Raw genomic sequence first — 111,572 nt, 5'->3', positions numbered from 1 at the left:
GGTTATTGCATTGGCGCGACCTGGTTTGGTGTCGCCGGGTTTGTGGCGGGTTCAATCCGAGCGGCGAGGCTCCTCCAGCCATTCGCTCCGCATCGTGATGGCGAGCCCCGGCGTCTTCGTTTACGATCCCGCTGAGCCATTTGCGGAGACGATGGAATGCTGACGATCGGCCTGATTGGAGGCATGAGCTGGGAGAGCACCGCGCTCTATTACAAGCTCATCAACGAGCGCGTCCGCGATCGCATGGGCCAGCTGCATTCGGCCCCGCTGCTGATGTACTCCTACGACTTTCAGGCGATCAAGGAGATGCAATATGCCGGCCGCTGGGACGAGGCGGCGGCGAGCCTAGCGGAGGTCGCGCGGCGTCTCGAAAGCGCCGGCGCGCGTGCGATCGTGCTGTGCACCAACACCATGCACAAGCTGGCGCCCGAGATCATGGCGAACGTCACCATTCCCTTCATTCACATCGGCGACGCAACGGCAGAGCGCATTCGCTCCAAAGGCTACCGGCGGGTCGGGCTGCTCGGCACCAAATTCACGATGGAGGAGGATTTCTACATCGATCGTCTCCGCGCGCATGACCTCGACGTCCTGGTTCCTCCCGCAGACGCGCGAGCCGATGTGAACCGTATCATCTACGACGAGCTGTGCCTCGGAAACGTCACGGCGCCCTCGCGTCGCCGCTATCAGGACGTGATGGCCGCGCTCGTCGCCGCCGGCGCGGAGTGCATCATCCTCGGCTGCACCGAGATCACGATGCTGGTCGGTGCGGGCGATACCTCGGTCGAGACATTCGACACGACCGAGATTCACGCAGAGACAGCGGCGGATTTTGCGATCGGGTGATGGTGAGGAGTTTGCGTCAGCTTATAGGATGGGTAGAGCGAAGCGAAACCCATCAAACTTCATCCTCCAAATCCACGATACGACGACGCCGAGTTCAGTTGCGATTTGCCGGGCTGGTCACGCACTATTGGCGCCACGCTGGATTGCTCGAGGAGGATCAGTTGATCCGCGACGCGTCGAAGCTCGACGGCATTCCCGGGGCCCTGATCCACGGCCGCTTCGACGTCTCTGGACCGTCGTCCACGGCCTGGCAATTGCACAAGCGATGGACGACCCGCGCGTTGCATATTCTCGATGACGCCGGACACGGCGGCAGCGATGAGTTCGTGCCACTGGTGATCAAAGCGCCGGACGAATTCGGGAAGCTGTAGCTGCGGACTTATCGTCCGGGTCCGTTTGTCGTCGGTGGCATAACGATGGTACCAGCGTTCGGGTGATGATCGTCGGCGAGCGCTCTCTGGCGGGCGCCATCACCCCGCATTCGGCCATCAAACAGGAACGGCGTTGTCCGATTCGTGCCGGCAATGGGCGGCGTGTTCGATTGTTCAGACTTGGTAACCTGCGCGTTGACTGCGGTGCTCACGAGTGCCAGCGCAAAAGCGATTGCCAGTCTCGACATGATGCGTCTTTCCCAGGTTTTGGTCACTATCGGCGAGGAAATGGGCGCCAAGATGTCTGCGAAAGAAGATGATCAGCATCCCCGGCAGATGCCGGAGATCTTGCGGTCGATGTAGGCATCCTCCGGATCAACGAAATCGTGGGATCCCATTCCCACCGACGCCAGGGCGGTCATGGCCAAGTTGCTGCGCCGTTGAGCCGCCCGCATTGAACCTGTCCGGCCTCCAGGAGCACCAAAGGCGCGTAGGTCCTGAATACCCCTCACGAAGGAACGCGCGATGAAGGCCCTGAAAGCATCGATCCGTGTTGCGGTCGCTGCGCTCGCGCTGAGCCTGTCGCTCGGCACGCCATCCCGTGCGGAACAGGATGAAGCGGGCACCCTCGCGCTGCAAATGAAAGAACTTTACCGCGCCGGGAAATACACGGAAGCGTTGCCATTGGCCCAGAAGTCGCTGGCCCTTCGCGAGAAGGAGTTCGGCCCGGATGCCGCTGATGTCGCGATGCCGCTGAATGATCTCGGCACGATCCACTACAATCTGGGCCAGTTCGCCGTTGCCGAGCCGCTGTACAAGCGCGCACTGGCCATCCGGGAGAAGACGCTCGGTCCGGACCATCCGGAAGTCGCAATGGTGCTGAACAATCTGGGCGATCTCTACCGCGCGGAAGAGCGCTACGCGGAAGCGGAGCCGCTGCTCAAGCGGTCGATCGCCGTCAGCGAGAAAACGCTCGGTCCCGATGATCCCTCGATCGTGCTGGCGTTGTGCAATCTCGGCGCCGTCTACAGCAATCTGGGCTGGTACGAGCAGGCCGAGCCGCTGTTCAAGCGGGGGCTGGCCGTCCTCGAAAGAGCGCACGGCCCCGACGATCCCGAAGCCACGGTGCTGATGAGCAACCTTGCCGATGCCTACATCCATCGGCATCGCTATGCCGATGCGGAGCGGCTGCTCAAGCGGTCGATGGCGGTGACCGAGAAGGCGTTCGGGCCCGACCATCCCGACGTCGCGCAGGCGCTGAACAATCTGGCCGCGCTCTACGCGCGTCAGGGGCGGAACGCCGAGGCCGAGCGGCTGTTCAAGCGATCGGTGGCCACCATGGAGAAGACGCTCGGTCCGAACCATCCGGATCTGGCCGATGTCCTGGAGAACCTCGCCGACCTCTACAAGGATGAAGGTCGCTTGGCCGATGCCCAGCAGGTCCTCAAGCGGGCGGCGGCCATTCGCGGGAAAACGCGGGCGACCTGAAGATGCCGGCCAGGCCGTCCGACACGCATGCTGCTGTCAGGGTTGTCGCGGATCATTTCGGGGGCTTGCCATGAGGCCGCCTGCGAGGCTGCTCGGACTCGCTGTCGCCCTGTCGTGGCTCGCATTGTCAGCGGCGCCGGTGGCCGGCGCTCCCGCGAAAGAGATCTGGAAGGGCGCCTGGAGATTCGAGGTCGACCGCCAGGATCGGCCATGGTTCGGCTTTTACGACACCAGCGGCAAGACCGTCTTTCGCATCGGCTGCGGGACGCATTTCGAGCTGGATGCGGTCTATCCGGGGGAAGCGCCGAAACAGGACCACACCGCGGCCGCGATCACGATCGCCAGCGGCAAGACGCAGATGGATTTCGCCGGCTTCACCTACGCCGCTCCCGACTCCTTCCCGCCTGATACCTCGATGTTCAACCAGCCGGATCTCGGCCATCCCGAGCTCGCCGAAGACAAATGGCGCGCGCTGGAAAACCGCGTCCTGGACCTGCTGGACTCCCGGCAGCCCCTGACGATCGCGGCCGAAGGCAAAAGCCACGTGTTGCCGCCGGTTAGGGCACCGCACTGGCGGACGCGCTTTCAGAAGATTTGCTGAGGGGAAGACGGCGAGAAGGTGCGCTCCGGAGAAGAGCTAGAGCATAATCCGGAACAGTGCGAACCGGTTTTCTGAAGAGATCATGCTCAGACAAAGACCTAAAGGACCACCAAGAGCGACGTGCTTGGTAAAATCATCCGATTGCTGCTTTGCCGTCCGCTAGCGTCAGCTCATAGGATGGGTAAAGCGAAGCGAAGCCCATCAACCTCATTTCAACAATCGGGTCGAACTAACAAAAATTGCCCATACTACGGCTGCCCGTCAGGGGGATGGGTTTCGCAAGGGCTCAACCCATCCCAAGAGCGATCCACAGAGCTTAGCTAGGCGGTGGATCTCCGCCAAGGGACACTTAAATCCGTGCAACCCTAATGTTGTTATTGTGGGCTTGCTTGGCCACGACGTCTGCACTGATCTGCAGCTCAGCGGCGAGATCGAAGACTGCAGACTGTGAGAGGCTGCCGCTTTTGGCGCGCGATTGAAGCAGAGCCTTCGGAGCCGTTAACTCGGCCGCAAAAGCTCTATTAGCTTGTTGATCGCGCGTGACAGCTGAGGTTATCAGGCGCCTTTCAGTTAGATCTTCTGCAGTCCAAGCGGAGAAGATTGCGCGAGCACCTGAGAAGCGCCGTTTCGTCTCCTTTTGCTGCAGTAAGCCGACGCGCATCACGTCGTTGTCACGCACTACAGCACCCGTAACAGCGGCTTCGTCCGAGGCCGTGCTTGAAGATGAACTCTGTCGTGCCGTATCGATCTTCAACATGTCGAAAATACGGGTGGCACCTCGCACGTCGGTGTCGCTAATTCCGAGCCTCTTTCTCAGTATGTGTGCTGCCTGAGTTCCGCGTCGATGTGCTGGCAAGGAGAGTATCTCCTTGGGCGGAGCAAGCGATTCGATCGGCGACAAAGTGGACGGCGGTGCATCGCGAACAATTTCAAGTGCCTGCTCGGCGACGCGGGCGACAGCCGGAAACTGTTCAGCCGAAGAAGCAAGACATAAGTCCATTAAAGACCGATCGCCTAGCACCGGTTGTAGGCGTTCAATGATCGCAGCGACGCTCTCCTCGATCTCATAGGGCGAAAGGCCAAGCGCTCCAGCAAACCTGCAAAACGGCGCTTCATCTGCGTCTGTCTCAGAGATCAAAGCCCATGTATCTTGCAGCCAAGTGCCGCTTACCCGACTTTCGTTCAACCGCGCCACGACGGCCTGAACGAACTCCTTCAGCTCTTCTTCCAAGTGTTCGCGCGCGCAGAATACCTGTGCTCGATTCAGGAAGCGGACATTCGCAAGATCTACGGTGCGCGAGGATGCTGTGATCTCGACCGATTTGCCGAGAGGTACGATACTCACTTTCGGGAGAGCGAATCCGTGCTGCGCTGTGAGAAAAGAATGGCGAGCAAGAAAGGCAATATCATCTCCTTCCTCTTCGTTCTTCCTTGGCTCCCAGAGCAAAGCCCACCAGTTCTCGGCGATCCATTCTGCGAGATAATAAGCGGGGATTTGGATCGCTTTAGATGCAAGACCCTTGCGGTCGACAAACTCCGTCACAGCCCGATCCGCGACTTCGATCAGGAGACTGCTCAGGGTCGCGTCCGCTTCGTTTCGGCCCTCTTGGGGTATCCATTCAGCCGAAATTGAGAACTCGGTCATCCCTTAAGTCCTGCTGGAAGGCCATTAACATCAATGGGATAAGCATGGTAGGTGCCGGCCGTTCCAGCGCTTGTACAGGCCTCGTACCAAACGTCCCCTTCTTTATGCCACACATGCCGAGGAAAGCCATCGATCCATTGCTTGGAGACCCTCCCGGCCTTGGTGGCCTCCCGCATAGCATCTCCGGCTTCCTGAAGAGTAAAATCACGCGGACAGGGGGTAGCCGGCTTGACCCGCCTAGCGAGTTTCCCATTGATCTTGCAGTGGTAGTTGCTGGGAGCATAGATGGCGGCTTGCGCCGCAGCATCCAACTCCTGCTTTGGCACGTCTTTTCGCAGCATCCGCTGCTTTTGCGGGAATTTGATTTCTCGTGACTTTGGCCGCTTCATCGACCCCTCTCCTTTGGGCCAACTTAGCGAGCTACAAGCTAACCCGTCAATTTAGGCGGGTGTCGGCGAGCAATCTGTCCATATGGGGCAAGGCAACCACTGCGATCCTGCCATCATGCCCCTGTTTTGCCCGACGGGTCAACCCAATTTCTGAAAATCAAAAAAATGCAATGCCGCCAAGGGGGCGGCTACTGTGCATGGGGTTGTTTTCGCATTTTTTGTTTGCCGGCATCCAGATGCCCCGGCCGAACCCCATTCCGTCAGGTCGGAATGGCCTCAGCTATCCACCTTCAGCGCGGCTATGAAAGCTTCCTGCGGGATGTCGACCTTGCCGAACTGCCGCATCTTCTTCTTGCCTTCCTTCTGCTTCTCCAGAAGCTTGCGCTTGCGCGTGATGTCGCCGCCGTAGCATTTTGCGGTGACGTCCTTGCGCAGCGCGCGCACCGTCTCGCGCGCGATCACCTTGCCGCCGATCGCCGCCTGGATCGGGATCTGGAACATGTGCGGCGGGATCAAATCCTTCATCTTCTCGACCATGGCGCGGCCGCGGCCTTCGGCGCGGGTGCGATGCACCAGCATCGAGAGCGCATCGACCGGTTCGTTGTTGACCAGGATCTGCATCTTGACGAGATCGGCCGGCTTGTAGTCGGTCAGATGATAGTCGAACGAGGCGTAGCCCTTGGAGACCGACTTGAGGCGATCGTAGAAATCGAACACGACCTCGTTGAGCGGCAGATCGTATTTCACCATCGCGCGGGAGCCGACATAGGTCAGCTCCTTCTGCGAGCCGCGGCGGTCCTGGCACAGCTTCAGCACGCTGCCGAGATATTCGTCGGGGGTGAGGATCGTCGCCTCGATCCAGGGCTCCTGGATCTCCGCGATCTTGACCACGTCGGGCATGTCGATGGGATTGTGGATCTCGATCTCGGAGCCGTCGTTGAGCTTCATCTTGTAGATGACGCTCGGCGCGGTCGCGATCAAATTGAGATCGAACTCGCGCGACAGCCGCTCCTGGATGATCTCCAGATGCAGCAGGCCGAGGAAGCCGCAGCGGAAGCCGAAGCCGAGGGCGGCGGAGGTCTCCATCTCGAAGGAGAAGCTGGCGTCGTTGAGGCGCAGCTTGCCCATCGCGGCGCGGAGCGTCTCGAAGTCGTCGGCATCGACCGGGAACAGGCCGCAGAACACCACGGGGATCGCCGGCTTGAAGCCCGGCAGCATCTCGGTGACAGGCTTCCTGTCGTCGGTGATGGTGTCGCCGACGCGGGTGTCGGCGACTTCCTTGATCGCGGCGGTGATGAAGCCGATCTCGCCGGGGCCGAGCTCGTCGACCTGAGTCATCTTCGGCGTGAAGAAGCCGACGCGCTCGATGTCGTAGGCCGCACCCGTGCCCATCATGCGGACGCGGCTGCCCTTCTTCATGACGCCGTCGACGACGCGGATCAGCACGACGACGCCGAGATAGACGTCGTACCAGCTGTCGACCAGCAGCGCCTTCAGGGTCGCGTCGCGATCGCCCTTCGGTGGCGGCAGGCGGGTGACGATCGCTTCGAGCACATCGGGAATGCCAAGGCCGGTCTTGGCCGAGATCATCACCGCGTCGGAGGCGTCGATGCCGATGACGTCCTCGATCTGCTGCTTGACCTTCTCGGGCTCGGCGGCGGGAAGATCGACCTTGTTCAGGACCGGGACGATCTCGTGATTGTTGTCGAGCGCCTGGTAGACGTTGGCGAGCGTCTGCGCCTCGACGCCCTGGCTGGCGTCGACCACCAGCAGGGAACCTTCGCAGGCCGCCAGCGACCGCGAGACCTCGTAGGCGAAGTCGACATGGCCGGGCGTGTCCATCAGGTTGAAGATGTAATCCTTGCCATCCTTGGCGTGGTAGGCGAGCCGGACCGTCTGCGCCTTGATGGTGATACCGCGCTCGCGCTCGATATCCATGGAATCGAGCACCTGCTCCTTGCCCGCCATTTCGCGGTCGGAGAGGCCGCCGGTCATCTGGATCAGCCGGTCGGCCAGCGTCGATTTGCCATGGTCGATATGGGCGACGATGGAGAAATTGCGGATGTTGGAAATGGGGACGGTCGTCATGGGCGCGGGATACCACTCACATCCCCGTGCGGCAACCATAATGCTGTATTTTCAGGGGCTTTCTTCACGCCAAGCTGATTCCAAGCGGGGCCAAAACGCGCTACGCAACGGCCCATGTCCAGGCCCGTGTCCACCACCTCGATCCCCTCCGCCCGACCGCGCGTAAAATCACGGGTGAGCTTTGGCCGCTTCCGGGCCTGGCTGGTTGCCTGCGCGATCCGGCCCGAAGCGCGCCTGTGGCTGGTGATCCAGCTCGCCATCCTGCATGCGGTGATCTGGACCTTCATCCTGATCAATCTCAAGGCAGCGCAGGACGTTCACATGGACGTCGCAGAAGCCTATGGCTGGGGCCAGAAATTCCTGTGGGGCTACGGCAAGCACCCGCCGCTGTCAGGCTGGGTCGCCGGCATCTGGTTCAAGATGTTCCCGGCGACAGACTGGGCGACCTATGCGCTGGCGATGGCGACCGTCGGCGTCGGCATGGTGATCTGCTGGCTGCTGGCCTTGCGCGTCGTGGACGCACGGCGTGCGTTCCTGGTCGTGGTGATGATCGCGCTCTACCCGATCTTCAATTTCAAGGGCTTCAAGTACAACCCCGACCTGCTCCAGCTCGTCACTTTGCCGCTGCTGGTGCTCGCTTATCTCAACGCCTTCGAGAAGCGGAGCTGGCAATCCGGCATCTGGTTCGGGCTCGCCGGCGCGCTGGCGCTGATGACCAAATATTGGGTGCTGACCATGATCGGCGCCATCGGCCTTGCCGCGCTGATCCATCCCGAGCGCGTCAGATTTCTGCTGTCACCGGCGCCGTGGGTGGCGATCGCGACGATGGTGGTGGCGATGATTCCGCACATCGTCTGGCTTGCGGGCGTGCATTTCGTGCCGCTGACCTATGCCGGCGACACCTACAGCCTCGAGGATTCCGGCCTCGTGCATCAGCTCGTGGCCGGCTATGCCCTGCATAATCTCGCGCTGCTGGCGTTGCCCGTGGCGCTCGCCGCGCTCGCCATGGCGCTGGTGCCGCCGTGGTTTGAGCTGCTGCTGCGCGCGCCCTTGCGCATCGTCACGCGCGCCTGGGCGCGCGGCGCCAATTCCGGCGTGAATTTCTCGCAGGCGCTGAACGTCTGGATCGTCCAGACCATCGTCGCGGTCGGCCCGCCGCTCGGCGCGCTGGTCTTCAGCATCTACATGAAGACCGATTGGGGCATCTCGCTGTTCTTCCTCGTGCCCTTGGCGCTGGTCGCGATCCCCGCGCTCCGGGTGCAGAGCGCGGTGCTGTTCAACATCGCCGCGATCTGGCTTGTGCTCAGCGTGGCGACGCTTGCCGCCTCGCCCTGGATCGCCGCGCGCGAGATGGCCGCCAATGCCGGCAACACGGCGACCTATGGTGCGCGCTCGGAGCTGGCGCGCGAATTGACGCAAGCCTGGCACGCGCGCTTTGCCTCGCGCTGGGCGGTCGTCGCCGGCACCATGGAATCCATTCAGCCGATGGTGTTCTACAGCCCGGATCATCCGGCCGCGCTGATGCCGATCGAGGCCTGGGATTCCGGCCTGACCTCGCGCGAGGACGCCAGGACATACGGCTTCATCGGCGTGTTCGATCCGACCGACGGCCGCCTGCCTGCGTTCGAGAAATGGGTGTCGGAGACCGCGCCGAATGCCGAGCGCATCGTGATGACGACGCGCCGCTTCACCCACGGCAAGGCCGGCCCGTCGATGAGCTGGAACATCTACATCGCGCCGCCGGCGAAGTAGCGGGACCTAAACCCCTTCCTCGTTGAACTTGCTCTCAACGAGCTCCGTGATCGCCGCGAGCGCGGCATCCGCTTCAGCACCAGCGGCCGCGACGGTGATCGTCGTGCCCGGCCCAGCGGCCAGCATCATCAGCCCCATGATCGAAGTGCCGCCGACGGTCTCGCCGCCGCGCGTCACCCACACTTGCGCGTTGAAGCGCTCGACCGCCTGGACGAATTTTGCCGAGGCGCGTGCGTGCAGGCCGCGCTTGTTGATGATCAGGAGCTCTTTGGAGATCGCGCCCGCGGGCACGCCAGACCCGGCTTGCGGCGCGTCGTCGCTCATTTGCCGGCGAGCACGCGGCTGGCAATGGTGACGTATTTGCGGCCGGCTTCCTGCGCCATCGCGATCGCGTCGGGCAGTGGACGCTCTTCACGAACCTTGGCGAGCTTCACCAGCATGGGCAGGTTGATGCCTGCGAGCACTTCGACCTTCGGCCGGCTCATGCAGGATATTGCGAGGTTCGACGGCGTGCCGCCGAACATGTCGGTGAGGATCGCAACCCCATCGCCGGAATCGACGCGGTTAACCGCCTCGATGATGTCGCTTCGACAGAGATCGGAATCATCTTCGGCGCCGATCGTGATCGCTTCGATTTGCTTTTGTGGGCCCATGACATGCTCAAGCGCTGCCTTGAACTCGTCGGCAAGGCGCCCGTGGGTCACAAGTACTAGACCAATCATCGGAAAAACTCCTCGCGGGCGCTTTTGGTGCACCGCACGAACGCGCCACTTTGACCATCCAGAGCCCCCGCGCAAGAGGGGATGTTGCGTATCTCCCTGACCTTAGACGGATGGATAAGGGGAGCTGCGCCGGTCTATTCGGTCGCGATAGTGCGGCTCATATGGTTACCATTTCCCTTCAAACAATCGCCTGAAGGGTTAACGGAAGATGAACTCTTGGTAGTGGTCAAGGCCGCAACAACCAGTGGGAGGGGCGAATAATCGCCTCCGACCGGGATTCGCGGTATTTCGACACCTAAAATGCTGGTTTTCAGGGATTCGGCCGGCGGCAGCCGTTCCGCGTCCGCCGCGTCCAGGTCGACCACGAGACCGACGGTCGCATGCTCCACGAAGTCGCAGCGGCGGATTCCGAGGCCCCGGATTTCGATCAGGCCGGCCAGCACGGGCGCGGGGCGGACCTCAATTTCATCGCCGAGTGTCGCCAGATGGACACGGTCATCGCCGACCAGAACGGCCCTTTCGACCACGCCTGCGCGCCCCGCCATGATCAAATCGAAGGCAAGGCGCGACTTGCCGGACCCCGAGGGCCCGCGGATCAGCACGGCCAGAGTCCCGACCTTGACCGCGGAGGCGTGGACGCTTGCGCCGCCCTCGTTCAAGCCGCCCTCGCTCATAGCGCCGGCAGCCTCACCACGAAGCGCGCGCCTGATACCGTCGGGACGCCCTCGTCATCAGGCGGGCCGACACGGTTCTCCGCCCAGATGCGTCCGCCATGGGCATCGACGATCTGCTTGGAGATCGAAAGCCCCAGCCCCGAGTTCTGGCCAAAGCCCTGATGCGGACGGTCGGTGTAGAAGCGCTCGAAGATGCGATCCAGCGCGTCGTCGCGAATGCCGGGGCCGTCGTCGTCAACCACGATCTCGATTTCTCCGCGCACGCGGCGGCAGACGAGGCGCACCTTGCTGCCGGCTTCCGAGAAGGATTGCGCGTTGGAGAGCAGGTTGGAGACCACCTGCCCCAGCCGTGAATCGTGGCCGGTCACGGCGAAATTGTCGTTCGCCCCGCGTCCCTCGAAGCGCGCCTCGACCGCGACGTCGTGGCCGAGCTTGGTTTCGTTCGCGACCGAGACCAGCGTGCCGAGCAGGCGGCGCAGATCGACCGGAATGGCGTCCTGCCGCTGCAGCTCGGCATCGAGCCGGCTGGCGTCGGAGATGTCGGAGATCAGGCGGTCGAGCCGCTTGACGTCGTGCTCGATGACCTCGAGCAGGCGCGCGCGGCTGTTCTCGTTGCGCGCCAGTGGCAAGGTCTCGACCGCGGAGCGCAGCGAGGTCAGCGGGTTCTTCAGCTCGTGGGCGACGTCGGCGGCGAACATCTCGATCGCCTCGATGCGGCTGTAGAGCGCGTTGGTCATGTCGCGCAACGCGCCGGACAGATGCCCGATCTCGTCGCGGCGGCGGGTGAAGTCGGGGATCTCGACACGGGTCTTGATGCGGCGGCGGACCCGCTCGGCGCTGTCGGCGAGTCGGCGCACGGGACCCGCAATCGTGCTGGCAAGCAGCAGCGACAGCATGATCATGACCGCGGCGGCAACACCGCCGACTTTCAGAATGGCGAGGCGCTCAGCCGTGACCATCTGGTCGATTTCGTCGCCTTGCGTCGACAGCATCAGCGCGCCGTGGATGGCGCGCGAGCGCAGCACGGGGACCGCGACCGAGACGATCACCTCGCCGCGTGAATTGACCCGCACCATCGAGCGCTTCTGTCCCTGGAGCGCATCGCCAACTTCCGCATAGCCATTGCCGTTCTCGCGCCCGAGCTCGCGATAGAGCGGCAGGTCGCCGCGGTTCAGCCAGGTGCGTACCGCCACCATGCCGCGCTCGGCGAAGCCGGGTTGTAGCGACGGCGGCGGCAGCGGGAAGCTCAGGACGTTGTCGAGGTCACGGCTGTCGAGCAGCAACGTGCCGTTGGGATCGAAGATCCGCGCGCGGGTCTTGGTCGGCGAGATCAGCGTGCGCAGCACCGGTGCCACGCGCTCCGGATTGATCGGGAAATCGAGCGAATCGTCGGTCCCGCCATAGCTGTCGCCGGTCTTGAGGTCGAGCAGGCGGTCAGGGTCGATAGTGATGGCGTTGGTCTGCACGGTCGCCGACGCCGCGATCGCGCCGGCGATGATCTCGGCCTGCACCAGCAGGCTTTGCGCGCGCGCGTCGATCAGGCCGGCGCGGAACTGCGACAAATACAGGATGCTCGCAACCAGCGCGACGAGGCCGGCGAGATTGAGCGAGACGATGCGGCGGGTCAGGCTCGAGAAGGACAGCGCGAAGAAGAACTGCCCGGCGCGCTTCAGCCAATTCAGCGGCCGCCAGCCCTGCGCAGCAGGCTTGTCCTCACGATCCGATGCGCCGTGGGAGGCATGGTCCTCGGCGTTCGAATTCGAATCAGGCTGCGTTCGGTCAAGCAATGCTTACGCCCGCGTTAGGACAGCTCGTGCGACGGCCCCCGCATCCTAGAGCATGATCCGGAAAAGTGTGCAGCGGTTTTCCGAAAAGGTCATGCTCAAACAATAACCTGAAGAGCAATCCCGGTCCCGATGGAATCAGAACCGGCGCAGCACTCTGCTTTTGTGAAGGCGTCTGTTGTCTCAGGCTTCCTTGAAGCGGTAGCCGACGCCGTAGAGCGTCTCGATCATCTCGAACTCGTTGTCGACCACCTTGAACTTCTTGCGCAGCCGCTTGATGTGGCTGTCGATGGTGCGGTCGTCGACATAGACCTGGTCGTCATAGGCGGCGTCCATCAGCGCGTTGCGGCTCTTCACCACGCCGGGCCGGGTCGCCAGCGCCTGGAGGATCAGGAATTCGGTGACGGTCAGCGTCACCGGTTCGTTCTTCCAGGTGCAGGTATGGCGTTCCGGATCCATGCGCAGAAGGCCGCGGTCGAGCGCCTTGGCGTCGTTCTCCTTCGGCGCGACGGTCGGGTCTTTCGGCGCCGAACGGCGCAGCACGGCCTTGACGCGTTCGACCAGCAGGCGCTGCGAGAACGGTTTGCGTATGAAATCGTCGGCGCCCATCTTGAGGCCGAACAGCTCGTCGATCTCTTCGTCCTTGGAGGTCAGGAAGATCACCGGCAGGTCGGATTTCTGGCGGAGCCTGCGCAGCGTCTCCATGCCGTCCATGCGCGGCATCTTGATGTCGAGGATGGCGAGATCGGGTTGGGTGGTGCGGAATCCGTCAAGCGCGGAGGCGCCGTCCGTGTAGGTCATGATGCGGTAGCCTTCGGCCTCCAGCGCGATCGAGACGGATGTGAGAATGTTGCGGTCGTCGTCGACCAAAGCGATTGTGGGCATGAGCCTCTGCTTTCTGCTTTCCGTTTGGGTCGTGGCTTAAAACGGCGAGCAATCCAGTGATGCGCCGCATACATGGGTGCCGAATTTGGCGTTCGAACCTTGTCACCGAGCAATGCAAGCTGGGCTGAAGTGTGACCAAGTTCCACGAAACACGGCAGATTCGCCGCATGTCGACCCATAACCGGGCCCCCGTTTACCCGAAAAAAGGCCCACCTTGCAACCACCTGAGCCGAGAAAGCCCATGCAACCGACCCCCGATTTCGACCCCGGAAAGCTCGCCAAGTCGCTGCTCAGGCGGTCACGGCAGGGCGCTCTCGCAACGTTGATGCCGGGCTCCGGCGATCCCTATTGTTCCCTGGTCAATCTGGCGAGCCACCCCGACGGCTCACCGATCCTGCTGATTTCGGGATTGGCCGTGCACACCAAAAACATCCTCGCAGACGGCAGGGTCTCGCTGATGCTGGACGAGCGCGCCGCCGGCGATCCCCTGGAAGGCGCCCGGATCATGCTGTCCGGCCGGGCGGAACAGGCAGGTGACGAGAAGGATCAGCTCCAGCGGCGGTATCTGAGTGCCCATCCGTCAGCGGAAGCCTTTGTTTCATTTAAGGACTTTTCGTTCTTCCGGATCCGCCCCTCGGCAACCCATCTGGTCGCCGGCTTCGGCCGCATCGTCGATCTCAAGCCGGAGCAGTTTCTCACGGACCTGTCCGGGGCGGACGATCTGCTGGCCGCGGAGGAGGGGGCCGTGGAGCACATGAACGCCGACCACCGCGACGCCATGGGGCTCTACGCAACCAGGCTGCTCGGCGCGGCCGCAGGCGACTGGCGCTGCACCGGCTGCGATCCGGAAGGCCTCGACATGCAGGACGGCCAGACCGCGCTGCGGCTGGAGTTTCCGGAGCGGGTGACCAACGGCACGGCGCTGCGCAAGATGCTGGTCCGCCTCGTGGGCGAAGCGCGCGCGAAGACGGACCCGCCGCACCAGGATTGAACGCCGCTGCCAATCGCTGCGACCCAACACCGTGACCGGTTCGGGATTGGCAGCGCGAGGGTTCATGACGCATCGTCGTTTGGCATTGGCCGCGGGTCTGGCGCTCGCGATCACCACGTCGCTTGCCACGCCCGGTCTTGCCCAGAAGGGTGATCTCGCCGGGCAGGGCGCGCGGATCAATGCGCTCAACCAGGCCGGCAAATATGCCGAAGCGCTGCCGTTGGCGCAGGCCATGGTGGCGAGCCTGGAGAAGGGCAATGACGGCCGCGAGCTCTCCGCCGCGCTCAACAATCTCGGCCAGGTCTATGCCGGCCAGGGCCGCGACGATCTCGCCGAGCCGATCTACACGCGCGCCATCGCGCTGATGGAAAAGTCGCTCGGGCTCGACACCGCCTTGATCGCACCCGAGCTGAGCAATCTCGCCGCACTGTATCAGCGGCAAGGCCGCTTTACCGAGGCCGAGCCGCTGTTCAAGCGCGCGCTGGCCATTCGCGAAAAGGCGCTGTCGCGCGAGCATCCCGACGTCGGCCAGGCCCTCAACAATCTCGCCACGCTCTACGTGAAGCAGGAGCATTTTGCCGAGGCCGAGCCGCTGTTCCAGCGGGCTCTCGCGATCTATCAGAAGGCCGCAGGTCCCGAGCATCCCGCGGTCGCCACGGTCCTGAACAACATTGGGCAGGTCGATCGCGACCTCAACCGCGACGCGGATGCCGAGGCGCCGATCAAGCGCTCGCTCGCGATCCGCGAAAAGGTGCTGGGGCCGGATCATCCCGATGTCGCGCGTTCGCTGAACAATCTTGCCGGGCTCTACGAGCACCAGCAGCGCTATGCCGATGCCGAGCCGCTCTATCGCCGGGCCCTGGCGATCCGCGAGCGTGCGCTCGGGCCGGATCATCCTGACGTCGTGACCTCGACCAGTAATCTGGCCTATTTCCTCTATGTTTCCGGGCGCACCGCCGACGCGCTGCCGCTGGTGGAACGGACGCTTCGCACCGATCGCGCGCAGCTGCGCGTGGTGCTGCCGATCCTGTTTTCCGCGCGGCAGCAGCATCTCCTGCCGGATGACAAGGCGATTGACGAGGCGCTGGCCGCGATCCAGCGCGGCACGCAATCTTCCGCTGCGTCTGCCGTGAACAAGCTCGCGGTGCGGCTTGCCGCCGGCAGCGACAGGCTCGCCGAGCTGGTGCGCAAGGACCAGGATCTCGCAGCCGAGACTGACGCGCTCGACAAGGCGATCATCACGGCGGTCTCCAAGCAGGCCGCGCAACGCGACGTCGCGGCCGAGCAGCGCAGCCGCGCGCGGATCGCGGCGATCGGAAACGAGCGCGCCGGCCTGCAAAAGACGCTCGCCGTCGAATTTCCCGACTATGCCTCACTCTCCAATCCGCTGCCGCTGGCGGTGAAGGACATCCAGCCGCTGCTGTCGGCCGATGAGGCGATGACGGTCTATTCGGTCGTCGACAAGCAGAGCTATGTCATCGCGATCACGCGCGACGGCACCGACTGGAAGGAAGTCCCGCTCGGCGCGAATGCGCTGACGCAGAAAGTGACCGCGTTCCGCAAAGGGCTCGACGTCGGCAAGGCGCGCGATGCCTCCGGCAAATCGGGCCTGTTCGATCTCGCGATCGCCAATGAGCTCTATGTCGCGCTGCTCGGCCCGGTCGAGACGCTGACGAAAGACAAACGCAGCCTGCTCGTGGTGCCGTCGGCGGCGCTGACTGCATTGCCGTTTCATCTGCTCGTCACGGAGACGCCGCAGGCCGCAATTCCGGACAAGCTCGAAGGTTATCGCAACGCCGCCTGGCTGTTGCGGCGTCAGGCGGTCTCGGTGCTGCCGTCGGTGATCAGCCTGAAATCGCTGCGGGCCTTTGCGCGCAGGGATCAAGGCGTCAAGCCAATGACCGGCTTTGGCGATCCCGTGTTCAACCCGGCAGCCGAAGGGCCCGCCGATCGTCGCGCAGCAGGCGGCAAGGTCGCAGCACGCAGCATCGCGACATCTGCGTATACCGACTTCTGGCGCGGCGCCGGCGTCGATCGCGCGCAGCTTGCGAAAGCGCTGCCGCAACTGCCTGACACCGCGGACGAACTGAACGCGGTGGCCAGGGATGTTGGCGCAGGCGAGATCGATATCCATCTCGGCCGCGATGCCAGCGAAACGACGCTCAAGCATGCAGCGCTTGCTCAATACAGCATCATCTACTTTGCCACCCACGGCCTCGTCGCGGGCGACGTCAAGGGACTGGGCGAGCCCTCGCTCGCGCTCTCGATTCCCGATCAGCCCTCCGAACTCGACGACGGCTTGTTGACCGCAAGCGAAGTCGCCCAGCTCAAGCTCAATGCGGATTGGGTTGTGCTCTCGGCCTGCAACACCATCGCCGGTGACAAGCCTGGTGCGGAGGCGCTGTCGGGCCTGGCGCGCTCGTTCTTCTATGCCGGGGCCCGTGCGCTGCTGGTTTCGCATTGGGCAGTGGATTCGGAAGCCGCTACCCGCTTGACCACGTCGACTTTCGCTCTGCTCAAGAACGAACCAAAAATCGGCCGCGCCGAAGCATTGCGCCGCGCCATGTTAACCTACGTTGACGATACCTCGTCGCCGCGTAACGCCTATCCTGCGATGTGGGGGCCGTTCGCACTGATCGGCGAGGGTGAGGTACGATAGACCGCATCAGCAGGTTTGTGCGTCGCAACAACCCCCGATAACGTCGAAACGCGCATTTGGTTGCGCGATCATTTGTGATTTTTTGGTGCACCTGCTCAGAGCTGACATGCGCGACGTTTGGCGCGGTCCTTGAATAAACCAAATCCTGCGGGATCGGCTTGGCAACGTCAGCGTTCACCGATATTAGGTCGTCCAACCGAGGCCGGACGGCCTGTAATTCACGGTGACCGCGATGGCGCCAAGGTCAGGTCGCGCTATGTATCGCGGGTTCTAGGAGGATTTTTCGTGAAAGAGACGGGCGTGCGCAACGGTGCCTTCGGTGCCGACAAATTCGGCTTAAAGAATCTCAAGCAGGTTCACTGGAACCTGGGTGCGCCGCAACTCTATCAATACTCGCTCGCCGCGGGCGAGGCGGTGCTGTCCGCCGACGGTGCGCTCTGCGCCGACACCGGTGAGTTCACCGGCCGCAGCCCCAAGGACAAGTTCACGGTGCGTGACGCCACCACCGACAAGAAGATGTGGTGGGCCGGCAACCAGTCGATCACCGCCGAGCAGTTCGAGACGCTCTATCAGGACTTCCTCAAGCACGCCGAAGGCAAGAGCCTGTTCGCGCAGGACCTCTATGGCGGCGCCGATCCGGCCTACCGGATCAAGACCCGCGTCTTCACCGAGCTCGCCTGGCATTCGCTGTTCATCCGCACGCTTCTGATCCGCCCCGAGGCGATCGAGCTGTCGACCTTCGCGCCCGAGCTCACCATCATCGACATGCCGAGCTTCCGCGCCGATCCGAAGCGCCATGGCTGCAAGTCGGAGAACGTCGTCGCGATCGACTTCGCCCGCAAGATCGTGCTGATCGGCGGCTCCTACTATGCCGGCGAGATGAAGAAGTCGGTCTTCACCACGCTGAACTATTATCTGCCCGAGCGCGGCGTGATGCCGATGCACTGCTCGGCCAATGTCGGCGCCAAGGGCGATACGGCGATCTTCTTCGGGCTCTCAGGCACCGGCAAGACCACGCTGTCGGCCGATCCGAACCGCACCCTGATCGGCGACGACGAGCATGGCTGGGGCCCGAACGGCGTCTTCAATTTCGAAGGCGGCTGCTATGCCAAGTGCATCAAGCTGTCGCAGGAAGCCGAGCCCGAGATCTACGCGGCCTCGACCCGCTTCGGCGCGGTGCTCGAGAACTGCGTGCTCGACGAGGACACCCGCGTCGTCGATTTCGACGACGGCTCCAAGACCGAGAACACGCGCTCTGCGTATCCGCTGGACTTCATCCCGAACGCCTCGCGCACCGGCCGCGCGCCGCAGCCGAAGAACGTGGTGATGCTCGCCGCCGACGCCTTCGGTGTGCTGCCGCCGATCGCAAAGCTGTCGCCGGCGCAGGCGATGTATCACTTCCTGTCCGGCTACACCGCCAAGGTCGCCGGCACCGAGCGCGGTCTTGGCAACGAGCCGCAGCCGGAATTCTCGACCTGCTTCGGCTCGCCCTTCCTGCCGCTCGATCCATCCGTCTACGGCAACATGCTGCGCGACCTGATTGCCCAGCACAATGTCGATTGCTGGCTGGTCAACACCGGGTGGACCGGCGGCAAGTACGGTGTCGGCTCGCGCATGCCGATCAAGGTGACGCGCGCGCTGCTCACCGCCGCCCTCGACGGCTCGCTTCGCAACGTCGAATTCCGCACCGACAAGTACTTTGGCTTCGCGGTCCCGACCGCGCTGCCGGGCGTGCCGGCCGAGATCCTCAACCCGGTCAACACCTGGAAGGACAAAGACGAGTTCGACAAGACCGCGCGTGCGCTGGTCGGCATGTTCCAGAAGAACTTTGCCAAGTTCGAAGCCCAGGTCGACGCCGAGGTGCGCGCGGCTGCGCCTGATGTGAAGCTCGCGGCGGAGTAATTTCGCAGCGGTTGAAATACGAAAGGGCGGCCGTGAGGCCGCCCTTTTTGTTTCTTCCTTCTCCCCTTGTGGGAGAAGGTGGCGCGAAGCGCCGGATGAGGGGTTCTCTCCGCGCGTTCAACTGCGAGAGGAGCGCTCGCGGAGAGAACCCCTCACCCGTCTCGTCGCTTCGCGACGAGCCACCCTCTCCCACAAGGGGAGAGGGGAAGGCGCCTACGCCTTGAAATACGCAATCTGCGTGGTCGTCGCGAGCAGCCTGCCGTTCGGCGACCACAGTTCGGCGTTCTGGTCGGCGTAGCTCTTGCGCATGATCTTTGAATCGGCCGTCGCGAGCACGCGCGTGATGTCCTCGGCTGCGAGTTCCTCGCTATCCGTGTGAAAATACGTCGTCAGCGACACCGTGCCGAACGGCACCAGCTCGCGGCGCGCGTGGAAGATGCGGCCGAAGAAGGCGTCCGACATCGACATCAGCGACAGCATGTCGAGCTTGCGCGGGGTGCGGTCGCCGATCCAGATTTTCGAATAGGTGCTGGCAAGCTCGGCCTGCGGCGGGCCGATCCGCATCTCGCCCTCGACGAAGCGGAATTCATACCGGTTGGCCCAGGACGCCGAGATTTTTGGAAACGGCAGCGTCTGTTCGAACGGCTTGGCATCAGGATATTGCGCCACCCTGTGCTCCCAGGACGGCCGGCGCTCGGCGAATACGGCGGTGGCGAGCGTTGCGACCTCGCCGCCGCCCTGCGACAGTTCGACGCTCCAGTGCTGGCTGGAGCGATTGGCCTTCACCAGCCGGATGTCGAGATCAAACGGTCCCTTCGCGATCGGCGCGCAGTAATTGACGGTCAGTGCCAGCGGTTCGCCGGCGCGTTGCGGGTGCTCGATCAGTGCGCGCAAGATCGTCGCGGCCGTGATGCCGCCGAACGGGCCGACAAAGGCCCAGTAATCGTCGCTGGTGTGCCCCTGCCAGCTGGAATCACCGGCGGTGATGCGGGTGGCGTCGTCGAACGGGTGCGGAAGCTTGGCGTGCATGGGTGGTCCTCGATGCCGACCCCATCGTCATTGCGAGCGCAGCGAAGCAATCCAGAGTCTTTCCACGGAGACAGTCTGGATTGCTTCGCTGCGCTCGCAATGACGGTGTTGAGGCGACAGCGTCCGTATCGCCGTCACCGTCTTGGGGATGATGAAGATCATATCATCATCCGCCTCGCGAGATGCAATAACCTCGCAGGTAACGCGGATTTCGCGCCGCGGAAAAATCAGCCCGCGGCGTCGCGCAGGTTCGGCAGCAGCGGCGTGGTCGGGTTGACCGGCACGTTCCAGATCTCCTCGGCGTATTCGCGGATGGTGCGGTCGGAGGAGAACCACGCCATGCGGGCGACGTTGAGGATCGAGGCGCGGGTCCAGGCCGGTGCCACCTGCCAGCGGGCATCGACGCTGCGCTGCGCCTCGTAGTAGGAATCGAAATCCGCGCTGACCATGTAATGGTCGAGATAGCGCAGCGCGTGCGCGATGGATTCGAAACGGCCGGGATCGCCGGGCGAGAACTCGCCGGCGCCGATCGCGTTGATGGCGCGCTGAAGCTTTGGCGAATTGCGGATCACGTCGGAGGCGTCCAGCCCCTGCTTGCGCCGGATCATGACGTCGCCGGCTTCCATGCCGAAGATCGCGATGTTCTCGGCGCCGACATGGTCGCGGATCTCGATATTGGCACCGTCGAGCGTGCCGATGGTGAGGGCGCCGTTGAGTGACAGCTTCATGTTACCGGTGCCGGAGGCTTCCATGCCGGCGGTCGAGATCTGCTCGGACAAATCAGCCGCGGGAATGATCACCTCCGCAAGACTGACATTGTAGTCGGGCAGGAACACGACCTTGAGCTTGCCGCCGATCGCGGGATCGTTGTTGACGACCTCCGCGACGTCGTTGATCAGCTTGATGATCAGTTTGGCGTAGCGATAGCTCGCCGCCGCCTTGCCGGCGAAGATCTTCACCCGCGGCACCCAATTGCCGTTGGGATCGTCCTTGATCGACTGGTACAGCGCGACCGTCTCGATGACGTTGAGCAGCTGGCGCTTGTATTCGTGGATGCGCTTGATCTGCACGTCGAACAGCGCACCGGGATCGACCTTGATGCCGAGCCGCTCGCCGATCAGCCGCGCCAGCGCGGTCTTGTTGTGGTGCTTGACGGCGCGGAATTTCTTCTGGAATTCGACGTCGCTGGCGCGCGCCTCGATCAGCGAGAGCTGGGTGGGATCGTCGAGCACGGCATCGCCGCAGGTCTCGCGCAACAGGTCGGTGAGCTTCGGGTTCGCCAGCATCAGCCAGCGGCGGAAGGTGATGCCGTTGGTCTTGTTGGTGATGCGGCCGGGATAGAGATGGTTGAGATCGTGGAACACGGTCTCACGCATCAGGTCCGAATGCATCGCCGAGACGCCGTTGATGCGGTGTGAGCCGACGAAGGCGAGCTGGCCCATGCGCACGCGCCGGCCGCTCCTCTCGTCGATCAGCGAGACCGAGGCGCGGAAGTCGATGTCACCGGGGGCGCGCGCTTCGGCGAGCGCGAGATGCTGCACGTTGATGCGGTAGATGATCTCGAGATGCCGCGGCAGCAGCCGTTCGAACAGCTCGACCGGCCAGGTCTCCAGCGCCTCGGGCAGCAGCGTGTGATTGGTGTAGGAGAGGGTGGCGACCGTGATCTTCCAGGCCTCGTCCCAGCGGAAGTTATGCAGGTCGATCAGAATCCGCATCAGCTCGGTGACGGCGAGGCTCGGATGGGTGTCGTTGAGCTGCACCGCGACCTTCGACGACAGGCTGCGCAGCTGGCCGTCGGAGGACAGATGCCGCTTGATGAGATCCTGCAGCGAGGCCGAGACGAAGAAATATTCCTGGCGCAGGCGCAGCTCGCGGCCTGCCGGGCTTTCGTCGTTCGGATAGAGGAATTTGCAGATCGCCTCCGCGCGCGACTGCTCGGCGCTGGCGCTGACATAGTCGCCCTTGTTGAAGGCGTCGAGCTTCAGCGGATCGGGCGAGCGCGCCGACCACAGCCGCAGCGCATTGACGTGCTGGCCGCGCCAGCCGACGATCGGCGTGTCATAGGCGAGCGCCTGCACGGTCTCGGACGGATGCCAGATCGCGCGGTCGCGGCCCTTGTCGTCGACATGCTCGACGCCGCCGCCGAAATTGATGTCATAGATCACCTCGGGCCGCTGCAATTCCCAGGGATTGCCGAAGCCGAGCCATTCGTCCGGATATTCCTGCTGCCAGCCCTGATTGATGATCTGGCGGAACAGGCCGAAATCGTAGCGGATGCCGTAGCCGATTGCCGGGATCGATAGCGTCGCCATGCTTTCCATGAAGCAGGCGGCGAGCCGCCCCAGGCCGCCATTGCCGAGCGCCGCATCCGGTTCGCATTTGCGTAATTCGGGAAGCGAAACCCCGAGATCGCCGAGCGCGACCTCGAAGATCTTCAGCAGCCCCATATTGTTCAGCGCGTCGGTGAAGAGACGGCCGATCAGGAATTCGAGCGAGAGATAATAGACGCGCTTGCGCCCCGCATCGTAGCTGTGCTTCTCGGCGGTGAGCCAGCGATGCACGATGCGGTCGCGCAGCGCCAGCGCCGCGGCCTGGTACCAGTCGTGCTTGGTCGCCATGCCTGCGTCCTTGCCGATGGCAAGGCGCAGCTTCGCCAGGATCGCGCCCTTGATCTCAGCCAGCGCGAGCTCGTCGATGGGCTGATTGGAGGCGGGCAAATTTGGCTGGAACGATTGATCTTGCAAGGCCGTCACTTCCTGGTCGCGAGAACACCACTAACCCTACGCGTCTTGTCACCCTACGCGTCCCGTCATCCTAAGCGTCTTGCCGCTGTACCGGTACCATCGCTGGTGCGGCCGTGCACTGCGCTGGCGTAAAATTATGCAAGGAACGGGCCGATTTGGGAACCCGGACCAGCACGGAGAAGCGCGGATTTCGTGCTAGAATGGCAGCCAATTCGGCCATCAGTGTGGAGGAAACGCGCCATGAGACTGCTGACGCGACTGCTGATCGAAATCGCCGCTGCGGCCCTGCTTGTCGTCTGCATCACCGCCTCCAGCGCCGCGTTTGCGGCCGGCAAATCCGGCCGCAGCGCCGACGGTCTGAGCTGCGGCTTCACGGTCCCGCAAAATGCGTCTCCCGCGGCGCGCTGCGCCGCCATCAAGCGCCAATGCGGCGGCAAGTTTTACGCGAATGCGTGTGGGGGCCGGCTGGTGTCGGCGGCGAATTGAGTCGCGGCCGGGCGGCTCGCAAGCTCAGGCCGCCTTCGCCTGCACCGCATCGCAAAACTCGGCGAGACGATCCGCAAGCCGCAGCGTCGCGGGGCTCGCATTGGGCGCCGCCATCAGCGCCACCTCGGTCCGGTTGATCGGCTCAAAACCGTCTTTCGCCGTCAGCACGCGGTGGTCGGACTGGATCGACATCTCCGACAGGATGCTCAGGCCCATGCCGGCGGCAACCGCAGCCTGGATGCCGGCAAGGCTCGACGACGAATATGACATGTGCCAGGCGCGGCCGGCGCTTTCCAATGCATGGATGGCGCCGGCGCGGTAGAGGCAGCCGAGCGGAAAGCCGATCAGCGGCACCGACGACGCATTGACGTCGACCGGATGGCTCTTGCTGGTGACCCAGTGCACCCGCTCCGGCCACACCGCGATCGCGCCCTTCTCGCCGGCCTCGCGCTTGTACAGCGCCAGATCCAGCTCGCCGCGTTCGAGATCGCGGGCGAGGTTCTTGCTCTGGTCGGCGCGCACGTCCATGCGCAGGCCGGGATGCGAGCGCGCGAATGAGCCAAGCAGTTTCGCCAGCCGGTAGGCGGCAAAGTCCTCGGGAATGCCGAGCCGGATCGCGCCTTCGCTGTCGGGCTCGCGCAGCACGTCGCGTGCTTCTTCCGCAAGCGACAGCAGCCGCCGCGCATAGGACAGCAGCCGCTCGCCGGCCTCGGTCGGACGCACGTCCTTGCCGTCACGGTGCAGCAGCACCTGGCCGACGTCCTCCTCCAGCCGCTTGATCTGCTGGCTGACGGTCGATTGCGTGCGGTGGACACGCTCGCCGGCGCGGGTGAAGCCGCCGGCCTCGACCACCGAGACGAAGCTGCGCAGAAGCTCCAGATCGAGCATGGGCGCCTCCATTCGAAAATCAACTGATCAGAAGTTAATCATTTAATTTCCAAATGACAAGCCGGCGGCCTAGATCGAGGGTCAGAAGAAAAACATCCGAGAATGCCCTCATGTCGCTCGCCACCTCGCTTCCCGCAGCCCCCAGCCGCTTCAACACGCTGCCGCTCGCCATCGGCCTGTTTTGCCTGCTCTGGAGCTATGCCTTCGTCGCCGGCAAGATCGGCGTCACCCATTGCCCGCCGCTGATCCTGCTCGCCGCGCGCTTCTCGCTCGCCGGCATTTTGATCCTGGGCGCCACGATGGTCCGCGGTGACTGGTCCCTGTCCTGGCGGGATGCCGCGATCTTCGCCGTGCTCGGCATCGCCAACAATGCGCTCTATCTCGGGCTTGGCTATACCGGCCTGCAATCGGTCTCCGCCGGCCTCGGCGGCCTGATCGTCTCGGCCAATCCGGTATTCACCGCCGCGTTAGCGGCCCTGCTGCTCGGCGAAGGCATGACCTGGCGCAAGGCGAGTGGCCTGCTGCTCGGCATTATCGGCGTGACGGCAATCGTCTGGCATCGCCTTTCGGTCGGCACCGATTCATGGCACGGCATCGTCTTCACCTTGGCCTCGCTCGCCTCCATCGTCGCCGGCACGATCCTGTTCAAGCTGCTCGCGCCCAAGGGAAGTCTGTGGATCGGCAACGGCGTGCAGAATCTCGCCGCCGGCCTCGTGCTGACGCCGGTCGCGTTCACCTTTGCCGACGTCCACGCCATCGACCTCACACCGGGCCTGATCGGCGCCTTCGCCTTCCTCGTGCTCGGTGGCTCGATCCTCGCTTACTGGCTCTGGTTTCATCTCCTGAAAGTGTGTGGCGCGACCGCTGCCAGCGCCTATCATTTCCTGATGCCGCCGCTCGGCATGCTGTTCGCCTTCCTCGTGCTCGGCGAGCATGTCGAGGCCCGCGACCTGCTCGGCATCATCCCGGTCGCACTCGGCATCTATCTGGTGACGCGACCGGCAAAGGCGGCCTCATAGGTGAGGCGGAGGCCGGCCATCTCCACATGCGTCATTGCGAGCGTAGCGAAGCAATCCAGAGTCTTTCCGCGGAGGCAGTCTGGATTGCTTCGTCGCTTCGCTCCTCGCAATGACGGGGAGGGAGTCTAATCCTTCCTGAACACAATCGACGCCATCCACCCCGTCATCAGCGCCATCGCCGCCGTGACCAGGCCGTAGATCAGGCCGTTCTGTCTTGCCGTCGTCGCGACGAACTGCTCGAAACCGACCTTGACGATCTCGAAGGCGGTCTCGGTCTTGCCGATGAACGCGCCGCCCGCGAACAGCTTGATCTCGACCTCATAGGTGCCGATCGGCACCTCCGCCGGCAGGGGAATGCCGGTGCGGAACAGCGTCGGTGTCAGGAACGTCACGGCGCTCGCATCCTCGCGATAGAGGCCACGTTCAGTGCGCAGGCGAATGAAGGCGGAGCGGAACGCATCGTTCGGCACCACGTCGGCATAGTCGCCGCTGACACGCTGGGTCAGCAGCACGTTGTTGAGCCCGATCTGCTGCCGCCGCGCGATCTCGGGCGAGGTGATGACGTCGAACGGGCGGTTGGCGAACAGCGCCAGATAGCTCGGCACTTGCAGGAACTGCCGGTAGTCGGTGTTGATCCAGATGCCGAAGGTGCGCTCCTTGCGCCGCGTCACCATGTCGGCGCGCGGGCCCATCACGGTGACGACGAGATCGTAAGCCGTGCGGTCGGCAGGCGTCGTCGTGTCCTTCTCGACCGAGCCGAACAGCACCAGCTCCTCGCCGGAATAATTCGGTGTCACCGTGACACGGTGGTTGGAGACCGACACGATCAGCCGTTCGGCTCGCGCGGCGCCGCCGAGCAGCAGGACGAGAACGATTGCGAGAAGCGCGCGCATCATCCGCTCACCCCCAATTCGCGAATCGTGAAGAGGTCCTCGGGCCGGATCACGAGCTCGATCGCGAAGCGGACGCCGACCGAGAGGATCAAGAGGCCCAGCAGCAGCCGCAGCTGCTCGCCGCGGATCTTCTGGCCGGCACGTGCCCCGAACTGCGCGCCGGTGACGCCGCCGACCATCAGGATCAGCGCCAGCACGGCATCGACCAGGTGATTGGTCACCGCGTGCAGCATGGTGGCGAACAGCATGGTGACGAGCGTGAGGACCATCGAAGTCCCGATCACCGTCGAGGTCGGCACCCTGAGCACGTAGATCATGATCGGCACGAGAATGAAGCCGCCGCCGATGCCCATGATGGCGCCGATGAAGCCGATCACGACGCCGACGATCACGACGGGGATGACCGAGAGGTAGATCTTCGAGCGCTTGAACCGCATCTTCAGCGGCAGGCCGTGGATCCAGTTGTGGGTGCGGCGCGGCGGCACCGCGCCGCGACGGGTCCGCATCAGGGCGCGCAGGCCTTCGGAGAACATCAGGCTGCCGACCGTGGTGAGCAGCACGACATAGGATAGCGCGATCATCAGATCGAGCTGGCCGAGTGCGCGAAGCTGCGTGAAGGTCCACACGCCGAGTGCCGTCCCGGTCACGCCGCCACAGAGCAATACGCTCGCCAGCGCCGGATCGATCGCGCGCCGCCGCCAATAGGTGAGGGCACCGGAGAAGGAGGAGGCCGCGATGTGGCTCGCGACGGAGGCGACCGCGACCGCCGGCGTGATGCCGATGAAGATCAACAGCGGCGTCATCAGGAAGCCGCCACCGATCCCGAACATGCCGGAGACGAAGCCCACCGCCGCGCCCATCGCCAGCACCAGGAAGACGTTGACCGGAAGATCGGCGATCGGGAGATAGAGCTGCATTGAACCACGCGCCAAGCGAGACGGATCGATTGCGCGGAATGCTCGCGGGGGAGGTCGGAACGATTGCCGCGTCCCTCAATAGCGGAATTCGATGCCGGGCGCGCTCGGTAAATTTGCGGGTGGTGAATGAGCTAAGACGGATCAGATGGTCGCTTCACTGCGCGATCTCGCCACCATCTCCGCTGTCATGCCCCGGCTTGACCGGGGCATCCAGTACGCCGCGGCCGTTGTTGTGAGAGAGAGCTCCTTAACGCCGGCCTCTGGAATACTGGGTCGCCCGGTCAAGCCGGGCGACGACGAGAGGAGAGAGCGTCCTAAACCGCTTAGTGCGCCGCCGACGCCGACTTCTTCGTCGCAACAGCCTTCGGCGCAGGCTTGGCGTTCGCCTGCGGCGCGCTGTCCCAGCCGCCGTTCGGGGCGGGAACGTTGACGGCGTCGTCAGGCTGCGGCTCGGCGCTGAAAGTCTGGATCGCGAGCTTGGCGGCGGCGAGCGATTGCGGGTCGAGGCGCTTGGCGACGTCGTCGCGCTTGCCGGACGCATCCGCATCGCCCTGGGCAGCGGCCAGGCTGAACCATTTGTAGGACTCGGCGAGGTTCTGCTCGACGCCGATGCCGCGGGCATAGAGGATGCCGAGGTTGAACTGGCTGTCGGCGACGCCGCGATCGGCGGCTTTGCGGAACCACTGCGCCGCGCTCTTGTAGTTGGCGCCGCGTCCGCCGCCGTCGGCATCGAGCACCGCGAGGTTGTGCATGGCCTTGGCGTTGCCGCGCTCGGCGGCCTGCGTGTAATAGCGGCGGGCGATATCGGCGTCCTTCTTCACGCCGAGGCCCTTTTCATAGAGCGTGCCGAGGCGGAAGGTCGCGGGCACCACGCCGGCCTGGGCCGCGCGGTCGTACCATTTGGCGGCTTCGTCGTAGTTCGCAGCCACGCCCTTGCCCTCGGCAAAGCGCACACCGATTTCGTAGGCCGCGGTCGCATCGCCCTTCATCGCGGCCGTGCGCAAGCCCGGGCCACCGATGCCGTCGGGCAGCCTCTCGCTGGGCGGCACCGGCACCAGGCTGAGCCGCGCGCGGCTCGCGCCGGACAACGCGCCGGTGACGTCGCTCGACGCCGCAGGCGTGGGTGGCGCAGCGGCCGGGATTTGCGGGATTTCGACCGAAGCGGTGCCGCTCGGGCTCGTCATGGGCACCGGCGCGGCGTTGTTCAGCGACTGCTTTCCAAGCGGCGTCGGCGAGGTCATCGAGGGCGTGACCTGTTCCGGCGCCGCGGGCTTGATCTCGACGGGCGGCGCGGCCCGCGGCGCGGGCTCGCTCGAAGTATTCTCCATCGCCTGCGGTGCCGGCGGCGCACTGCTGCCGCCATCGAGCAGGTTCATCGCCATCTTGAAAGTGCCGAGCACGATCACGACCACGCTCGCGCCGACCAGCAGCGAGCGGATCTTCGAAGTGATGGTCGAGCCACCTTCCTGGCCCTTGTCCTTGGCGCGGGCGATAGCGGCCTTGGCGCCACGGGCCGGCTTCTCGGGCGGCTGCGCGGCGGCGGCCTGAGCGGCGCGGCGTGCGGCGGCGATGAAGCTCGACGACGACACCGGCTCCTTCGGCGCGGCGGGGATTTCGCTGATCGCGCTCTCGGACGCGGCAATGCGCTCCGACGGCGTGGCGACGCGGCCGCCCGGCCGTGTGCCCGGCTCGAGCGGATGATCCGGCGGCAATTCCGGCGCGATCGCGGCGCGCGCGGGCGCGGTGTGCGGCTCCAGGATTTCGCTGATCGCGCGCGGCGGAACAGGCGCCGCCATCGGCATCGGCGGCGGCGCGGCAGGTGCTGCGGCGTGGAATTCGCGCGGTGCGGCGACGAAGGAGGACTGAGCCGGCTGTTGTGTGGCTGCCGGGTTCGGCAGCTCGGGCTTGGGATCGTATTTCGGCTGCTGCTGCGCTTGCTGCCGTGGCTCGCGCGCCATCGGCTCGCGCTCCATCGGGGCGGCCATCGGCATGGGCATCGGCTGCGGCGCAGGCGCCGGCGGGGCGGTGCGCACCGCCCGCAGATCGCCCTCGATCATCGAGAGGCGATCGACGACGTGGCCGAGCGCGCTGTGGACTGCGTCGAGCGAATCCTGGGTGCTGCGGTTGGTCTCGGCGTGGCTGAAGCGGATGTCGGAAAGCTCGCGCTTGACGAGATCGACCACTCCGGAATCGACCGGCGGTGCCGAACTGCGGCTTTCGGCGAGGGCCGAATAGGTCGCCTGCTGCCGCTCGAGGTGCCGCAGGATGTCGTGCAGCCCGTCCTCGACGCGGCTCAGATTGCCGTTGCGTGGATCGGAGGCAGCCTCGATCCGCTCGAGCAGATACGAGACGCGCTGTTCGAGATGGGCGAAGGTCGATGCGGAGTCGCTGCCGACCTGCATGCGGTCGAAACGGTCCGACAGCGCCCGGATCGCGGCTTCCAGATGCTCGCTGCTCTCGGACGGCTGAGGCCGCTCGCGCGTCTCCAGCGCGGCGGTGAGCGCCGCGATGCGCTGCTCGAGCACGGCAAAACTGTCGCTGGGGCCGGACGAGCGGGTGACCTGGTCGACCTTGGACGACAGCAGCTGCACGTCTTCGGAAAGCCGTGCCAGCGCCTCGTTGGAGGCGACGTTGGAGACGATGCCGCGCAGCGCCGAGATCGCACCTTCGAGCTGTCGCACGGTCGAGGGATCGTCATTGGCGCGCAGGATCAGGTCGAGCTTGGCGCCGAGATTGCGGATCGCCTCATCATAGCCGGTGAGCTGCTCGGCCGGCGTCAGCGTGCGCAGCACCTGCTTGATCTCGGACAGTGCGTGCTCGATGCCGGACAGCACCTGACCGTCGGTGCCGGACGAGCGGGTCTCGTCGATCCGACGGTGCAGCGAGCGGATCTCGTTCTCGATCGATTCGATCGCGCGGCGCGGCATCGCTTCGGTGATGGCGTTACGGATCTCGGCGAGCTCGGCGCGGAAGCCGTTGATCGCCTGCTCGGTATTGTCAGGACGCTGGAGCGACTCGATCTGGCTCGTGATCTTGAGCAGATGGCGCTCGAGCGACGAGAAATCCGGCCCCGGCTGCGGTGGCGGCGGAGCGTAGGCGGGCGCGGGCGGCGCCATCGGAGGCATGTAAGGAGCGGCAGCGGGGGCAATCGACGGCGCGGCGCGCGGCGGCATCTGGCGTGGCGCGAAGCCGTCAAGCTCGCTCTGCCGCGCCGTGATCTCGGCGACGGCGACGTCGAACGACGCGGGGCTCAGGGGTGGCGAGTTACGATAGACCTGGGCTGCCGCGCGCTCGACCGCATCGGCCTGGCGCTGGCGCGTTTCAACGGGTGACGGGGCAGGGGCTGGCCGCGGCGCCTGGGGCTGCGGGCGGGAGATTTGCGATAGCCGGGCATCGAGCCGCGAGATTGCGTCGTTGAGCTGGCGTGCGACGCCCTGCTCGCGCGAGACGTCCGGTCGCGACGCGTCCTGTCGCGAAGCGTCCTGGCGCGGTGCGGGCTTCGAAATCCGTTCGATCTGCTGGGTGATCGCGTCGAGCCGCTGGTGGATGTCGGCGACTTCGCGACTCTCCTGGCTCGGGGCCTGGTAAGCTGGTGCCTGGCTCGGCATCTGCTGCGGACGCTGGTCGTAAGGTCCGCGAAAGTTTGGCGGGGCAGTCTCGCCGAGCGTGGAGTTCAGCCAATCGTTGAGTGACATGCCGGCTCTGCGCGCAGCAGCTTCGGCCCGCTCCCGAACGGAGGGATCGATGCCGTCAACACTCCACGATACGCGCGAATTCATGACTCTGTCCGGTTCCGACTCCGGCGCCCCACCCGGCGCCTCCAGTCTCCCCACGCGTGCCGGTTGCAAAGACAATCGGATTTGACGCGGGTCGTCTGCCTCGAAAACCGACTTTTGTCTGTTACGGTAAATAACGGGTTAAGGAACCCGTTGACGGTGTCTTAAAGTTGGGCGGCGGGAACCCGGGGGGCTTGCACTCATGCTCGTCATGGCCGGGACAAGCCCGGCCATGACGAAGCGGAGGCTCCCTCAGCCCTTCCCCTCGCGCTTGCCATCCTCGAGCGGCACGACCGTACCCTTGCCGCTCATCGCCGACAGCGCCTCGAGGGCCTCCTCGCAGAAGTCGGCGACCATCTGTTCGTGCCGGGCACCGAGCTGGAGCAGCAGCAGATTGCCGAGGTCGAGCACATCAGATGCCGTTCCTTCCGGAAAACGCTTCTTGAGGATGCGCTCGTAATTGGCGTGGCGGTCGCGGTGGTGCTCCAGCCGGGCCATCAGGTCGGCGCGCATGGGCTCGATGTCGATGCTGTCGAGCGCGTGCAGCCGGACCAGAAGGTCGTCCTTGATCGAGGGGGGCGTGCTTGGCCGCGCGGCCCAGTGCCGCAGTGCTGTTCGCCCTTCCGGAGTGAGCGTATAGATGAGCTTATTGGGTTTGCCTGATTGCACGACCTCGCGGCCCTGGATGTAGCCCCGGTCGCGCAGCTTGGAGAGCTCGCGGTAGATTTGCTGGTGGTCGGCCTTCCAGAAGAAGCCGATCGAGGAGTCGAACGTCTTGGCGAGCTCGTAGCCCGTCATCGGACGTTCCGTCAGGCATGCGAGGATTGCGTCGCCCAGCGCCATGGCTTCAGCTCCCTTTCGAGGTCGGTCCCGACCAATTGACTTGACTTTATGCGTATTGGTGCATATGCGTCAATGTGCATATGAGGTGACCGAAGGCCGGGGCTCAATACCCGACCCAAAAACCCAGCGGAATCAAGCTCATCGCTACTGTGCATGGGGTTGTTTTCGATTTTTTTGCCAAGGCCTTTACCTAGGGAGGCATCGTCAATGACCGGTCTCGACTCCTGGTACGCCTTCATGAAGTCCCATGATGCCAAAGCGCTCTGGGACTTGCTGCATCCCGACGCCGTGTTCGAGAGCCCCGTGGTGCATTCGCCCCAGCGCGGCCGCGACATCACCTTCAAATATCTCGCCAGCGCCGAGAAGGTGCTCGGCGGCCCGGGCTTCACCTATGTCGGCGAGTGGCGCAGCGCTGATGGCGCCGTGCTCGAATTCAAGAATGTCATCGACGGCATCGAGATCAACGGTGTCGACATCATCACCTTCGATGCCGAGGGCCGCATCACCCATTTCAAGGTGATGGTGCGTCCGCTCAAGGCGATCAACATGCTGCACCGCCTGATGGCGGAGCAGCTGGCCGCAGCCCAATCCTAAGCCAACATCATCACTTCAGACCGCATATCACTTCAAGGCTTGCCGGGAGACCACCATGCCGATCTACAAAGCCCCCGTCGAAGACGTGAACTTCCTGCTCAATGACGTCTTCCAGATCGACCGCTACGACAACCTCGCCGGCTTCTCCGATGCGTCGAGCGACGTGCGCGAAGCGATCCTCGGCGAAGCCGCCAAGCTCGCCGAAGAGGTGCTCCAGCCGCTCAATCGCGTCGGCGACCTCGAAGGCTGCAAGCGCGCCGATGACGGCAGCGTCACCACGCCGAAGGGTTTCAAGGACGCCTTCAAGCAGGTTGCCGAGGGCGGCTGGCTCGGTCTGTCAGCGCCAACCGAGTTCGGCGGGCAGGGGCTGCCAGTGACGCTCTCGCAAGCCGTCAACGAATTCCAGATCTCCGCCAACATGGCGTTCTCGATGTATGGCGGCCTCACCATGGGCGCGACTGCGGCGCTGATCGTTCACGGCTCGCCGGAGCAGAAGCAGACCTACGTGCCGAAGATGGTGGCCGGCGAGTGGACCGGCACCATGAACCTGACCGAGCCGCATTGCGGCACCGATCTCGGCATGCTCCGCACCAAGGCGGTGCGTCAGAGCGACGGCAGCTTCAAGATCACGGGCACCAAGATCTTCATCTCGGCCGGTGAGCATGATCTGGCGCCGAACATCATCCACCTCGTGCTCGCCCGCATCGAGGGGGCACCGGCCGGCATCAAGGGCGTGTCGCTGTTCGTGGTGCCGAAATTCCTGGTGAATGCCGACGGTTCGGTCGGCGCCCGCAATGGCGTCGTCTGCGGCTCGATCGAGCACAAGATGGGCATCCATGGCAATTCCACCTGCGTGATGAACTACGACAGCGCCACCGGCTGGCTGATCGGCGAAGAGAACAAGGGCATGCAGGGCATGTTCGTGATGATGAACGAGGCCCGCCTCGGCGTCGCCGTGCAGGGCCTCGCGCAGTCCGAGGTCGCCTATCAGAACGCGGTCGCCTATGCCCGCGAGCGCATCCAGGGCCGCTCGCTGACCGGCACCAAGGCGCCGGACAAGCAAGCTGATCCGATCATCGTGCATCCCGACGTGCGCCGCACGCTGCTCTCGATCCGCGCCTTCAACGAGGCCGCGCGCGCCTTCGTGATGTGGACCGCGCTGAAGAGCGACGTCGCGCACCGCTCCGAGGATCCCAAGGACCGCCAGGCCGCCGACGACCACATGGGCCTGATGACCCCGGTGCTGAAGGGTTTTCTCACCGATTACGGCTTCGCCAATGCCGTGCAGGCGCAGCAGATGTATGGCGGTCACGGCTACATCGCCGAGCAGGGCATGGAGCAGTTCGTGCGCGATGCGCGCATCGCCATGATCTATGAAGGCGCCAACGGCATCCAGGCGCTCGACCTGGTCGGCCGCAAGCTGCCGCGCGACGGCGGCCGCGCCATCATGGCCTTCTTCGGCGAGGTCATGGCCTTCGCCAAGGAGAATGGCGGCGACGAGGCGCTCAAGCCTTTCATCACCCCGCTCTCGGCCTCGCTCGGCCATCTCCAGCAGGCCACGACGTGGCTGATGCAGAACGCGATGATGAAGCCGGACAATGCCGGCGCTGCCGCAACCGATTACCTGCATCTCTTCGGCTTCGTCGCGCTCGGCTACATGTGGGCGAAGATGGCGAAGGTGACGAATGCCAAGATTGCCGAGAGCGGGGCGACGCCCTATCTCTCGACCAAGCTCGTCACCGGCCGCTTCTTCATGGAGCGGATGCTGCCGGAAACCGCGGCCAATCTCGCCCGCATCCAGGCTGGCTCCGCCACCATCATGGAATTGCCGGCGGAAGCGTTCTGAGGATTTCGCTTCACCAATGATCCCGATCGCGCTGCGGTCGTAACCAATAACTGCAATCAGGAGGCTCCCATGGCAGATGCCTATATTTACGATCACGTCCGCACCCCTCGCGGCCGCGGCAAGGCCGACGGTTCGCTGCACGAAGTGACCGCGCTCGCGCTCGCCACCGTGCCGCTGAAGGCGCTGAAGGACCGCAACAACCTGCCGGAAGATTCCGTCGACGACGTCGTGCTCGGCGTGGTCGATCCGGTCGGCGAAGCCGGCTCCGACATCGCGCGCTTCGCTGCGCTGAAAGCCGGCCTCGGCGAAGCCGTCCCCGGCGTGCAGATCAGCCGTTTCTGCGCCTCCGGCCTGGATGCCGTAAACTTTGCCGCAGCCCAGGTGATGAGCGGCCAGCATGAGCTGGTGATCGGTGGCGGCGCCGAATCCATGAGCCGCGTCGGCATCGGCGCCTCCGGCGGCGCCTGGCCGATGGACCCCTCGATGGCGGTGCCGTCCTACTTCATGCCGCAGGGCGTCTCGGCCGACCTGATCGCCACGAAGTACGGCTTCTCGCGCGACGACGTCGATGCCTACGCCGTGCAGAGCCAGCAGCGCGCCGCAAAATCCTGGGAGGAAGGCCGCTTCGGCAAGTCGATCGTGCCGGTGAAGGACATCAACGGCCTCACCATCCTCGCCAAGGACGAGCACATGCGTCCCTCGACGACGATGCAGTCGCTGGCCCAACTGCAGCCGTCGTTCACGATGATGGCGCAGATGGGCGGCTTCGACGGCGTCGCCGTGCAGTCGCACCCCGAGATCGAGCGGGTCAACTACGTGCACCACGCCGGCAACTCCTCGGGCATCGTCGATGGCGCCGGCGCCGTGCTGCTCGGCAGCAAGGAAGCGGCCAGCAAGTACGGCCTGAAACCGCGCGCAAAAATCCGCGCGTTTGCCAACATCGGCTCCGAGCCGGCGATGATGCTGACCGGTCCGGTCGACGTCACCGAAAAGCTGTTCGCGCGTTCCGGCATGAAGAAGTCGGACATCGACCTGTTCGAGCTCAACGAGGCCTTCGCCTCGGTCGTGCTGCGCTACATCCAGGCCTTCGACATCGACAACGCCAAGATCAACGTCAATGGCGGCGCGATCGCGCTCGGCCATCCGCTCGGCGCCACCGGGGCGATGATCCTGGGCACCGTGCTCGACGAGCTCGAGCGCACCAACAAGTCCACCGCCCTCGTCACGCTGTGCATCGGCGGCGGCATGGGCACCGCGACCATCATCGAGCGCGTCTAAGGGTAGGGAGCAACCAACATGGCTTACAAGAATTTCAAGGTTGAGACCGATTCCGACGGCATCGCGCTCGTCACCTGGGACATCCCGGGCCGTTCGATGAACGTGCTCGACGAGACCTCGACCAGCGAGCTCGACGCGATCGTCAAGGAAACCACGGCGGATGCCGCGGTGAAAGGCGTCGTCATCACCTCCGCTAAGGAAGCGTTCTGCGCCGGCGCGGACTTGTCGATGCTCGAAGGCATGAACCAGGCCTACGCAAAAGTCTTCAAGGACCAAGGCGAGACCGCGGCAAATCAGATGCTGTTCGACCAGGCCCGGCGCTTCTCGCTGGTGCTGCGCTCGATCGAAACGTCAGGCAAGCCGTGGGCGGCCGCGATCAACGGCCTCGCGCTCGGCGGCGGTTTCGAGATCACGCTGTGCTGCCACTATCGCGTGGCGGCGGAGAATCCCAAGACCCGCCTCGGCCTGCCCGAGGTCAAGGTCGGCCTGTTTCCCGGCGCCGGCGGCACGCAGCGCGTGCCGCGGCTGGTGCCGCCGCAGGATGCGATGACGATCCTGCTCAAGGGCGATCCTGTTACGGTCGAGAAGGCCAAGGCGCTGAACCTCATTCACGCCATCGTTCCCGCTGCCGAGCTCGTCAAGGCGGCGAAGGACTGGATCAAGGGTGGCGGCAAGGCCGTCGCGCCCTGGGACGAGAAGGGTTTCAAGCTGCCGGGCGGTCCGGTGTTCTCCAAGGCCGGCATGATGATGTTCCCGGCCGGCAACGCCATCTATCGCCGCGAGACCTACGACAACTACCCGGCCGCGCGCGCCATCATGAGCTGCGTCTATGAAGGGCTGCAGCTGCCGATCGACGCCGCGCTTCGCGTGGAGTCGCGCTACTTCACCTCGGTGCTGCGCTCGAAGGAGGCGGCGGCGATGATCCGCAGCCTGTTCCTGTCGATGCAGGAGCTCAACAAGGGTGCGCGCCGTCCGAAGGACGTGCCCGCAACCAAGGTGAAGAAGATCGCCGTGATCGGCGCCGGCTTCATGGGTGCGAGCGTCGGTTACGTTTCGGCACGCGCCGGCCTCGACGTCGTCCTGATCGACCGCGACCAGGCGAGCGCCGACAAGGGCAAGGCGCATGCGCAGAAGGTGATCGAGGAGCAGATCAAGAAGGGTCGCGCCAAGCCGGGTGATGCCGAGGCTCTGCTCGCGCGCATCACGCCGACCGCCGACTACGCCGCGTTGAAGGACGTCGACCTCGTCATCGAGGCCGTGTTCGAGGACCGCAAGGTCAAGGCCGAGACCTTTGCCAAGGCGCAGGAATATCTGAAGCCCGACGTGATCTTCGCCTCGAACACCTCGACCTTGCCGATCACCTCGCTGGCCGAGGGCTTCAAGGACCAGGGCAAGTTCGTCGGCATCCACTTCTTCTCGCCGGTCGAGAAGATGATGCTGGTCGAGATCATCAAGGGCAAGAACACCGGCGATGTCGCGCTCGCGACCGCGCTCGATTACGTCCGGCAGATCGGCAAGACGCCGATCGTCGTCAACGACTCCAGAGGCTTCTTCGCCAATCGCTGCGTCGGCCGTTACGTCGCCGAAGGCAACGAGATGTTTTTGGAAGGCGTCCCGCCGGCGATGATCGAGAACTGCGCCAAGATGGCCGGCATGCCGGTCGGTCCGCTCTCGCTCTCGGACGAAGTCGCGCTCGACCTCGGCCTCAAGATCATGAAGGCGACCGAAGCCGATCTCGGCCCCAACGCCATCAACCCCGACCAGAAGAAGCTGATGGTGGAGCTGGTCGAGAAGCAGGGCCGCCTCGGCCGCAAGAACAGCAAGGGTTTTTACGACTATCCCGAGAAGGGCAAGGGTCAGAAGAGCCTGTGGCCGGGCCTCTCGGCGTTGCAGCCGAAGCAGCTCGATCCTGACACGCTCGATATCGAGGAGCTGAAGCAGCGCTTCCTGGTGGTGCAGGCGGTGGAAGCCGCGCGCACGGTCGAGGATCACGTCATCACCGATCCGCGTGAAGCGGATGTCGGCTCGATCCTCGGTTTCGGTTTCGCGCCGTTCACTGGCGGCACGCTGTCCTACATCGACTTCATGGGCACGAAGACCTTCGTCGAGCTCTGTCACAAGCTCGAGGCGAAGTACGGCTCACGCTTCACGCCGCCGAAATTGCTCGAGGAGATGGCGGCGAAGGGCGAGACCTTCTACGGCCGCTTCGCACCGAAGAAGGCGGCCTGAGCGACGCAGAATCAAAAAGGCCGGATCATCGATCCGGCCTTTTCTTCTTCGGTCTTGCGAGCGCTTACTTCGCCTGCGCCAGCCCTTCCTTCTTCAGGGCCTCCTGCACCTGCGGCCGCGCTGCGACACGGGTTTTGTAGGCGGCGAGGTTCGGCATCGCCGAGAAGTCGAACTTCATCCGGTCGGCCCAGGTCAGCATCGTAAAGAGATAGCCGTCGGCCACCGTGAACTGCTTGCCCATGAGGTAGTCGCGGCCGGCGAGCTGGCTGTCGATGTATTTCAGCTTGCCTATGACGCGATCCCTGAAGAACGCTTTGGCTTCGTCGTTCAACGCCGGCGCGAACATCGGGCCGAAGTTCTTGTGAACCTCTGAGGTGAGGAAGTTCAGCCATTCGAGCAGCTTGTAGCGCTCGGAGCTGCCATGGGCCGGCGTCAGCCCCTTGGCGGACGCCTGGTCGGCGATCATCTGGACAATGACCGGGCCTTCGGTCACGATCTCGCCGCTGTCGAGGCCCAGCGCGGGGACCTGACCCTTCGGATTAACCTTTAGATAATCCTCACCATTTTCGAGCTTCTTGGCCCGGATATCGACCTTGACCAGCTCGTAGGGCAGGCCGGCTTCCAGGAGCGCGATGTGGGGGGACAGCGAGCAGGCGCCGGGCGAGTAATAGAGTTTCATGGAATTTCCTCCTCTTTTGGCTTGGCTCAGGCGAAACAACGCCTACATGCACCTGCATGAAATAGCAAGATTGATGCAGATGCATCGAATGGGGTAAGAGACGGGCGACGAGCTTGAGCGAGACCATGAAACGCAAACCATCGACCGAGGCAACATCAGCCTGGATCCGCCTGATGCGGGTGCAGAGCCGCGTGCTCGATTGTGTCGAGCAGGACCTGAAGAAGGCGGGGTTCCCGCCGCTGGCCTGGTACGACGCGCTGCTCGAACTGTCGCGCGCACCTTCGGGCGAGCTGCGGCCGGTGGAGCTCGAGCGGCAGATGCTGATCCCGCAATATTCCACCTCGCGTCTGATCGACCGCCTGGTCGACGAGGGCCTTGCCTCCCGGCGCGAATGCAAGATCGACAAGCGTGGCCAGTTCGTGGAGATCACGGAAGCCGGCCGCGAGTTGCAGAAGCGGATGTGGGGCGCCTACTCCGCTGCGATCGAGAAATATGTCGGCTCGAAACTGTCCGATGCCGATGCCGTCAAGCTCAGTGGTCTGCTCGACCGTCTGGGCTGCTCGTGCGGTGAGATGAAGCTGCCGCCCGTCGCCCAAACCAACGCTAACACCAACGAAACCACGCCGACGCGATGATCGCGCGGCAAACCAGCTCGTCCGTGCGCCCGGTGGGTTCGCGGACCATCCCCGTCACCCGCGCGCGTTCGGTCGAAGCGCCCCTTTTGATTAGAGTTTGATATGGCGCGAGACCAGATCGATATGACGCCGCTGCAATCGCGCGACGAACTCGTCGCGTGGTTCGAGGCCGGCTGCAAGGACCCGTCCGAATTTCGCATGGGCACCGAGCACGAGAAGACGCCATTCACGCTCGAAGGCCACCGTCCGGTGCCTTACGAGGGTGCGCGCGGCATCGGCGCGCTGCTCGAAGGCATGAAGCTCCTGCTCGGCTGGGAGCCGATCATGGAGAAAGGCAACATCATCGGCCTCTACGACGTCACCGGCGGCGGGGCGATCTCGCTCGAGCCGGGCGGACAGTTCGAGCTTTCCGGTGCGCCGGTCGAGAACGTGCATCAGACCCAGAGCGAGCTGATGGCGCATCTTGCACAGGTGCGCGAGATCGCAACCCCGCTCGGTATCGGCTTCCTCGGCCTCGGCATGACGCCGTCCTGGTCGCGCGCCGACATCCCGGTGATGCCCAAGGGCCGCTACAAGATCATGACCAACTACATGCCGAAGGTCGGCCAATACGGCCTCGACATGATGTACCGGACCTGCACGGTGCAGACCAATCTCGACTTCTCCTCCGAAGCCGACATGGTCAAGAAGCTGCGCGTTTCGCTCGCGCTTCAGCCGGTCGCAACCGCGTTGTTCGCAAACTCGCCGTTCACCGAGGGCAAGCCGAACGGTTTCCTCTCCTTCCGCTCCGAGATCTGGCGCGACACCGACAATGCGCGCTCCGGCATGATGCCCTGGGCGTTCGAGGACGGCATGGGTTTCGAGCGCTATGTCGACTACGCGCTCGACGTGCCCATGTATTTCGTCAAGCGCGGCGACGATTACATCGACGTGTCGGGCTCCTCGTTCCGCGCCTTCTTCGACGGCCGCAACAACAATCTGCCGGGCGAGCGTCCGACGCTGTCGGACTGGGCCAACCATCTCTCGACGATCTTCCCGGAGGTGCGGCTCAAGCGCTATCTGGAAATGCGCGGCTCCGACGGCGGTCCGTGGGGCCGTCTGCCGGCGCTGTCGGCGTTCTGGGCCGGGCTGCTCTATGACGACGTGTCGCTCGATGCCGCATGGGACCTGGTGAAGCACTGGAGCGCGCATGAACGCCAGGCCCTGCGCGACGACGTGCCGCGCTTCGGCTTCAAGGCGCGGATCAAGGATCACTATCTGTTCGAGATCGCCAAGGAATGCCTCGTTCTGGCACATGCCGGCCTGCGGCGGCGCGGCCGGATCGACCAGCTCGGCCGCGACGAGACCCGGCATCTGGAGCCGCTCGACCGCATCATCGATTCCGGCCGGACCCCGGCCGAGGAAATGCTTGAGAAGTTCAACGGCCCCTGGAACGGCTCCGTGGAACCGGCCTACACGGAATACGCTTTCTAGACCGACCGACGCTCAGAAGTTCAGCCGTTCATCGCCCATACAGGTTTGCGGCGATCAAATGACCGGCTGAAAAAACCTGAGCGTCGTCAATAACTCGAAAGCTGTTCCGATGGGGAAGGGCCGCCTGTCCCGGGCCGTCATGGCAAGCGTCGTGGCAGGCGCCACGCTGCTGTCGCTCGTGTTTGCGAGCTTGCCTGCGCGCGCCCAGACGGCGTTCGACCGGCCCGGCGGCGACTACTTCAATCAGCCGATCACATCAGGCGATCCCGAGGACTGCGCGCTGCTGTGCGAGCGCGACCGCAAGTGCCGCTCCTGGAGCTTCAGCTACCCCGACATCGAAGGCGGCTCGGCGATATGCTGGCTGAAGAACACCGTGCCGGCGCGCGTGCCGGGCAATTGCTGCATCTCCGGTGTCCGCGGTGCCGGTGTAATCGAGCCGCGTGTCGAAGGCGTGGAAACGTCGATCGACCGCCCCGGCGGCGACTTGCGCAATTTCGAGCTCAAGGACGGTGAAGGCGAGGACGCCTGCAAGGCCGCCTGCACCGCCGACAACAAGTGCCGCGCGTTCACCTATGCCCGCCCGGGCTATACCGGTCGCGAAGCGCGCTGCTACCTGAAAAAGGACATCAAGCCGCCGCGCCGGAAAGCGGGGTTTACGTCGGGCGTGGTGCGGTAGCACGCGGCTATCACCGCCGTCATTGCGAGCGTAGCGAAGCAATCCAGCAACCCTCCGCGGCGGCAGTCTGGATTGCTTCGTCGCTTCGCTCCTCGCAATGACGGGGAGAATGAAGTGGGCATCCTACTCCGCCGCAATCACCGTGAGCTCCGGCCACAGTGCCTTCCATCGTGCGGCTTTCACTGCGTAATTCGCCGCCGAAAAATTCGGGCCCGGATTGGGCCGCGCGATCAGCCCCGCGACATCGTCGAAGCCGTGCGGCGCGTAGACCTCGTAGCCGTTGCCTGCGCGCCTGACGCCCACTTGCGTGTTCTGCGTCAGGAAGCGGTCGATGCCATCCGTCGAGCGCATCAGCGGCGGATAGGGCAGGCCGTGCTTGTCGGGATACCACAGGTGCACGCGCGCCTGGTTGCGGGTCTCGATCTTGACGCCGAGATGACCGAGCCGCGCATGCACGTCCCGGATCACCGCATCCTCCGCCTCCCATGAGGTATCAGGATCGAAATAGAAAATGTCGTAGTCGGAGATACCGTGATCGAGCGGGCGGCCCGTGAGCGCGTTCCACGCGGTCTGCACCAGGCATCCCGAGACCAGCCATGCGTCGGGCAGCGCAAGCCGCGCGAGCTCGTCGATGATCGTAACGTTGACGGGATTTCTCAGCGCGAGCGCAAGGAATTCGTCACGGTTCATCGCGAGGTGAGGAGACTTCCGCTCAGTGCACGGCGGTGAAGAACCGCGCGAGCCGGAAACCTGACAGCCAGGTCCAGACCGGCTGGCCGCGCATGCCGAGGTCCCAGGAGCCGAGCACGGCATCCGCACGTCCGACCAGATTGTCGACCGGCAGCAGGCCGACGCCGCCGGAACGCAGGGGCACGCGGCTGTCGGCGGAATTATCGCGGTTATCGCCGAGCACGAAGAGATGGCCCGGCGGTACCTTCACCTCCTGTGTGTTGTCGAGCGGGCCGTTGTCGCGCATCTTGAAGATCAGGTGCGAGACGCCGTTCGGCAGCGTCTCGACATAGCGATAGGCAGGCTCGCTGCCGCCATTGTCGTCCTCGGCAGCGCCAACGCCATCCGGCTTCAGCTCGGCGGGACGGTCGTTGATGAAGAGCTGGCCCTGCCGCATCTGGATGCGGTCGCCGGGAAGCCCGACGACGCGCTTGACCCAGGCCTGCGAGCGATCGCCGGGCCAGCGGAACACCACGACGTCGCCCTGCTTCGGCGTCTCGGCGAACACGCGCCCGGTCTCGGGCAGGTTGATCTGGATCGGCAGCGACGAGGTGCCGTAGCCATAGGGGAATTTCGAGGCGAGCAGTGCGTCGCCGATCAACAGTGTCGGCTCCATCGAGCCCGACGGCACGTAGAACGGCTCGGCGAGCGCGCCCTTGGCGATGAACACGGCGGCGACGATGCCGGCCAGCTGCATCAGCTGGCCAGCCCAGCCGCTGCTCTTCCGCTTGGGAGCGGCAGTTACCTTCTCAACGCTCATGCGCCCGTTCCACCCACCGTAATGCGTTCCATCAGAAGTGACGGCTGGCCGACGCCGACCGGCACGCCCTGGCCGTTCTTGCCGCAGGTGCCGATGCCGGTATCGAGCGCGAGGTCGTTGCCGATCATGCGGATGCGATGCAAATCGGTCGGCCCGTTGCCGATCAGCATGGCGCCCTTCAGCGGCGCGCCGATCTTGCCGTTCTCGATCTTGTAGGCCTCGGTGCACTGGAACACGTATTTGCCCGAGGTGATGTCGACCTGGCCGCCGCCGAAATTCGCGGCGAACACGCCGTTCTTCACCGACGCCAAAATCTCGGCCGGATCGCGGTCGCCCGCGAGCATGTAGGTGTTGGTCATGCGCGGCATCGGGACATGGGCATAGCCCTGGCGGCGGCCATTGCCGGTCGGCTTCATGTTCATCAGGCGCGCGTTCTGGCGGTCCTGCATATAGCCGACCAGGATGCCGTCCTCGATCAGCACGGTGCGATTGGTCGGTGTGCCCTCGTCGTCGATCGACAGCGAGCCGCGGCGCGAGGCAATGGTGCCGTCGTCGACCACGGTAACGCCCTTGGCCGCGACCTGCTGGCCCATCAGGCCGGCAAAGGCCGAGGTCTTCTTGCGGTTGAAGTCGCCTTCGAGGCCGTGGCCGACCGCTTCATGCAGCATCACGCCGGGCCAGCCGGCGCCGAGCACCACGTCCATCTCGCCGGCGGGGGCGGGAATCGATTCCAGATTGACGAGGGCCTCGCGCAGCGCGCCGTCGGCGGCGTCGCGCCAGTTCTTGCTCTCGATGAATTCGGCATAGCCGGCGCGGCCGCCATAGCCCTTGCTGCCGCTCTCCTGGCGGTCGCCTTGACCTGCAACGACGGAGACGTTGACGCGCACCAGCGGGCGGATGTCGCGATAGCTCTCGCCGTCGGGCCGCAGGATCTCGACCACCTGCCAGGTCGCGCCCAGGCTGACGCTAACCTGCCGCACCCGCGGATCCTTGTCGCGCAGATAGGCGTCGATCTCGGCGAGCAGTTTGACTTTCGTCTCGAAGCCCGGCGCATCGAGCGGATTGTCGTCGCCATACAGCCGTACATTGGTGTGAGGGGGCGGCGCGGCAAAACTGCCGGAATAGCCGCCGCGCACCGCCGCGACCGCGTCAGCGGCGCGAATCAGCGCCGGCAGCGACACGTCGGAGGAGTGGGCGTAGCCCACGGCATCATCCTTGACCGCGCGTAAGCCAAAACCCTGCGAGGTGTCGTAGGTCGCCTGCTTCAGCCGCCCGTTGTCGAACATCAGCGCTTCGGTCTGGCTGTACTCCAGGAACAGCTCACCGTCGTCGGCACCGGCAAGCCCGCGCACGAGCTCGTGGCGAACCTGGTCGCGGTCGAGATTGGCACGGTCGAGCAGGGAGGTTGTGGCAGGGTTGGTCATCGATCACCCATTGTCTTGGAGATGTCAGGCAAGATAATGGCTTCGCGGCCGTTCGGCGAGAGGGCGGGGCGTCACATTACCGAAACGACATGATTGAAATCATTGCAATATCTGAAGCGCATGTCGAAAGCTTCCACCGGGCGCTGGATACGGTCGCGCGGGAGCGGCGATATCTTGCTTTTCTGGAGGCGCCGCCGCTCGAGGCGACGCGGAGCTTCGTCCTCGACATGATCGCGCAGCGGAATCCGCAATTCGTCGCCCTTTCCGGCACGGACGTTGTCGGCTGGTGCGATGTTCAGCGGCTGTCCCGCCCGATTCACGCCCATGGCGGCATCCTCGGTATGGGCCTTTTGCAGCCGTTTCGAGGCCAGGGTCTGGGGACGCGGCTGATACGGCATGCCCTCGACGCCGCGCGCGCCGCAGGCATGTCGAGGGTCGAGCTGTCCGTTCACGAGAACAACGCGAATGCGATCGCGCTCTATCAAAAGGTTGGCTTCGTCATCGAGGGCTTGCAGCGCAACGCGAACAAGATCGACGGTGTGTACGGGAATGTGATCCTGATGGCGCTGTTGTTTTAGCGGGGTCGCCTACGGCAGCTTGTCATAGCCCTCACCCAGCCCGTTCAGGCTGAGCGGGAAGCCGATGCCCTCTTCCGGCGTCTCGAAGATGATGAAGGTGGCGGTCTTGGCGGTGCGGAGCTGGCCGAGCAGCTTGTCGTCCATGACGACTTCGGCGACGCAGCCATTGGGCAGGCAGCGGACGAAGCCGGCGCGGCCGACGTCCTGGTTGTCGAGCTTGAGGCCGAGGCCGGAGGGCAGGAGGACGCCGAGCGGGGCGACCACGCGCATCAGGCGGCTCTTCTGGTCGGCAGTTTTGAGCACGATCACGGTCAGGCCGGCATTGGAGCGGTCTTCCGCGACGACGCTCTGGATCAGGGCGCATTGCTCGGTCTGGGCGCCCGGCGGGGTGTCGCAGCGGATCTGCCAGTCGCCATGAACGGAGCGCACCGCGCCCTGCGCATGGGCGAGCCCCGGCAGCGCCATGACGATGGCGGCTGCCAGCAGGGCCGCCAGCATCGTGAGGCCGCTAGCCTGCCTCTTAGCCCGCCTTGCCATGCCTCTCGAAAACCCCATCGGGTCGGTCCCTCTGCTCGCCTGGGTCGCTCGCCCTTGGCGGACTAATTTGGCGGACTGATACGGGAATGACGGCGTCTTGAAGGCAATTCGCAAGCAAATTCCGCGCCGCCCACACCGCCATCGCCCGCACGAATCAGGTTCCTGCGCGGCTGTCTGACAGTGCCTACCGCGGGCAATTCCGCTGTCAAGCCGCGGCATCCCGGGAAACGGTATTTTTGTCTGATCTTACTGGGAAATATCTTGCGGGTGATCGCGGGCAGACAGGGCTCAAGACTGCATTGCGATAGATCAAGAATTATGGTTTGAGAGGCTTGATTTCGGCGTTTGAGCGATCTGGCCCCAATTCCTCTTAGAGGTATTCTTGCGTGGCGGTTTGTCAGAGGTTCGGATCGAATAAGCGTTTCCCAAAAATAGGGGAATGCACTTGGGGTGATTTCGTAAGGGGAGCGGGACGGCATGAGGATGTCGATGGGCCAGGTAGGCCGGCACTTGCTGGGATTGGCCGTGGCGGGTCTGACACTGGCGACGGGCGGAGCGGCATTCGCCGAGCTCGGGCAGCCGAAGCCGTGGGAATGGACGCTTCAGGAATCCGGTTCCCCGGTGATGGACAACATCGTCTGGTTCCATAATTTCCTGTTCGTCCTGATCACCGTGATTACGCTGTTCGTTCTGGCGTTGCTGGTGATCGTGGTCATGAAGTTCAACGCGAAGGCCAATCCGGTGCCGTCGCGGACCACGCACAACACGCTGATCGAGGTGGCGTGGACGCTCGTTCCGGTGCTGATCCTGGTCGGTATCTCGGTGCCGTCGTTCCGCCTGCTGTTCCTCGAGCTGGACGTGCCGAAGGCGGATTTGACCATCAAGGCCACCGGCAAGCAGTGGTACTGGTCCTATGCCTACCCTGACAACGGCAAGTTCGAGTTCGACTCGCTGATGGCCCAGGACAAGCAGCCCCGCCTGCTCGGTGTCGACAACGAGATGGTGGTGCCGGTCAACAAGGTGATTCGCGTTCAGGTCACTGGCGCCGACGTCATCCACGCCTTCGCGCTGCCGGCTTTCGGCGTCAAGATCGATGCCATTCCGGGGCGGCTGAACGAGACCTGGTTCAAGGCCACCAAGGTCGGCATGTTCTACGGCCAGTGCTCGGAGCTCTGCGGCAAGGATCACGCCTTCATGCCGATCGCGATTCGCGTCGTGGAGGACAAGGAGTTCGCCTCCTGGGTCGAGACGGCGAAGAAGAAATATGCGAGCGGCGGCACCAGCACCTACGCCTCCGCGGCCGGCCCGACGCAATAAGCGCCGGGTGACGGTTCGAGGGGACTGAAAGCGACAAAAAGGGCGGGACCGCATAAGGTCCGCATGGGACGCAAGGCAGGATTTGAAAATGGCAACGAGCGCAGCGGCACACGGCGATCACGCGCAAGACCACGGACATGACGAGCACGCCCATCCGACCGGATGGCGCCGCTACGTCTATTCGACCAACCACAAGGACATCGGCACGATGTACCTGATCTTCGCGGTCATCGCCGGCGTGATCGGTGCCGCGATGTCGATCGCGATCCGTGCCGAGCTGATGTATCCGGGCGTGCAGATCTTCCACGAGACGCACACCTACAATGTGTTCGTGACCTCTCACGGCCTGATCATGATCTTCTTCATGGTCATGCCCGCGATGATCGGCGGCTTCGGCAACTGGTTCGTGCCGCTGATGATCGGCGCGCCCGACATGGCGTTCCCGCGCATGAACAACATCTCGTTCTGGCTGCTGCCGGCCTCGTTCGCGCTGCTGCTGATGTCGACCTTCGTCGAGGGCGAGCCCGGCGCCAACGGCGTCGGCGCCGGCTGGACCATGTATGTGCCGCTGTCGAGCTCGGGCCATCCCGGCCCGGCCGTCGACTTCGCGATCCTGTCGCTCCATCTGGCGGGCGCCTCGTCGATCCTCGGCGCCATCAACTTCATCACCACCATCTTCAACATGCGCGCGCCGGGCATGACCCTGCACAAGATGCCGCTGTTCGTGTGGTCGATCCTGGTGACGGTGTTCCTGCTGCTGCTGTCGCTGCCGGTGCTCGCCGGTGCAATCACCATGCTGCTCACCGACCGCAATTTCGGCACGACGTTCTTCGCGCCCGACGGCGGCGGCGACCCCGTGCTGTTCCAGCATCTGTTCTGGTTCTTCGGTCACCCCGAGGTCTACATCCTGATCCTGCCCGCCTTCGGCATGATCAGCCAGATCGTCTCGACCTTCTCGCGCAAGCCCGTGTTCGGCTACCTCGGGATGGCCTACGCCATGGTCGCGATCGGCGGTATCGGCTTCGTGGTGTGGGCGCACCACATGTACACGGTTGGCATGTCCTCGGCGACGCAGGCCTATTTCGTCGCCGCGACGATGGTGATCGCGGTCCCGACCGGTGTGAAGATCTTCTCGTGGATTGCCACGATGTGGGGCGGCTCGATCGAATTCCGCGCCCCGATGATCTGGGCCGTGGGCTTCATCTTCCTGTTCACGGTCGGCGGCGTCACCGGCGTCGTGCTCGCGAATGCGGGCGTCGACCGCGTGCTGCAGGAGACCTACTACGTTGTCGCGCACTTCCACTACGTGCTGTCGCTCGGCGCGGTGTTCGGAATCTTCGCCGGCTGGTACTACTGGTTCCCGAAGATGTCGGGCTACATGTACAATGAGACGCTGGCGAAGGCGCACTTCTGGGTCACCTTCATCGGCGTCAATTTGGTGTTCTTCCCGCAGCACTTCCTCGGCCTGTCGGGCATGCCGCGCCGCTATGTCGACTATCCCGACGCGTTCGCCGGCTGGAACCTGGTCTCCTCGGTCGGCTCCTACATCTCCGGCTTCGGTGTCCTGATCTTCCTCTACTGCGTGCTCGACGCCTTCATGAAGAAGGTGCCGGCTGGCGACAATCCCTGGGGTGCCGGTGCGACCACGCTGGAGTGGACGCTGCCCTCGCCGCCGCCCTTCCATCAGTTCGAAGTGCTGCCCCGCGTGCAGTGATCGATCTCCCGCGGCGCCCATAACGGGCGCCGCGGCGCTATAACGAAGCGAGTTGAATTAGTGTCCGTGCTCGACCAGAACGCCATCGACATCAACCCCCGCATCTCCGAAGCGGAGGTTGGCGACTATCTCGCGCTGCTCAAGCCGCGGGTGATGTCGCTGGTTATCTTCACCGCACTGGTCGGAATGGCGATGGCGCCCGGGCATTTCCACTGGGTGCTGGCGATCACCTCGCTGCTCTGCATCGCGGTCGGCGCCGGCGCCTCCGGCGCGCTCAATATGGCGCTCGAAGGCGACATCGACGCCAAGATGTCGCGCACGGCCAACCGGCCGATCCCGCGCGGCCGCATCACGCGCCCCGAGGCGATGGCGTTCGGCGTGACGCTCGCCTTCTTCTCGGTGATGACGCTCGGCATCCTCGTCAACTGGATCGCGGGTGCGCTGCTCGCCTTCACTATCTTCTTCTACGTCGTGATCTACACGATGGGCCTGAAGCGCTGGACCGCGCAGAACATCGTGATCGGCGGCGCCGCCGGCGCGCTGCCGCCGGTGGTGGCGTGGGCCGCGGTCACAGGTACGGTCGATGTCGAGCCGCTGCTGCTGTTCGCGATCATCTTCTTCTGGACGCCGCCGCACTTCTGGGCGCTGGCGCTGTTCCGCTCCGACGACTACGCGCGCGCCGGCATTCCGATGCTGCCCAATGTCGCCGGTCCGGACGCGACGCGACTGCAGATCCTGCTCTACACCATCGTGCTGATCGCGGTGGCCGCCGCGCCCTGGGCGCTCGGCTATTTCGACGCCATCTACGGTATCGTTTCGCTGATCCTCGGCGCCGGCATGCTGATGCTCGCGATCAACGTCTATCTCCGCCGGACGCGAGCTGCGTCGCTGCGTGCGACCCGAAAACTGTTTGCCTTCTCGATCCTGTATCTGTTCGTGCTGTTCGCGACCTTGCTGGCCGAGGTCGTGTTCCGGGCGCTCGCTCCGATGGTTGGGGGCGCATGATTGCTGAGATGGCTGACAAACCCGAGCCAGATGGAATCGTCCTCACCGAGGCGCAGCAGAAAAGCCGTCGTCAGCGTTCCATCGCCATTGCTTTGGCGCTCGGCGTGCTCGTCGTGCTGTTCTTCGCCGTCACCATGGTCAAGGGACCGGCAGTGCTAATCCGGCCGATGTAGGTAAGATGGATCACGAGCCGACCATATCGCGGGATCAGAGCCGGACGGCCAAAAAGGGGCGTTCGAAGAGCCTCGGTCGTGACGTGCTGGTCGCCTCGATCTGCGGCGGCGTGGTTGCGCTGATGGTTGGCGCGTCCTACGCGGCGGTGCCATTCTACAACTGGTTCTGCCGCGCCACCGGCTTCAACGGTACGACCCAGGTCGCGACCTCGGCGCCGGCCACAGGGCCGATCGCGCGCAAGATCGCGGTGCGGTTCGATTCCAACGTCGCGCCCGGCCTGCCCTGGAAATTCGAGCCGGAGCAGAACGAGATCGAGGTCAATATCGGCCAGGTCGTGACCGTCTTCTACACAGTGACCAACCAGGCGGCGCGCACCACCGCCGGTCAGGCCGCCTACAATGTCGCGCCGCTGACGGTCGGCTCCTACTTCCAGAAGATCAACTGCTTCTGCTTCACCGAGCAGACCATGGCGCCTGGCGAGAAGCGCGAGATGCCGGTCGTGTTCTATGTCGATCCGTCGATCGCCGACGATCACGAGAACGACGGGCTGAACACGATCACGCTGTCCTACACGTTCTATCCGGTGAAGGATCCGGTCGTGAAACCGCTGGCATCGGGCGAGGATGACAAACGCAAGGGAAATCTCTGACCGCCGGCGTACGCCGCGAGGGTTGGAAACAAGGGGATAAGTGCCTGATAGGCACGGGATTGAGGAGAGAGACGGAAATGGCTACGGCGCAAGGCAAGCATCACGACTACCACTTGGTCGATCCCTCTCCGTGGCCGGTGGTCGGCTCCATCTCGGCCTTCATCATGGCGGTCGGCGCGATCACCTGGATGCACCACATGTTCTCGGCCGCGCCGATCATCTTCGGTGTCGGCACCGTCGGCGTGCTCTACACCATGGCGAGCTGGTGGGGAGACGTGATCAAGGAAGCCCAGTACAAGGGCGACCACACCCGCGTCGTGCAGATCCATCACCGCTACGGCATGATCCTGTTCATCGCCTCCGAGGTGATGTTCTTCGTGGCCTGGTTCTGGGCCTATTTCAACGCGGCGCTGTTCCCGGCCGATGCCGTTCACGCCACCCGCGACGCGGTGTTCGGCTGCGGCCTCGGCACCGCGGCCGGCGCCTGCTCCGTCCCCGGCACCTGGCCGCCCCATGGCATCGAGACCTTCGATCCCTGGCATCTTCCGCTCCTGAACACGCTGATCCTGCTGACCTCAGGCACCACCGTGACCTGGGCGCACCACGCACTGCTCGAGAACGATCGCCAGGGCCTGAAGTACGGTTTGATCCTCACCGTCGTGCTCGGCGCGCTCTTCACCTGCGTGCAGGCCTATGAGTACAGCCACGCGGCGTTCTCGTTCGCTGGCAACGTCTATGGCGCGACCTTCTTCATGGCGACCGGCTTCCACGGTTTCCACGTATTGGTCGGCACCATCTTCCTGCTGGTCTGCCTGTTCCGCGCCTATGCGGGCCACTTCACACCGACGCAGCATCTCGGCTTCGAGTTCGCCGCCTGGTACTGGCACTTCGTCGACGTGGTCTGGCTGTTCCTGTTCCTGTGCATCTACGTGTGGGGACACGGTGCCGAGACCATGGCGCACGGCGCGCACTGAGCGGGCTGAAATCGGATTGAGAAAGGGCGGCCTCGAGGCCGCCCTTTCGCTTTCCGGCGGCCCGAGGCTTCCCAGAAACTGTGATAGGGTCCTTCGCCATGAACGACACCGCCGGCAAATCCGAGCCCGAAACCACCGTCCTGCAAAGCGCGCTGCGCGGGCTTGCGTGCAAATGCCCGCGCTGCGGCCAGGGCAAGCTCTATGCGGGTTTCCTCACGCTTGCTCCCGCTTGCGCGAAATGCGGCCTCGACTACGCCTTCATCGATACCGGCGACGGCCCTGCGATCTTCATCATCATGCTGGCCGGTGCGATCGTGGTCGGCTGCGCGCTCGTCGTTGAGGTCAAATACCAGCCGCCGTACTGGCTGCATGCGGTCCTCTGGCTGCCGTTGATTCTGGCCACCACGCTGCTGCCGCTGCGCGCGATGAAGTCGCTGCTGATCGCGCTGCAATTCCACCACAAGGCAGCGCCGGGCCGGCTGGTCGACCGCGCGAAATGAACGAGACCGCGCGCAAGCCTCGCGTGGCCGGCTTCGCGCTGTTCACGCTGTTCCTGACTGCCGTCTTCGTCGCGCTCGGCCTCTGGCAATTGCAGCGCCGGACGGCCAAGCACGAGCTCGTCGCGGCGCTCACCGAGCGCCTTGCCGACGCGCCGATCGCGCTGCCGCCGCCTTCGCAATGGGCCGCGCTGAACCCCACGCGCGATGAATTCCGCCGCGTCAGCTTCACGGCGACCTACGCAACCCTGCCCGATGCGATGGTCTATTCGTCCGGCTCGGCCGTGCGCAAGGACGCGTCAGGCCCCGGCACCTGGGCGTTCCTGCCGGCACGGCTTCCGACCGGCCAGATGGTCGTGATCGATGCGGGCTTCGTCGAGAACACGATGCAGGACCGCAGCGTCGAGGATCGCGCGGTGAAGAAGCTCGTGACCGGCGCATCCGTCATGCTCACCGGCTATCTTCGCTTTCCCGAGCCACCTGGTTGGATGACGCCGGCCGAGAACCGCGACAAGCGGCTGTGGTTCGTGCGCGATCATCTGGCGATCGCGAGCGCCCTCGGCTGGGGCGCGGTTGCGCCGTTCTACATTGATCTGGAGCAGCCGGCGCCCGAGAACGGCATCCCACGTCCGGGTCCGCTCGACGTGCACCTGAAAGACGATCACCTGCAATATGCCATCACCTGGTTCGCTCTCGCAGGCGCGGTGCTGATCGCCTTCGGCGTCTGGGTGAGGGGACGGCGTTCGAGCTGAGTTATCCGTAGGTTCCCGGGCGGAACCCGGTATCGCCCGGACTTTATTATTCAGCGCATATTCACGAAGGTGAACTTAAGCCGCAGGCAAATTTTGCGGCATTGAGGATTCTGGCGTGAGCGATTTTGATCAGATGGGAATTGTCGTCGACTGGGTGGATGCCTGCCGGAAGGGCGATCTTGCGACCCTGCTCGACCTCTATGCCGACGACGCCGAAGTCGCATGCACGTGCGACGGCACGCACTTCTCCTATCGCGGACGTCGCGAGCTCGAAACCTATTGGGGGCCGCGGCTCAGCGCGTTCTCGTCGGCCGGCTTCGGTCTGGAAGAGATCAATCCGGTGCCTGATGGCGTCGATCTCGAATATTCCGTCGCGGGCTCACTGCGTGTTCACGCCTCGTTTCGCTTCAGTGCGGAAGGCAAGATCTACAGCACGCTGTGCACGCCGTCGCGCCAGAACGCCCACGACGGCTGCGCGTGCTAGCCTTGCGCCGGCGCATCTCGCACCGTCTCCACCGGCAGGCGGCAGCGCACATAGGTTCGCTCATTCGCACGCAGCAATGACAGTGATCCGCTGAGCGCACGCACGCGCTCATGCATGCCGGTCAGGCCCCGGCCGAACACGTTATCGGCGGGAAAGCCGCCGCCATCGTCGGAGATCTCGATGGCGAGCACCTCGCCGGAAACGGTCGCCTGCACATCGGCATTGCTTGCCCCGGCATGGCGCAGCACGTTGGTCAGCGCCTCCTGGATAACGCGGTAGACGGTCTGCGCCAGCGGCCCGTCGACCTCGTTGAGATCAGGATCGACCGTGGCCGTCAGGCCGATATAGGGCGCCTGCTTGCGAAAGTTCCGGAGCAGCGTCTGCACGCTGGTCGCGAGGCCCAATTCCTCGATATAGAGCGGCCGCAGCCGGTCGAGGATGCGGCGGTTGGTCTGCTGGAGGGCCTCGACCGATTGCAGCACCTCCTGCGCCGAATTGCCGAGATGTCCCACCGGTGCTGAGGCCTCGATCAGCGAGACCGTGCCCGCGCGGATGCTGAACAGCAGCGGGCCGAGCTCGTCGTGCAGCTCGCGGGCGAGATCGCGCCGCTCGTCGTCCTGGAGCGATACCAGGCGGTGCAGCAGGTCGCGGTTGTCCTGGCTCAATTGCGCGAGCGTCGCAGCCAGCGCGTTGGCCTCCTCGCAGCTTTGCCGGATTTCCGGCGGTCCCCTGACCGCGATCGGCACAGTGTAGTCGCCACGTCGCATCCGTGTGAGCCCTTCGCCGAGATATTGCAGCGGGCGCAGGGCCGATCCCGCGAAGGCATAGGCAATCGTGCCCGTGATCACCATCAGCGCGACGACCAGGCCGGTGAGCGCGAGGAAGCTGATCCATTTCTCGAACAGGTCGGCCGACAGGTCCGGCACGAACAAGAGATCGCCGACGTGCCTGCCGTCGATCATCACCGGGGACGGGGCGTCCATGTCCGGGATGGTGAGGAGGTCCACGAACCATTGCGGCACGCCATGCGGCTTGCGCAGGCCGTCCTTCGGCGAGGACGCGGGACCCGCATCCACGGCATGGAATTGGATATCGGAGGAGGTGTCCAAAGAATGGACGAAGGCATCAAGCGCCTGCCGCGGATTGTCCGATGCGCGCAGGGTGCTGTTGAGCGCGGCGGCGACCGCCCGGGTCGAACGCCGCCCCGGCTCGTTCTCGTCGGCGAGCTGGCCCACTGCGAAGGTCTGGAGCAGCACGCCGCCAATGATCAGCGCCGCGAGGAAGCTGACGCCGAGCGGAAGAAACAGTTGCGTCCTGAAGGAGAGCCGTTGCCACATTAGGTCAATTCTAACGCGTCTTGGCAGGATTCTCTCTTTCCATTTGTTCCCGCCGGTCTATGAGTCGAAAAACAAGAGAGCGCACGATGCAAGATACCGCCAAGCCGGCGACCAAGGTCCTGATCGTCGACGACCATCCCGTGGTGCTGTCAGGTTGCCGCACCCTTTTCGCATCCGACCATTCGATCCGCATCGACGAGGCGACGGACGCCAAGTCAGGGCATCGCGCCTATATCAGCAAGCGGCCCGATGTTACCGTGATCGACATCAGCCTGCCCGACGTCTCCGGCTTCGAGCTGATGCGGCGGATCCGCAAGGACGACCCCGACGCCAAGATCATCATGTTCAGCATGAACGACGATCCGGCCTTCGTGGTGCGGGCGGTCGAGCTGGGCGCACAGGGCTACGTCTCCAAGGGAGACGATCCCAGGGTTCTGCTGAAAGCGGTGCGCAAGGTGGTGGCGGGCGACAATTTCATCTCGCCGCAGCTCGCGGAAGCGGTGACGTTCTCCGGCGCCGCGATCAAGGCCAACCCGGCCTCGCAGATGACGCCGCGAGAGCTTGAAATTCTCCGCCTGTTAGGGCGCGGCGACAAGATCGTCGAAGTCGCCGAGGCACTCGGCATCTCCTACAAGACCGTCGCCAACACCACGTCCCTGCTCAAGCAGAAGCTGGGGGCCAAGAACCATTCCGACCTGATTCGAATCGCCGTGGAAATCGGGATGGGCTGACGTGCCGCCAGCGACCGAACCGGCTGCTCCAGGATGCAGCGGTTCGGTCGACGGATCGGCGCGCGCCGCGCGGCCGGGCAACGCATGGTCGGCGGCGGTCGCCATCCGCCGACACAATTGGCTGAGGCGGCGTTCGTTCCTGTCCCGATCAATGATTCAGGAAAAAGCGGCAAAACGGGCGTGCCGCCGCCTGCTGATGCCAGGCGGCGTTCGTGCGGGCCGGGAAAAACAGGAACATTTGCGAGCCTACGCGGTTTTGGCCCTTGACGATCTCATGACAGGCGACGAAAGCTTTCACGAACAGATTTAGCGGGCAGGCGCCCGGACGAGCCAAACCGGTCTGCACAAATCAACGACAGACCTTCCAAGAGAGGGGCTGCGGCATCGCCGCAGCCCTTTTTCGCTGGACCGGATGCAGGCGGGAAGCGGTTTCCCGATGCCGCAAAACACTTTATGGTGGCCCGAAGCCACTGGCTGTTGACAAGTAATTTCGTAAAATCAAAGGCTTACGGATCTGGCTCAGGCTCGGCCGGCCTTTGGAGGGCAGTTTGACTCGTTATATCTCGACCCGGGGCGAGGCCCCCGAACTGGGCTTCTGCGACGTGATGCTGACCGGGCTTGCCCGCGACGGCGGACTGTATGTGCCGGCGACGTGGCCGCAGCTCTCGGCCGAGACCATCGCCGGCTTCTTCGGCCGCCCCTATTGGGAGGTCGCGGTTGACGTGATCCGTCCCTTCGTCGGCGGCGAGATCACCGATGCCGAGCTCGGCCGCATGGCCAACGAAGCTTATGCCACCTTCCGCCATCCGGCCGTGGTGCCGCTGCGCCAGATGTCGCCGCACCAGTTCGTGCTGGAGCTGTTCCACGGTCCGACGCTCGCCTTCAAGGACGTGGCGATGCAGCTGATCTCGCGGCTGATGGACCATGTGCTCGCCAAGCGCGGCCAGCGCACCACCATCGTGGTCGCGACGTCAGGCGACACCGGCGGCGCCGCTGTTGATGCGTTTGCGGGCCTCGAGAATGTCGATCTCATCGTGCTGTTCCCGCACGGCCGCATCTCCGAGGTGCAGCAGCGCATGATGACGACGACAGGCGCGGCCAATGTCCACGCGCTTGCCGTCGAAGGCAATTTCGACGACTGCCAGGCGCTCGTGAAGGGGATGTTCAACAACCACCGCTTCCGCGATGCGACCTCGCTCTCCGGCGTCAATTCCATCAACTGGGCGCGCATCGTCGCCCAGGTGGTCTACTACTTCACCTCCGCTGTTGCCGCCGGCGCGCCGGCGCGCGCGGTGGATTTCGTCGTGCCGACCGGAAATTTCGGCGACATCTTTGCCGGCTATGTCGCCAAGCGCATGGGCCTCCCCGTGCGCACCCTGCGCATCGCCGCCAACGTCAACGACATCCTGGCGCGTACGCTGAAGACCGGCATCTACGAGGTCCGCGAGGTGCATGCGACGGCGTCGCCGTCGATGGACATCCAGATCTCCTCGAATTTCGAGCGGCTGCTGTTCGAGGCCGGCGGGCGCGATGCCGCCGGCGTGCGCCGGCTCATGGACTCGCTGAAGCAGTCGGGGCGCTTCGTGCTGCCTGACGCGACGCTTGCCGCGATCCGCGAGGAGTTCGACGCCGGGCGTGCCGACGAGACCGAGACCGCTGCCGCGATCCGCGCCGCCTGGCGCGAGGCGGGCGAACTGGTCGATCCCCATACTGCAGTCGCGCTCGCCGTCGCCGATCGCGACACGACCGACACCACGGTTCCCAGCATCGTGCTGTCTACCGCCCATCCGGCCAAATTTCCCGATGCCGTCGAAGCGGCCTGCGGCCAGCGGCCGCAACTGCCGGCCTGGCTCGACGGTCTCATGACCAAATCCGAACACATGAAGGTGATGAAGAACGATCAGGCCGAGGTCGAGCGGTTCGTGCTGTCGGTCAGCCGCGCCGCAAAACAGGGAGTTACCGGATGAGCGTCGAGATTTCCAAGCTTGCGTCCGGCCTGACCATCGTCACCGACAAGATGCCCCATCTCGAGACCGCGGCGCTCGGCGTCTGGGCCGGTGTCGGCGGGCGTGACGAGAAGCCCAACGAGCACGGCATCTCGCATCTGCTCGAACACATGGCGTTCAAGGGCACCACCAAGCGCTCCTCGCGCGAGATCGTCGAGGAGATCGAGGCGGTCGGCGGTGACCTCAATGCCGGCACCTCGACCGAGACCACGTCCTATTATGCGCGGGTGCTGAAGGCCGACGTGCCGCTGGCGCTCGACGTGCTCGCCGACATCCTGGCCAATCCCGCCTTCGAGCCCGACGAGCTCGAGCGCGAGAAGAACGTCATCGTGCAGGAGATCGGCGCGGCGCAGGACACGCCGGACGACGTCGTGTTCGAGCATCTCAACGAGCTCTGCTATCCCGACCAGCCGATGGGCCGTTCGCTGCTCGGCACTGCCAAGACGCTGCGCGCCTTCAACCGCGACATGCTGCGCGGCTATCTGTCGACCCATTATCGCGGGCCCGACATGGTGGTGGCGGCGGCAGGTGCCGTCGATCACAGCCAAGTGGTCGCCGAGGTCGAGAAGCGCTTTGCGAGTTTCGAGGGGACGCCGGGTCCGAAGCCGCAGGCGGCCATGTTTGGCAAGGGTGGCGCCAAGGTGGTGCATCGCGAGCTCGAGCAGGCGCATCTGACGCTGGCGCTCGAAGGCGTACCGCAGGGCGATCTGTCGCTGTTCTCGCTCCAGGTCTTCACCAACATCCTCGGCGGCGGAATGTCGTCGCGGCTGTTCCAGGAGGTGCGCGAGAAGCGCGGCCTCTGCTATTCGATTTACTCATTCCACGCGCCCTATACGGACACCGGCTTCTTCGGCCTCTACACCGGCACCGATCCGGCCGATGCGCCGGAGATGATGGAAGTCGTCGTCGACATCATGAATGATTCGGTGGAGACCCTGACCGAAGGCGAGATCGCCCGCGCCAAGGCGCAGATGAAGGCGGGCCTGCTGATGGCGCTGGAAAGCTGCTCGTCCCGCGCCGAGCAGCTTGCCCGCCATGTGCTGGCCTATGGCCGGCCGCAGACGGTGGAGGAGCTGGTGGCCCGGATCGACGCCGTCAGCGTCGAATCGACCCGGGACGCGGCACGTGCGCTGCTTTCGCGTAGCCGCCCTGCAGTTGTCGCATTAGGCAGTGGCAGGGGTCTGGACACGGCGGTGTCTTTTGCGGAAGGATTGACCCGGGCACGTGCCAAGGCGCGGCTGCATTAGGAGCCGCGCACGGGCTGATCTGCCCCGGGAAGCATCACCATGGCCCTCTTTCGCCTGCCATCCAGTGGACCCGCCGCTCTCGCGCCGCGCGGCAACGGGCTTTTACTGCGCGCGCCGCAGATGTCGGACTTCCTGCAATGGGCGCATTTGCGCGAGTCCAGCCGCGATTACCTGACGCCCTGGGAGCCGATCTGGCCGTCGGACGACCTGACCCGATCCGGCTTCCGCCGCCGCCTGCGCCGCTATTCCGAGGACATCGCCGCGGACCGCTCCTACCCCTTTCTGATCTTCCGCGAGCTCGACGGCGCCATGGTCGGCGGCATCACGCTTGCCAACGTCCGCCGCGGCATCGTGCAGGCCGGCACCATCGGCTACTGGGTCGGCAAGCCCCATGCCCATCGCGGCTATATGACGGCGGCGCTGCGGGTGCTGCTGCCGACGCTGTTCGGCGAGCTCAATCTGCACCGGGTCGAGGCCGCCTGCATCCCCACCAATGCCCCGTCGATCCGGGTGCTGGAGAAGTGCGGCTTCTCCCGCGAGGGCCTGGCGCGCCGCTATCTCTGCATCAACGGGGTCTGGCAGGACCATCTGCTGTTCGGCCTCCTGCACGAGGATTTCCGCGGCTGAGCCGGCCGATCGGTGCGGCCAAAGTCTCTATCGCCCTGCCTTATTTGCTTGCCTTGGGTTCGCCGATTTTGGCGATATAACGCGCAAGGCTGGCCGGCGATCGGCCAGGATGTTGTCATGGAGTATGGGCGTTGATGGTGAAGGAGCTTCGATCATTGCGGAATGTGCTGCGGCAGGGTCCGGTGATCGTACTGGCGCTCTCGGTGTCGCTTGCGGCCGTCTCGCCGGCCTCGGCGCAGTCGCTGACCGACCGCTTCAAGGGCCTGTTCGGCGGTAAGTCCGACGAGCCGGCCCAGCCCAAGCCGGCGCCCGCGCCCGGCCAGCCGGCCGATGACGACGTCGATTGCCCGCAAGTCACGGTGCGCGCCGGAGCCTCGACCTATGCGGTCGGAGCCACTGGCAAGCCGGCCGTCGGCAATGAGGTCCGCTTCCAGGCCACCATCACCAAAATGGCGCGCGAATGTTTCCGCAACGGCGGCGACATCACGGCCCGGATCGGGATCCAGGGCCGTGTCATCGCCGGTCCCGCGGGCGCGCCGTCTACGGTCGAAGTGCCCCTCCGCGTCGCCGTGGTGCAAGGCGGCGTCGGCGAGAAGGTGATCGCCTCGAAGGCCTACCGGACCACGGTCGGGATGCAGGAGGGCGGCAGCGTGCCCTTCACCTTTGTCGCCGAGGATCTGTCCTATCCGATCCCGTCAGCCGCGACCGCCGATTCCTACGTCTTCTATGTCGGCTTCGACCCGCAGGCGCTCGCGCCGGAGCCGAAGGCAAAGGGGAAGAAGAAGTAGGTCTGTCGCGTGCCCCGGACGCGGCGCAGCGCGTAGCGGTGCGACGCAGAGCCGGGGCCCAGGAGCTGCGGATACATGGGTCCCGGCTCTGCGTCGCGTCATTTCATGCCGCGCCGCGTCCGGGACACGAGAGTCTTTCAGCCAAACAAAAAGCCGGCGCTCATTGCGCCGGCTTTTTGATTGATGAGAGCCAAACCCCTCAGTTCAGCTTCTGCCGAACCTCGCTGATGCTCTTGGTGAGCAGGTCGTCGGCAACCTGGCCCTTGACCGACTGCGACAGGATCGTGGAGGCGGCCTGGACGGCGGCTTCCGCGGCTGCAGCGCGGACATCGGCCAGCGCCTGGGCCTCGGCGAGCGCGATCTTGCTCTCCGCGGTCTTGGTACGGCGTGCCACGAAGTCTTCCACCTTTGCCTTGGCCTCGGTCGCGATGCGCTCGGCCTCGCTCCTGGCGTTGGCGATGATGTCGGCGGCCTCGCGTTCGGCCGAAGCGGTACGCGCCTTGTAGTCGGCGAGCACCTTGGCGGCTTCCTGCTTGAGACGCGTCGCGTCGTCGAGCTCGGCCTTGATGCGGTCGGCGCGATGGTCGAGCGCAACCATCGCCTTCTTGAAGACCCCGAGGTAGCCGAACACGACCATCAGGATCACGAAGGCAATGGCGACCCAGGTTTCAGGATCGAAGAACATATCGACTAACCCTTCAAGGACGCATCAACGGCGGCGCTGACCGATGCGGCATCCGGAACGACGCCGGTGAGCTGCTGCACGATCTGGCCTGCCGCGTCGGCCGCGATACCGCGGACGTTGCTCATGGCGGTCGCACGCGTCGAGGCGATGGTCTTTTCCGCCTCGGCGAGCTTGGCCGCCAGTTGCTCTTCCAGCGCCTTGCGCTCGGCGTCCGCCTGCGCATTCGCCTTGTCGCGGGATTCGTTGCCGATCGCCTGTGCCCGCGTGCGCGCCGAAGCGAGCTCGCTTTCATAGGCCTTCAACGCCGCGTCGGACTGGTCCTTCAGCGTCTGCGCTTCGGCGAGGTCGCCCTCGATCTTGTTCTGACGCGCCTCGATCGCACCGCCGACCTTCGGCAGAGCGAGCTTGGACACGATCACGTAAAGCACGACGAAGAAGATCGCGAGTGACACCAGCTGCGAAGCATAGGTGCTGCTCTCGAACGGCGGAAAGCCGCCACCGTGACCACCTTCGGCCTCGGTGTGGGCGCCCGCCGCTGGACCCTTCGCCCCGCCATGACTCTCAGCCATGGAGTACTCCTGTTGCTGTCATGCGCGCCGCTTCGGTCGAAGCGGCGCGAAGAACGTCGTCCTCAGAGCGGAACGAACAGCAGCAGCAGCGCGATCAGCAGCGAGAAGATGCCGAGCGCTTCGGTCACGGCGAAGCCGAAGATCAGGTTGCCGAACTGGCCCTGAGCGGCCGAGGGGTTGCGAACGGCTGCGGCGAGGTAGTTGCCGAAGATCACGCCGACGCCGACGCCTGCGCCGCCCATGCCGATGCATGCGATGCCCGCGCCGATAAGTTTTGCTGCTGCCGGATCCATTTTAGACTCCTTGGAAGAAAGATTGGGTTTTGGGTGGAAATTCCCCGGACCGCTCAGTGTCCCGGATGAATGGCGTCGTTGAGGTAGATGCAGGTCAGGATCGCGAACACGTAGGCCTGGAGGAACGCGACCAGAATCTCGAGAGCGTACAGCGCGACCGTGAGCGCCAGCGGCAGCACGCCGCCGACCCAGCCCAGCGCCCCGAGCGAGAAGCCCAGCATGGCGACGAAGCCCGCGAACACCTTCAGCGCGATATGGCCGGCCAGCATGTTGGCGAACAGACGGACGCTGTGGGAGACCGGCCGCAGGAAGAACGACAGGATCTCGATGAACATCACCAGCGGCAGGATGTAGCCGGGGACACCGTGGGGCACGAAGATCGAGAAGAATTTCAGGCCGTTCTTGGCAACGCCGTAGATCAGGACGGTGAAGAAGACCAGCAGCGCGAGCGCCGCGGTGACGATCAGATGGCTCGAGATCGTGAAGGTGTAGGGAATGATGCCGATCAGGTTCGAGACGCAGATGAACATGAACAGCGAGAAGATCAGCGGGAAGAACTTCATGCCTTCCGAGCCGGCCGTCGAACGGATGGTCGAGGCGACGAATTCGTAGGAGATTTCGGCGACCGACTGCAGGCGCCCGGGAACCAGCTGCGCGCCGCTGGCAAGCATCAGGAGCGAGATGATCGCCACGGCCACCAGCATGTAGAGCGATGAATTGGTGAAGGCGATCGTCTGATTGCCGATATGGCCGATCGTGAAGAGAGGCTCGATGTTGAACTGGTGGATCGGATCGATTTTCATCAGCGCGGCATCTCTTGTCTGCCGGGCGATGCCGGCGGGTCTCGGTCTGCCGGCCGGGCCGGCCCGTACCAGCGAGGCCGGTACGATCATTTCTCTCCTGTGTGGATCGCTTAAGAACCACCGCGCCTGTTTTGACCCGCGCCTGCCGTTCTCACCACATTCACCACGCCGGCGACGAAGCCAAGCAGCAGGAACACGATAAATCCGAAAGGCGACGTCGACAGCAAGCGGTCGAACCCCCAGCCAATCCCCGCTCCGACAGCGACACCGGCGACCAACTCGGAGGATAACCGGAAACCAAGCGCCATCGCCGAGGCTCTGGCCGCCTTGTCTTCACCGTCACCTGCGGGTTGCTCGGTCTTGACGTGGCGGCCGCGAAACTCGGACAACCGTTGATCAAGATTTCCGAGCCGTTCGGAAAGCGCAGCTTCCTCGGACGATCTATCGCGATCTCCATTCCCGCCGTGTCCCGTGCCCTGTGTCATGCAACGAAGACCCGAAACGACGCGGCTGAATGGAAATTACGCCCGCCACCCTCAAAAGCCGCGCGGACCATACTGATGGCCCATAATCAAGTCAAGCCAAGTCACGATTGCGTCGATTTCTATTATGTATCTGATTTATTTGGTGATATTGGCGTGCGCGGCAGCGCTGCACACAGCGTGACGCCGCACCGCAGCAGCTCTCCTCAGGATCGGCGAATGCAGCCGCCATTTCGCCGCGCTGCCGGGATCAAACGGGGCGTCGGGATCGTTGATTTCGAGCGTGTGTTTTTGGCGGCGGGTGGTCTCGCCGGGGTGTAGAATTGCGGATGTGCCACCTGCGCATCGTGGCGGAGAGTGCGATGAGACCAGCGAAATCATCCACAGCATCTTGGCTTGCGGCAACGGCGCTTGCCGCGGTGATGGCAACTGGCGGCCTCGTGGCCGCGCAATCGGCGCCGGACAGCGAAAATGGCCGCTACAGCATGACGCCGATCCCCGAGGGCGTGCTGCGGCTCGACACCCGCACCGGCACGATGTCGACCTGCACCAGGAACGGCGCCGGCTGGGCCTGCTATGCGGTGCCGGACGAGCGCGCCGCATTCGATGCCGAGATCGGCAGGCTCCAGACTGAGGTCGAGAAGCTGAAGGGGCAGTTGGCGGCCGGACCGACCGTCTCGGGCAAGATCGACGATGCGCTGCCGAAATCGGATCCGCTCAAAAAGGCGGAGCCGAAGACTGCCGAGGGTGACCGCAAGATCGAGATCCCGCTGCCGAGCGACCAGGATATGGACCGCGTGATGTCATTCCTGGAAAAGGCCTGGCGCCGGCTGATCGACATGGCCAACCGCGTGCAGAAGGACGTGTCGGGGAAGATTTGAGGACCCTTATCTACTTTCCACGCGTTGAGCTCTCGTCGGGTGGACAAAGGCGTTCTTACGCCGTGCCCACCATGCCTCTACAACGATGAAGGAAGACGTGGGCACGGCGCTTTGCGCCTCTGCCCACGCTACGGCAGTGTCCGATGCAGCGAGACCTTTCATGACATCAGCCAAATCCGTGACGCGTTCGGCACCATCGTCAGTGCAGGCCACCACCGTCGCATCGTCGCTGCTCACCGTGCAGACGCCGGGGCGCGGCTTCAGCGACCTCACCGCCGAGGCGGCGCGGTTCATCGCCGACGTTCATGCGCGGGACGGCGCGCTCACGCTGTTCATCCGTCACACCTCGGCGTCACTGACAATCCAGGAGAATGCCGACCCTTCCGTGCTGGTCGATCTCACCATGGTGCTGGCGCGGCTAGCGCCGGACGATGAAGATGCAGGCTGGACTCACGACACCGAGGGGCCCGACGATATGCCGGCGCACGTCAAGACCATGCTGACGGGGACATCGCTCCAGGTGCCGGTGCTGGGTGGCGCGCTCGCGTTGGGCACGTGGCAGGCGATCTATCTGATCGAGCATCGTACCCGTCCGCACCGGCGCGAGATCGTGCTGCAATTCATCGGCAGCCGATAGACCAAAAAGAAAACCGGCCGCGGATCGCTCCGCGGCCGGTTGCATCGACGTAGCGCGCTTGCGCGTCAGGTCTTGGTGATGTCGACGTCCTTGGTCTCGGGGATGAAGATCAGGCCGACGATGAAGGTCATCGACGCGATCGCAATCGGGTACCAGAGACCCGCGTAGATGTTGCCCGTCGCAGCGACCAGCGCGACCGCGATCGGCGGCAGCAGGCCTCCGAACCAGCCGTTGCCGATGTGATAGGGCAGCGACATCGAGGTGTAACGGATCCGCGTCGGGAACAGCTCGACGAGAGCGGCTGCGATCGGGCCGTACACCATGGTCACGAGGATCGCGAGATAGGTCAGGACGAGGATCAGCATCGGCATGTTGATCGCGGCCGGATCGGCGCCCTTGACGGGGTAGCCGGCTTCGCCGACCGCAGCGGTCACAGCGGTCGTGAACGCGGTGCGGGCAGCGGCGAAGGCCTTCGGATCGGTACCGTTGCCGCTCACGGAGTCGAACGACTTGCTGCCGACGACGACCTTGGCCAGGCTGCCGGGCGCGCCGGGCTCCAGCTTGAAGTTCACCGACGATGCGATCAGCGCGTTGCGGGCGACGTCGCAGGAGCTGGTGAATACCCGGCCGCCGACCGGGTCGAACAACACGTTGCAGTCCTTGGGGTCGGCGACCACGGTCACCGGTGCATTGGCCAGTGCCTTTTCGAGCGCCGGGTTGGCGGCCGACGTCAACAGGCTGAAGGCGAAATGATAGGTCAAGGCGCCGAGCAGACAGCCCGCCATGATGATCGGCTTGCGGCCGATCTTGTCGGAGAGCCAGCCAAAGAACAGGAAGCCGACGGTCGCGATGGCCAGCGCGATGATCAGCGCGATGTCAGCCGAGTTCGCCGGAACCTTGAGCGTGTTGACGAGGAAGATACGTGCGTAGAACTGCCCGCCGTACCAGATCACGGCCTGACCTGCGGTAAGGCCGAGCAACGCGACCAGCGCGATTTTTCCGTTCTGCCAGTTGCCGAAGGCATCCGACAGAGGGGCCTTGGAGCCCTTGCCTTCGTCCTTCATTTTCTGGAACAGCGGCGATTCGGAGAGCTGCATGCGGATCCAGATCGAGATGCCGAGCAGCACGATCGACAGCAGATAGGGATAGCGCCAGCCGCCGGAGAGGCCGGAATCGGCGAATGCCTCGGGGCTCATGCTGTTGCGGACGATGTAGACCACGAGCAGCGACATGAACAAACCGATGGTCGCGGTGGTTTGAATCCACGACGTGTAGAAGCCGCGACGTCCTTGCGGTGCATGCTCGGCCACGTAGGTGGCTGCACCACCGTACTCGCCGCCGAGGGCAAGACCTTGCAGAAGACGCAGGCCGATAAGGATCGTCGGGGCCAGCCAGCCGATCGTCTGGTAGCCCGGCGTCAGGCCGACCAGGAAGGTCGACATGCCCATGATGGTGATGGTGACGAGGAAGGTGTATTTGCGGCCGACGAGATCGCCGACCCGGCCGAACACCAGCGCGCCGAGCGGGCGAACCAGGAAGCCCGCCGAGAAGGTCAGCAGCGCGAAGATGAACTGCGTGTTGGCGTCGAATGCCGAGTAGAACGCCTTGCCGATCTGGGCTGCGGTCCATCCGTACAGGTAGAAGTCGTACCATTCGAACACGGTACCGAGTGAAGATGCGAAGATGACCTTTTTCTCTTCGCCGGTCATTCCCCGCGCCCCGACGCCGCCGGCGGCCGCTGCCATTGTCATAGTTGTCTCCCCGAATGTCGTTTCCTCGCGCCTCGGATGTCCGGCCATGCCGGATCAATCCAAGTCTTGCCCGCAAGGTAACATCGGCGTGAAACCGGCCCCAATACGACTTTCGGCTTTGCGCACTGACGTGCAGCTGACGATGCGGACCTATAGTGCAGCGTCGTGGCACGGGGCGATGGATTAACCCCTTTCCTGCAAAGGAATAATGTGCCCTTGCATGCCACGGGCGGTCGGGGAAGAATTGACCATTGCGCCGGTCCGGACTACTGGCCGGGTGACGAACGACAGCAAGAGAACGATGAACGCTCCCTCGACCCATCTCGTCATTGCCGATGACCATCCCCTGTTCCGCGATGCGTTGCGGCAGGCGGTGGCTGGCGTCCTGACCTCGGCCAGGATCGACGAGGCCGGGTCGTTCGAGGACCTGACCAAGCTCCTGGAACAGACCTCGGACGTCGACCTGATCCTGCTCGACCTCTCGATGCCGGGGATCTCAGGCTTTTCCGGCCTGATCTATCTGCGCGCGCAATATCCGGCGATCCCGGTGGTGATCGTCTCGGCCTCCGACGACGGCGCCACGATCCGCCGCTCGCTTGATTTCGGCGCCTCCGGCTTCATTCCGAAGCGGTTCGGCGTCGAGACGTTGCGCGACGCCATCCTCAAGGTGATGGAGGGCGACGTCTGGGTTCCCGCCGACACCGACCTGTCGGCGGCCGCTGACCCCGACATGACGCGCCTGCGCGACCGCCTGGTGACGCTGACCCCGCAGCAGGTGCGGGTGCTGATGATGCTGTCGGAGGGGTTGCTCAACAAGCAGATCGCTTATGAGCTCGGCGTCTCCGAGGCCACCATCAAGGCGCACGTCTCGGCGATCCTGCAAAAGCTCGGTGTCGAGAGCCGGACGCAGGCCGTGATCGCGGCCGCGAAGATCGCCGGCGGGCAATGGCGGCAGGGCACCCCGACGGGGTAGTTCTCGCGCGCTGTGATGAGGCTGACTGCGGGCGCGCTTGAACAGGCATCCCCAAGGCTAGGGCGCAAGCGAGCTGTTTGCTGAGCTTTGCTTCGATCGAGAGCTTTGGCGATGATGGCATTATGCCCCTGTTTTGCCCGACGGGTCAACAGCATTTCGTAAAATCCGCAAGCCCTTGATTTTGCTGCAGCCGGCTACGGTGCATGGGGTTGTTTTCGCTGTTTTTGTTATCGCGCCCTGGATGCAAGCAGCCCCTGAAGCTGCCCCCTCACTCCGCCGCCACCATCTGTTGCGTGCGCCACTGTCCAAGCAGGGCGCGGAGCGAGGCCGGCTTCACCGGCTTGTTGAGCACCGCAATCTTCTCATCGCGGGCGGCAAGCTGAACCGCGGGGCTGCGATCGGCGGTGATCAGGATCGCGGGGATGGCGTCGCCGAAGCGGCGGCGGATGTCGCGAATCGCGCCGATGCCGTTGCCGCGGTCGAGATGATAGTCGACCAGCAGCCCGGTGACGCGCTTGCCGGCAGCTTCGATCGCGGCGATCGCGCCTTCGGGATCGGTGACCGCGATCACCTCGGCGTCCCAGGCCTTCAAGAGCGTGCGCATGCCGTCCAGGATCGCGGCATCGTTTTCGATGCAGACGATCAGCGCGCCCGCGATCGGTGTGCGCGCCAGGGGTGTCGCGCTGGTGACGGCGGCGGTGAGGGTGATCGCCTTTGCCGTCGGCACGGTCACCGAGAATACCGAGCCGCCGCCTGTATTGGAGTCGATGGCGATGCCGTGGTTGAGCACGCGCGCCAGCCGTTCGACGATCGACAGGCCAAGGCCGAGGCCGCGCGCGATCCGCGCGCCCTGCTCGAGGCGGTGGAATTCCTTGAAGATCTCGCCGCGCTTGACCGCGGGGATGCCGACGCCGGTGTCGTGGACGCAGATCTTGAGCGAGGCGCCGCGGCGGCGGCAGCCGACCAGCACACGGCCGCGCGGGGTATATTTGATCGCGTTGGAGATCAGGTTCTGGAGCAGGCGTCGCAGCAGCAGGCGATCGGACTCGACCGGCAGCGAGCAGGGCACGAAGGCGAGCGCCAGGCCTTTGGCACGCGCGACCGGCGCGAACTCGATCTCCAGCGAGCGCATCAGATCGGCCATCTTGAAGCTCGATATCGAGGTTGCCATCGCGCCGGCGTCCAGCCTGGAGATGTCGAGCAGCGCGCCGAGGATCTCTTCGATCGCCTGGAGAGATTCGTCGATGTTCTCGACCAGCCGTGTCTCCTCGCCGTTGTGCTGGCGCTCGACCAGGCTCGTGACATAGAGCCGCGCCGCGTTCAGCGGCTGAAGAATGTCGTGGCTGGCGGCGGCAAGAAAACGTGTCTTGGAGATGCTGGCGTCTTCCGCCGCGCTCTTGGCCAGCGCCAGCTCCGAGTTCAGCCGGGTCAATTCCTCGGTGCGGTCGCGCACGCGCTTTTCCAGCGTCGCGTTGGCGCGCTCCAGCGCTTCCGCCGCTTCGAAGGTGGGCGTGACGTCGGTGAAGGTGATGACGAAGCCGCTGCCGGGCATGCGGTTGGTCAGCACCTCGATCACCATATGGCGGTCCGGCAGGCGCTCGAGATAGGGCTCGCTGTCGGTGGTATAGGCGGCCAGCCGCCGCTCCAGCATGGCTTCGCGCTCGACCGGATCGGCCGGATTGCTCACGTCCATGAATTCCAGGATTTCGCGCAGCGGCGTGCCGAACTGGATGAAGTGCGGGGGAACGTTGAGGAGATCGCCGAACTGCCGGTTGGAGCAGATCAGTTGCAGATCGTCGTCGAACACCGCAATGCCCTGGCGGACATGGTTGAGCGCGGTCTGGAGGACCTCGCGGTTGAAGTGCAGCGCCGCATGGGAATCGTCGAGCAGCTTTAGCGCGGCTTTCGCGGAGACCGTGCGCTTGCGCAACAAGAGCGACATCACGAGGCGCGAGGAGGCCGCGCCAATCGATGAGGCGATCAGGTGCTCGGCGTGCTGCAACAGCTCGAAATCGGCGGGCGCGGCCGGCTCGAGCCGCACATTGCGCCGCGCCGAGAACGCCTCGAACGAATGACGGGCGCGGTCGGGCCCGAGATATTGCGCGACCGTGGTCTGAATGTCCTGCACCGTGACGGTGGTGCGCCAGCGGCGGAAGCTCGGGGCGATCGGCGCGAGCGTGTTGGGTACGAACAGATCGGCCTGCACCAGCTCGATCGACGACGGCCGGCGCGCCAGCGACAGCAGCACATAGGTGAGGATGTTGAGCGACAGCGACCAGATCACGCCGTGCATCAGCGGCGGCAAATCGGCGCCGAACAGCGCCTGCGGCCGCAACGCCTCGATCCCGAACGGGCCGTGCTGGAGCAGCAGGATGCCCGCGGTCGAGGAATCCATGAAGCTCGGGATGAACAGCGTGTAGAGCCACACGGCGAAGCCGACCAGCATGCCGCCGATGGCGCCGCGCGCGGTGGCGCGCCGCCACAGCAGCCCGCCGAAGAAGCTCGGCGCGAGTTGGGCGATCGCGGCAAAGGACAAGAGGCCGATCGCCGCGAGCTGGGTGTTGCCGAGCGCGCGGTAGTAGAAATAGGCCATCACCATGATGGCGAAGATCGCCAGGCGTCGCGAGCGCAGCAGGAAATCGCTGAAATCGGCGCCGCCGGTGCGTCCCTCCGGCCGCCGTTGCAACACCAGGGGTACCACGAGATCGTTCGAGACCATGATGGAGAGCGCGACGCATTCGACGATCACCATCGCGGTTGCCGCCGAAAGCCCGCCAACGAAGATGGCGACGCTGAGCAGATCCGCGCCGCCTTCCATCGGCAACGCCAGCACGTACATATCCGGATCTGCCGCGCCGAACGGGAAGCTGACGAGGCCGGCGAGCGCGATCGGGATCACGAACAGATTGATGGCGACGAGATAGAGCGGAAACAGCCAGCGGGCGCGGCCGACCTCGGCATCGCTGGAGTTCTCGACCACGCTGACGTGGAACTGGCGCGGCAGCAGCATGATCGCGCACAGCGACAGCAGCGTCATGGTGAGGAAGTTGCCGATCGACGGCGAATAGTTGATGGCGCGCACCGCCTCCGGCGTCTTCATCGCGCGCTCGATCAATTCATGCGGCGAGAACATCCAGAAGGTGACGAAGATGCCGGCGGCGAGGAAGGCGACCAGCTTGATGATGGATTCGGTCGCGACCGCCAGCATCAGGCCGTGCTGGTGCTCGGTGGCGTCGGTCTGCCGCGTGCCGAACAGCACGGCGAAGGCCGCCATCGCCAGCGTCACCATCAGCGCCATGTCGCCGAGGATCGGGATGTGGGAGAAGGCCTGGTCCTCGCTCAGGATGGTTTCGAGCGACGAGGCGACCGCTTTCAGTTGGAGCGCGATGTAGGGCACCGAGCCGATGATCGCGATCAGCGCCACGGTGGCCGCCACCGCCTGGCTCTTGCCGTAGCGCGCGCCGATGAAGTCGGCGATCGAGGTGATGTTGTGGGCCTTGGCGAGCTGGATCACGCGGCGGAGCACGCCGGCGCCGAGGCCGATCATCAGGATCGGGCCGACATAGATCGCGAGGAAGTCGGTCGAGGTGCGGGTGGCGAAGCCAACCGAGCCGAAGAAGGTCCAGGAGGTGCAGTAGATCGCCAGCGACAGCGGATAGATCAGCCCGGACGCGCGGCCGGGTCCGGCTGGCGAGCGGCGGTCGCCATGGCTCGCCACCAGGAACAGGAAGCCGATATAGCCGAAGGCGGCGGCAATCACGCCCCAGTCGTGCAGCATTGCGAGCGCGCTTCTCCCTGGGCGCGACGGCGCCCGGTCTCATTTTCCCTGCAAATCTAGCGCGTTGGGCGGGCGCAAGCGACAGCGAAATGCCCGGCGGGGGTAGGAACTGGGGTTGTCGTTAAGTGGTGGGGCGAGCCACCCGCTCTCCCTCGCCCCGCTTGCGGGGAGAGGCGAAAGAAAAGCCCTACTCCGCCGCCAGCGACTTTTCGCGGAGCGGCAGGCCGAGGCGGTCCCACACCTGCAGCAGGGCTTCGGCGAGCTGATCGATCAGGCCGTCGTCGTGATAGGGCGAGGGCGTGATGCGCAGGCGCTCGGTGCCCTTGGCGACCGTCGGATAGTTGATCGGCTGGATATAGATGCCGTGCTCTTCGAGCAGCAGGTCGGAGGCCTGCTTGCATTTCTCGGCATCGCCGATGAACAGCGGTACGATGTGGGTATCGCTCGACATCACCGGCAGGCCTGCGGCATTGAGGATCGCCTTGACGCGGGCAGCGCGGTCCTGATGGCGCTCGCGCTCCCAATTCGAGGTCTTCAGATGCTTGATCGCGGCGGTCGCAGCCGAGCAGATCGCCGGCGGCAGCGCGGTGGTGAAGATGAAGCCCGGCGCATAGGAGCGCACGGCGTCGATGATCTGGCCGTTGGCCGCGATATAGCCGCCGAGGCAGCCGAACGCCTTTGCGAGGGTGCCTTCGAGAATATCGATGCGATGCATGACGCCGTCACGCTCGGCGATGCCGCCGCCGCGCGGGCCGTACATGCCGACGGCGTGGACCTCGTCGACATAGGTCATCGCGCCGTATTTCTCGGCGAGATCGCAGATTTTTGCGAGCGGAGCGACGTCGCCGTCCATGGAATAAAGGCTCTCGCAGGCGATCAGCTTCGGCCGGTTCGGACCCGCCGCCTTCAACAGCGCTTCGAGGTCGGCGAGGTCGTTGTGGCGGAACACGACGCGCTCGCAGCCGGATTGGCGGATGCCCTCGATCATCGAATTGTGGTTGAGCTCGTCCGACAGGATCAGGCAGTTCGGAATGAGCTTTGCGATCGTCGCGATGCCGGTCTGGTTTGAGACATAGCCCGAGGTGAACAGCAGCGCGGCTTCCTTGCCGTGGAGGTCGGCGAGCTCGGCTTCAAGCTGCACCAGCGGATGATGCGTGCCGGCGATGTTGCGGGTGCCGCCGGCGCCGGTGCCGACGCGGGTCGCGGTCTCGACCATGGCGCCCACCACCTTCGGGTGCTGGCCCATGCCGAGATAATCGTTGGAGCACCAGATCACGACGTCGCGCTTGCCCTTGGGCGAGTGCCAGAGCGCATGCGGGAACCGGCCGGCGATGCGCTCGAGATCGGCGAACACGCGGTAGCGCCGTTCAGTGTGGAGGCGATCAAGGGCGGAATTGAAGAACTGGCTGTAATCCATCGGCAAACCTGCAACGGAACCGGACCAAGGGCTCGCATCTTCTTAGAGCTTTTCCCGCTCTAATGTCTATGCGCTATCCCACATTTGGCCGTGAGGGGCATTTGGGCAAAATGCCCTATCGTGCGATTTGCCGTTTGATCCCGATCAAGTTCACGCGACATATAATGCTGCTCTGCACCATCCGCTGAGGTGTGCACCTGGCCGGCCGGGGCCTTCCCCTGCGGCTCGGCGCGCGCTTTCCTGACCGCGGCCACTGGCTTCAACCAATCCGAATTGCGTGGCGCATGCACCGTTGCACGGGGCATGCTCAACCAACCTCTTCTTCGAAAGGACCCCCATGAAACGCGTGATGATCCTCAACGGTCCCAACCTCAACATGCTCGGCATCCGCGAGCCGCATATCTACGGCACCACGACGCTCGCAGAGGTCAATGCGAGCTGCGAAGAAGTGGCTGCCAAGCTCGGGCTCAAGCTCGCTTTCCATCAGTCCAACCATGAAGGCGTGCTGGTTGATCTGATCCAGTCGGCGCGGCAGGACGCCGATGCCATCGTCATCAATCCGGCCGGCCTCTCCTTCACCTCGGTTTCGATCATGGACGCGATCAAGACGTTCGAGGGCCCGGTGCTGGAAGTCCACATCTCCAACATCCACGCTCGCGACGAATATCACCGCCACTCGAAGATTTCGTTCGTGGCGACCGGCGTGATCTGCGGGCTGGGCCCGTTCGGCTATATCGCGGCGCTGCATGCGATCGCGAATATGAAGTAAGGTCTGCTCCCTCGCCCCGCTTGCGGGAGAGGCAAACGCAAGCTCATGTCGTCCTGAACTGGAGCACGCCGTCCTTCGTCTCGGCCGTCAGCCGGCCCTCGACGATCATGTAGTTGACGTGGGCGACGAGCTCGCCGGCGGCAAAGCCCATCTGGTGCTCGTCCAGCACGTGCTTGTTGAACACGACAGGCACCAGGGCGCGCGAGGTCTGTGGCACCTCGCGGCAGGCTTCCGCGATCAGGCGGCAGCGCTCCTCGTGATGATCGGCCAGCTGCTTGATACGAGTCTTGAGTCCGTAGAACGGCACGCCGTGGCCGGGCAGCACCAGCAGGTCATAGGGCAGGGTGGTGGTGAGGCTGGCGAGCGAGGCCAGATATTCGCCGAGCGAGTTCTGGTCGGGTTCGACCGCCCAGACGCTGACGTTCGGCGAGATCTTGCTCAGCACCTGGTCGGCGGAGAGGAACAGCTTGTCGTCGGCGCAATACAGCATCACCTGGTCGAGGGCGTGGCCGCCGCCGGTGATCACCTTGAAGCGGCGGGTGCCGATCACGACCTCGTCGCCATGCGAGATGCGGCGGTAGGACGGCGGCAGCACCGACACCTGCTTGAGATAATCCTGGCCGCGGCCGAGCAGCTTTTCGGTGAGCGACTCGTCCATGCCGTGGCGGCGGAAGAACAGCCGCTGCGCCTCGCGCCGTTCCTCGGTGCCGCGATTCTGGTGATAGACCGATTGCAGATATTCGACCTGCGACATCACCAGCGGGCAGTTGAATCGTTCGACGACCCACCCGGCGAGACCGACATGGTCGGGATGCGAATGGGTGACGATCAGGCGCGTGATCTTGACGCCCTTTAGCGGCCCGTCGAACAGTTTGGTCCAGGCCTCGATCGTCTCCTCGTTGCCGAAGCCGGCGTCGACCATCGCATAGCCGTCGCCATCGGCGAGCAGATAGATGTTCACGTGGTTGAGGCGGAACGGCAATTTCAGCCGCGCCCACAACACACCGGGCCTGACCTCCACGACCTCTTCGGGGCCGGGATGCTGGTCCCAGGGGTAGCGCAGGGCCTCGGCCGAGGACGGCGCGGTGTCGATTTTTGCGTTCATCCCACCGGATTAAACCCAGCGCGAGCGGGGCGCCAGCCGAAAAAAGACGCGAGGATAGCCCGCATAGCGGACATTCCGGCTGTATTCCGTAGCCCGGATGGAGCGAAGCGCAATCCGGGCTACGGCCGGAGGCCGGCGTCTTACGCCGCCCGCATGTTGTTGAGGAACGCGTCGATCTCTCCGCGCAGCATGTCGGCTTCGCGGCGCAGCGCATCGGAGGCGCCCAGCACTTCGTTCGCCGCAGCGCCGGCCTCGGCGGACGCCGTGGAGACGCCGACGATGTTGCTGGAGACCTCGCTGGTGCCGCCGGCGGCATGCTGGATGTTGCGGGCGATCTCGCGGGTGGCCGCGCCCTGTTCCTCGACCGCGGCCGCGATCGTGGTGGTGACGTCGTTGATCTCACCGATGATCCGGCCGATGCCCTGGATCGCGCCGACCGCGGAAGTCGTGACCTGCTGCATGCTGGCGATCTGGGTGCGGATTTCTTCCGTCGCCTTCGCGGTCTGGCTGGCGAGGCTCTTGACCTCGGAGGCGACCACCGCGAAGCCGCGGCCGGCCTCGCCCGCGCGCGCCGCCTCGATGGTGGCGTTGAGCGCGAGCAGATTGGTCTGCGAGGCGATGGTCTGGATCAGGTCGACGACGACGCTGATGCGGCTCGCACTGTCGGCGAGGCTCTGCACCGTGGTGTCGGTGGCACCCGCTTCGTCGACTGCCTTCCTGGCGATCGCGGCCGAGGTGACGACCTGCTTGCTGATCTCCTCGATCGAGGAGGAGAGCTGCTCGGTGCCTGACGACACGGTCTGCACGTTGACCGAGGTTTCCTCGGCGGCGGAGGCGACCGCGTTCACCAGCGCGTTGGACTGGTCGGCGGTGTTCGACATGCTCTGCGCGGTCGACTGCATCGAATTGGCGGACTGTGCGAGATTGTTGAGTGCGGAGCGCACGGTGCTTTCGAACTCGGCGATCTTCGCCTCCATGTGCGCCGCGCGCTCGGCCTTGGCGACACGGTCCTTGTCCTGCTCGCTCGCAAGCGCCCGGGCTTCGATCATGCTGTCGCGGAACACCGTCAGCGTTTCCTTCATCGCGCCGATCTCGTCGTTCTGCCGGGAGCGGACGATCTCGGTGTCGAGGTCGCCGGCAGAGAGCAGCTGCATTGCACGCTGAAGCTCGCGAATGCGGCGCAGGATGTTGCGGCCGACATAGAGCCAGACGAACAGCGCCGAGCCGACCAGCATCAGCGCACCCAGCGCCAGCATCGCGGTCGTCGCCAGCGAGATCTCCTGCCGCGCCTGGAAGGTCGACGCGTTGGTCTCCTTTTGCACGCCGTCGACGAGCTGCTGCACGCTGATGCCGAGGCCGACGTTGAGCTTGCGGGTCTCGTCCAGGATGGTCTGGCCGTAATCGATGGAATCGAGCTCCTTCTGGCGGATCTTGAACACGCCGCTCTTGCCTTCGCCGAAGGCGAACAGCTTTTGCACGGCATCGCGCATCGCCTGCATCGAAGAAACCTTCGGCAGGTCCTCGAGGTTCGACTTGACGCGGTCGCGCGTCGCCTTGAACTCCTTCTCGATCACCTCCAGCGTATCGCTGTTGTTGGCCGAGAGCGCCGCCATCATGTCGGCAGCCATCAGATTGCCGTTGGCGGAGATCGTCGAGATCTGCGCGACGGTGCGGGCAGCCTCGGTGGCATCGTCGGCGGACACGTCCGCTGCGCCCAGGATCGCGTTGAGGCGTGTCTGCGCATCCAGCATCGCCGGGTCCGCCGCGCCGACGAAGGCGAGCTGGGCCTTGCGCAGCGCTTCGTACTGCTTGTCGTGCAGCGCGCCGGTTTCGAGCCGTTCGCGCGCGGCCGAGACCAGGCTCTGGGTGGCTTCGTCGATGCTCTTGGCGGTGTCGCTCAGCGCAGTCGCGATCTGCTTGTCGGCGCCGAGCTCGATGATCTCGCCGAGCTTGGCCATGGTGAGCTGCTGGATGTCCTTCACGCTCTTGGTGCGTTCCTTCAGCGCGTCTTCAGAAGGTGAAGCCAGCAGGCCCGGACCCTGCGCCGCGAGCGTTGCGCTCTGCGAGGCGAGCTGAAGGCTGGCGGAGAGGCGCGGAATGTCGCGGCCGCTCAGATCCATCATGGTCGCGCCCAGATGATTGAACACGAAGCCGGCGCCGGCTGCGATCACGAGGCCCATGCCCGTGATCACAGCGAAGGCAGAGAACAGGCTGCCGCGTACGCCCCATTTTGGCATCTTGAAACGAGGCTTGAATCGACCAAGCAAACGGCTAACGCCCAGACGGATCGCCATCGAAATTCCCCCACGCGTGATCTTTATGTTTTCGCCGCGAAGTATCCTTCGGTCGGGTTAAAAAATCGCAAGTTGCACAATCGCTTGCATCTGTTCCGCACAGCGAAAAAAGAAAGGGCCGGCAGAGTTGCCGGCCCTTTGTCGCGATGCGGTTTTAAAGGCGCGATCAGTAGCGCGCGACGACCGGGCTTGCCCAGTTGAAGCGGTAGTTGAGGCCCGCCTTGACGGTGTGATCGTCGGTGGTGAAGTTGCCGGTGCCCGCCAGCGGGCCCGCGGTGAAGTGCGCGTCGCCGAAATTGTAATACTGGTACTCGGCCTTGGCCGACCAGTTCGGAGCGAACATGTATTCGATGCCGGCGCCAACGGTGTAGCCGTTGCGGTGATCGCCATCGATGATGAAACCGGTCGGCGCGCCGCCGACGGTCACCTTCTCGTTGTTGTCCGAATAGGCGTAGCCGCCCTTTACGTAGAGCAGGCCCGGGCCCCAGGTGTAGCCGACACGGCCGGTGATCGAGCCGAGGCCACGCTGGTCATTGGTGTAGGCGACGCCACCCGGGAACACCGCGCCGACGCTGCCGGAGAGCCAGGAATACTGGCCTTCGACGCCGACTACGAAGTTCGGGTTGAACTGCCAGTCCGCACCAACCTGCACGCCGCCGAGGAAACGGCCGTTGCCGTTGTTGCCGGTGGAGAGGCCGCTGAAATTGTTGTCGCTGGAGAACGCGCCGCCGAGATGGCCGCCGATGTAGAAGCCGGTCCAGTTGTAGATCGGCGCGGCGTAGGCCGGCGCGGGGGCCTTGTAGTAGCCGCGGTTACCGAGATCGGCACCAATCGCCGGCGCGGCTGCACCCGCCGCGAGCAGCGCAACGGTCGCAAACAGAATCTTCTTCATAGTCCAAACTCCAACACTTAGGTCCCCGGAAGGCGCGCTTTCCGCGCCATCGTTGGTTTTGCAGATAGCTCGCTTTTGACGAAAATGCAGTCACATCCGTGGCACAGCGGCGGTCAACCTAACTTATTGGGCTGCAAATGATTTTCGTGCTTAATGGCGGCTTAAGAAACGCTGAAGGAAGGCTTAACTTCGCACGCCTCGGGTAACTTCCCCGCGGCTTGCGTTAACCAAGACGCCGCCGCGCCTCATCGCGCATCTGTTCGCGGAAGGCCGCGCGCTTTGCCGGCCGGTCTTCCTCGCGCACGTCGTGACGATCGAAGATATCGAACTTCTCCAGGATCGGATAACGTTCGCTCGCCATCGCGAGCACGCGCAGGATCTTCGTCGCAGACGGTGTCGGGCCGCGCACCTCCCAGCGCCGGATCGTGTCGGCGCCGCCCTTCTCCGGCAAGCCGCACAGCCTGGCCATGTCGGCCGCAGTGAGCTTGCGCTCGAGCGCGTCGGAGAGGTCGTTGCGGAGTTGCTTCAGTTCGGGGCCGGTCATGCTGCTTGCGTCCAGGGAAGTCACTGAAAGCAATGCACTAGCGCTGATTCGGGTCCATCCGAAGGCGGGGAGCACGCGCTCCGGCTGCGGCACCTTCACGCGCGCACGGAGTTATGAACAGGAGGCCTATGGAAATCTGCAGGTGAAGCAACAGATGCCACAGCGCGACCCGGCAGCTAAGGGATCAACCATGACAAGCATCAAACTCGCCATTGCCGCACTCATCACTGCCGGACTGCTTGCCGCGCCGTCCGCGGCCGAAGCGAAGAAGCACCGGTCGAGCAGGCATTATTACAACACGAGTGTGGTGGCCCCGGCCTATAGCGGTGCCGGAGCGTCGGCGGCGCAGCCCAGGGCGGCTTACGGGTCGTCGGGACAGACGGTCGGCACGGTCACCGCACCATCGATCGGAACGTACAACTGGCCGTCGGTGGGCGTAACCAACGCGGTCCCGACCTGGAGCAACACCAATCCGCCGGCGAGATAGAGTGCGATTCTCGACGCGAGGGAAGCTGCGGCCTCGTTCTGACGGACGCGGCCTATGTTTCGCCTAGCCGCCGAAGTGCAGGCTCACCTGACGCCGGAATAGCACCCTCACATATGGTGGGTGGGTCCCATCGGACCGCACATAGTACATGTAAGGATGGTCGGAGATGGTCGAAAAATTGCGGTCGGTCGAGGTCGGATCGATGAGGCTGACGTAGTCGTAGGTCCACTTGCCCGGCCCGTCCGTCGCTTGAAGCTCACTGAGCTTCGCCAGCAGAGTCGGCTTCGACCAATGCATGAGGTCGCGTGAGGCCTGGATGTAGAACCCGGCCGGTCCGCCGAAGCGGCTGTCGGGTGCGTATTGTGTCGAGATGAACGTGCCCGTCTCCGGGTGCAGCACGAGACTCTCGGCAGCGCCGGCCAGGACCGGCTCGCACACATGCTCCTCGGGCTTCGCAACGTTTTCCCGATAAGGGTCGGCGAAGCGGATGGTGAAATCCTTCCCGTCCCAGGCCCGCCACGACCCGGGACTGAACACATCCGGAGTCCGGATGACGCAAGGACCGTATTTCTGCGCCTTGTAGGGCCAGTCATTGACCAGAGCGTAATAGAGCCCGCCGATCTTCATGATGTTCGTGGGCGTGTTGTAGCCGTAGGCGCTGGCGCGATTCCCGACGACATACCGATAGGGAATGGCCGCCACGAGGTTCTTCGGAGGCGGTGGCACGGCGAAGCTGTAGCCGCCGTCGAGCGACTGCGCGAAGGTCACCGTGTTCCACCAGCAATTGTTGGGATCCTTCGGCGTCGCGCACATCTTGGGGATCTCGTCGGCATCGTATTCGCTGTGGACCAGGGCTGCGATCCGGCGACCGTCCTCGGTGTAGTAGGAATAGAGCCAGTTGTTGTCTTGAAAATGCGAGGGATCAGGGTCCTTGGGCGAGCGATAGATCACACGGCAATCGTGTTTGACCTGATTCAAGTTCGGACCGATCGCGGCGCGAGCGACGTAATGCGTTGCGATCAGGTGGACGATGTTGCGATCGTCACGAAACGCGCGGGCGGGTGCGTCAGGGATGTCGATTTGTTCGCAGCTGTTCCGCGTATCGAACACGGTTTGCCGGGGACCGGTGACGCCAGCCGACACCACCGGCGGGGCGGGTGGTGCTGGCGGCGCGGAGGCTGCATCGACGCACCGCGCCTGGAAGAACGCGCCCAGCGCCAGCATGATCGAGAGCGCGTTGGTCCACCGCATGGGACTCGGCGTTGGTTGACGTTGAGATGACACGTTGATGACAATTTGCGCGGGCGGTGCGAGCGATCATCTGCACATTCAGATGGTTGAGGATCTGGTATGCAAGGCCGTACGACGCAAGGTCGGCTCCCCGTTTTTCCCGGACGTGTGCTTCCAATCCGATGCCCGGGTTAAGCGGGAACCGGACATGTCAGAGCGATATCAACTCAGTCAGGTCGTCCGGCCAGTCGATGGGGACGGTCACGGCGCCTTCGATCGGAACGTACAACTGGTCGTCGATCGGCATGACCAACGCAGTCCCGACCTGGAGCAACACCAATCCGCCGTTCACATAAGGATCAATCTGATGCGCGCTTTAACGCGCGCCGGTCGCCAGTGCCGACAACAGATACAACGCGACCAGCAATGTCGCGACCGAGAGCATCGTCGTGACCGAGACCGTGGCCGCGACCAGTTTCTCCTCGACCTTGTGTTCGTGCGCCAGCACGTAGACGGTTTTCGCCGTCGGCACGGCCGCGCAGATGACGGCGGCAACGGTGTAGAGGGGATTGAGGCCGGTGATCACGCAAAGTCCGTAGACGATCAGCGGCATGATCACCAGTTTCACGGCGGCGAGTGCGAACGATGCGGTGAGGTTCGACCGCAGGCCTTCGACCGACAGGCCGAGCCCGATGGCAAACAGCGCGCAGGGCGTGAGCGCGGCGGCGATCATGTTCAGATAGGCCGCGGCCGGGGCCGGGATCGGCAAGCCCGTGATCGCCCAGACAAGACCAATCAAGGTCGACAGCACCATCGGATTGAGCAGGATCTGCTTTGCGAGGCCAGCCGACGGCGCAGACATCCCGCGCGCGTCTCTTTCCAGCAGGATGACCGTGATTGGAAACATCACGGCGGCGACGAACACCGTCGCCACCGCAGCGGGCAGGACAGCCGGCTGTCCGTAGATCGCGTGCAGGATCGGCAGCGCCACGAAGCCGGTATTGGTCATCGCTGCCGCCATGCCATGGATGGTGCTGCTGGCGAGGTCGTGCCTTCCGCCGGCGCGGACCGCCAGGAAGACCAGTGTGAAGCAGATCAGGGAGCCGCCGCCGAACGCGAGCAGGAAGCGCCATTCCAGCAGATTGCGTGCCGGCTCCTGCGCGATCGTGACGATCAGCAGCGCCGGCATCGCGACGTTGTAGGCGAAATGCACCAGCGCGTCGGCAAGTGTACGCGAGAGATAGCCTGACGTACCGGCAAGCCAGCCGGTGACGATGATCGCGAAGACGGGAAGAACGAGGCTGGCGACCTCCATCCGGTTTCCCCCTCTGCCAAGCAGCGTCACCATCCTAGCCCGGCGACGCATGCTCGTCACGGTTCAACCGGATCGCAACGCCCCGATCAGGCGACCCCTGGCCTCAGGCACCCCTGCCGGTCTGTTGACCGAACACGCAGCGCCATCCCGCCAGGCGCTCGGCCGGATGCTGGTTCATCCATTCGGCAAGCTGCGGCGCGCCCGTCAGGCAGGACTGCATCGAAACATTGGCGAAGTCCGACGTGGTGACGATCTGCTCGTGACAATTCCCCGGAGAGGAGAGGCTGCAGAGCACGGCGATGATCTTGATCACGCCAGATTTCCTACGTCGCTGCCGGCCGCGCGACCGATCGCCGCCTTGTCCGGCTGCTCGCCGGCCGGGTCAGCCGACGGGAAGATGCTGTCGTAGATCGCGCGCGCCTCCTGGATGAGGCGCAAGCGTTCGCGCTCGGATTTCGAGACGAATTGAATAATCTGGCCCATGTTCGCTCCAAACAAATCGGCAAGTCCATCATCAGATGATGGAAATCATTCCATTCCGAAGTGGGGTGCCGGCGTTTGTTTCGCAGCCGTGCAGGCGGTCACGAGGTATAAAAAGCTCGTGACTGCTCCGTTGTGGGAGCGGAGCGGGATACCGGAGCGATGCCACGGCGCACGCGGCCGGAGCACACTCCTTGCGTCCGGCCCGAGACGCTCGTCGAGTCATCGTGATGGCGTGCTGAGACGCACAGCATGACTGTGTTGCGGCACATTTGCACGCGCGTGGAGTTGTAAGGTTGCTCAGTGCCCGTGCGGTTCGACAGCTGAACGGCCGACGCGACTGAGGGACCGCCCGAAAGGACTAGCCATGACAAAAACGAAAATCTCTATTGCTGCACTTATCGCCATCGGATTTGTGGCATCACCGTTCGCCACAAGCGCGCAAACGTCGGGAACAGGCGTACAAAACAGCACGCACAGCACCCCCGGGGCGCCCGTACAGCAAGGTACGATTGGAAGTTCCGGACAGGCTGTCGGGACGGTCACCGCGCCGTCGGTCGGAACGTCCACTCAGCCTTCCGTCGGCGTGACCAACTCGGTCCCCACCTGGAACAACACAAATCCTTCGACCAAGCGATAACAGAACTGCGGCCTCATGCCGCCGGCGCGCGCTCCTTGCGGCCCGGCACCGCAGCCAGGAGCTCGCGCGTATAGGCGTGCTCCGGTGCGGCGAAGAGTTGTGCGGTCGGCTTCAACTCGACGATGGCGCCGCGCTGCATCACCGCGATGCGGTCGCAGATTTGCGCGGCAACGCGTAAGTCGTGGGTGATGAAGAGCATCGAGAGGCCGAGGCGGCCCTTGAGGTCTTCGAGCAGTCGTAGCACCTGCGCCTGCACGGAGACGTCGAGCGCGGAGACGGCTTCGTCGGCGACGATGATCTCGGGCTCGAGCGCGAGCGCGCGCGCGATACCGATGCGCTGGCGCTGGCCGCCGGAGAATTCGTGTGGGTAGCGTTCGAGTGAGCCGGCGTCCAGGCCGACCATTTTCAGCAGATCGCGCGCGCGCTCGAACGCCACCTTCGGGTCGATGCCGGCCGCGATCGGGCCGTCGGCGATGATGTGACCGATCTTGCGCCGCGGATTGAGCGAGGCGAACGGATCCTGGAAGATCATCTGGATGCGATGACGTTCGGCGCGCAGCGCCCGGCCCGAGAGTGAGGTGAGATCGGTCTCGCCGATCCGCACCGTGCCTCGGTCGGCTTCGATCAGCCGCATCACCAGACGCGCCACCGACGATTTGCCGGAGCCGGATTCGCCGACGAGACCGAGCGTCTCGCCCTTGAGGATGTTGAAGTTGACTTGCCGCGCGGCGTCGACACGGCGGTCCTCGCGGAACCAGCCGCCTGACGTGACATAGGTCTTGTCCAGCCCGATCACCTCGACGGCCCTGGCCTGGTCGTCGAGCGGCTGGCGCACGGGCGGATCCATCGTCGGGACCGCGGCGAGCAGCGCCTTGGTGTAGTCGTGCTGCGGCTCGTTGAAGACGGTGGCGGCCGGACCTTCCTCCACCACCTTGCCATGGCGAAGCACCACGACCTGATCGGCGATGTCGGCGACCACACCAAAGTCATGGGTGATGAACATCACCGCCATGTTGCGGTTGCGCTGGAGGTTGCGGATCAGCTTGAGGATCTGCGCCTGCGTGGTGACGTCGAGCGCGGTGGTCGGCTCGTCCGCCACCAGCACCGCGGGCTCCAGCGCGAGCGCCATCGCGATCATGGCGCGCTGGCGCTGACCGCCGGAGAGCTGGTGCGGATAGGCGCGCACGATGCGCTCGGGGTCGGGCAGGCCGACCTCGCGCGCCAGCGCCAGCGCCCTTGCGCGCCGCTCCCTGGGGGTGAGCAAGCCGTGGGCCTCGAACATCTCCGCCATCTGGTCGCCGATCCGCATCAACGGATTGAGCGCGGTCATCGGCTCCTGGAAGATCATCGCGAGCCTGCGGCCGCGCAGGTCGCGCCAGCCGTCGTCGTTGAGCTTAAGCAGATCGCGGCCCTCGAACATGATCTCGCCGGAGGTCACGGAAACCGTGTCCGGCAACAGGCCCATCAGCGCATGTGCGCACATTGACTTGCCGGAGCCGGACTCACCGACGACGCAGACGATCTTGCCGGCCTTCAGATCCAGCGAGACGCCGTCGACCGCGAAGGGACGCTCGGCGCCCCTGGGTAGCGCGATCTGCAAGTTCTTGATGGAGACGGTGGCGGGCGCGGTCATGGTCAGCGTCCCTCGCGCGACAGCCGCGGATTGAGCGCGTCGTTGAGGCCTTCGCCGATCAAATTGAGGCCAAGCACCGAGATCAGAATGGCGACGCCGGGAAACACGGTGATCCACCAGGCCTGCCGGATCACGGTGCGGCCGGCGCCGACCATGTAACCCCAGGAAATCAGATTGGGGTCACCAAGGCCGAGGAAGGCCAGCGAGGATTCCAGCAGGATCGCGGTCGCCACCATCAGCGAGGCCAGCACGATCACCGGCGACAGTGCGTTCGGCAAAATCTCGCGCAGGATGATCGAGGTGTTGCTCTGGCCGGTGACGACGGCGGCCTGGACATATTCGCGCGTGCGCAGCGACAGCACCTCGCCGCGGACGAGGCGCGCGACCGGCGGCCAGCTCACCACCGCGATCGAGGCCACGATCGAATAGATCGAGGGCTGCAGGATCGCGACCAGCACGATCGCGAGCGCGAAGCTCGGGATGGTCTGGAAGAATTCGGTGAAGCGCATCAGGGTGTCGTCGACCTTGCCGCCGAAATAGCCGGCCATGGCGCCGATGGGAACGCCGACGACCAGCGCGACCAGCGTGGAGACGAGGCCGACCAGCAGCGAGACGCGGGCGCCAAAGATCATGCCGGCGAACACGTCACGGCCGAGCGCATCTGTGCCGAGCGGCACCGTCGAGAGCGTGAAGGGCGGCAGGAACGGCCGCTGCACCATGCGCCAGGGCGAGTTCGGAAACAGCATCGGCCCGAACACCGCGACCGAGATCGCGAGCAGCAGGATGACGAGCCCGATGATGCCGCTCGGGCTGCGCAACATCGATTTCCAGAACTGTTTCATGAGGCGAATTCGATGCGCGGGTCGACCAGGCGATAGACGAGGTCGGTGATGAGGTTGAAGATCAGCACCATGGCAGAGCAGATCACGAAGACGCCGAGCAGCAGATTGTAGTCGCGCTGGAGCAGCGCGTCGTACATCAGGCGCCCGATGCCGGGCCAGGCGAACACGGTCTCGGTGATGACGGCGCCGCCGATCAGCGTGCCGGAATGCACGCCGGCGAGTGTCACGACCGGCAACAGCGCGTTGCGCAGCACGTGGCGGCGCTGGATCACGGCGTCGGAGAGGCCTTTCGCGCGCGCGGTTTTGACGAAGTCGAGCCGTTTCACCTCGAGCATCGAGGCGCGCGTCATGCGGGTATAGGTCGCCATGAAGAACAGGCCCAGCGTCATCGCCGGCATGATCAGGTGCGCGCCGACGTCAAGCGCGTGGGCGAAGCCGGTGAGGTTGGCGCCGACCGTCTCGTAGCCGAAGCTCGGCAGCCAATCCATGGTGACCGAGAACAAGAGGATGCCCATCAGCGCCACCCAGAAGATCGGCATCGCGTAGAAGATCAGCGCGAACACCGTGATGGCGGTGTCGAGGAATGTTCCGGCAAAGCGCGCGGCAAAGGTACCGAAGAGGACGCCGAGCATCAGCGAGATCGCGAATGCGGTCAGCGTGAGCAGCAGCGTTGCCGGCAGCCGTTCCAGGATCAGCTTGGAGACTGGTGCCTGCTGGCGGAACGAGAAGCCGAGGTCGAGCGTGACGACGCCCTTGACGTAGATGAAGAGCTGTTCGGGCAGCGGCTTGTCGAGGCCGAATTTTTCGCGGAGCTGCTTGACGAAGACCTGGTCGCTGGCGCCGGCCTCGCCCGCCATCACAACCGCGGGGTCGCCGGGCGCAAGCCGGATCAGGAAGAAGTTGAGGACGACGATCGCGAGCAGGACGATCACGCCCTTCAGAATACGCTGAGCGACGAAGGAGAGCATCTAGGGAGTCATATGTAGCGTGACCAGCGGCCACTGGGGCAGTGTGCTCCCTCGCCCCGCTCTTGCGGGGAGAGGGTTGGGGTGAGGGGCCTCTCTCCACGTGCGGAAATGCCGATGGGCCTGTACCCCCTCACCCGCCGCGCTCTGCGAGCGCGTCGACCTCTCCCCGCAAGCGGGGAGAGGTGAAGGAAGGCATACGCTCACTTGTCGAGCCATGCGTCCTTGAAGCCGTCATTGACGCCGATGCCGGTCGTGATCAGGTTCTTGACCTTGCAGCGCATGATGGTCGGGAATTGCAGCTCGAGCATCCAGGCCACCGGCACGTCCTCGACCAGGATCTTCTGCGCCTTCTCGTAGATCTCCTTGCGCTTGGAATCCGGGGTCGCGACCGCGCCGTCGGCGAACAGCTTGTCGATCTCAGGGTTGGAATAACCCTCGACGTTGTTGAACACTTGGCCCTTGGCGATGGCGCTGGAGACGTAGTTGCGGCCGACGCCCAGGGCCGGATCGCCGTACTGGTAGAGATAGGTGAAGGCGATGTCGTAATCCCAGTCGCCGATCTTCTGGTTGCCGCCGGCAACGTCGGTGGCGATGGTCTCGATGTTCATGCCGACGTCCTGGAGGTTCTGCTTGACGGCTTCACCCCAGCGCTGCCAGGTCTCGCCATAGGCAAGCGGCAGCAGGCGGATCTTCTCGCCCTTGTAGCCGGCTTCCTTCAGCAGCGCCTTGGCCTTGGCCGGATCGTAGGGATATTTCGGCACGTCAGCGGTGTAGTACTTGATCGTCGAGGCGGACGGGCCGGTCGCGACCTTGCCGAGCCCGTTCCAGATCACGTCCTTGGCGAAGTCGCGGTCGATCGCAAACATGATCGCCTGACGCACCCGCTTGTCAGCGAGCGGGCCCTGGCGGTTGTTCAGCCACAGCCAGGCCAGCGGCGAGAAAAACTCCCAGCCGGCGCCGGTGACGCAGGTGTCCTTCAGCTTGGACAGCCGCGGCACGTCGAAATTCTCGACCGAGCCGCCGGGCAGCACGTCGACCTTGCCGGTCTCATACGCCACCGAGCGCGCCGCGGCGTCGGGAATGATCTGCCAGTAGATCTCGTCGATATAGGGCTTGCCCTTTTCGTAATAGTTGGGGTTCTTGACCAGGCGGATGAACGAGCCCTTCTGCCATTCCTTGAACATGAAGGGGCCGGTACCCACCGGCGCGTTGTTGTAGGGGTTGGTCTTCCAGTCGGTACCTTCATAGAGATGCTTCGGCACCATCGGCATCGAGCCGACCTCGAAGATGCCGAGGAACGGGCCGAACGGCTGCTTCAGCGTGAACACCACCGTGTAATCGTCGGGCGCCTCGACCTTGTCGACCTGGGCGAGGTTGTTGCGGGCACGCGCATGGGTCTGCTTCAGCATCTCGATCGAGAACAGCACGTCCGCCGAGGTGAAGGGCTTGCCGTCATGCCAGGTGACGCCCTTCCTGAGCTTGAAGGTGTAGGTCTTGGCGTCCTCGCCGACGCTCCAGCTCTCGGCGAGCTCCGGAAGCGGCTCGAGCTTGGGGCTGTAGCGCAGCAGGCCTTCGAAGATGTTGCCCGACACCATCTGGGTCGGACCGTTCTGGATCATCGCGAGCATCAGGCCGGGCGGCTCGGGCTGGATCACGGCATTGATCGTGCCCCCCGTTTTCGGCTCTTGCGCAAGAGCCGGTTCAAGTGCCGAGGCCGTGAGGCCGCAAGCCAGGAGGAGTCCAAGCAACACTCGTTTTGGCATGTCGTATCTTTCTCAAGCGAGGCCAGCCGCAAGCGCTTCGCACGTCATGGCGCGCAAAGCTACGGCCGGCCCATCCCAGTCCCCATCCGGTATCGAGGCTCACATAGTCTCATTCGGCGCCGCAAGATGAAAGTCTCGACAGAGTTCGCACAAAAAATGTACAGCGCGTCCTGTTTTCACTTGATTCATTCTCCTGTCACGGAGACAAGTCCGCCATGGACAATGCCACGCGCTCCGAACGATCCCGCAACGCTGCGCTCGAAGCGGCGACCAGGATCATTGCGCGCGACGGGCCCGGCAGGCTGACGCTCGATGCCATCGCGCGCGAGAGCGGTCTCAGCAAGGGCGGCGTCATGCACCAGTTCCGCACCAAGGAAGCCGTGCTGAGGGCGCTCCTGGAACGGCAGATGGATCATTTCGAGGAATTCTCGACCCGCTATATGGCGCAGGTCAGCGGGACCTCGGCCAATCCCAATCTGGCGACGCAGCTTGCCACCGTACGGGAAGCCGCCACATCGCCGAATTCCGCCGCGCTGGCGCTTGTCGCGGCCATGGTCGAGAATCCCGGCCTGATGGTGTTGCCGCGCGACCGCGAGATGAAGAGGGTGGAGGCGATCAAGGCGGAAGCCACCGACCCCGAGCTCGCGCTGTTGCGCTGGGCAGCGGCGCGGGGACTGTTGTTGAGCTCATTGTTCGGCATGTCGCCGCTTGGCAAGGACGAGCACCAGCGGCTGTTCGCGCGCCTGCTCGATGACGATCAGTGGCGGCCGCTCGAGAAGCCGGCCAAGTCCCTCACGGCCAAGTCCCTTGCGGGCAAGTCCCTCACGACCAAGGCGCGCACCGCCAAATCCGAGGCGGCCCCGGCGGCAAAGGCCGCAACTCCGCGCAAACGCGCCTGATTCATAGTTAACACTCTCCTGCCGACCGCTGCCCAAAACCGCGCCTGCGGCCAAATGTGTCAGGCCGTCATTTCAGCACTTTACAAACCAACTGGTCGGTTTTATAAATAGAAACACTGAGACGGCCCGAGGCGTCAGACATGGCCCCGGACGATGCCCTGGGCCGGCAATGGTGAGCGCCGCAGCCGCGTCTGGTCCCAAACGCGGCTGCGGTCCCCGTCGCCTTTCCTGGAAAGCCGCTAGAGGAGTCTGGAATGGATCGCTCGATCGCCCTGCGCGGTCTGGGAACGCTGGTACTTTGCGCGGCCGCGGCCGGCTGCGCCTCGGTCGCGCCCGTGCCCTATTCGGAGATGGCGTCCTCGGCCTACATGGCCCCGGACAAGTCAGACACCTCCGGCCGCGTACCCTACCGCTATTCCACACCGGTCGACTGGCGCGCCTATCATAAAGTGATCCTGGATCCGGTCGTGGTCTACCGCGGCAAGGACCATCAGTTCGGTGACATGTCCGACAAGGACAAGGCGACGCTCGCCGCCTACATGCAGAATTGCTTCGCAGATCGGCTGCGCGGCCGCTTCGCCCTGGTGCGCGAGCGCGGGCCGAACACACTGCGGATCAGGCTCACGCTCACCGGTGCCGTCACCAACACACCGGTGCTTGGCACGCTCAGCCGCTTCGACATGGCCGGCGCGGTCTACAACGGCGTGCAGGCTGCGCGCGACGGCGAGGGCATGATGACCGGCTCGGTCATCTACGGCGTCGAGATATTCGATGCCGCGACCTCGCGCCTCATCAGCGCTTACGTCACCAAGCAATACCCGGGCGCCTACGACATCAAGGCAAGCGTCGGCGCGCTCGCGGCCGCCACCACCGGCCTCGACAAGGGCGCTGACGCGCTGATGGCGCAATTGAACTGACGCGGCAACCCGCGCAACGAAAGGCATCGCAGATGAACATCGTTCTTCGCTTCGTGCTGCGCGTCGCGATCACCATCGTGATGATGATCTTGGGCGGCCGCGCTGGCGCCGCAGCACCGACCGATCCCAGTGGCACGTGGTTGGTCGAGGACGGCCGTGCGCGCATCAGGCTCGAGCGTTGCGGTCCGACGCGCGAGCGCATCTGCGGCTTCATCGTCTGGATGAAGGAGCCGGCCGACAAGCGCGGCCAGCCCTATCGCGACAAGGAAAACCCTGATGCGGACAAGCGCGCCCGTGCGCTGCTCGGTCATCAACTCATCATGGGCTTGCAGGCGACGCCGGAGGGGCGGTTTGCCGGCGACATCTACAATGCCGAGGACGGCAAGTTCTATTCGGTGTCGCTGTGGCGCGAATCGTCCGATCGCCTCAAGCTCAAGGGCTGCCTGATCAAGTTCCTGTGCCAGACCCAGACCTGGCAGCAGACCCTCGACGTGCTGCCCGGCCAGCTCGTTGGCCTGACCGGCGATCTCAACGGCCCGCGCGCCGACAAGGAATGGGCGGCCGTGCCGGCTCCGAAGCCGATGCAGGCGAAAGCGAAGTAGCGCTCGGCTTCAGGAGGTCCGCAGCGCCCGCCGCAACTCGTCGAGCGCGCCGGCGAGCTGCTCGCGGTGCGCGATGTCGTCCTTGGGGAGCGCCGCGACGCTGCTTGCGAGCTCGCGCAGGATGCCGGCGAGCAGACCGAAATTGATATGCAGGTGCACCGATTTGCGTTCGTCGGCCGCGCCCGGATGTTGCAGCACCAGCGCAACGCCGCTGCCGTCGAGACGCGCCTCGAACCGCGATGAATGCTCGAAGGTACCGACATAGAACTTGTCGGGATATTCGAGCGCGATCTCTGCCTTGTCGGGAACCGGCCTGGACATGTGAGCCTCATCGATACCGGGGCATTGTGGCCGGGAATAAACCGGGCCGCCTTGCGATAGGTCAGAGGTTGGCCAGCAAATTTGATCCGGATCAACGCCAGATCGCTGTTTCTGCGATCGAGTGGCAGCTGGCGGGACGCGGCGTTGCGCGTCCGGGTCCTCCAGGCCGTGAGACGATCGATGGACATGCAGGCCACGAATATCGCCGTGGGCGATGACAGCGGACCCGATGCCACCGGACCGGAGCCGGACGAAGGCGTGCAGCGCTGCCAGCAATTGCTTGCCGATGCCGGCCTGCGGCCAACGCGCCAGCGCCTCGCGCTCGGCCAGTTATTGTTCCTGCGCGGCCACCGTCACGTCAGCGCGGAGGGGCTTCATGAGGAAGCACTGGCGGCGGACATGTATCTGTCGCTCGCGACGGTCTACAACACGTTGAACCAGTTCACAGAAGTCGGCCTGCTGCGCCGGATTGCCGCCGACGGCATCAAGTCCTTCTTCGACACCGACACGTCAGTGCATCCGCACTTCTACCTGGAGGGCGAGGACGTGCTGGTCGATGTTGCCGATGGCCTGGCCTTCACCAAGGTGCCCGAGGCGCTTCCTGGTCATGAGATCGTGCGGCTCGACGTCATCGTCCATCTGCGCCGGAAGCGCGTGTCGTAGCCTGGGTGATGATCAGCTAGCGCAACCCCGCCCGGCGGAATCCCTCCAGATAGTGCTCGCGATCGGCATCGTTCGCCCACGGCAGCTGCGTTGCGATCCAGTGCAGCGAGATGGTTGGCTGGGTGCGGCGGAGCTCGCTTAGTGCCATCTCTGCAAGCGGGCTATCGCCGGTCATGCCGGCGGACACAGCGAGCACGCGATAGGCGCCGGTGAGATCGCCGCGATGGCGGATCGCCTCGCGTGCGAGCGTGATGGCCTCGCCATAGTGGCGTTCGGTGAAGCGCGCATAGCCGGCAATGCCGTAATAGATCGCCAGCGACGGATCGCGCGGGGACAGCCGGATCGCCCTCTGCGCCGCGTCGTACGATTCCCCGGAGCGCCCGGCATAGGACAGCGCCAGCGCGTAATAGCCCTGCGCCAGCGAGAAGTTCGGGTTGAGCGCGAGCGCCTGCTCGAACTCGGACAGCGCGTCGGACAGCCTGCGGGTGGAGAAGAACACGCTGCCGAGCGCTGCGTGTGCCCACGCGTCCTCGTGGTCGTGGCGCACCGCGGCAAGCGCGGCGGCCTCCGCGATCGGCGCCGTCGTGGCAAGCTCCGCCCAGCCGAGATGAACGCCGAACATGTGGCTTGCCGCGAGCACCGACAGCGCCTGGCCGTAATTCGCGTCGATGGCGATGGCGCGTTCGAGCAATGCCTGTGCGGCCTCGTGGTCCTGCTGCGTCACCCGCCAGTAATGCGACAGCGCACGCATCAACAGGTCCCAGGCGTCCAGGCTCGCGGGCGGCTTGCGGTCGGCGCGGAAATTCTCGGCCGCGTGGATCTGCGGCTCGATTGCCGCGACGATCGCGTTGGTGATGTCGTCCTGCACGGCGAAGACGTCGATCAGCTCGCGGTCGTAGCGCTCAGCCCAGAGATGGCTGCCGGTGGTGGCGTCGTTGAGCTGGGCGGTGATGCGCACACGGTTGTCCGCCTTGCGCACGCTGCCCTCGACGATGTAGCGGACGCCGAGTTCCTCGGCGATCTGCCTGATGTGGACCGCGCGCCCCTTGTAGGTGAAAGACGAGTTGCGGGCGATCACCATGAACCAGCGCTGCTTCGACAGCGCGGTGAGGATGTCCTCGCTGATCCCGTCGCCGAAATAATCCTGCGCCGGATCGCCGCTCATGTTTTCGAAGGCGAGCACTGCGATCGCCGGGCGGTCCGTCGCGGCGCGCACCGGCGCAGAGGCGGGTTCCGCCGGCGCCAGCGCTATTGCCGATTCTTCCCGGACGTCGCCGACGAAACGAAAGCCCTTGCGCGGGATCGTCTTGATCAGCCGCTGTGTCGCGCCGTCGTCGCCGAGCGCCTTGCGCGCGGCGTTGATCCGGCTGTTCAGCGCGGAATCGGAAACGATCCGGTCGCTCCAGATCTGGCTGATCAGGTCATCCTTGCTGACCACACGGGCGCGTTGCGCCACGAGGTAAAGCAGCAAATCGAAGACTTGCGGCTGCAGCGGCACGGCTGCGCCGCCGCAGGTCAGTTCCCGCAGATCGCCGTCGAGCACGTTGTTTTCAAAGCGAAATCGCACGTTTCTGTCGTCTCAAGCAAAAATCAAAGTCGTCTCAGGCGAAAATCAACCGTCCGCGAAAGTCAGGGGGGAGCCGATCCGGCATGGTGGGAGGACCAAACAGTGTCGATGCCTCGGCACAACGGAGTTTTCCATGTCCCAGATTGATCACCATGTTCATTCGATCGGCCCGGAGGTTGCGGGCTCTCGCATTTTCAAGTTCATCGCCTTTCTGTACGGAATTGCGGCGTATCTCGTGTTTTTCGTCACCATTCTCTATGCCATCGGCTTCGTGATGGGGCTGGTGGTGCCGAAGACCATCGACACCGGAACCGACACGCCGACGGCCGAGGCCGTCATCATCAATCTGCTGCTGATGGCGCTGTTTGCCGTTCAGCACAGCGTGATGGCGCGCCAGCGCTTCAAGGCGTGGTGGACGCAGTTCGTCCCGAAGCCGGTCGAGCGTAGCACCTACGTGCTGTTCGCGAGTCTGTCATTGCTGCTCCTGTTCTGGCAGTGGCGTCCGCTGCCGACGGTCATATGGGAGGTCGAGAACCCGGATCTTGCCGTGACGCTGGTCACGCTGTCCTTCGCAGGCTGGGTGCTAGTTTTCACCTCGACCTTCATCATCAATCATTTCGAGTTGTTCGGACTGCATCAGGTGACCAATCATCTCGTCGGCAAGGAAGCGGTGCCTGCGCGTTTCAAGACGCCGCTGTTCTACAAGTTCGTCCGCCATCCCATCTATCTCGGCTTCATCGTCGCGTTCTGGGCGGCGCCGGTCATGACGGCGGGACATCTGTTGTTCGCGGCCGTGACCACGCTCTACATCTTCGTCGGCATCGCGCTGGAGGAGCGCGACCTCGTCGATCTCTTCGGCGACGAATACCGGCAGTACAAACAACGCGTGTCGATGCTTATTCCCTGGCGCCGGTCTGTATAGCGGCCGCGTCGTTCCGTCGCGTCCGCCGAAAGGAGGACGCGCGACGGAACCGAAGCGCGTAACGGACCTTGCCGGACTCCAGCCTCCAGCGTTCCTCGGGGTGATTCCCCCTCACTCCGACGCCTCTCCCCGCATCCGCATTTGCCGATTTATCGGCAAACAGGAGCGGGGAGAGGAATTCAAAACCTTCATCAACGGAGACGATCCAATGAAACATGTCGGAAATTGCTTCTGTGGCGCTGTCACGATCGAGGTCACGGGCGCGCCAGAGGCGATGGGCTATTGCCATTGCCGTTCCTGCCGCTCGTGGTCCGGCGGGCCGGTGAACGCGTTCAGCCTGTGGAAGCCGGAAGCGGTGCGCATCACCGAAGGTGCGCAGCATGTCGAGACCTTCGCCAAGACGCCGCTCAGCCAGCGCAAATATTGCGGGAAGTGCGGCGGTCATCTCATGACCAATCACCCGCCGCTCGGCTTGATCGACGTCTTCACCGCCACCATCCCCACGCTCGCCTTCACGCCTGGCGTCCACGTCAATTATTCCGAGACGGTGTTGCCGATGCGCGACGGGCTGCCCAAGCTGAAGGATTTCCCGGCCGAGTTCGGCGGCAGCGGCGAGATGATGCAGGAGTAGGGTTCTCTTCGCCTCTCCCGCGTGCGGGGAGAGGCCGGAATGCGCGCGAAGCGCGGATTCCGGGTGAGGGGGCCTCCGTCTCGGCGCCGGCGCGTCGCGGCCCCGTAAGCACGGGGGGAGAATACGTTCTTTTCAGCTTGAACAGCGCCCCGTTCCCGGGAAAATACCCCTCAAGCAAGGCCGGTCCTTGATCCCTGTCATGGCGGGACGCTCGTCCTGTCGGTCAGGTCAAGGCCAGGCAAATAAAGGGAACGGGAGCGCGGGAATGAACGTCCAGGGCAAGAGTCTCTATCATGAGGTCCATGCGCGCTCGCTGGCCGATCCTGTAAGCTTCTGGGCAGAGGCGGCCAGGGAGATCGACTGGATCGAGCCGCCGAAAAAGATATTTGATCCCTCGCAGGGTGTTTACGGGCGCTGGTTCACGGGCGGCGTCGTCAACACCTGCTACAACGCGCTCGACCGCCATGTCGAACGCGGCCGCGCCGACCAGGTCGCGCTGATCCATGATTCGCCGCTGACCAACTCGATCACCAAATTCACCTATGCCGAGCTATTGCATGAGGTGCAGGCACTCGCCGCCATCATGCAGGATTTTGGTATCGCCAAGGGCGACCGCGTCATCCTCTATATGCCGATGGTGCCGGAGGCTGTGGTCGCGATGCTCGCCTGCGCGCGTATCGGCGCGGTGCACTCGGTGGTGTTCGGCGGCTTTGCGGCGAAGGAGCTCGCCACCCGCATCGACGATGCGCAGCCAAAGCTCATTCTGTCCGCAAGCTGCGGCATCGAGCCCGGCCGCATCGTGCAGTACAAGCCGCTGCTCGACGAGGCGATCAGGCTTGCGGGCAGCAAGCCGAGGGCCTGCATCGTGCTGCAACGACCGCAGCTCATCTGCGACCTCACGCCTAGCCGCGACTATGATTGGGCGAGCCTGCGCCGCAAGGCGATGAACGATGGCAAGAAGGCACCTTGCGTGCCCGTCGCTGCCACCGATCCGCTCTACATCCTCTACACCTCGGGCACCACGGGCGTTCCCAAGGGTGTCGTGCGCGACAATGGCGGGCACCTGGTCGCGGTGAAATGGTCGATGTTCAACCTCTATGGCGTCAAGCCGGGCGAGGTCTGGTGGTGCGGCTCCGATATCGGTTGGGTGGTCGGCCACAGCTACATCATCTACGGCCCGCTGCTGCACGGCGCGACCTCGATCATGTATGAAGGCAAGCCGGTCGGCACGCCGGATGCCGGTGCGTTCTGGCGCGTGATCTCCGAGCATAAGGCGGTGGCGCTGTTCACCGCGCCGACGGCGTTCCGCGCGATCCGGAAAGAGGATCCGGAAGGTAAGTTCATCCGGCAATATGATCTCTCGAAATTGCGTACGCTGTTCCTCGCCGGCGAGCGCGCCGATCCGCCGACGGTGGAATGGGCGGAGCAACAGTTGAAGGTGCCGGTGATCGACCATTGGTGGCAGACCGAAACCGGCTGGTGCATCGCCGGCAATCCGGTCGGCCTCGGCATGCTGCCGGTGAAGCACGGCTCGCCGACAGTGCCGATGCCGGGCTACCAGGTCGACGTGGTGGATGAAGCGACCAAGCCCGTTGGTTCCAACACCATGGGCTCGATCGTCATCAAGCTGCCGATGCCACCCGGCTGCCTGCCGACGCTGTGGAATCAGGACGAGCGCTTCAAGGAAGCTTATTTGAGCGAATTCCCCGGCTATTACAAAACCTCGGACGCCGGCTACAAGGACGAGGATGGCTATGTCTTCGTCATGGGCCGCACCGATGACATCATCAATGTGGCCGGCCATCGGCTCTCGACCGGCGGCATGGAGGAGATTCTGGCCTCGCATCCCGATGTCGCCGAATGCGCGGTGCTCGGTGTCAAGGACGCCATCAAGGGCGAGGTACCCTGCGGTTTCCTGGTGCTCAAGGCTGGCGTGAAGCGGGCGCCTGCCGAGATCGAAAAGGAGATCATCGCGCTGGTTCGCGACAAGCTCGGCCCGGTCGCCGCCTTCAAGCTCGCCATCACCGTCGGCCGCCTGCCCAAGACACGCTCCGGCAAGATCCTGCGCGGCACCATCAAGAAGATCGCCGACGGCGAATCCTGGACCATGCCGGCGACGATCGAGGATCCCAAGGTGCTGGACGAGATCGGCGAGGCGCTGAAGGGGAGGGTGTAAGGCGGCAGATGGGCCTGCAGGGGTGACGCTGCTTCACCACCTTCCGCTGTCATCGCCCGCGCAGGGGGCGATCCAGTATTCCAGCGACTGCGATGCTAGAATCGAGAGGCCGCAGCGTACTGGATTCCCCGCTTTCGCGGGGAGTGACAGCGAGCGGGAACGGGCGCCGGGGACTTACAATCTCCTCATTCCGCGTTAAACAGGGCCGGCCAGAAGGGGACCTCGTATGCCACTCGCCACCGTGCCGCGCCTGCTTGCAGCTGTAGCCCTCGCCACCGCTCTCTCCGCCTGCTCCGCGCGCTACCAGACGCCGGTGGCGATGGGCGGTGACGATGACGATGCGGTGTGCCAGAGCCGCGGCTATGCGCAGGGCTCGCCGGAATACGTGGCCTGCCGCAAGGACCGCGACGTCCAGCGCAACGCAGCCACCGCGCGCTCCGACCGCCGTCAACGCGACCTCGGCGAGTACATGCTGAACCATCCCGATCGGCCCTGATGCGATGTGCGGCATTATCCTGCTGCACCGTTCTCTTGCATCTGCATTCGTCGTGACACATCTGCAACGCCGCGGCCGAATCGTGTCGCGTTTGTCCTGATTTGATCGGCATCAAATCCTTCGCCATCCCCTTTCTGCTCTGACGCGGATGTCGCGCAACGAAGCGCGCCTATGGCTGAAGGGGAATGACATGGACGGAACGATAAGAAACTTGGCGCGGCTTGCGACGTTTGGCGCGATGCTCGCGGGAACTCTTGCATCAGTGCAGGCCGCCGACTTGCCTGTTTACAAGAAGGCGCCGCCGCCGGCAGAGGCCTTCAATCCGTGGATGGTGCGTCTGCGCGTGCTCGGCGTGTTGCCGGATGCCGGCGGCTCCACCGTCAATGTCGCGGGCGTGCCCTCGCTGTCGTCGCCGAACTCAGGCCTGTCGATCAGCGACCAGGTCGTGCCAGAGCTCGACATCAGCTACTTCTTCACGAAGAACATCGCGGCCGAGCTGATCCTCGGCGTGACCAGGCATTCAATCAGCGGCACCGGCTCGCTCGCGAACCTGCCGATCGGCAAGACCACGCTGCTGCCGCCGACGCTGACGCTGCAATATCACTTCGACAATTTCGGCGCGTTCAAGCCGTATGTCGGCGCTGGCGTGAACTACACAATGTTCTTCAGCAATTCCGCGGCGAATGCACCGGCCGCCATCGTCGGCCCGCCCGCGATCGTCGCCACCACCACCAGCCTGCACGTCAGCAACGCTTGGGGCGGCGCCGTGCAGTTCGGCTTCGACTACATGCTCGATCGGCACTGGGGTCTCAACGTCGACGTCAAGAAGCTCTGGCTGCGCCCCGATTACAGCGCGACCGTCAGCGGCCTGCCGGTCACCGGCACCGCACATATCGATCCGTGGCTGGTCGGCGGCGGCGTCACGTACAAGTTCTGACCCAAGCAAAAACGCGGCAGGTTTCCCTGCCGCGTTTTGATTGCGTTCGATGACGAACGGAGAGCGGAGCCTTACTCCTCGTCGTCCTGCTTCTTGCCGCCGAGCGTCTTGAGCTTGGCGAAGACGGCGTCGACGTTGAGGTCGTCGCTGGAACGCTCGGCCGGCTCGTACTCGTCCTTCTTGGTGGTCTCGGAGGCCGGCAGCAGGGTGGCGCCGCCATAGGCTGCGTCGATCGGCTTTTCCTTGGCCGCGCGCGCCACTTCGAAATCGAGTTCGATCTGCGAGCAGAGACCGAGGGTGACGGGGTCGATCGGGGTCAGCTGGGAGGTGTTCCAGTGGGTGCGGTCGCGGACGCTGGCGATCGTGCTCTTGGTGGTGCCGACCAGACGCATGACCTGGGCGTCCTTGAGCTCCGGATGACTGCGCAGCAGCCAGAGGATGGCGCTCGGGCGCTCGTGGCGGCGCGAGACCGGGGTGTAGCGCGGGCCCTTGCGCTTGGGCTGCGGCGGCAGCACCACCTTGCTCTCCTGGAGACGGAGGCGGTAGTCCGGGTTCTTCTCGCCCTTCTCGATCTCCTCGCGGGTCAGCTGGCCGTTGGAGAGGGGGTCCATGCCCTTGATGCCCTGGGCGGCGTCGCCGTCGGCGATCGCGCGCACCTCGAGGGGATGCATCTTGGTGAAATCGGCGACCTGGTCGAAGGTCAGCGCGGTGTTGTCGAGCAGCCAGACGGCGGTCGCCTTGGGCATCAGAGGTGCGTTGCTCATGGCAAATCTCCTTTGTGCTTCGCCCACCCCTCAGGAGGCGAAACCGGTGGTCATCAGCGATGACAGGGAATTGGCGCTATATAAGCCCGGAGGGGGTAGCCACGCAATGGTTCTGCTATAGATAGTGCCTTGACAGCGCCCGAAAGGGGGCCCAATTCCCTCTCAAGTCCCTGTAAGCCCGTACCCAGGCCCTATTCCATCCATCGACCGCTTCCCGCCGATTTGGCGAGGTGATTCGGTCCCGAGATTGCTCAATGTCAGCCAAACCAGACCTCAAGATCGTGCTTTGTTCTCCCCGCGGCTTCTGCGCCGGGGTGGTCCGGGCGATCGACACCGTGGAACGGGCGCTCGATAAATACGGCGCTCCCGTCTATGTTCGCCATGAGATTGTGCACAATAAATATGTCGTCGACGGGTTGAAGAAGAAGGGCGCCATCTTCGTCGAGGAGCTGGCTGAAATCCCGGAAAATACCACCGCGCCGGTGGTGTTCTCGGCCCATGGCGTACCGAAATCGGTCCCGGCCGACGCCACATCCCGCAACCTGTTCTCGCTGGATGCGACCTGCCCGCTGGTGACCAAGGTCCACCGTGAGGCCGCAATCCACTTCAAGCGCGGCCGTGAGATCTTCCTGATCGGCCACTCCCATCACCCCGAGGTGGTCGGCACGCTCGGCCAGCTCCCCGTCGGCGCCGTGACCCTGATCGAGACCGCCGAGGACGCCAAGACCATCACCCCGAAGGACCCCAACAACCTCGCCTTCGTGACCCAGACCACGCTGTCGATTGACGACACCGCGGAGATCGTGGCGCTGCTCAAGGAGCGCTTTCCGAACATCAACGGGCCGCACAAGGAAGACATCTGCTACGCCACCACCAACCGCCAGCTGGCGGTGAAGAAGGTGGCGCCGGTGGTGGACGCGCTCATTGTTGTCGGTGCCCCCAATTCGTCGAACTCGCAGCGCCTGCGCGAGGTCGCCGAGCGCGAAGGCTGCAAGATCGCGGTGCTGGCGCAGCGCGCCGCCGACCTCGACTGGGAGCGGTTCAGCAACATATCGAGCCTCGGCATCACTGCGGGCGCCTCGGCGCCGGAAGTGATCGTCGAGGAGATCATGGACGCCTTCGCCGAGCGCTTCACGCTGCATGTGGAGACGGTCTCGGCTGCGGAAGAGAACGAGTTCTTCCCGCTGCCGCGCCAGGTGCGCCCTGAAGCCGCCGCCGAGTAGACCTTTATGGCGGTCTACACCGACGTTGCCGCCGACGAGCTTGCGGATTTTCTCAATCAATACGATCTCGGCGAATTGCTCTCCTACAAGGGCATCGCCGAGGGCGTCGAAAACACCAACTTCCTGCTGCACACCAGCAAAGGCTCGTTCATCCTCACGCTCTACGAGAAGCGCGTGGCGAAGAACGATCTGCCGTTCTTCCTCGCGCTGATGACCCATCTTTCCGAGCATGGCATCAATTGCCCGCTGCCGGTGAAGGGACGAGACGGCGAGGCGCTGCGCGAGCTGTCGGGACGCCCCGCCGCGATCATCACCTTTCTCGAAGGCGTCTGGCCGCGCAAGCCGAACGCCACCCATTGCGCCGGGGTTGGGGAGGGGCTCGCCAGGATGCATCTGGCCGGCGCGAATTTTGCCATCAAGCGTGCCAATGCGCTCTCGGTTGCGGGCTGGCGGCCGCTGTTCGACGCGGCAGCACCCCGTGCCGACGAGGTCCAGCCGGGCCTGCGCGCGTTCCTTGCGGCCGAGCTCGACTATCTCTCGGGCGGCCTGTGGCCAGCCAACCTGCCCGAAGGCGTGATCCACGCCGATCTCTTCAACGACAATGTTTTTTTCCTCGGCGACAAGCTCTCTGGCATCATCGACTTCACCTTCGCCTGCAACGACATGCTGGCCTATGACGTCGCGATCTGCCTCAACGCCTGGTGCTTCGAGCCGGATCACTCGTTCAACGTCACCAAGGCGCGCGCCTTCCTCAATGCTTATGGCCGTGTGCGAAAGCTGACCGAAGCTGAAGAGGCCGCGCTGCCGCTGCTGGCGCGCGGCGCTGCGATCCGTTTCCTGCTGACGCGGCTGGTCGACTGGCTCAATGTGCCCGCGGGCGCGCTGGTCAAGCCGAAGGACCCGCTGGAGTATTTTCGCAAGCTGCGCTTCCACCAGAGCGTTTCCAGCGCGCGCGATTACGGGCTGATGCCGTCAGGACTGGTCGCGTGAGCGAGCTTCCCAATGTCACGATCTATACCGACGGCGCCTGCTCGGGAAACCCCGGGCCGGGCGGCTGGGGCGCGATCCTCAAGTTCGGCGACAAGGAAAAAGAGCTGAACGGCGGCGAGCGTCACACCACCAACAACCAGATGGAATTGATGGCGGCGATCTCCGCGCTCGAAGCGCTGAAGAAGCCGTGCACGGTCGATCTCTACACTGACAGCCAGTATGTGCGGCAGGGCATCACGGGGTGGATCCACGGCTGGAAGCGCAACGGCTGGCGGACCGCCGACAAGAAGCCGGTCAAGAATGTCGAGCTATGGCAGCGGCTCGACGCCGCGCTGAAGGCGCATGAGGTCCGCTGGCACTGGGTCAAGGGCCATGCCGGCCATCCGGAGAACGAGCGTGCTGATCAACTGGCGCGGGATGGCGTCGCGATGGCGAGGCTGAAAACGTAGACGTCGCCCCATTTTCGACTGTCATCGCCCGGCTTGACCGGGCGATCCAGTACGCCGCAGCAGTCGTTATGAACCTCGAAGTCTCTTGAATACTGGATGCCCCGCTTTCGCGGGGCATGACAGTGTCATTTGTGGCTAAGAGCCGGGCTAAAGCTCAGAGCTGCCCGAGCAGCGTATCGCCGCCGGAGACCTCGACCTTGCCGGGCATGGCTTCGAGGTTCAGCTTCTTGACCACGCCGTCCTCGACCAGCATCGAATAGCGCTTGGAGCGGATGCCGAGGCCGTTGCCGGAGGCGTCGAGCTCCATGCCGATCGCCTTGGCGAAGTCGGCGTTGCCGTCGGCGAGGAAGATCGCCTCGTCGCGCTGGTCAGTGTCGCGCTTCCAGGCGTTCATGACGAAGGCGTCGTTGACGGAGACGATCGCGATGGTGTCGACGCCCTTGTCCTTCATGGCGTAGGCGTTGAGGAAGATGCTCGGCAGATGCATCTTGTGGCAGGTGCCGGTGTAGGCGCCGGGCACCGCGAACAGCGCCACTTTCTTGCCCTTGAAGATATCGTCGGTGGTCTTCACCTGGGGGCCTTCCGCCGTCATCACGCGGAATTTCGCCTCGGGCAGCTTCTCGCCAATCTGGATCGCCATCGTCAGTCTCCCTGAAAATCGGTCCCGCTTTGTAGACCGGGCGGCGGGCCTGCACAATATTGCCGGCGGAGAAGGCGGCGTGGGTGGCGGCCCTTCACCGTTATGTCATCAGCCTGCAAAACCGCCGCCGTCGAGGAAGGCCTGCTCTTCCTCCGTGGTCGGACGTCCGAGGACGTGGTTGCGGTGAGGAAAGCGGCCGAAGCGCTCGATGATGTCGGCATGCTCCCGGGCGTATTTCAGATTTTCAGCATTGTCGGTGTTCTGAAACAGCGCGACGCAGTGCAGCTGATCCGGCAGATGCTCGGAATGCATGAAGGGCATATAGAGAAATTCGAGCAGGAGAGGAGCGATCCTGCGATCTGTGCCCCGCTCGATGGCGCGGCGGGCGACATCCCGCGCCAGCGCGTCGCTGGCAAAGGTCTGCGGCGTGCCGCGAAACATGTTGCGGGGAAACTGGTCCAGCAAAATGACCAGCGCGAGGGCGCCGTCGTCGCTTGCCTCCCAAGACGCCAACTCGCCGGCCGCCGCCGTCTGCCACAGCGCGAGAAAGCGACGCCGGACCTCCGCGTCGAAAGCGTCGTCGCGCTTGTACCAGTGCTCGCGGCCGGCTTCGCGCCAGAAGGCGAGAATGCCTGATGGCGTGATGTCGCCGATCTCAGTCATGAACTGGGGAGGCGGCCTTTACGCCGCCTGGGCCTTCTTCTCGTCGCGCAGCTCGCGGCGCAGGATCTTGCCGACATTGGTCTTGGGCAGATCTGTGCGGAATTCGATCTGCTTGGGTACCTTGTAGCCGGTGAGTTGCTCGCGGCAGAACTTGATGACGTCCTCCGCCGTGACATTCGGGTCCTTCTTCACCACGAACGCCTTCACCGCCTCGCCGGACCCGCTGTCGGGAACGCCGATCACGGCGCATTCGAGCACGCCAGGATGGCTCGCGATCACTTCCTCGATCTCGTTCGGATAGACATTGAAGCCGGAGACCAGGATCATGTCCTTCTTGCGGTCGACGATCTTGGTGTAGCCCTTCTCGTCCATCACGCCGATGTCGCCGGTGCGGAAATAGCCGTCCGCCGTCATCACCTTGGCGGTCTCTTCCGGCCTGTTCCAATAGCCCGACATCACCTGCGGGCCCTTGGCGCAGATTTCGCCGGGCTGGCCGAGCGGGACTTCGTTGCCGTCGTCGTCGCGGATCGAGATGTAAGTCGACGGCACGGGAATGCCGATCGAGCCGGAGAAATCGTTCGTGGTCGCGGGATTGCAGGTCAGGGTTGGGGAGGTCTCCGACAGGCCGTAGCCTTCGGCGATAAAGCAGCCGGTCACGGCCTTCCACTGCTCGGCCACCGGGCGCTGCACGGCCATGCCGCCGCCGTTGGAGATCTTCAGCTTGGAGAAGTCGAGCTTCTTGAAATCGGGATGGTGCATCAGCCCGTTGTAGAGCGTGTTGACGGCCGGGAAGCTGTTGACCTGGTACTTTGCGAGCTCCTTGACGAAGCCAGCGATGTCGCGCGGATTGGGGATCAGGAGATTGCAGCCGCCGGCGCGCACCGCGAGCAGGTAGCAGGCCGTCAGTGCGAAGATGTGATAGAGCGGCAGCGCGCAGACGATCATCAGCTGCTCGACATGCGGAGGCGTCGCGAGCGCCGGCTGGAGCCACGCATCGTTCTGCAGGACGTTGGCGACGATGTTGCGGTGGAGCAGGGTAGCGCCCTTGGAGACGCCGGTGGTGCCGCCGGTATATTGCAGGAAGGCGACGTCGCCCGGCGACAGCTTTGGCTTGTTGAAGGTCAGGCCGCGGCCGGCCGCGAGCGCGTCGTTGAACGACACCGCGCCCGGAAGTGACCAGGCCGGTACCATCTTCTTGACGCGGCGGACGACGAGATTGACGATCACGCCCTTGAAGCCGAGCAGGTCGCCCATGCTGGCGACGATGACGTGCTTCACCGGCGTCTTGGCGATCACTTGCTCGACGGTGTGGGCAAAATTCTCCAGCACGATGACGGCTTCGGCGCCGGAATCCTTGAGCTGATGCTCGAGCTCGCGCGGCGTGTAGAGCGGGTTGACGTTGACGACGGCAAAACCGGCGCGAAGCACGGCGGCAGTCGCGACCGGATATTGCAGCACGTTCGGCATCATGATGGCGACGCGCGCGCCGCGTTGCAGGCCACGCCCTTGCAAATAGGAAGCGAGCGCCAGCGACATCTGGTCGAGGTCGCGATAGCTGATCGACTTGTCCATGCAGATGAACGCCTTGCGGTCGGCGAACTTGGTAAAGCTCTCCTCCAGGAGGTCGACCAGCGATGCGTATTGGGTCGGCTCGATGTCAGCAGGCACGCCGGGCGGATATTGCTTGAGCCAGATGCGCTCCATGGAAAACTCCCCTCAGTTACCAGAGCCCGTTGTGTCTCGGGCTTGCCTCATTGCCGGCAGTATCGAGCCTGCCGGAACAGGTGGCAAGCTGTCGAGGCTTAAGACAAAGGTCCGGAAGTGGCTACTGGAATCGTCGCAAACCGCGCTCCCGCAAGTGCGAAGTGCGGGCCGCGGTTTAATTCCTGGGGGGCGTTAACTGTTATTGGCCGGCTTGGCGGCTGGCTTGGTCGCGGCCTTGGGCTTGGCCGGCTTCGCCGCCTGATCCGTGCTTGCAGCCGGTTTCGCCGCTGCATCGGGCTTGGCTGCGGCATGCTTGGCCCCGGCCGGCTTGGCCGCGGGCTTCACGTCGGCCTTCGGCTCCGGTTTCGCTGCCGCCGTCTTTGTGCCCGCGTCTTTCGGCTTGTCGGCGGCGTCAGGCTTCTTGGCGACGCGCGACTTCTTGCCACGCGGCTTCGGCGTGGCCTGCTGGTCGGCATCGGCTGCGACCGCCGCGATCAGGGCGGTGCCGGAGCGGGTCGGACCGGTATAGACCAGCACCGGTTCGGCCGCGGCCGGTGCCGAGGCCATCAGCTCGGAGGCCTTCATCAGCGGCGGCTGGAGGCCGGCGGTAAAAAAGGTGACCTGAGCTTCGCCGCCGGTGGCGGAGGCCGATCCGGATGTGCCGCCATTGGCCGCGATCAGCGCATCGTCGTCGTCGCTCGCCGGCCGCTTGCGATGGCCGCCGCACATCTCGTCGCGCAGGTTCGGCGGCGAGGCGTCGACCGGCACGAGATTTTCGACGGTGCCGAGCGAGGGGCGCAGCCACGACAGATTGTCCTGGCTGAAGCCGCGCTCGAGCAGCTGCGCTGCCTTTACCGCGCGCGCCGTGCCGGAGTTGGCGCCGAGCACGACCGCGATCAGCCGGCGGCCGTTGCGCGTCGCCGACGCCACGAGATTGTAGCCGGAGGCGCAGATGAAGCCGGTCTTGAAACCGTCGGCGCCGGGATAGCGGCCGATCAGCTTGTTGAAATTGCCGGTGACGCGCTTGCCGAAGCGGATCGCCGGGATGTGCACGAAGTATTCGTATTCCGGCAGGTCGCGCAGGAACGAGCGCGCGAGAATGCCGAGGTCGCGCGCGGAGGTGATCTGGCCGTCGGCGGGCAGACCGTTCGGATTGACGTAGCTCGTCTGCGTCATGCCGAGCTTCTTCGCGGTGTCGTTCATCATCACCGAGAAGCCGTCGATCGAGCCGCCGACGCCTTCGGCGAGCACCACGGCCATGTCGTTGGCCGACTTGACCATCATCATCTTCAGCGCGTTGTCGACGGTCAGCTGTGTTCCCGGACGGAACCCCATCTTCGACGGCGACTGCGAAGCAGCGGTCGGCGACACCGTGATCAGCGTGTCGAGCGTGATCTTGCCGTCCTTGACCGCCTTCAGCGTCACATAGGCGGTCATGATCTTGGTGACGGAGGCCGGATACCACGGGATGGTCGCGTTATCGGCCTGTAACACCTTGCCGCTGTCGGCTTCGATCAGCAGCAACGCTTCGGCGCTCGCCGCGCGCGGCGCAAGCAGCGCCGCGCATGCGAGCGTCGCAGCGAACAGATTGAACAGGGATTTACGAAGCAGCGGGCGAGAAGCGTGCACTATCCGATTCCGGTCCTTGGAGATCCGCCTGATACGGACGGTTCTCGTGATCTGAGTTTCGGGTTCTGAAATCCGGCGCCGCCGCTTGCGGCGCCGCAAACCTATACCGGCTCGTGCGTCGAGAACAGGGGTTTCGGCCGCGTATTCCGCAAGGAAGTAGGCCGAATTTCGACGGTCCCATGGGGACTTGCTATGGGGATTTGGCCGCAGTCGCGATAGCCTCAGCCGCCGTCACGCTGGCCCGTGCGTTCTCGTGGACCATGAACTGAGCCTTGGCGAGCTCGGCAAAATGGCCGCCTTTGGCCACGAGTTCATCGAAAGTTCCGGTTTCGATCACGCGTCCATTCTCGAACACCAGGATCCGCGTGGCGTTGCGGATGGTGGAGAGGCGGTGGGCGATCACGAAAGTGGTGCGGCCCTTCATCACTTCGTCGAGAGCGGCATTCAACCTGGCCTCGGTGACGGCGTCGAGCGCGCTGGTGGCTTCGTCCAGGATCAGGATCGGCGGGTCCTTCAGCAGGGCGCGGGCGATCGAGAGGCGCTGCCGCTCGCCGCCGGACAGCATGCGGCCGCGCTCGCCGGCGTTGGTCTCGAAGCCGCCGCTGCGCTCGATGAATTCCAGCGCCTGCGCACGCTCCGCGGCCTTGCGCATCTCGGCTTCGGTCGCGTCCGGCTTGCCGACGCGCAAATTCTCCGCGATCGAGCGGTTGAACAGCAGCGCTTCCTGGAACACGACGCCGATGTTCCGCCGCAGCGATGTCAGCGTGACGCCACGCACGTCCATACCGTCGATCCTGATGAAGCCGGATTGCGGGTCGAAGGCGCGATGCAGCAGCGCGATCGCGGTGGATTTGCCGGCGCCGGTCGGGCCGACCAGCGCGATGGTCTGGCCGGGCAGCGCCGTGAAGGAGAGGTCTTCGATTGCCGGGCGCTTGCCGTCATAGGAGAAGGTGACGTCGTTGAATTCGACGAGGCCGGAGAGCCGCCCCGCATCGATCGCGTCGGGACGGTCGTGCACTGCGGGCACGGCGTCGAGCACGTTGAAGAACTCGCGCAGGCGCGGCGCTTCCATGAACACATTGTTAATGAAGCTCACGACCTGCTCGAGCTTCTGGATCAGCATCGTCGCGAAGCTCACGAACATCACGATCTCGCCGACCGAGGTGAGCCCCTGGTCGTGCAGGGCGATGCCGAGCGAGAAGATCGCCAGCACCGTGATGGTGGTGGAGGCGCGCGTGATCACGGTGACAAGCGCCCACCAGGACAGCACCGGCATCTGCGCGGCCAGCAGATCGTCGGCGACGGAGCGCAGTCCCTTCACCTCGGATTCGACGCGCACGAAGCTCTGCACCAGCGCGACGTTGCCGAGCGCGTCGGAGGCGCGCGCGGAGAGCTCGCTATAGTGCTCCTCGACCTCCATCTGCATGCCGAAGGTCTTGCGCACCACGAAGGTCGTCAGCGCAGTGAAGACGACGCAGAGCACGAACAGCAGGATCGCCAGCCGCCAGTTCAGGTAAAGCGACAGCGGCAGCAGCACCACGACCGACAGGATCGCGGCAAAGTGCTCGCGGAAGAAGCCCAGCCAGAGCCGCCACAGCGCGTCGGTGCCGTTGAGCATCACCTTCATGAGCCGGCCCGAATGGGTACCGGAATGGAAGGTCAGCGGCAGTTGCAGGATGTGCTCGAAATAGCTGGTCAGCACCGCCTGGCGCTGGCGGTGGGAGAGCCGGTCGGCCTGCAGGGCCACGAGTGCGCTACAGCCGATGGTGAACAGCCCGAACGCCACCCAGGCGATCAGGAATGGCCACGCCGAGTTGGAGCCTGCCACCGTCTTGCCCGAGAGCACGTCGACGATCCGGCCGAACAGCACGGGTTCGGCGAACTGCGAGGCCGCGAGCAGGAGATTGGCAAACGCCAGCAGCCAGCCCAGGCGCGCCTCCTTGCCGAGCAGCTCGAGAACGCGGGTGTAGAGGCTGAAGATAGACATGCGGGCGAAGAACTCAGGCTCGTGGAGGACAAGTGAGCCAATATTCTAAGCAGGGATTGCCCGCGAGATACAGCAGAAGCTTTCGGTTTTGCTCAGTTGATGAGCCGGCTCTCGACCGGCGGCAGGAACCGATCGTCGAAGATATCACCCGCTGCCGGCTTCTTGCGGAATTTGAAATCCTGCGCGATCTGGTCGATCGAGCGCTCCAGGCGCCCAGGCTCAATGCCGCCGAGGCCGTTGCGCCTGACCTCGTCGGTCAGGATGTTGTCGACCAGCACGGTGCGCAGACGCTCCAGCTCGAGATCGCGATCGCCGTCTTCGATGCGGCTTGCGGCCTCGTTCGCCGCGCGCGCCGGGTCCTTGACTGCCGCGTTGATGCCGGCGATCAAGGCGCGGACGAATCCCTTCACGGCATCCGGCTTGGCTGCGGCGAAGGCGGGGTTGGCCACGACGGCAAAGCCATAGGCTTCGCAGCCATAGTCGGCATAGCGCAGCACGACGAGATCGCCGCCGGGCACGCCGCGGTCGCGCAGGTTCACCGCGGAGAGATAGCTGAAGCCGGCGACGGCATCGACTTGTCCAGCGGACAGGATCGGCTCGCGCACGGCCGCGCTCATCTTGTGGAATTTTACGCGCGAGGCGTTGATGTTGTTCTGCTGCGCCAGCGCCGGCCACAGCCGCATCGACAGGTCGCTGTCGGCGACGCCGACGGTCTTGCCGTCGAGATCGGGCAGGAGGTGGATGCCGCGGCTCCTGCGCGCGACGACCGCGTAGGGCGCGCGGTTGAACAGCACGAATACAGCCTTGATCGGCGCCGCATCGTCCTTGTCGCGAAAGCGGATGAGCTCGTTGATATCCACGAGCGCGAGCTCGCTGTCACCCTTGGCGACGCGCGCGAGCGCTTCGGGCGATCCGGCCGCGCTATTGAACGAGACGTTGAGGCGCTCGGTGCCGAAGCTGCCATCCTTTGCGGCAAGGAAGAACGGCGCCATGCTCGCATCGATCGGACGGTCGAAGGTGAAGTGGATCGCAGTGGAAGGCGCGGCCGTCTCGGCCGCAATGGCCTCGCGTGCAGTCAACGCGGCAAGCGAAATTGCAACGGCCAGCAGGCCACGAAGGGCGATCGTCTTGAAGCCTGACATCGGTCGCGCCGGTCCCGCATTGTTGTGGTTTCGTGACGCTCGCAGCGCCGGCCGGCGGGGAGACTGCGCGCGCCAACATGAACGGCGGATGAGCGGCGGTTGCGGCATGATCACGCAACCCCGTTCAGCTTCTGTTGGGGTTGGGGAACCCAACATGGGACGTGGGTGTTTGAAGGACATGAGCCTGTCTGCAGGCACCATTCGAGGTCCCAAGGAGGGTCCAGGACATGTTTGACAGATTTTCGAGATTTGCCGGCCGTAAGGCCGTTCTCGCCACCGCCGCGGTGGTGGCGCTAACCGCGGTCGCCCCGACCGCCTCCTATGCCGGCGGTCGCCACTGGCATGGCGGTGGCGGCGGTGCAGCGGCTGCTGCGGCCTTTGCCGGGATCGTCGGCACTGGTCTTGCGATCGCCGCGACCCGCAACGCCTACGCCTATGATGACGGTCCGTACTATGGCGGTCCCGCCTATTACAGCGGCCCGGCCTATTACGGCAACGGCCCCTATTACGGGCCAGGCCCCAACTACCAGTATCAGCGCTATGGCGGCACGGCCCCGTCCGAGCTCTGCGGCCAAGGCTATCACACCAACTGCTACTAACCCTGGCTACCAAAGGTTGACCAAAACAGGCCGTCGCACTTGCCGCGCCGGCCTGTTTTTTGCTTTTATTGCCGGGCGTTAACGCGCTCGCCATTGGTTTAGAGTAGTTTTGAGTACCATGAGTGATTCGCTTGAGCGGCTATATCTGGCTGTGCTCGCGGCCAGAGATCTTGATCCGGCAACATCGCGTACGGCCCGGCTGTTTCAGCGCGGTCCCTCCAAGATGGCAAAGAAGCTCGCCGAAGAGGCCATCGAAGTCGTCATCGATGCGGTCAATGGCGACACCGATGCCGTGATCCGGGAGAGCGCCGACCTGCTCTACAATCTCACCGTGCTCTGGGCCTCGGCCGGCGTGCGCCCCGAGGATGTCTGGCGCGAGATGTCGCGGCGGGAAGATATGCTCGGCATCGCCGAGAAGCTGCCGAAGTCGCGGATGAAGCTGCCCAAAGTCGCGTCACCGCGCGTGGCGGCGCGGCGGCCAATTGTCGCGCTCGAAGGCCGCACCGCGCGCAAGCGCCACTAAAAGCGTCACAAAACTCGCGATGGACAAATCCGTCCCATGGTGCTTCATCGCGGCGCCATGCTGAAACGTATTTACGACTGGTGCATCGACGCCGCCCACAAGCCTTACGCGCTCTGGATCATGGGAGCCGTGGCTTTCGCAGAAAGCTCCTTCTTTCCGGTCCCGCCGGATGTGATGCTGATCCCGATGACGCTGGCGCGCCCGCAGCGCGCCTGGCTCTTTGCTGCAGTTTGCACGGTAGCTTCCGTGGCAGGTGGCTTGCTCGGCTATGCCATCGGAGCGTTGCTTTACGATTCGGTAGGCCAATGGCTGATCCACCTGTATGGGCTCAGTGACAAGATCGATGCGTTTCGGGAGTCTTACGCCAAGTGGGGCGCTCTGATCATCATAGGGAAGGGTATCACCCCAATCCCTTATAAGCTTGTCACCATCGCTTCAGGATTTGCTGGCTACGATATTTGGCTGTTTGTGTTGTGCTCATTCATCGCGCGAGGCATGCGTTTTTTCTTGGCGGCTATCGTCTTCCACCGCTATGGCGACTGGATCCGGCATAAGCTCGAGGAGCGTCTCGGGTTGTGGGTCACGATCTTCGTTGCCGTGCTGGTGCTTGGCTTCATCATTGCAATCAAACTGATCTAGGGTGCGCGGCGCTTTGCCGCTGCGCCGGCTTCGGCTACGCTTGCGGTCATGATGGTTCGATCCGGCAATCCGGTCCAGCGACTGGGGACGCTGACATTTGCGGTGCTTTCGCTCCTGCTCGGTGCCGGCGGGGCAGGTTGGTCGCAATCCGCGCCGCCCGCGCTCGGCTTGCAGGAGCAGGGGCCGCAGGCCGCGCCGCCGCCCTCGACGCCAGCTCCTTCGGCGCCGCCGGCGCGGGAGGAAAATCCCGGGCTGATCAACGAAATGGGCAAGCTGTTCGACAAGCTCCCCTCGATCCTGCCGCCGATCAAAAGCCCTGGTGAGACCATGAACGACCTGTCGCGGCTGGCCAGGCCCTCGACCATGGTCTCGGGGCGCGTGGCCTGCCCGGTCTCGTCGAACGGTGCGCCGGATTGCAAGCAGGCCGCCGACCAGCTCTGCCAGGGCAAGGGCTACAAGGAAGGCAAGAGCCTCAACGCCGATTCCGCCGAGAAATGCTCGGCCAAGGTTCTCATCCCGGGCAGGCAACGCAAACCGGACGATTGCCGCACCGATACTTTCGTGACCAGCGCGCTGTGCCAGAACTGATGCGAAGCCTGCGCGCATGCAACAAGGAGCGCCCATGAGCCGTACGGAGCAGGATTTCCTCGGACAGCGTGAGATCGCCGACGATATTTACTACGGCGTCCAGACCATCCGCGGGAAGGAGAACTTCCACATCACCGGCATTCCGATGAACCAGGAGCCTTACTTCGTGAAGGCGCTGGGTTACGTCAAGAAGGCCGCGGCGATGGCCAACCGCGATCTCGGTGCGATCGACGCCAAGGTGGCCGACGCGATCATCCTCGGCTGCGACCGCGTCATCGCCGGCGACATGATGGACCAGTTCGTCACCGATTTCATCCAGGGCGGCGCCGGCACATCGACCAACATGAACGCCAACGAGGTGATCGCCAACCTCGCGCTGGAATCGCTCGGCTTCAACAAGGGCGACTACCAGCACGTCAGCCCGAACGACCATGTGAACTACGGCCAGTCGACCAACGACACCTATCCAACCGCCTTTCGGCTGGCGCTGATCCTGCGGCTCGAGAGCTACATGACGGCGCTGCGGCAGCTCCAGGAGGCGTTTTTCGCCAAAGGCAGGGAGTTCGATCGCGTGCTGAAGATGGGCCGCACGCATCTCCAGGACGCCGTGCCGATGTCGCTCGGCGCCGAATTCCGCGGCTGGGGCACCACCATGGGCGAGGAGGTCGATCGCATCTCCGAGGCACGGGCGCTGCTGCGCGAGATCAATCTCGGCGCCACCGCGATCGGCACCTCCGTCACGGCGGCGCACGGTTATCCCAAGCTCGCTGTCAGGCATTTGAGCGCGCTGACCGGCGTCGACTTCATTCTCGCCGGCGATCTCGTCGAGGCGACCTCGGACACCGGCGCCTATGTGCAGCTCTCGGGCGTGCTGAAGCGCACCGCGAGCAAGTTGACAAAAATCTGCAACGACATCCGCCTGCTGGCTTCAGGCCCGCGCGCCGGCTTCAACGAGATCAACCTGCCGCAACTCCAGCCGGGCTCCTCGATCATGCCGGGCAAGGTCAACCCCGTCATCCCCGAGGTCGTCAACCAGACAAGCTTCCTCGTCATCGGGCTCGATACCACGGTGACGCTGGCAGCAAGCGCCGGCCAGCTCCAGCTCAACGTGATGGAGCCGGTGATCTCGTTCGCGCTGTTCTTCTCGATCCGCACCATGGAGCGCGCGGTCAACAGCCTGCGCGAGAACTGCGTCGTCGGCATCACCGCCAATGAGGAGCACACCCGCAACATGGTGCTGAACTCGCTTGGCATCGTCACGGTGCTGAAGCCGCTGCTCGGCTACAAGCAATGCGCCGAGATCGCGCGCGAAGGCTACAAGAGCGGCAAGTCGCTGCACCAGATCGTCGTGGTCGAGCGCAAGCTGCTGACGCAGGAGAAGTGGGACGAGATGTTCTCGTTCGAGCGGCTGATCAATCCGGATTTGATTGGGTAGGCGCTGGTCATCCGCCGCTCCCTCCACGTCATTGCTGTGCAAGTCCACTAATTCGCTGATCGAGAGATTTCGGTTTTGGCGGCGGCAAAATCTTTTGGAGACT

The 111,572-nt window shown here is 64.3% G+C and carries 108 protein-coding genes; 57 read left to right on the top strand and 51 right to left on the bottom strand.

What is annotated here, in order from left to right; translation table 11 throughout:
• Positions 1-156 precede the first annotated feature (156 nt).
• The 5 genes from AC1RR3_RS30700 (at position 157) to AC1RR3_RS30680 (ending at position 3,306) form a co-directional block, all read left to right on the top strand.
• Positions 157-846 (top strand): aspartate/glutamate racemase family protein, encoded by a 690-nt coding sequence (locus AC1RR3_RS30700; protein ID WP_492827700.1) that lies wholly within the window; start codon positions 157-159, stop codon positions 844-846.
• Positions 847-1,007: 161 nt separating this feature from the next.
• Positions 1,008-1,217, top strand: coding sequence for a hypothetical protein (locus AC1RR3_RS30695; RefSeq protein WP_492827698.1), 210 nt, complete (start codon positions 1,008-1,010; stop codon positions 1,215-1,217).
• Between the two features lie 153 nt (positions 1,218-1,370).
• A complete protein-coding gene (locus tag AC1RR3_RS30690; protein WP_492827696.1) occupies positions 1,371-1,580 on the top strand; it encodes a hypothetical protein in 210 nt (69 codons plus the stop codon).
• A 162-nt stretch (positions 1,581-1,742) separates the two neighbouring features.
• Positions 1,743-2,705, top strand: coding sequence for a tetratricopeptide repeat protein (locus AC1RR3_RS30685; RefSeq protein WP_492827695.1), 963 nt, complete (start codon positions 1,743-1,745; stop codon positions 2,703-2,705).
• Positions 2,706-2,775: 70 nt separating this feature from the next.
• A complete protein-coding gene (locus tag AC1RR3_RS30680) occupies positions 2,776-3,306 on the top strand; it encodes a hypothetical protein (RefSeq protein ID WP_492827693.1) in 531 nt (176 codons plus the stop codon).
• Between the two features lie 349 nt (positions 3,307-3,655).
• On the opposite strand, the gene AC1RR3_RS30675 is transcribed toward AC1RR3_RS30680, so the two are convergent.
• From AC1RR3_RS30675 to lepA, 3 genes are all read right to left on the bottom strand, one after another.
• Positions 3,656-4,951 (bottom strand): hypothetical protein, encoded by a 1,296-nt coding sequence (locus AC1RR3_RS30675; protein WP_492827691.1) that lies wholly within the window; start codon positions 4,949-4,951, stop codon positions 3,656-3,658.
• Positions 4,948-5,340 (bottom strand): hypothetical protein, encoded by a 393-nt coding sequence (locus AC1RR3_RS30670; RefSeq protein WP_492827689.1) that lies wholly within the window; start codon positions 5,338-5,340, stop codon positions 4,948-4,950. The genes AC1RR3_RS30675 and AC1RR3_RS30670 overlap by 4 nt, the downstream gene beginning before the upstream one ends.
• 276 nt (positions 5,341-5,616) lie before the next feature.
• On the bottom strand, positions 5,617-7,428 hold the full coding sequence (gene lepA / locus AC1RR3_RS30665; RefSeq protein ID WP_492827687.1) for a translation elongation factor 4: 1,812 nt from the start codon (positions 7,426-7,428) through the stop codon (positions 5,617-5,619).
• A gap of 126 nt (positions 7,429-7,554) precedes the next feature.
• Here lepA and AC1RR3_RS30660 point away from each other — a divergent pair, with 126 nt between their 5' ends.
• On the top strand, positions 7,555-9,180 hold the full coding sequence (locus AC1RR3_RS30660; RefSeq protein WP_492827853.1) for a glycosyltransferase family 39 protein: 1,626 nt from the start codon (positions 7,555-7,557) through the stop codon (positions 9,178-9,180).
• Positions 9,181-9,186: 6 nt separating this feature from the next.
• Here the strand turns inward: AC1RR3_RS30660 and AC1RR3_RS30655 are convergent, their stop codons facing one another.
• The 5 genes from AC1RR3_RS30655 to AC1RR3_RS30635 all read right to left on the bottom strand — a co-directional run bounded on the left by AC1RR3_RS30655 (position 9,187) and on the right by AC1RR3_RS30635 (position 13,245).
• Positions 9,187-9,504, bottom strand: a complete 318-nt coding sequence (locus tag AC1RR3_RS30655) for an HPr family phosphocarrier protein (RefSeq protein WP_492827685.1) — start codon at positions 9,502-9,504, stop codon at positions 9,187-9,189.
• Positions 9,501-9,902: a PTS sugar transporter subunit IIA gene (locus AC1RR3_RS30650; RefSeq protein WP_007597752.1), complete on the bottom strand. Its 402-nt coding sequence runs from the start codon at positions 9,900-9,902 to the stop codon at positions 9,501-9,503. Before AC1RR3_RS30650 ends, AC1RR3_RS30655 begins: the two co-directional genes overlap by 4 nt.
• A 134-nt stretch (positions 9,903-10,036) precedes the next feature.
• Positions 10,037-10,561: an HPr kinase/phosphorylase gene (locus AC1RR3_RS30645; protein ID WP_492827683.1), complete on the bottom strand. Its 525-nt coding sequence runs from the start codon at positions 10,559-10,561 to the stop codon at positions 10,037-10,039.
• A gap of 11 nt (positions 10,562-10,572) precedes the next feature.
• Positions 10,573-12,363: a stimulus-sensing domain-containing protein gene (locus AC1RR3_RS30640; protein ID WP_492827681.1), complete on the bottom strand. Its 1,791-nt coding sequence runs from the start codon at positions 12,361-12,363 to the stop codon at positions 10,573-10,575.
• Between the two features lie 180 nt (positions 12,364-12,543).
• On the bottom strand, positions 12,544-13,245 hold the full coding sequence (locus tag AC1RR3_RS30635; RefSeq protein ID WP_008542552.1) for a response regulator transcription factor: 702 nt from the start codon (positions 13,243-13,245) through the stop codon (positions 12,544-12,546).
• A gap of 241 nt (positions 13,246-13,486) precedes the next feature.
• On the opposite strand from AC1RR3_RS30635, the gene AC1RR3_RS30630 reads away from it, so the two are divergent.
• The 3 genes from AC1RR3_RS30630 to AC1RR3_RS30620 all read left to right on the top strand — a co-directional run bounded on the left by AC1RR3_RS30630 (position 13,487) and on the right by AC1RR3_RS30620 (position 18,797).
• Positions 13,487-14,236: a HugZ family pyridoxamine 5'-phosphate oxidase gene (locus AC1RR3_RS30630; protein WP_492827678.1), complete on the top strand. Its 750-nt coding sequence runs from the start codon at positions 13,487-13,489 to the stop codon at positions 14,234-14,236.
• Positions 14,237-14,300: 64 nt separating this feature from the next.
• Entirely contained in the window at positions 14,301-16,895 is a 2,595-nt protein-coding gene (locus AC1RR3_RS30625; RefSeq protein ID WP_492827676.1) for a CHAT domain-containing tetratricopeptide repeat protein, read from the top strand.
• 285 nt (positions 16,896-17,180) lie between these two features.
• Positions 17,181-18,797 (top strand): phosphoenolpyruvate carboxykinase, encoded by a 1,617-nt coding sequence (locus AC1RR3_RS30620; RefSeq protein ID WP_492827674.1) that lies wholly within the window; start codon positions 17,181-17,183, stop codon positions 18,795-18,797.
• Positions 18,798-19,010: 213 nt separating this feature from the next.
• Here AC1RR3_RS30620 and AC1RR3_RS30615 read toward each other — a convergent pair whose 3' ends face one another.
• From AC1RR3_RS30615 to AC1RR3_RS30605, 3 genes are all read right to left on the bottom strand, one after another.
• Positions 19,011-19,826, bottom strand: coding sequence for an acyl-CoA thioesterase (locus tag AC1RR3_RS30615; RefSeq protein WP_492827673.1), 816 nt, complete (start codon positions 19,824-19,826; stop codon positions 19,011-19,013).
• A gap of 27 nt (positions 19,827-19,853) precedes the next feature.
• A complete protein-coding gene (locus AC1RR3_RS30610; RefSeq protein WP_492827671.1) occupies positions 19,854-19,988 on the bottom strand; it encodes a hypothetical protein in 135 nt (44 codons plus the stop codon).
• A gap of 65 nt (positions 19,989-20,053) precedes the next feature.
• Positions 20,054-22,570: a glycogen/starch/alpha-glucan phosphorylase gene (locus AC1RR3_RS30605; protein ID WP_492827669.1), complete on the bottom strand. Its 2,517-nt coding sequence runs from the start codon at positions 22,568-22,570 to the stop codon at positions 20,054-20,056.
• Positions 22,571-22,810: 240 nt separating this feature from the next.
• On the opposite strand from AC1RR3_RS30605, the gene AC1RR3_RS30600 reads away from it, so the two are divergent.
• Positions 22,811-23,056 (top strand): hypothetical protein, encoded by a 246-nt coding sequence (locus tag AC1RR3_RS30600; protein WP_492827667.1) that lies wholly within the window; start codon positions 22,811-22,813, stop codon positions 23,054-23,056.
• A 24-nt stretch (positions 23,057-23,080) separates the two neighbouring features.
• Here the strand turns inward: AC1RR3_RS30600 and AC1RR3_RS30595 are convergent, their stop codons facing one another.
• Positions 23,081-23,944, bottom strand: a complete 864-nt coding sequence (locus AC1RR3_RS30595) for a LysR family transcriptional regulator (RefSeq protein WP_492827665.1) — start codon at positions 23,942-23,944, stop codon at positions 23,081-23,083.
• Between the two features lie 110 nt (positions 23,945-24,054).
• Here AC1RR3_RS30595 and AC1RR3_RS30590 point away from each other — a divergent pair, with 110 nt between their 5' ends.
• The gene (locus tag AC1RR3_RS30590) at positions 24,055-24,963 is read left to right on the top strand and encodes a DMT family transporter (protein ID WP_492827663.1); all 909 of its coding nucleotides are present in this window, start codon (positions 24,055-24,057) and stop codon (positions 24,961-24,963) included.
• Between the two features lie 125 nt (positions 24,964-25,088).
• Here the strand turns inward: AC1RR3_RS30590 and AC1RR3_RS30585 are convergent, their stop codons facing one another.
• From AC1RR3_RS30585 to AC1RR3_RS30570, 4 genes are all read right to left on the bottom strand, one after another.
• The gene (locus AC1RR3_RS30585; RefSeq protein ID WP_492827661.1) at positions 25,089-25,859 is read right to left on the bottom strand and encodes a TIGR02186 family protein; all 771 of its coding nucleotides are present in this window, start codon (positions 25,857-25,859) and stop codon (positions 25,089-25,091) included.
• The gene (locus AC1RR3_RS30580; RefSeq protein ID WP_492827659.1) at positions 25,856-26,773 is read right to left on the bottom strand and encodes a sulfite exporter TauE/SafE family protein; all 918 of its coding nucleotides are present in this window, start codon (positions 26,771-26,773) and stop codon (positions 25,856-25,858) included. Before AC1RR3_RS30580 ends, AC1RR3_RS30585 begins: the two co-directional genes overlap by 4 nt.
• 323 nt (positions 26,774-27,096) lie before the next feature.
• On the bottom strand, positions 27,097-30,552 hold the full coding sequence (locus AC1RR3_RS30575; RefSeq protein WP_492827657.1) for a tetratricopeptide repeat protein: 3,456 nt from the start codon (positions 30,550-30,552) through the stop codon (positions 27,097-27,099).
• Positions 30,553-30,801: 249 nt separating this feature from the next.
• Positions 30,802-31,392, bottom strand: a complete 591-nt coding sequence (locus AC1RR3_RS30570; protein WP_492827655.1) for a PadR family transcriptional regulator — start codon at positions 31,390-31,392, stop codon at positions 30,802-30,804.
• Positions 31,393-31,599: 207 nt separating this feature from the next.
• Between AC1RR3_RS30570 and AC1RR3_RS30565 the strand changes: the two genes are divergently transcribed.
• The 4 genes from AC1RR3_RS30565 to AC1RR3_RS30550 all read left to right on the top strand — a co-directional run bounded on the left by AC1RR3_RS30565 (position 31,600) and on the right by AC1RR3_RS30550 (position 37,339).
• A complete protein-coding gene (locus AC1RR3_RS30565; protein ID WP_492827653.1) occupies positions 31,600-31,986 on the top strand; it encodes a nuclear transport factor 2 family protein in 387 nt (128 codons plus the stop codon).
• 55 nt (positions 31,987-32,041) lie between these two features.
• On the top strand, positions 32,042-33,832 hold the full coding sequence (locus tag AC1RR3_RS30560) for an acyl-CoA dehydrogenase C-terminal domain-containing protein (RefSeq protein WP_492827651.1): 1,791 nt from the start codon (positions 32,042-32,044) through the stop codon (positions 33,830-33,832).
• A 69-nt stretch (positions 33,833-33,901) separates the two neighbouring features.
• Positions 33,902-35,110 (top strand): acetyl-CoA C-acetyltransferase, encoded by a 1,209-nt coding sequence (locus tag AC1RR3_RS30555; protein WP_492827649.1) that lies wholly within the window; start codon positions 33,902-33,904, stop codon positions 35,108-35,110.
• 18 nt (positions 35,111-35,128) lie between these two features.
• The gene (locus AC1RR3_RS30550) at positions 35,129-37,339 is read left to right on the top strand and encodes an FAD-dependent oxidoreductase (protein WP_492827648.1); all 2,211 of its coding nucleotides are present in this window, start codon (positions 35,129-35,131) and stop codon (positions 37,337-37,339) included.
• Positions 37,340-37,403: 64 nt separating this feature from the next.
• Here the strand turns inward: AC1RR3_RS30550 and gstA are convergent, their stop codons facing one another.
• Positions 37,404-38,018 carry a glutathione transferase GstA gene (gene gstA / locus AC1RR3_RS30545; RefSeq protein ID WP_492827647.1) on the bottom strand — a complete coding sequence of 205 codons (615 nt, stop codon included), beginning with the start codon at positions 38,016-38,018 and terminating at the stop codon, positions 37,404-37,406.
• 125 nt (positions 38,019-38,143) lie between these two features.
• On the opposite strand from gstA, the gene AC1RR3_RS30540 reads away from it, so the two are divergent.
• From AC1RR3_RS30540 to AC1RR3_RS30530, 3 genes are all read left to right on the top strand, one after another.
• Positions 38,144-38,653: a MarR family winged helix-turn-helix transcriptional regulator gene (locus AC1RR3_RS30540; protein ID WP_492827646.1), complete on the top strand. Its 510-nt coding sequence runs from the start codon at positions 38,144-38,146 to the stop codon at positions 38,651-38,653.
• Positions 38,654-38,755: 102 nt separating this feature from the next.
• Positions 38,756-40,126: a glutamate--cysteine ligase gene (locus tag AC1RR3_RS30535; protein WP_492827644.1), complete on the top strand. Its 1,371-nt coding sequence runs from the start codon at positions 38,756-38,758 to the stop codon at positions 40,124-40,126.
• Between the two features lie 109 nt (positions 40,127-40,235).
• The gene (locus tag AC1RR3_RS30530; RefSeq protein ID WP_492827642.1) at positions 40,236-40,802 is read left to right on the top strand and encodes a PAN domain-containing protein; all 567 of its coding nucleotides are present in this window, start codon (positions 40,236-40,238) and stop codon (positions 40,800-40,802) included.
• 123 nt (positions 40,803-40,925) lie between these two features.
• On the opposite strand, the gene AC1RR3_RS30525 is transcribed toward AC1RR3_RS30530, so the two are convergent.
• From AC1RR3_RS30525 to tldD, 3 genes are read right to left on the bottom strand one after another with little or no spacing between them, the layout of a single operon-like run.
• Positions 40,926-41,492, bottom strand: a complete 567-nt coding sequence (locus tag AC1RR3_RS30525; protein WP_492827640.1) for a nucleotidyltransferase family protein — start codon at positions 41,490-41,492, stop codon at positions 40,926-40,928.
• Positions 41,493-41,514: 22 nt separating this feature from the next.
• A complete protein-coding gene (lepB, locus tag AC1RR3_RS30520; RefSeq protein ID WP_492827638.1) occupies positions 41,515-42,291 on the bottom strand; it encodes a signal peptidase I in 777 nt (258 codons plus the stop codon).
• Positions 42,288-43,715 (bottom strand): metalloprotease TldD, encoded by a 1,428-nt coding sequence (gene tldD / locus AC1RR3_RS30515; RefSeq protein WP_492827636.1) that lies wholly within the window; start codon positions 43,713-43,715, stop codon positions 42,288-42,290. The genes lepB and tldD overlap by 4 nt, the downstream gene beginning before the upstream one ends.
• Before the next feature lie 89 nt (positions 43,716-43,804).
• Here tldD and AC1RR3_RS30510 point away from each other — a divergent pair, with 89 nt between their 5' ends.
• Positions 43,805-44,293 (top strand): GNAT family N-acetyltransferase, encoded by a 489-nt coding sequence (locus tag AC1RR3_RS30510; RefSeq protein ID WP_492827634.1) that lies wholly within the window; start codon positions 43,805-43,807, stop codon positions 44,291-44,293.
• A gap of 9 nt (positions 44,294-44,302) precedes the next feature.
• Here AC1RR3_RS30510 and AC1RR3_RS30505 read toward each other — a convergent pair whose 3' ends face one another.
• Entirely contained in the window at positions 44,303-44,848 is a 546-nt protein-coding gene (locus AC1RR3_RS30505; protein ID WP_492827632.1) for an invasion associated locus B family protein, read from the bottom strand.
• Between the two features lie 459 nt (positions 44,849-45,307).
• Here AC1RR3_RS30505 and coxB point away from each other — a divergent pair, with 459 nt between their 5' ends.
• The 9 genes from coxB to AC1RR3_RS30460 all read left to right on the top strand — a co-directional run bounded on the left by coxB (position 45,308) and on the right by AC1RR3_RS30460 (position 52,396).
• The gene (gene coxB, locus AC1RR3_RS30500) at positions 45,308-46,147 is read left to right on the top strand and encodes a cytochrome c oxidase subunit II (RefSeq protein ID WP_492827630.1); all 840 of its coding nucleotides are present in this window, start codon (positions 45,308-45,310) and stop codon (positions 46,145-46,147) included.
• 88 nt (positions 46,148-46,235) lie between these two features.
• Positions 46,236-47,861, top strand: a complete 1,626-nt coding sequence (ctaD, locus tag AC1RR3_RS30495; RefSeq protein WP_492827628.1) for a cytochrome c oxidase subunit I — start codon at positions 46,236-46,238, stop codon at positions 47,859-47,861.
• Positions 47,862-47,921: 60 nt separating this feature from the next.
• Positions 47,922-48,866 (top strand): heme o synthase, encoded by a 945-nt coding sequence (locus AC1RR3_RS30490; protein ID WP_492827626.1) that lies wholly within the window; start codon positions 47,922-47,924, stop codon positions 48,864-48,866.
• Positions 48,863-49,039: a cytochrome c oxidase system small membrane protein gene (locus tag AC1RR3_RS30485; protein WP_492827624.1), complete on the top strand. Its 177-nt coding sequence runs from the start codon at positions 48,863-48,865 to the stop codon at positions 49,037-49,039. Before AC1RR3_RS30490 ends, AC1RR3_RS30485 begins: the two co-directional genes overlap by 4 nt.
• 5 nt (positions 49,040-49,044) lie before the next feature.
• Positions 49,045-49,689 (top strand): cytochrome c oxidase assembly protein, encoded by a 645-nt coding sequence (locus AC1RR3_RS30480; RefSeq protein ID WP_492827622.1) that lies wholly within the window; start codon positions 49,045-49,047, stop codon positions 49,687-49,689.
• A gap of 77 nt (positions 49,690-49,766) precedes the next feature.
• A complete protein-coding gene (locus AC1RR3_RS30475; RefSeq protein WP_492827620.1) occupies positions 49,767-50,663 on the top strand; it encodes a cytochrome c oxidase subunit 3 in 897 nt (298 codons plus the stop codon).
• Positions 50,664-50,761: 98 nt separating this feature from the next.
• Positions 50,762-51,163, top strand: a complete 402-nt coding sequence (locus AC1RR3_RS30470) for a DUF983 domain-containing protein (RefSeq protein WP_492827619.1) — start codon at positions 50,762-50,764, stop codon at positions 51,161-51,163.
• Positions 51,160-51,912, top strand: coding sequence for an SURF1 family protein (locus AC1RR3_RS30465; RefSeq protein ID WP_492827617.1), 753 nt, complete (start codon positions 51,160-51,162; stop codon positions 51,910-51,912). Before AC1RR3_RS30470 ends, AC1RR3_RS30465 begins: the two co-directional genes overlap by 4 nt.
• Before the next feature lie 115 nt (positions 51,913-52,027).
• Positions 52,028-52,396, top strand: coding sequence for a nuclear transport factor 2 family protein (locus AC1RR3_RS30460; protein WP_492827615.1), 369 nt, complete (start codon positions 52,028-52,030; stop codon positions 52,394-52,396).
• On the opposite strand, the gene AC1RR3_RS30455 is transcribed toward AC1RR3_RS30460, so the two are convergent.
• Positions 52,393-53,733: a histidine kinase gene (locus AC1RR3_RS30455; protein ID WP_492827613.1), complete on the bottom strand. Its 1,341-nt coding sequence runs from the start codon at positions 53,731-53,733 to the stop codon at positions 52,393-52,395. The genes AC1RR3_RS30460 and AC1RR3_RS30455 overlap by 4 nt on opposite strands.
• An 86-nt stretch (positions 53,734-53,819) precedes the next feature.
• Between AC1RR3_RS30455 and AC1RR3_RS30450 the strand changes: the two genes are divergently transcribed.
• The 6 genes from AC1RR3_RS30450 (at position 53,820) to AC1RR3_RS30425 (ending at position 59,132) form a co-directional block, all read left to right on the top strand.
• On the top strand, positions 53,820-54,464 hold the full coding sequence (locus AC1RR3_RS30450; protein ID WP_492827611.1) for a response regulator transcription factor: 645 nt from the start codon (positions 53,820-53,822) through the stop codon (positions 54,462-54,464).
• 1 nt (position 54,465) lies between these two features.
• Positions 54,466-54,774 (top strand): hypothetical protein, encoded by a 309-nt coding sequence (locus AC1RR3_RS30445; RefSeq protein WP_492827609.1) that lies wholly within the window; start codon positions 54,466-54,468, stop codon positions 54,772-54,774.
• 238 nt (positions 54,775-55,012) lie between these two features.
• Positions 55,013-56,431 carry a threonine synthase gene (gene thrC / locus AC1RR3_RS30440; protein WP_492827607.1) on the top strand — a complete coding sequence of 473 codons (1,419 nt, stop codon included), beginning with the start codon at positions 55,013-55,015 and terminating at the stop codon, positions 56,429-56,431.
• Complete coding sequence (locus AC1RR3_RS30435; protein ID WP_492827605.1) at positions 56,428-57,717, top strand: M16 family metallopeptidase; 1,290 nt, start codon at positions 56,428-56,430, stop codon at positions 57,715-57,717. Before thrC ends, AC1RR3_RS30435 begins: the two co-directional genes overlap by 4 nt.
• A 39-nt stretch (positions 57,718-57,756) precedes the next feature.
• Positions 57,757-58,344 (top strand): GNAT family N-acetyltransferase, encoded by a 588-nt coding sequence (locus AC1RR3_RS30430; protein WP_008139934.1) that lies wholly within the window; start codon positions 57,757-57,759, stop codon positions 58,342-58,344.
• Positions 58,345-58,478: 134 nt separating this feature from the next.
• Complete coding sequence (locus AC1RR3_RS30425) at positions 58,479-59,132, top strand: hypothetical protein (protein ID WP_492827603.1); 654 nt, start codon at positions 58,479-58,481, stop codon at positions 59,130-59,132.
• 199 nt (positions 59,133-59,331) lie between these two features.
• Here the strand turns inward: AC1RR3_RS30425 and AC1RR3_RS30420 are convergent, their stop codons facing one another.
• The 5 genes from AC1RR3_RS30420 to AC1RR3_RS30400 all read right to left on the bottom strand — a co-directional run bounded on the left by AC1RR3_RS30420 (position 59,332) and on the right by AC1RR3_RS30400 (position 61,967).
• Positions 59,332-59,817 (bottom strand): F0F1 ATP synthase subunit B family protein, encoded by a 486-nt coding sequence (locus AC1RR3_RS30420; RefSeq protein ID WP_492827601.1) that lies wholly within the window; start codon positions 59,815-59,817, stop codon positions 59,332-59,334.
• Between the two features lie 5 nt (positions 59,818-59,822).
• Positions 59,823-60,386, bottom strand: coding sequence for a F0F1 ATP synthase subunit B family protein (locus tag AC1RR3_RS30415; protein ID WP_492827599.1), 564 nt, complete (start codon positions 60,384-60,386; stop codon positions 59,823-59,825).
• 62 nt (positions 60,387-60,448) lie between these two features.
• Positions 60,449-60,679 carry a F0F1 ATP synthase subunit C gene (locus AC1RR3_RS30410; protein WP_007599451.1) on the bottom strand — a complete coding sequence of 77 codons (231 nt, stop codon included), beginning with the start codon at positions 60,677-60,679 and terminating at the stop codon, positions 60,449-60,451.
• A gap of 53 nt (positions 60,680-60,732) precedes the next feature.
• Complete coding sequence (locus tag AC1RR3_RS30405; protein ID WP_492827851.1) at positions 60,733-61,482, bottom strand: F0F1 ATP synthase subunit A; 750 nt, start codon at positions 61,480-61,482, stop codon at positions 60,733-60,735.
• A 110-nt stretch (positions 61,483-61,592) separates the two neighbouring features.
• Positions 61,593-61,967, bottom strand: coding sequence for an AtpZ/AtpI family protein (locus AC1RR3_RS30400; protein ID WP_492827595.1), 375 nt, complete (start codon positions 61,965-61,967; stop codon positions 61,593-61,595).
• Between AC1RR3_RS30400 and AC1RR3_RS30395 the strand changes: the two genes are divergently transcribed.
• From AC1RR3_RS30395 to AC1RR3_RS30385, 3 genes are all read left to right on the top strand, one after another.
• Positions 61,875-62,285 carry a hypothetical protein gene (locus AC1RR3_RS30395; RefSeq protein WP_492827859.1) on the top strand — a complete coding sequence of 137 codons (411 nt, stop codon included), beginning with the start codon at positions 61,875-61,877 and terminating at the stop codon, positions 62,283-62,285. The genes AC1RR3_RS30400 and AC1RR3_RS30395 overlap by 93 nt on opposite strands.
• 41 nt (positions 62,286-62,326) lie before the next feature.
• Positions 62,327-62,845, top strand: a complete 519-nt coding sequence (locus AC1RR3_RS30390; RefSeq protein ID WP_492827593.1) for a hypothetical protein — start codon at positions 62,327-62,329, stop codon at positions 62,843-62,845.
• Positions 62,846-63,005: 160 nt separating this feature from the next.
• On the top strand, positions 63,006-63,482 hold the full coding sequence (locus AC1RR3_RS30385) for a secondary thiamine-phosphate synthase enzyme YjbQ (protein WP_492827591.1): 477 nt from the start codon (positions 63,006-63,008) through the stop codon (positions 63,480-63,482).
• 65 nt (positions 63,483-63,547) lie between these two features.
• Here AC1RR3_RS30385 and AC1RR3_RS30380 read toward each other — a convergent pair whose 3' ends face one another.
• Complete coding sequence (locus AC1RR3_RS30380; RefSeq protein WP_492827589.1) at positions 63,548-65,233, bottom strand: MFS transporter; 1,686 nt, start codon at positions 65,231-65,233, stop codon at positions 63,548-63,550.
• Positions 65,234-65,534: 301 nt separating this feature from the next.
• On the opposite strand from AC1RR3_RS30380, the gene AC1RR3_RS30375 reads away from it, so the two are divergent.
• A complete protein-coding gene (locus tag AC1RR3_RS30375) occupies positions 65,535-66,206 on the top strand; it encodes a response regulator (protein ID WP_492827587.1) in 672 nt (223 codons plus the stop codon).
• A 268-nt stretch (positions 66,207-66,474) separates the two neighbouring features.
• On the opposite strand, the gene AC1RR3_RS30370 is transcribed toward AC1RR3_RS30375, so the two are convergent.
• Complete coding sequence (locus tag AC1RR3_RS30370) at positions 66,475-69,984, bottom strand: PAS domain-containing hybrid sensor histidine kinase/response regulator (RefSeq protein ID WP_492827585.1); 3,510 nt, start codon at positions 69,982-69,984, stop codon at positions 66,475-66,477.
• A 187-nt stretch (positions 69,985-70,171) separates the two neighbouring features.
• Positions 70,172-71,401 (bottom strand): 5-aminolevulinate synthase, encoded by a 1,230-nt coding sequence (gene hemA, locus AC1RR3_RS30365; protein WP_492827583.1) that lies wholly within the window; start codon positions 71,399-71,401, stop codon positions 70,172-70,174.
• 337 nt (positions 71,402-71,738) lie between these two features.
• Here hemA and aroQ point away from each other — a divergent pair, with 337 nt between their 5' ends.
• A complete protein-coding gene (gene aroQ, locus AC1RR3_RS30360) occupies positions 71,739-72,170 on the top strand; it encodes a type II 3-dehydroquinate dehydratase (RefSeq protein ID WP_492827582.1) in 432 nt (143 codons plus the stop codon).
• 43 nt (positions 72,171-72,213) lie between these two features.
• Here aroQ and AC1RR3_RS30355 read toward each other — a convergent pair whose 3' ends face one another.
• The 4 genes from AC1RR3_RS30355 to AC1RR3_RS30340 all read right to left on the bottom strand — a co-directional run bounded on the left by AC1RR3_RS30355 (position 72,214) and on the right by AC1RR3_RS30340 (position 77,005).
• The gene (locus tag AC1RR3_RS30355) at positions 72,214-73,275 is read right to left on the bottom strand and encodes an MBL fold metallo-hydrolase (RefSeq protein WP_492827581.1); all 1,062 of its coding nucleotides are present in this window, start codon (positions 73,273-73,275) and stop codon (positions 72,214-72,216) included.
• Between the two features lie 140 nt (positions 73,276-73,415).
• The gene (locus AC1RR3_RS30350) at positions 73,416-75,569 is read right to left on the bottom strand and encodes a methyl-accepting chemotaxis protein (RefSeq protein WP_492827579.1); all 2,154 of its coding nucleotides are present in this window, start codon (positions 75,567-75,569) and stop codon (positions 73,416-73,418) included.
• 166 nt (positions 75,570-75,735) lie between these two features.
• Entirely contained in the window at positions 75,736-76,461 is a 726-nt protein-coding gene (locus AC1RR3_RS30345; RefSeq protein ID WP_492827577.1) for an outer membrane protein, read from the bottom strand.
• Between the two features lie 223 nt (positions 76,462-76,684).
• Positions 76,685-77,005, bottom strand: a complete 321-nt coding sequence (locus tag AC1RR3_RS30340) for a hypothetical protein (protein ID WP_492827849.1) — start codon at positions 77,003-77,005, stop codon at positions 76,685-76,687.
• Positions 77,006-77,195: 190 nt separating this feature from the next.
• On the opposite strand from AC1RR3_RS30340, the gene AC1RR3_RS30335 reads away from it, so the two are divergent.
• Positions 77,196-77,492 (top strand): hypothetical protein, encoded by a 297-nt coding sequence (locus AC1RR3_RS30335; protein WP_492827575.1) that lies wholly within the window; start codon positions 77,196-77,198, stop codon positions 77,490-77,492.
• A gap of 63 nt (positions 77,493-77,555) precedes the next feature.
• On the opposite strand, the gene AC1RR3_RS30330 is transcribed toward AC1RR3_RS30335, so the two are convergent.
• The 8 genes from AC1RR3_RS30330 to AC1RR3_RS30295 all read right to left on the bottom strand — a co-directional run bounded on the left by AC1RR3_RS30330 (position 77,556) and on the right by AC1RR3_RS30295 (position 86,363).
• The gene (locus AC1RR3_RS30330) at positions 77,556-78,743 is read right to left on the bottom strand and encodes a hypothetical protein (RefSeq protein ID WP_492827573.1); all 1,188 of its coding nucleotides are present in this window, start codon (positions 78,741-78,743) and stop codon (positions 77,556-77,558) included.
• Between the two features lie 355 nt (positions 78,744-79,098).
• Positions 79,099-80,037, bottom strand: coding sequence for an AEC family transporter (locus AC1RR3_RS30325; protein ID WP_492827571.1), 939 nt, complete (start codon positions 80,035-80,037; stop codon positions 79,099-79,101).
• 103 nt (positions 80,038-80,140) lie between these two features.
• Positions 80,141-80,350: a hypothetical protein gene (locus AC1RR3_RS30320; protein ID WP_492827569.1), complete on the bottom strand. Its 210-nt coding sequence runs from the start codon at positions 80,348-80,350 to the stop codon at positions 80,141-80,143.
• Positions 80,347-80,520 (bottom strand): hypothetical protein, encoded by a 174-nt coding sequence (locus AC1RR3_RS30315; RefSeq protein ID WP_492827567.1) that lies wholly within the window; start codon positions 80,518-80,520, stop codon positions 80,347-80,349. The genes AC1RR3_RS30320 and AC1RR3_RS30315 overlap by 4 nt, the downstream gene beginning before the upstream one ends.
• Positions 80,521-81,170: 650 nt before the next feature.
• Complete coding sequence (locus tag AC1RR3_RS30310; protein ID WP_492827565.1) at positions 81,171-82,790, bottom strand: ABC transporter ATP-binding protein; 1,620 nt, start codon at positions 82,788-82,790, stop codon at positions 81,171-81,173.
• A gap of 2 nt (positions 82,791-82,792) precedes the next feature.
• Positions 82,793-83,632: an ABC transporter permease gene (locus AC1RR3_RS30305; protein WP_492827563.1), complete on the bottom strand. Its 840-nt coding sequence runs from the start codon at positions 83,630-83,632 to the stop codon at positions 82,793-82,795.
• A complete protein-coding gene (locus tag AC1RR3_RS30300) occupies positions 83,629-84,600 on the bottom strand; it encodes an ABC transporter permease (protein WP_492827561.1) in 972 nt (323 codons plus the stop codon). Before AC1RR3_RS30300 ends, AC1RR3_RS30305 begins: the two co-directional genes overlap by 4 nt.
• Before the next feature lie 200 nt (positions 84,601-84,800).
• Positions 84,801-86,363, bottom strand: a complete 1,563-nt coding sequence (locus tag AC1RR3_RS30295; protein WP_492827559.1) for an ABC transporter substrate-binding protein — start codon at positions 86,361-86,363, stop codon at positions 84,801-84,803.
• Between the two features lie 215 nt (positions 86,364-86,578).
• On the opposite strand from AC1RR3_RS30295, the gene AC1RR3_RS30290 reads away from it, so the two are divergent.
• The 3 genes from AC1RR3_RS30290 to AC1RR3_RS30280 all read left to right on the top strand — a co-directional run bounded on the left by AC1RR3_RS30290 (position 86,579) and on the right by AC1RR3_RS30280 (position 88,781).
• The gene (locus AC1RR3_RS30290) at positions 86,579-87,262 is read left to right on the top strand and encodes a TetR/AcrR family transcriptional regulator (RefSeq protein ID WP_492827557.1); all 684 of its coding nucleotides are present in this window, start codon (positions 86,579-86,581) and stop codon (positions 87,260-87,262) included.
• 254 nt (positions 87,263-87,516) lie between these two features.
• Complete coding sequence (locus AC1RR3_RS30285; protein WP_492827555.1) at positions 87,517-88,179, top strand: DUF3313 domain-containing protein; 663 nt, start codon at positions 87,517-87,519, stop codon at positions 88,177-88,179.
• A 32-nt stretch (positions 88,180-88,211) separates the two neighbouring features.
• Complete coding sequence (locus tag AC1RR3_RS30280; protein ID WP_492827553.1) at positions 88,212-88,781, top strand: DUF2147 domain-containing protein; 570 nt, start codon at positions 88,212-88,214, stop codon at positions 88,779-88,781.
• A 9-nt stretch (positions 88,782-88,790) separates the two neighbouring features.
• Here AC1RR3_RS30280 and AC1RR3_RS30275 read toward each other — a convergent pair whose 3' ends face one another.
• Complete coding sequence (locus AC1RR3_RS30275) at positions 88,791-89,102, bottom strand: hypothetical protein (protein ID WP_492827551.1); 312 nt, start codon at positions 89,100-89,102, stop codon at positions 88,791-88,793.
• Between the two features lie 180 nt (positions 89,103-89,282).
• Here AC1RR3_RS30275 and irr point away from each other — a divergent pair, with 180 nt between their 5' ends.
• A complete protein-coding gene (irr, locus tag AC1RR3_RS30270; RefSeq protein WP_492827549.1) occupies positions 89,283-89,765 on the top strand; it encodes a Fur family transcriptional regulator Irr in 483 nt (160 codons plus the stop codon).
• A 16-nt stretch (positions 89,766-89,781) separates the two neighbouring features.
• Here irr and AC1RR3_RS30265 read toward each other — a convergent pair whose 3' ends face one another.
• The gene (locus AC1RR3_RS30265; RefSeq protein WP_492827547.1) at positions 89,782-91,332 is read right to left on the bottom strand and encodes a winged helix-turn-helix domain-containing protein; all 1,551 of its coding nucleotides are present in this window, start codon (positions 91,330-91,332) and stop codon (positions 89,782-89,784) included.
• 133 nt (positions 91,333-91,465) lie between these two features.
• On the opposite strand from AC1RR3_RS30265, the gene mddA reads away from it, so the two are divergent.
• The 5 genes from mddA (at position 91,466) to AC1RR3_RS30240 (ending at position 96,494) form a co-directional block, all read left to right on the top strand.
• Positions 91,466-92,254 (top strand): methanethiol S-methyltransferase, encoded by a 789-nt coding sequence (mddA, locus tag AC1RR3_RS30260; protein WP_492827545.1) that lies wholly within the window; start codon positions 91,466-91,468, stop codon positions 92,252-92,254.
• Between the two features lie 208 nt (positions 92,255-92,462).
• Positions 92,463-92,885, top strand: a complete 423-nt coding sequence (locus AC1RR3_RS30255; protein WP_492827543.1) for a GFA family protein — start codon at positions 92,463-92,465, stop codon at positions 92,883-92,885.
• Positions 92,886-93,150: 265 nt separating this feature from the next.
• Positions 93,151-95,061: a propionyl-CoA synthetase gene (locus AC1RR3_RS30250; protein ID WP_492827541.1), complete on the top strand. Its 1,911-nt coding sequence runs from the start codon at positions 93,151-93,153 to the stop codon at positions 95,059-95,061.
• A 226-nt stretch (positions 95,062-95,287) separates the two neighbouring features.
• The gene (locus AC1RR3_RS30245) at positions 95,288-95,557 is read left to right on the top strand and encodes a hypothetical protein (protein ID WP_492827539.1); all 270 of its coding nucleotides are present in this window, start codon (positions 95,288-95,290) and stop codon (positions 95,555-95,557) included.
• A 190-nt stretch (positions 95,558-95,747) separates the two neighbouring features.
• The gene (locus AC1RR3_RS30240; RefSeq protein WP_492827537.1) at positions 95,748-96,494 is read left to right on the top strand and encodes an OmpW/AlkL family protein; all 747 of its coding nucleotides are present in this window, start codon (positions 95,748-95,750) and stop codon (positions 96,492-96,494) included.
• Positions 96,495-96,565: 71 nt separating this feature from the next.
• On the opposite strand, the gene AC1RR3_RS30235 is transcribed toward AC1RR3_RS30240, so the two are convergent.
• A complete protein-coding gene (locus tag AC1RR3_RS30235; protein ID WP_492827535.1) occupies positions 96,566-97,258 on the bottom strand; it encodes a DUF1013 domain-containing protein in 693 nt (230 codons plus the stop codon).
• A 254-nt stretch (positions 97,259-97,512) separates the two neighbouring features.
• On the opposite strand from AC1RR3_RS30235, the gene ispH reads away from it, so the two are divergent.
• The 3 genes from ispH to rnhA are packed head-to-tail and all read left to right on the top strand — an operon-like array spanning position 97,513 to position 99,920.
• Positions 97,513-98,481 (top strand): 4-hydroxy-3-methylbut-2-enyl diphosphate reductase, encoded by a 969-nt coding sequence (ispH, locus tag AC1RR3_RS30230; RefSeq protein ID WP_492827533.1) that lies wholly within the window; start codon positions 97,513-97,515, stop codon positions 98,479-98,481.
• A gap of 6 nt (positions 98,482-98,487) precedes the next feature.
• Positions 98,488-99,471: a homoserine kinase gene (locus AC1RR3_RS30225; protein ID WP_492827531.1), complete on the top strand. Its 984-nt coding sequence runs from the start codon at positions 98,488-98,490 to the stop codon at positions 99,469-99,471.
• Entirely contained in the window at positions 99,468-99,920 is a 453-nt protein-coding gene (rnhA, locus tag AC1RR3_RS30220; protein WP_375312368.1) for a ribonuclease HI, read from the top strand. The genes AC1RR3_RS30225 and rnhA overlap by 4 nt, the downstream gene beginning before the upstream one ends.
• Positions 99,921-100,074: 154 nt before the next feature.
• On the opposite strand, the gene AC1RR3_RS30215 is transcribed toward rnhA, so the two are convergent.
• The 6 genes from AC1RR3_RS30215 to AC1RR3_RS30190 all read right to left on the bottom strand — a co-directional run bounded on the left by AC1RR3_RS30215 (position 100,075) and on the right by AC1RR3_RS30190 (position 107,685).
• Positions 100,075-100,560 carry a peroxiredoxin gene (locus AC1RR3_RS30215; protein ID WP_492827529.1) on the bottom strand — a complete coding sequence of 162 codons (486 nt, stop codon included), beginning with the start codon at positions 100,558-100,560 and terminating at the stop codon, positions 100,075-100,077.
• A gap of 108 nt (positions 100,561-100,668) precedes the next feature.
• The gene (locus AC1RR3_RS30210) at positions 100,669-101,223 is read right to left on the bottom strand and encodes a DUF924 family protein (protein ID WP_492827527.1); all 555 of its coding nucleotides are present in this window, start codon (positions 101,221-101,223) and stop codon (positions 100,669-100,671) included.
• An 18-nt stretch (positions 101,224-101,241) separates the two neighbouring features.
• Positions 101,242-102,927 carry a long-chain fatty acid--CoA ligase gene (locus tag AC1RR3_RS30205; RefSeq protein ID WP_492827525.1) on the bottom strand — a complete coding sequence of 562 codons (1,686 nt, stop codon included), beginning with the start codon at positions 102,925-102,927 and terminating at the stop codon, positions 101,242-101,244.
• Positions 102,928-103,119: 192 nt separating this feature from the next.
• Positions 103,120-104,556: a D-alanyl-D-alanine carboxypeptidase family protein gene (locus AC1RR3_RS30200; protein WP_492827523.1), complete on the bottom strand. Its 1,437-nt coding sequence runs from the start codon at positions 104,554-104,556 to the stop codon at positions 103,120-103,122.
• 190 nt (positions 104,557-104,746) lie between these two features.
• Entirely contained in the window at positions 104,747-106,543 is a 1,797-nt protein-coding gene (locus tag AC1RR3_RS30195; protein WP_492827521.1) for a glucan ABC transporter ATP-binding protein/ permease, read from the bottom strand.
• A 92-nt stretch (positions 106,544-106,635) separates the two neighbouring features.
• Positions 106,636-107,685 carry an ABC transporter substrate-binding protein gene (locus AC1RR3_RS30190; RefSeq protein ID WP_492827519.1) on the bottom strand — a complete coding sequence of 350 codons (1,050 nt, stop codon included), beginning with the start codon at positions 107,683-107,685 and terminating at the stop codon, positions 106,636-106,638.
• Positions 107,686-107,912: 227 nt separating this feature from the next.
• On the opposite strand from AC1RR3_RS30190, the gene AC1RR3_RS30185 reads away from it, so the two are divergent.
• The 5 genes from AC1RR3_RS30185 to AC1RR3_RS30165 all read left to right on the top strand — a co-directional run bounded on the left by AC1RR3_RS30185 (position 107,913) and on the right by AC1RR3_RS30165 (position 111,469).
• A complete protein-coding gene (locus AC1RR3_RS30185) occupies positions 107,913-108,284 on the top strand; it encodes a hypothetical protein (RefSeq protein ID WP_211398966.1) in 372 nt (123 codons plus the stop codon).
• A gap of 118 nt (positions 108,285-108,402) precedes the next feature.
• On the top strand, positions 108,403-108,807 hold the full coding sequence (gene hisE, locus AC1RR3_RS30180) for a phosphoribosyl-ATP diphosphatase (RefSeq protein WP_492827517.1): 405 nt from the start codon (positions 108,403-108,405) through the stop codon (positions 108,805-108,807).
• Between the two features lie 36 nt (positions 108,808-108,843).
• Positions 108,844-109,446, top strand: a complete 603-nt coding sequence (locus AC1RR3_RS30175) for a YqaA family protein (RefSeq protein ID WP_492827515.1) — start codon at positions 108,844-108,846, stop codon at positions 109,444-109,446.
• Positions 109,447-109,494: 48 nt separating this feature from the next.
• Positions 109,495-110,034 carry a hypothetical protein gene (locus AC1RR3_RS30170; RefSeq protein ID WP_492827513.1) on the top strand — a complete coding sequence of 180 codons (540 nt, stop codon included), beginning with the start codon at positions 109,495-109,497 and terminating at the stop codon, positions 110,032-110,034.
• 34 nt (positions 110,035-110,068) lie between these two features.
• Positions 110,069-111,469: an aspartate ammonia-lyase gene (locus AC1RR3_RS30165; RefSeq protein WP_492827511.1), complete on the top strand. Its 1,401-nt coding sequence runs from the start codon at positions 110,069-110,071 to the stop codon at positions 111,467-111,469.
• Positions 111,470-111,572 lie beyond the last annotated feature (103 nt).

It is taken from the genome of Bradyrhizobium sp. GW821-FHT13H05, assembly GCF_058804065.1.
The sequence above is the reverse complement of the archived record's forward strand: the minus strand, read 5'-3'. Positions and strand labels throughout refer to the sequence as shown.

Bases quoted from the DNA above. Each gene is read 5' to 3' on its own strand.
- AC1RR3_RS30700 (WP_492827700.1), top strand. From the start codon at position 157: ATGCTGACGATCGGCCTGATTGGAGGCATGAGCTGGGAGAGCACCGCG.
- AC1RR3_RS30690 (WP_492827696.1), top strand. From the start codon at position 1,371: ATGGGCGGCGTGTTCGATTGTTCAGACTTGGTAACCTGCGCGTTGACT.
- AC1RR3_RS30685 (WP_492827695.1), top strand. From the start codon at position 1,743: ATGAAGGCCCTGAAAGCATCGATCCGTGTTGCGGTCGCTGCGCTCGCG.
- AC1RR3_RS30680 (WP_492827693.1), top strand. From the start codon at position 2,776: ATGAGGCCGCCTGCGAGGCTGCTCGGACTCGCTGTCGCCCTGTCGTGG.
- AC1RR3_RS30675 (WP_492827691.1), bottom strand. From the start codon at position 4,951: ATGACCGAGTTCTCAATTTCGGCTGAATGGATACCCCAAGAGGGCCGA.
- AC1RR3_RS30670 (WP_492827689.1), bottom strand. From the start codon at position 5,340: ATGAAGCGGCCAAAGTCACGAGAAATCAAATTCCCGCAAAAGCAGCGG.
- lepA (WP_492827687.1), bottom strand. From the start codon at position 7,428: ATGACGACCGTCCCCATTTCCAACATCCGCAATTTCTCCATCGTCGCC.
- AC1RR3_RS30655 (WP_492827685.1), bottom strand. From the start codon at position 9,504: ATGAGCGACGACGCGCCGCAAGCCGGGTCTGGCGTGCCCGCGGGCGCG.
- AC1RR3_RS30650 (WP_007597752.1), bottom strand. From the start codon at position 9,902: ATGATTGGTCTAGTACTTGTGACCCACGGGCGCCTTGCCGACGAGTTC.
- AC1RR3_RS30635 (WP_008542552.1), bottom strand. From the start codon at position 13,245: ATGCCCACAATCGCTTTGGTCGACGACGACCGCAACATTCTCACATCC.
- AC1RR3_RS30630 (WP_492827678.1), top strand. From the start codon at position 13,487: ATGCAACCGACCCCCGATTTCGACCCCGGAAAGCTCGCCAAGTCGCTG.
- AC1RR3_RS30625 (WP_492827676.1), top strand. From the start codon at position 14,301: ATGACGCATCGTCGTTTGGCATTGGCCGCGGGTCTGGCGCTCGCGATC.
- AC1RR3_RS30615 (WP_492827673.1), bottom strand. From the start codon at position 19,826: ATGCACGCCAAGCTTCCGCACCCGTTCGACGACGCCACCCGCATCACC.
- AC1RR3_RS30610 (WP_492827671.1), bottom strand. From the start codon at position 19,988: ATGATCTTCATCATCCCCAAGACGGTGACGGCGATACGGACGCTGTCG.
- AC1RR3_RS30600 (WP_492827667.1), top strand. From the start codon at position 22,811: ATGAGACTGCTGACGCGACTGCTGATCGAAATCGCCGCTGCGGCCCTG.
- AC1RR3_RS30595 (WP_492827665.1), bottom strand. From the start codon at position 23,944: ATGCTCGATCTGGAGCTTCTGCGCAGCTTCGTCTCGGTGGTCGAGGCC.
- AC1RR3_RS30590 (WP_492827663.1), top strand. From the start codon at position 24,055: ATGTCGCTCGCCACCTCGCTTCCCGCAGCCCCCAGCCGCTTCAACACG.
- AC1RR3_RS30585 (WP_492827661.1), bottom strand. From the start codon at position 25,859: ATGATGCGCGCGCTTCTCGCAATCGTTCTCGTCCTGCTGCTCGGCGGC.
- AC1RR3_RS30580 (WP_492827659.1), bottom strand. From the start codon at position 26,773: ATGCAGCTCTATCTCCCGATCGCCGATCTTCCGGTCAACGTCTTCCTG.
- AC1RR3_RS30575 (WP_492827657.1), bottom strand. From the start codon at position 30,552: ATGAATTCGCGCGTATCGTGGAGTGTTGACGGCATCGATCCCTCCGTT.
- AC1RR3_RS30570 (WP_492827655.1), bottom strand. From the start codon at position 31,392: ATGGCGCTGGGCGACGCAATCCTCGCATGCCTGACGGAACGTCCGATG.
- AC1RR3_RS30565 (WP_492827653.1), top strand. From the start codon at position 31,600: ATGACCGGTCTCGACTCCTGGTACGCCTTCATGAAGTCCCATGATGCC.
- AC1RR3_RS30560 (WP_492827651.1), top strand. From the start codon at position 32,042: ATGCCGATCTACAAAGCCCCCGTCGAAGACGTGAACTTCCTGCTCAAT.
- AC1RR3_RS30555 (WP_492827649.1), top strand. From the start codon at position 33,902: ATGGCAGATGCCTATATTTACGATCACGTCCGCACCCCTCGCGGCCGC.
- AC1RR3_RS30550 (WP_492827648.1), top strand. From the start codon at position 35,129: ATGGCTTACAAGAATTTCAAGGTTGAGACCGATTCCGACGGCATCGCG.
- gstA (WP_492827647.1), bottom strand. From the start codon at position 38,018: ATGAAACTCTATTACTCGCCCGGCGCCTGCTCGCTGTCCCCCCACATC.
- AC1RR3_RS30540 (WP_492827646.1), top strand. From the start codon at position 38,144: ATGAAACGCAAACCATCGACCGAGGCAACATCAGCCTGGATCCGCCTG.
- AC1RR3_RS30535 (WP_492827644.1), top strand. From the start codon at position 38,756: ATGGCGCGAGACCAGATCGATATGACGCCGCTGCAATCGCGCGACGAA.
- AC1RR3_RS30530 (WP_492827642.1), top strand. From the start codon at position 40,236: ATGGGGAAGGGCCGCCTGTCCCGGGCCGTCATGGCAAGCGTCGTGGCA.
- AC1RR3_RS30525 (WP_492827640.1), bottom strand. From the start codon at position 41,492: ATGAACCGTGACGAATTCCTTGCGCTCGCGCTGAGAAATCCCGTCAAC.
- lepB (WP_492827638.1), bottom strand. From the start codon at position 42,291: ATGAGCGTTGAGAAGGTAACTGCCGCTCCCAAGCGGAAGAGCAGCGGC.
- tldD (WP_492827636.1), bottom strand. From the start codon at position 43,715: ATGACCAACCCTGCCACAACCTCCCTGCTCGACCGTGCCAATCTCGAC.
- AC1RR3_RS30510 (WP_492827634.1), top strand. From the start codon at position 43,805: ATGATTGAAATCATTGCAATATCTGAAGCGCATGTCGAAAGCTTCCAC.
- AC1RR3_RS30505 (WP_492827632.1), bottom strand. From the start codon at position 44,848: ATGGGGTTTTCGAGAGGCATGGCAAGGCGGGCTAAGAGGCAGGCTAGC.
- coxB (WP_492827630.1), top strand. From the start codon at position 45,308: ATGAGGATGTCGATGGGCCAGGTAGGCCGGCACTTGCTGGGATTGGCC.
- ctaD (WP_492827628.1), top strand. From the start codon at position 46,236: ATGGCAACGAGCGCAGCGGCACACGGCGATCACGCGCAAGACCACGGA.
- AC1RR3_RS30485 (WP_492827624.1), top strand. From the start codon at position 48,863: ATGATTGCTGAGATGGCTGACAAACCCGAGCCAGATGGAATCGTCCTC.
- AC1RR3_RS30480 (WP_492827622.1), top strand. From the start codon at position 49,045: ATGGATCACGAGCCGACCATATCGCGGGATCAGAGCCGGACGGCCAAA.
- AC1RR3_RS30475 (WP_492827620.1), top strand. From the start codon at position 49,767: ATGGCTACGGCGCAAGGCAAGCATCACGACTACCACTTGGTCGATCCC.
- AC1RR3_RS30470 (WP_492827619.1), top strand. From the start codon at position 50,762: ATGAACGACACCGCCGGCAAATCCGAGCCCGAAACCACCGTCCTGCAA.
- AC1RR3_RS30465 (WP_492827617.1), top strand. From the start codon at position 51,160: ATGAACGAGACCGCGCGCAAGCCTCGCGTGGCCGGCTTCGCGCTGTTC.
- AC1RR3_RS30455 (WP_492827613.1), bottom strand. From the start codon at position 53,733: ATGTGGCAACGGCTCTCCTTCAGGACGCAACTGTTTCTTCCGCTCGGC.
- AC1RR3_RS30450 (WP_492827611.1), top strand. From the start codon at position 53,820: ATGCAAGATACCGCCAAGCCGGCGACCAAGGTCCTGATCGTCGACGAC.
- AC1RR3_RS30435 (WP_492827605.1), top strand. From the start codon at position 56,428: ATGAGCGTCGAGATTTCCAAGCTTGCGTCCGGCCTGACCATCGTCACC.
- AC1RR3_RS30430 (WP_008139934.1), top strand. From the start codon at position 57,757: ATGGCCCTCTTTCGCCTGCCATCCAGTGGACCCGCCGCTCTCGCGCCG.
- AC1RR3_RS30425 (WP_492827603.1), top strand. From the start codon at position 58,479: ATGGTGAAGGAGCTTCGATCATTGCGGAATGTGCTGCGGCAGGGTCCG.
- AC1RR3_RS30420 (WP_492827601.1), bottom strand. From the start codon at position 59,817: ATGTTCTTCGATCCTGAAACCTGGGTCGCCATTGCCTTCGTGATCCTG.
- AC1RR3_RS30415 (WP_492827599.1), bottom strand. From the start codon at position 60,386: ATGGCTGAGAGTCATGGCGGGGCGAAGGGTCCAGCGGCGGGCGCCCAC.
- AC1RR3_RS30410 (WP_007599451.1), bottom strand. From the start codon at position 60,679: ATGGATCCGGCAGCAGCAAAACTTATCGGCGCGGGCATCGCATGCATC.
- AC1RR3_RS30405 (WP_492827851.1), bottom strand. From the start codon at position 61,482: ATGAAAATCGATCCGATCCACCAGTTCAACATCGAGCCTCTCTTCACG.
- AC1RR3_RS30400 (WP_492827595.1), bottom strand. From the start codon at position 61,967: ATGACACAGGGCACGGGACACGGCGGGAATGGAGATCGCGATAGATCG.
- AC1RR3_RS30390 (WP_492827593.1), top strand. From the start codon at position 62,327: ATGAGACCAGCGAAATCATCCACAGCATCTTGGCTTGCGGCAACGGCG.
- AC1RR3_RS30385 (WP_492827591.1), top strand. From the start codon at position 63,006: ATGACATCAGCCAAATCCGTGACGCGTTCGGCACCATCGTCAGTGCAG.
- AC1RR3_RS30380 (WP_492827589.1), bottom strand. From the start codon at position 65,233: ATGACAATGGCAGCGGCCGCCGGCGGCGTCGGGGCGCGGGGAATGACC.
- AC1RR3_RS30375 (WP_492827587.1), top strand. From the start codon at position 65,535: ATGAACGCTCCCTCGACCCATCTCGTCATTGCCGATGACCATCCCCTG.
- AC1RR3_RS30370 (WP_492827585.1), bottom strand. From the start codon at position 69,984: ATGCTGCACGACTGGGGCGTGATTGCCGCCGCCTTCGGCTATATCGGC.
- hemA (WP_492827583.1), bottom strand. From the start codon at position 71,401: ATGGATTACAGCCAGTTCTTCAATTCCGCCCTTGATCGCCTCCACACT.
- aroQ (WP_492827582.1), top strand. From the start codon at position 71,739: ATGAAACGCGTGATGATCCTCAACGGTCCCAACCTCAACATGCTCGGC.
- AC1RR3_RS30355 (WP_492827581.1), bottom strand. From the start codon at position 73,275: ATGAACGCAAAAATCGACACCGCGCCGTCCTCGGCCGAGGCCCTGCGC.
- AC1RR3_RS30350 (WP_492827579.1), bottom strand. From the start codon at position 75,569: ATGGCGATCCGTCTGGGCGTTAGCCGTTTGCTTGGTCGATTCAAGCCT.
- AC1RR3_RS30345 (WP_492827577.1), bottom strand. From the start codon at position 76,461: ATGAAGAAGATTCTGTTTGCGACCGTTGCGCTGCTCGCGGCGGGTGCA.
- AC1RR3_RS30340 (WP_492827849.1), bottom strand. From the start codon at position 77,005: ATGACCGGCCCCGAACTGAAGCAACTCCGCAACGACCTCTCCGACGCG.
- AC1RR3_RS30335 (WP_492827575.1), top strand. From the start codon at position 77,196: ATGACAAGCATCAAACTCGCCATTGCCGCACTCATCACTGCCGGACTG.
- AC1RR3_RS30330 (WP_492827573.1), bottom strand. From the start codon at position 78,743: ATGCGGTGGACCAACGCGCTCTCGATCATGCTGGCGCTGGGCGCGTTC.
- AC1RR3_RS30325 (WP_492827571.1), bottom strand. From the start codon at position 80,037: ATGGAGGTCGCCAGCCTCGTTCTTCCCGTCTTCGCGATCATCGTCACC.
- AC1RR3_RS30315 (WP_492827567.1), bottom strand. From the start codon at position 80,520: ATGGGCCAGATTATTCAATTCGTCTCGAAATCCGAGCGCGAACGCTTG.
- AC1RR3_RS30310 (WP_492827565.1), bottom strand. From the start codon at position 82,790: ATGACCGCGCCCGCCACCGTCTCCATCAAGAACTTGCAGATCGCGCTA.
- AC1RR3_RS30305 (WP_492827563.1), bottom strand. From the start codon at position 83,632: ATGAAACAGTTCTGGAAATCGATGTTGCGCAGCCCGAGCGGCATCATC.
- AC1RR3_RS30300 (WP_492827561.1), bottom strand. From the start codon at position 84,600: ATGCTCTCCTTCGTCGCTCAGCGTATTCTGAAGGGCGTGATCGTCCTG.
- AC1RR3_RS30295 (WP_492827559.1), bottom strand. From the start codon at position 86,363: ATGCCAAAACGAGTGTTGCTTGGACTCCTCCTGGCTTGCGGCCTCACG.
- AC1RR3_RS30290 (WP_492827557.1), top strand. From the start codon at position 86,579: ATGGACAATGCCACGCGCTCCGAACGATCCCGCAACGCTGCGCTCGAA.
- AC1RR3_RS30285 (WP_492827555.1), top strand. From the start codon at position 87,517: ATGGATCGCTCGATCGCCCTGCGCGGTCTGGGAACGCTGGTACTTTGC.
- AC1RR3_RS30280 (WP_492827553.1), top strand. From the start codon at position 88,212: ATGAACATCGTTCTTCGCTTCGTGCTGCGCGTCGCGATCACCATCGTG.
- AC1RR3_RS30275 (WP_492827551.1), bottom strand. From the start codon at position 89,102: ATGTCCAGGCCGGTTCCCGACAAGGCAGAGATCGCGCTCGAATATCCC.
- irr (WP_492827549.1), top strand. From the start codon at position 89,283: ATGGACATGCAGGCCACGAATATCGCCGTGGGCGATGACAGCGGACCC.
- mddA (WP_492827545.1), top strand. From the start codon at position 91,466: ATGTCCCAGATTGATCACCATGTTCATTCGATCGGCCCGGAGGTTGCG.
- AC1RR3_RS30255 (WP_492827543.1), top strand. From the start codon at position 92,463: ATGAAACATGTCGGAAATTGCTTCTGTGGCGCTGTCACGATCGAGGTC.
- AC1RR3_RS30250 (WP_492827541.1), top strand. From the start codon at position 93,151: ATGAACGTCCAGGGCAAGAGTCTCTATCATGAGGTCCATGCGCGCTCG.
- AC1RR3_RS30245 (WP_492827539.1), top strand. From the start codon at position 95,288: ATGCCACTCGCCACCGTGCCGCGCCTGCTTGCAGCTGTAGCCCTCGCC.
- AC1RR3_RS30240 (WP_492827537.1), top strand. From the start codon at position 95,748: ATGGACGGAACGATAAGAAACTTGGCGCGGCTTGCGACGTTTGGCGCG.
- AC1RR3_RS30235 (WP_492827535.1), bottom strand. From the start codon at position 97,258: ATGAGCAACGCACCTCTGATGCCCAAGGCGACCGCCGTCTGGCTGCTC.
- ispH (WP_492827533.1), top strand. From the start codon at position 97,513: ATGTCAGCCAAACCAGACCTCAAGATCGTGCTTTGTTCTCCCCGCGGC.
- AC1RR3_RS30225 (WP_492827531.1), top strand. From the start codon at position 98,488: ATGGCGGTCTACACCGACGTTGCCGCCGACGAGCTTGCGGATTTTCTC.
- AC1RR3_RS30215 (WP_492827529.1), bottom strand. From the start codon at position 100,560: ATGGCGATCCAGATTGGCGAGAAGCTGCCCGAGGCGAAATTCCGCGTG.
- AC1RR3_RS30210 (WP_492827527.1), bottom strand. From the start codon at position 101,223: ATGACTGAGATCGGCGACATCACGCCATCAGGCATTCTCGCCTTCTGG.
- AC1RR3_RS30205 (WP_492827525.1), bottom strand. From the start codon at position 102,927: ATGGAGCGCATCTGGCTCAAGCAATATCCGCCCGGCGTGCCTGCTGAC.
- AC1RR3_RS30195 (WP_492827521.1), bottom strand. From the start codon at position 106,543: ATGTCTATCTTCAGCCTCTACACCCGCGTTCTCGAGCTGCTCGGCAAG.
- AC1RR3_RS30190 (WP_492827519.1), bottom strand. From the start codon at position 107,685: ATGTCAGGCTTCAAGACGATCGCCCTTCGTGGCCTGCTGGCCGTTGCA.
- AC1RR3_RS30185 (WP_211398966.1), top strand. From the start codon at position 107,913: ATGTTTGACAGATTTTCGAGATTTGCCGGCCGTAAGGCCGTTCTCGCC.
- hisE (WP_492827517.1), top strand. From the start codon at position 108,403: ATGAGTGATTCGCTTGAGCGGCTATATCTGGCTGTGCTCGCGGCCAGA.
- AC1RR3_RS30175 (WP_492827515.1), top strand. From the start codon at position 108,844: ATGGTGCTTCATCGCGGCGCCATGCTGAAACGTATTTACGACTGGTGC.
- AC1RR3_RS30170 (WP_492827513.1), top strand. From the start codon at position 109,495: ATGATGGTTCGATCCGGCAATCCGGTCCAGCGACTGGGGACGCTGACA.
- AC1RR3_RS30165 (WP_492827511.1), top strand. From the start codon at position 110,069: ATGAGCCGTACGGAGCAGGATTTCCTCGGACAGCGTGAGATCGCCGAC.